98 protein-coding genes, 2 tRNA genes and 2 rRNA genes (1 of these 102 running past the window's edge) are annotated in these 115,343 nt (G+C 49.7%); 26 read left to right on the top strand and 76 right to left on the bottom strand.

Translation table 11 applies throughout. From position 1 onward, the window contains the following. On the top strand, positions 1 to 514 hold the final stretch of the coding sequence (xseA, locus tag AC6R0R_RS13235) for an exodeoxyribonuclease VII large subunit (RefSeq protein ID WP_500627023.1). 830 nt of this gene lie to the left of the window's left edge; 514 of the gene's 1,344 nt are visible here — the last part of the coding sequence; its start codon lies beyond the left edge, outside the window; its stop codon occupies positions 512 to 514. Here xseA and AC6R0R_RS13230 read toward each other — a convergent pair. The 12 genes from AC6R0R_RS13230 to AC6R0R_RS13175 all read right to left on the bottom strand — a co-directional run bounded on the left by AC6R0R_RS13230 (position 501) and on the right by AC6R0R_RS13175 (position 12,652). Beyond that, a complete protein-coding gene (locus AC6R0R_RS13230; RefSeq protein ID WP_334551304.1) occupies positions 501 to 737 on the bottom strand; it encodes a zinc ribbon domain-containing protein in 237 nt (78 codons plus the stop codon). The two genes, xseA and AC6R0R_RS13230, sit on opposite strands and share 14 nt — an antisense overlap. 424 nt (positions 738 to 1,161) lie before the next feature. Beyond that, positions 1,162 to 2,646, bottom strand: coding sequence for a ribosome biogenesis GTPase Der (der, locus tag AC6R0R_RS13225; RefSeq protein WP_334551306.1), 1,485 nt, complete (start codon positions 2,644 to 2,646; stop codon positions 1,162 to 1,164). 149 nt (positions 2,647 to 2,795) lie between these two features. Then, entirely contained in the window at positions 2,796 to 3,956 is a 1,161-nt protein-coding gene (gene bamB, locus AC6R0R_RS13220) for an outer membrane protein assembly factor BamB (protein WP_500627022.1), read from the bottom strand. A gap of 8 nt (positions 3,957 to 3,964) precedes the next feature. After that, positions 3,965 to 4,579, bottom strand: a complete 615-nt coding sequence (locus tag AC6R0R_RS13215) for a YfgM family protein (RefSeq protein ID WP_500627021.1) — start codon at positions 4,577 to 4,579, stop codon at positions 3,965 to 3,967. Between the two features lie 61 nt (positions 4,580 to 4,640). Next, a complete protein-coding gene (hisS, locus tag AC6R0R_RS13210) occupies positions 4,641 to 5,909 on the bottom strand; it encodes a histidine--tRNA ligase (RefSeq protein WP_334551311.1) in 1,269 nt (422 codons plus the stop codon). A gap of 31 nt (positions 5,910 to 5,940) precedes the next feature. After that, positions 5,941 to 7,059 (bottom strand): flavodoxin-dependent (E)-4-hydroxy-3-methylbut-2-enyl-diphosphate synthase, encoded by a 1,119-nt coding sequence (gene ispG, locus AC6R0R_RS13205; RefSeq protein ID WP_334551312.1) that lies wholly within the window; start codon positions 7,057 to 7,059, stop codon positions 5,941 to 5,943. 8 nt (positions 7,060 to 7,067) lie between these two features. After that, on the bottom strand, positions 7,068 to 8,066 hold the full coding sequence (gene rodZ, locus AC6R0R_RS13200; RefSeq protein ID WP_500627020.1) for a cytoskeleton protein RodZ: 999 nt from the start codon (positions 8,064 to 8,066) through the stop codon (positions 7,068 to 7,070). 345 nt (positions 8,067 to 8,411) lie between these two features. Further along, entirely contained in the window at positions 8,412 to 9,536 is a 1,125-nt protein-coding gene (gene rlmN / locus AC6R0R_RS13195) for a dual-specificity RNA methyltransferase RlmN (RefSeq protein ID WP_487901679.1), read from the bottom strand. A 133-nt stretch (positions 9,537 to 9,669) separates the two neighbouring features. Then, a complete protein-coding gene (gene csdE, locus AC6R0R_RS13190) occupies positions 9,670 to 10,101 on the bottom strand; it encodes a cysteine desulfurase sulfur acceptor subunit CsdE (protein ID WP_500627019.1) in 432 nt (143 codons plus the stop codon). A gap of 14 nt (positions 10,102 to 10,115) precedes the next feature. Continuing rightward, entirely contained in the window at positions 10,116 to 10,922 is an 807-nt protein-coding gene (gene tcdA, locus AC6R0R_RS13185) for a tRNA cyclic N6-threonylcarbamoyladenosine(37) synthase TcdA (protein ID WP_334551318.1), read from the bottom strand. 140 nt (positions 10,923 to 11,062) lie between these two features. After that, on the bottom strand, positions 11,063 to 12,166 hold the full coding sequence (gene mltA, locus AC6R0R_RS13180; protein ID WP_500627018.1) for a murein transglycosylase A: 1,104 nt from the start codon (positions 12,164 to 12,166) through the stop codon (positions 11,063 to 11,065). A gap of 69 nt (positions 12,167 to 12,235) precedes the next feature. Continuing rightward, positions 12,236 to 12,652, bottom strand: coding sequence for a DUF2850 domain-containing protein (locus AC6R0R_RS13175; protein WP_500627017.1), 417 nt, complete (start codon positions 12,650 to 12,652; stop codon positions 12,236 to 12,238). A 190-nt stretch (positions 12,653 to 12,842) separates the two neighbouring features. Here AC6R0R_RS13175 and argA point away from each other — a divergent pair, with 190 nt between their 5' ends. Continuing rightward, positions 12,843 to 14,180 (top strand): amino-acid N-acetyltransferase, encoded by a 1,338-nt coding sequence (argA, locus tag AC6R0R_RS13170; RefSeq protein WP_500627016.1) that lies wholly within the window; start codon positions 12,843 to 12,845, stop codon positions 14,178 to 14,180. A 273-nt stretch (positions 14,181 to 14,453) separates the two neighbouring features. Next, entirely contained in the window at positions 14,454 to 14,630 is a 177-nt protein-coding gene (locus tag AC6R0R_RS13165) for a hypothetical protein (RefSeq protein WP_334551325.1), read from the top strand. Between the two features lie 68 nt (positions 14,631 to 14,698). Here the strand turns inward: AC6R0R_RS13165 and recD are convergent, their stop codons facing one another. From recD to recC, 3 genes are all read right to left on the bottom strand, one after another. Further along, positions 14,699 to 16,798, bottom strand: coding sequence for an exodeoxyribonuclease V subunit alpha (recD, locus tag AC6R0R_RS13160; protein WP_500627015.1), 2,100 nt, complete (start codon positions 16,796 to 16,798; stop codon positions 14,699 to 14,701). Positions 16,799 to 16,800: 2 nt separating this feature from the next. Then, a complete protein-coding gene (gene recB / locus AC6R0R_RS13155; RefSeq protein WP_500627014.1) occupies positions 16,801 to 20,448 on the bottom strand; it encodes an exodeoxyribonuclease V subunit beta in 3,648 nt (1,215 codons plus the stop codon). A 373-nt stretch (positions 20,449 to 20,821) separates the two neighbouring features. Further along, on the bottom strand, positions 20,822 to 24,280 hold the full coding sequence (recC, locus tag AC6R0R_RS13150; protein ID WP_500627013.1) for an exodeoxyribonuclease V subunit gamma: 3,459 nt from the start codon (positions 24,278 to 24,280) through the stop codon (positions 20,822 to 20,824). A gap of 160 nt (positions 24,281 to 24,440) precedes the next feature. Between recC and AC6R0R_RS13145 the strand changes: the two genes are divergently transcribed. The 4 genes from AC6R0R_RS13145 to ppk2 all read left to right on the top strand — a co-directional run bounded on the left by AC6R0R_RS13145 (position 24,441) and on the right by ppk2 (position 27,576). Next, positions 24,441 to 25,331, top strand: coding sequence for a LysR substrate-binding domain-containing protein (locus tag AC6R0R_RS13145; protein ID WP_334551492.1), 891 nt, complete (start codon positions 24,441 to 24,443; stop codon positions 25,329 to 25,331). Positions 25,332 to 25,434: 103 nt separating this feature from the next. Then, a complete protein-coding gene (locus AC6R0R_RS13140; protein ID WP_334551342.1) occupies positions 25,435 to 25,740 on the top strand; it encodes a YebG family protein in 306 nt (101 codons plus the stop codon). A 186-nt stretch (positions 25,741 to 25,926) separates the two neighbouring features. After that, on the top strand, positions 25,927 to 26,757 hold the full coding sequence (locus AC6R0R_RS13135; RefSeq protein WP_500627012.1) for a copper homeostasis protein CutC: 831 nt from the start codon (positions 25,927 to 25,929) through the stop codon (positions 26,755 to 26,757). A gap of 36 nt (positions 26,758 to 26,793) precedes the next feature. Continuing rightward, positions 26,794 to 27,576 carry a polyphosphate kinase 2 gene (gene ppk2 / locus AC6R0R_RS13130; protein ID WP_500627011.1) on the top strand — a complete coding sequence of 261 codons (783 nt, stop codon included), beginning with the start codon at positions 26,794 to 26,796 and terminating at the stop codon, positions 27,574 to 27,576. On the opposite strand, the gene phoU is transcribed toward ppk2, so the two are convergent. The 4 genes from phoU to AC6R0R_RS13110 are packed head-to-tail and all read right to left on the bottom strand — an operon-like array spanning position 27,573 to position 33,039. Continuing rightward, positions 27,573 to 28,286 carry a phosphate signaling complex protein PhoU gene (gene phoU, locus AC6R0R_RS13125; RefSeq protein ID WP_500627010.1) on the bottom strand — a complete coding sequence of 238 codons (714 nt, stop codon included), beginning with the start codon at positions 28,284 to 28,286 and terminating at the stop codon, positions 27,573 to 27,575. The two genes, ppk2 and phoU, sit on opposite strands and share 4 nt — an antisense overlap. Before the next feature lie 24 nt (positions 28,287 to 28,310). Further along, positions 28,311 to 29,129 (bottom strand): phosphate ABC transporter ATP-binding protein PstB, encoded by an 819-nt coding sequence (gene pstB / locus AC6R0R_RS13120; protein ID WP_334551352.1) that lies wholly within the window; start codon positions 29,127 to 29,129, stop codon positions 28,311 to 28,313. 2 nt (positions 29,130 to 29,131) lie between these two features. Then, positions 29,132 to 30,787, bottom strand: coding sequence for a phosphate ABC transporter permease PstA (pstA, locus tag AC6R0R_RS13115; protein WP_500627042.1), 1,656 nt, complete (start codon positions 30,785 to 30,787; stop codon positions 29,132 to 29,134). Between the two features lie 38 nt (positions 30,788 to 30,825). Further along, positions 30,826 to 33,039 carry an ABC transporter permease subunit gene (locus AC6R0R_RS13110; protein ID WP_500627009.1) on the bottom strand — a complete coding sequence of 738 codons (2,214 nt, stop codon included), beginning with the start codon at positions 33,037 to 33,039 and terminating at the stop codon, positions 30,826 to 30,828. A 209-nt stretch (positions 33,040 to 33,248) separates the two neighbouring features. Between AC6R0R_RS13110 and ppk1 the strand changes: the two genes are divergently transcribed. Then, positions 33,249 to 35,360, top strand: coding sequence for a polyphosphate kinase 1 (gene ppk1 / locus AC6R0R_RS13105; protein ID WP_500627008.1), 2,112 nt, complete (start codon positions 33,249 to 33,251; stop codon positions 35,358 to 35,360). Then, positions 35,335 to 36,834 carry an exopolyphosphatase gene (gene ppx, locus AC6R0R_RS13100; protein WP_500627007.1) on the top strand — a complete coding sequence of 500 codons (1,500 nt, stop codon included), beginning with the start codon at positions 35,335 to 35,337 and terminating at the stop codon, positions 36,832 to 36,834. The genes ppk1 and ppx overlap by 26 nt, the downstream gene beginning before the upstream one ends. A gap of 89 nt (positions 36,835 to 36,923) precedes the next feature. Here the strand turns inward: ppx and AC6R0R_RS13095 are convergent, their stop codons facing one another. From AC6R0R_RS13095 to phoB, 3 genes are read right to left on the bottom strand one after another with little or no spacing between them, the layout of a single operon-like run. Further along, positions 36,924 to 37,904 carry a PstS family phosphate ABC transporter substrate-binding protein gene (locus AC6R0R_RS13095; protein ID WP_487901699.1) on the bottom strand — a complete coding sequence of 327 codons (981 nt, stop codon included), beginning with the start codon at positions 37,902 to 37,904 and terminating at the stop codon, positions 36,924 to 36,926. Next, a complete protein-coding gene (gene phoR, locus AC6R0R_RS13090; protein WP_487901700.1) occupies positions 37,904 to 39,202 on the bottom strand; it encodes a phosphate regulon sensor histidine kinase PhoR in 1,299 nt (432 codons plus the stop codon). The genes AC6R0R_RS13095 and phoR overlap by 1 nt, the downstream gene beginning before the upstream one ends. A 48-nt stretch (positions 39,203 to 39,250) precedes the next feature. Further along, positions 39,251 to 39,940: a phosphate regulon transcriptional regulator PhoB gene (phoB, locus tag AC6R0R_RS13085; RefSeq protein WP_334551363.1), complete on the bottom strand. Its 690-nt coding sequence runs from the start codon at positions 39,938 to 39,940 to the stop codon at positions 39,251 to 39,253. Positions 39,941 to 40,172: 232 nt separating this feature from the next. Between phoB and rdgC the strand changes: the two genes are divergently transcribed. From rdgC to AC6R0R_RS13070, 3 genes are all read left to right on the top strand, one after another. After that, complete coding sequence (gene rdgC, locus AC6R0R_RS13080; protein WP_487901701.1) at positions 40,173 to 41,087, top strand: recombination-associated protein RdgC; 915 nt, start codon at positions 40,173 to 40,175, stop codon at positions 41,085 to 41,087. 162 nt (positions 41,088 to 41,249) lie between these two features. Next, a complete protein-coding gene (gene trhP / locus AC6R0R_RS13075) occupies positions 41,250 to 42,650 on the top strand; it encodes a prephenate-dependent tRNA uridine(34) hydroxylase TrhP (protein WP_334551365.1) in 1,401 nt (466 codons plus the stop codon). A 2-nt stretch (positions 42,651 to 42,652) separates the two neighbouring features. Next, positions 42,653 to 42,907: a YfhL family 4Fe-4S dicluster ferredoxin gene (locus AC6R0R_RS13070; protein ID WP_334551367.1), complete on the top strand. Its 255-nt coding sequence runs from the start codon at positions 42,653 to 42,655 to the stop codon at positions 42,905 to 42,907. 48 nt (positions 42,908 to 42,955) lie between these two features. On the opposite strand, the gene AC6R0R_RS13065 is transcribed toward AC6R0R_RS13070, so the two are convergent. From AC6R0R_RS13065 to queA, 10 genes are all read right to left on the bottom strand, one after another. Further along, positions 42,956 to 43,948 (bottom strand): cytochrome d ubiquinol oxidase subunit II, encoded by a 993-nt coding sequence (locus tag AC6R0R_RS13065; protein ID WP_500627006.1) that lies wholly within the window; start codon positions 43,946 to 43,948, stop codon positions 42,956 to 42,958. Beyond that, the gene (locus tag AC6R0R_RS13060) at positions 43,948 to 45,285 is read right to left on the bottom strand and encodes a cytochrome ubiquinol oxidase subunit I (protein WP_500627005.1); all 1,338 of its coding nucleotides are present in this window, start codon (positions 45,283 to 45,285) and stop codon (positions 43,948 to 43,950) included. The genes AC6R0R_RS13065 and AC6R0R_RS13060 overlap by 1 nt, the downstream gene beginning before the upstream one ends. Before the next feature lie 156 nt (positions 45,286 to 45,441). Further along, entirely contained in the window at positions 45,442 to 46,305 is an 864-nt protein-coding gene (mepA, locus tag AC6R0R_RS13055) for a penicillin-insensitive murein endopeptidase (RefSeq protein WP_500627004.1), read from the bottom strand. Between the two features lie 40 nt (positions 46,306 to 46,345). Beyond that, the gene (locus AC6R0R_RS13050; protein WP_500627003.1) at positions 46,346 to 46,678 is read right to left on the bottom strand and encodes a DUF1904 domain-containing protein; all 333 of its coding nucleotides are present in this window, start codon (positions 46,676 to 46,678) and stop codon (positions 46,346 to 46,348) included. Positions 46,679 to 46,765: 87 nt separating this feature from the next. After that, positions 46,766 to 47,260 (bottom strand): hypothetical protein, encoded by a 495-nt coding sequence (locus AC6R0R_RS13045; protein ID WP_500627002.1) that lies wholly within the window; start codon positions 47,258 to 47,260, stop codon positions 46,766 to 46,768. Between the two features lie 100 nt (positions 47,261 to 47,360). Continuing rightward, positions 47,361 to 48,308 (bottom strand): protein translocase subunit SecF, encoded by a 948-nt coding sequence (secF, locus tag AC6R0R_RS13040; protein WP_334551374.1) that lies wholly within the window; start codon positions 48,306 to 48,308, stop codon positions 47,361 to 47,363. A gap of 14 nt (positions 48,309 to 48,322) precedes the next feature. Then, entirely contained in the window at positions 48,323 to 50,179 is a 1,857-nt protein-coding gene (gene secD, locus AC6R0R_RS13035; RefSeq protein ID WP_334551376.1) for a protein translocase subunit SecD, read from the bottom strand. Positions 50,180 to 50,199: 20 nt separating this feature from the next. After that, positions 50,200 to 50,529, bottom strand: coding sequence for a preprotein translocase subunit YajC (gene yajC, locus AC6R0R_RS13030; protein WP_334568317.1), 330 nt, complete (start codon positions 50,527 to 50,529; stop codon positions 50,200 to 50,202). A gap of 163 nt (positions 50,530 to 50,692) precedes the next feature. Further along, positions 50,693 to 51,826, bottom strand: coding sequence for a tRNA guanosine(34) transglycosylase Tgt (gene tgt / locus AC6R0R_RS13025; protein WP_334551378.1), 1,134 nt, complete (start codon positions 51,824 to 51,826; stop codon positions 50,693 to 50,695). A gap of 55 nt (positions 51,827 to 51,881) precedes the next feature. Continuing rightward, complete coding sequence (gene queA, locus AC6R0R_RS13020) at positions 51,882 to 52,946, bottom strand: tRNA preQ1(34) S-adenosylmethionine ribosyltransferase-isomerase QueA (RefSeq protein WP_500627001.1); 1,065 nt, start codon at positions 52,944 to 52,946, stop codon at positions 51,882 to 51,884. A 337-nt stretch (positions 52,947 to 53,283) separates the two neighbouring features. On the opposite strand from queA, the gene AC6R0R_RS13015 reads away from it, so the two are divergent. Next, positions 53,284 to 53,724, top strand: a complete 441-nt coding sequence (locus tag AC6R0R_RS13015; protein WP_334551382.1) for a CBS domain-containing protein — start codon at positions 53,284 to 53,286, stop codon at positions 53,722 to 53,724. Between the two features lie 107 nt (positions 53,725 to 53,831). Here the strand turns inward: AC6R0R_RS13015 and serB are convergent, their stop codons facing one another. Beyond that, a complete protein-coding gene (serB, locus tag AC6R0R_RS13010; RefSeq protein ID WP_500627000.1) occupies positions 53,832 to 54,833 on the bottom strand; it encodes a phosphoserine phosphatase in 1,002 nt (333 codons plus the stop codon). Positions 54,834 to 54,934: 101 nt separating this feature from the next. Here serB and AC6R0R_RS13005 point away from each other — a divergent pair, with 101 nt between their 5' ends. Further along, positions 54,935 to 55,540, top strand: coding sequence for a YtjB family periplasmic protein (locus AC6R0R_RS13005; protein ID WP_500626999.1), 606 nt, complete (start codon positions 54,935 to 54,937; stop codon positions 55,538 to 55,540). Between the two features lie 88 nt (positions 55,541 to 55,628). Here the strand turns inward: AC6R0R_RS13005 and deoD are convergent, their stop codons facing one another. The 10 genes from deoD to AC6R0R_RS12955 form a co-directional block, all read right to left on the bottom strand. Continuing rightward, complete coding sequence (gene deoD / locus AC6R0R_RS13000) at positions 55,629 to 56,348, bottom strand: purine-nucleoside phosphorylase (RefSeq protein WP_334551387.1); 720 nt, start codon at positions 56,346 to 56,348, stop codon at positions 55,629 to 55,631. Positions 56,349 to 56,444: 96 nt separating this feature from the next. Continuing rightward, positions 56,445 to 57,665, bottom strand: coding sequence for a phosphopentomutase (locus AC6R0R_RS12995; RefSeq protein WP_500626998.1), 1,221 nt, complete (start codon positions 57,663 to 57,665; stop codon positions 56,445 to 56,447). A gap of 66 nt (positions 57,666 to 57,731) precedes the next feature. Beyond that, on the bottom strand, positions 57,732 to 59,060 hold the full coding sequence (gene deoA, locus AC6R0R_RS12990) for a thymidine phosphorylase (RefSeq protein ID WP_500626997.1): 1,329 nt from the start codon (positions 59,058 to 59,060) through the stop codon (positions 57,732 to 57,734). An 87-nt stretch (positions 59,061 to 59,147) separates the two neighbouring features. Further along, positions 59,148 to 59,924, bottom strand: a complete 777-nt coding sequence (deoC, locus tag AC6R0R_RS12985; protein WP_500626996.1) for a deoxyribose-phosphate aldolase — start codon at positions 59,922 to 59,924, stop codon at positions 59,148 to 59,150. A 262-nt stretch (positions 59,925 to 60,186) separates the two neighbouring features. Beyond that, on the bottom strand, positions 60,187 to 60,357 hold the full coding sequence (locus AC6R0R_RS12980; RefSeq protein ID WP_334551391.1) for a XapX domain-containing protein: 171 nt from the start codon (positions 60,355 to 60,357) through the stop codon (positions 60,187 to 60,189). Between the two features lie 265 nt (positions 60,358 to 60,622). After that, on the bottom strand, positions 60,623 to 61,885 hold the full coding sequence (locus tag AC6R0R_RS12975; protein WP_334551393.1) for a NupC/NupG family nucleoside CNT transporter: 1,263 nt from the start codon (positions 61,883 to 61,885) through the stop codon (positions 60,623 to 60,625). Positions 61,886 to 62,090: 205 nt separating this feature from the next. Then, positions 62,091 to 62,864: a TatD family hydrolase gene (locus tag AC6R0R_RS12970; protein ID WP_500626995.1), complete on the bottom strand. Its 774-nt coding sequence runs from the start codon at positions 62,862 to 62,864 to the stop codon at positions 62,091 to 62,093. Continuing rightward, positions 62,864 to 63,031 carry a DUF5363 family protein gene (locus tag AC6R0R_RS12965; protein ID WP_500626994.1) on the bottom strand — a complete coding sequence of 56 codons (168 nt, stop codon included), beginning with the start codon at positions 63,029 to 63,031 and terminating at the stop codon, positions 62,864 to 62,866. Before AC6R0R_RS12965 ends, AC6R0R_RS12970 begins: the two co-directional genes overlap by 1 nt. 49 nt (positions 63,032 to 63,080) lie before the next feature. Then, the gene (yaaA, locus tag AC6R0R_RS12960) at positions 63,081 to 63,854 is read right to left on the bottom strand and encodes a peroxide stress protein YaaA (protein WP_487901718.1); all 774 of its coding nucleotides are present in this window, start codon (positions 63,852 to 63,854) and stop codon (positions 63,081 to 63,083) included. A gap of 93 nt (positions 63,855 to 63,947) precedes the next feature. Next, complete coding sequence (locus tag AC6R0R_RS12955) at positions 63,948 to 65,381, bottom strand: alanine/glycine:cation symporter family protein (protein WP_487901719.1); 1,434 nt, start codon at positions 65,379 to 65,381, stop codon at positions 63,948 to 63,950. A 707-nt stretch (positions 65,382 to 66,088) separates the two neighbouring features. Between AC6R0R_RS12955 and AC6R0R_RS12950 the strand changes: the two genes are divergently transcribed. Then, complete coding sequence (locus AC6R0R_RS12950; RefSeq protein WP_500626993.1) at positions 66,089 to 66,271, top strand: DUF3545 family protein; 183 nt, start codon at positions 66,089 to 66,091, stop codon at positions 66,269 to 66,271. 64 nt (positions 66,272 to 66,335) lie between these two features. Here AC6R0R_RS12950 and AC6R0R_RS12945 read toward each other — a convergent pair whose 3' ends face one another. The 3 genes from AC6R0R_RS12945 to nfo all read right to left on the bottom strand — a co-directional run bounded on the left by AC6R0R_RS12945 (position 66,336) and on the right by nfo (position 68,845). After that, on the bottom strand, positions 66,336 to 66,887 hold the full coding sequence (locus tag AC6R0R_RS12945; RefSeq protein WP_334551402.1) for a hemerythrin domain-containing protein: 552 nt from the start codon (positions 66,885 to 66,887) through the stop codon (positions 66,336 to 66,338). 121 nt (positions 66,888 to 67,008) lie between these two features. After that, positions 67,009 to 67,695: a uracil-DNA glycosylase gene (gene ung / locus AC6R0R_RS12940; RefSeq protein WP_500626992.1), complete on the bottom strand. Its 687-nt coding sequence runs from the start codon at positions 67,693 to 67,695 to the stop codon at positions 67,009 to 67,011. 256 nt (positions 67,696 to 67,951) lie between these two features. Then, the gene (nfo, locus tag AC6R0R_RS12935) at positions 67,952 to 68,845 is read right to left on the bottom strand and encodes a deoxyribonuclease IV (protein WP_500626991.1); all 894 of its coding nucleotides are present in this window, start codon (positions 68,843 to 68,845) and stop codon (positions 67,952 to 67,954) included. 324 nt (positions 68,846 to 69,169) lie between these two features. Here nfo and grcA point away from each other — a divergent pair, with 324 nt between their 5' ends. Further along, positions 69,170 to 69,547 carry an autonomous glycyl radical cofactor GrcA gene (gene grcA, locus AC6R0R_RS12930; protein WP_334551405.1) on the top strand — a complete coding sequence of 126 codons (378 nt, stop codon included), beginning with the start codon at positions 69,170 to 69,172 and terminating at the stop codon, positions 69,545 to 69,547. Between the two features lie 106 nt (positions 69,548 to 69,653). Here the strand turns inward: grcA and AC6R0R_RS12925 are convergent, their stop codons facing one another. The 4 genes from AC6R0R_RS12925 to AC6R0R_RS12910 all read right to left on the bottom strand — a co-directional run bounded on the left by AC6R0R_RS12925 (position 69,654) and on the right by AC6R0R_RS12910 (position 75,291). Then, positions 69,654 to 70,433, bottom strand: coding sequence for a TSUP family transporter (locus AC6R0R_RS12925; RefSeq protein WP_500626990.1), 780 nt, complete (start codon positions 70,431 to 70,433; stop codon positions 69,654 to 69,656). A 182-nt stretch (positions 70,434 to 70,615) separates the two neighbouring features. Further along, complete coding sequence (gene aceA, locus AC6R0R_RS12920) at positions 70,616 to 71,929, bottom strand: isocitrate lyase (RefSeq protein WP_487901723.1); 1,314 nt, start codon at positions 71,927 to 71,929, stop codon at positions 70,616 to 70,618. Between the two features lie 152 nt (positions 71,930 to 72,081). Further along, entirely contained in the window at positions 72,082 to 73,746 is a 1,665-nt protein-coding gene (aceB, locus tag AC6R0R_RS12915) for a malate synthase A (RefSeq protein WP_500626989.1), read from the bottom strand. Positions 73,747 to 74,385: 639 nt separating this feature from the next. Further along, complete coding sequence (locus AC6R0R_RS12910) at positions 74,386 to 75,291, bottom strand: hydrogen peroxide-inducible genes activator (protein ID WP_334551412.1); 906 nt, start codon at positions 75,289 to 75,291, stop codon at positions 74,386 to 74,388. 200 nt (positions 75,292 to 75,491) lie between these two features. Here AC6R0R_RS12910 and AC6R0R_RS12905 point away from each other — a divergent pair, with 200 nt between their 5' ends. Continuing rightward, entirely contained in the window at positions 75,492 to 76,103 is a 612-nt protein-coding gene (locus tag AC6R0R_RS12905; RefSeq protein WP_487901725.1) for a peroxiredoxin C, read from the top strand. A 332-nt stretch (positions 76,104 to 76,435) separates the two neighbouring features. Next, positions 76,436 to 77,467, top strand: a complete 1,032-nt coding sequence (dapD, locus tag AC6R0R_RS12900; protein WP_334551414.1) for a 2,3,4,5-tetrahydropyridine-2,6-dicarboxylate N-succinyltransferase — start codon at positions 76,436 to 76,438, stop codon at positions 77,465 to 77,467. A gap of 101 nt (positions 77,468 to 77,568) precedes the next feature. Here the strand turns inward: dapD and AC6R0R_RS12895 are convergent, their stop codons facing one another. Next, positions 77,569 to 78,753 carry an NnrS family protein gene (locus AC6R0R_RS12895; protein WP_500626988.1) on the bottom strand — a complete coding sequence of 395 codons (1,185 nt, stop codon included), beginning with the start codon at positions 78,751 to 78,753 and terminating at the stop codon, positions 77,569 to 77,571. A 236-nt stretch (positions 78,754 to 78,989) separates the two neighbouring features. Here AC6R0R_RS12895 and AC6R0R_RS12890 point away from each other — a divergent pair, with 236 nt between their 5' ends. Next, a complete protein-coding gene (locus AC6R0R_RS12890; protein ID WP_487901727.1) occupies positions 78,990 to 79,547 on the top strand; it encodes a gamma-glutamylcyclotransferase family protein in 558 nt (185 codons plus the stop codon). A gap of 150 nt (positions 79,548 to 79,697) precedes the next feature. After that, complete coding sequence (locus tag AC6R0R_RS12885; RefSeq protein ID WP_500626987.1) at positions 79,698 to 80,699, top strand: substrate-binding domain-containing protein; 1,002 nt, start codon at positions 79,698 to 79,700, stop codon at positions 80,697 to 80,699. A gap of 57 nt (positions 80,700 to 80,756) precedes the next feature. On the opposite strand, the gene galM is transcribed toward AC6R0R_RS12885, so the two are convergent. The 4 genes from galM to galE form a co-directional block, all read right to left on the bottom strand. Continuing rightward, positions 80,757 to 81,818, bottom strand: a complete 1,062-nt coding sequence (gene galM / locus AC6R0R_RS12880) for a galactose-1-epimerase (protein WP_500626986.1) — start codon at positions 81,816 to 81,818, stop codon at positions 80,757 to 80,759. A gap of 9 nt (positions 81,819 to 81,827) precedes the next feature. After that, the gene (gene galK / locus AC6R0R_RS12875; RefSeq protein WP_500626985.1) at positions 81,828 to 82,988 is read right to left on the bottom strand and encodes a galactokinase; all 1,161 of its coding nucleotides are present in this window, start codon (positions 82,986 to 82,988) and stop codon (positions 81,828 to 81,830) included. Positions 82,989 to 83,061: 73 nt separating this feature from the next. Beyond that, the gene (locus AC6R0R_RS12870) at positions 83,062 to 84,114 is read right to left on the bottom strand and encodes a UDP-glucose--hexose-1-phosphate uridylyltransferase (RefSeq protein WP_500626984.1); all 1,053 of its coding nucleotides are present in this window, start codon (positions 84,112 to 84,114) and stop codon (positions 83,062 to 83,064) included. Positions 84,115 to 84,199: 85 nt separating this feature from the next. Beyond that, the gene (gene galE / locus AC6R0R_RS12865) at positions 84,200 to 85,219 is read right to left on the bottom strand and encodes a UDP-glucose 4-epimerase GalE (RefSeq protein WP_500626983.1); all 1,020 of its coding nucleotides are present in this window, start codon (positions 85,217 to 85,219) and stop codon (positions 84,200 to 84,202) included. 421 nt (positions 85,220 to 85,640) lie between these two features. Here galE and AC6R0R_RS12860 point away from each other — a divergent pair, with 421 nt between their 5' ends. Beyond that, on the top strand, positions 85,641 to 86,975 hold the full coding sequence (locus AC6R0R_RS12860; protein WP_500626982.1) for an MATE family efflux transporter: 1,335 nt from the start codon (positions 85,641 to 85,643) through the stop codon (positions 86,973 to 86,975). A 78-nt stretch (positions 86,976 to 87,053) separates the two neighbouring features. On the opposite strand, the gene AC6R0R_RS12855 is transcribed toward AC6R0R_RS12860, so the two are convergent. From AC6R0R_RS12855 to AC6R0R_RS12840, 4 genes are all read right to left on the bottom strand, one after another. After that, on the bottom strand, positions 87,054 to 90,188 hold the full coding sequence (locus tag AC6R0R_RS12855; RefSeq protein ID WP_500626981.1) for a beta-galactosidase: 3,135 nt from the start codon (positions 90,186 to 90,188) through the stop codon (positions 87,054 to 87,056). 135 nt (positions 90,189 to 90,323) lie between these two features. After that, positions 90,324 to 91,550, bottom strand: coding sequence for an ABC transporter substrate-binding protein (locus AC6R0R_RS12850; RefSeq protein WP_487901734.1), 1,227 nt, complete (start codon positions 91,548 to 91,550; stop codon positions 90,324 to 90,326). Between the two features lie 133 nt (positions 91,551 to 91,683). After that, the gene (locus AC6R0R_RS12845) at positions 91,684 to 92,535 is read right to left on the bottom strand and encodes a carbohydrate ABC transporter permease (RefSeq protein ID WP_500626980.1); all 852 of its coding nucleotides are present in this window, start codon (positions 92,533 to 92,535) and stop codon (positions 91,684 to 91,686) included. Beyond that, positions 92,535 to 93,455 carry a carbohydrate ABC transporter permease gene (locus tag AC6R0R_RS12840; protein WP_487901735.1) on the bottom strand — a complete coding sequence of 307 codons (921 nt, stop codon included), beginning with the start codon at positions 93,453 to 93,455 and terminating at the stop codon, positions 92,535 to 92,537. Before AC6R0R_RS12840 ends, AC6R0R_RS12845 begins: the two co-directional genes overlap by 1 nt. 344 nt (positions 93,456 to 93,799) lie before the next feature. Here AC6R0R_RS12840 and AC6R0R_RS12835 point away from each other — a divergent pair, with 344 nt between their 5' ends. The 4 genes from AC6R0R_RS12835 (at position 93,800) to AC6R0R_RS12820 (ending at position 99,194) form a co-directional block, all read left to right on the top strand. Then, positions 93,800 to 94,882 (top strand): ABC transporter ATP-binding protein, encoded by a 1,083-nt coding sequence (locus AC6R0R_RS12835; protein ID WP_500626979.1) that lies wholly within the window; start codon positions 93,800 to 93,802, stop codon positions 94,880 to 94,882. Positions 94,883 to 95,114: 232 nt separating this feature from the next. Next, complete coding sequence (chrA, locus tag AC6R0R_RS12830; RefSeq protein ID WP_500626978.1) at positions 95,115 to 96,263, top strand: chromate efflux transporter; 1,149 nt, start codon at positions 95,115 to 95,117, stop codon at positions 96,261 to 96,263. 239 nt (positions 96,264 to 96,502) lie between these two features. Next, positions 96,503 to 98,188 (top strand): AMP-binding protein, encoded by a 1,686-nt coding sequence (locus tag AC6R0R_RS12825; protein WP_334551431.1) that lies wholly within the window; start codon positions 96,503 to 96,505, stop codon positions 98,186 to 98,188. A 100-nt stretch (positions 98,189 to 98,288) separates the two neighbouring features. Beyond that, on the top strand, positions 98,289 to 99,194 hold the full coding sequence (locus AC6R0R_RS12820; protein WP_500626977.1) for a LysR substrate-binding domain-containing protein: 906 nt from the start codon (positions 98,289 to 98,291) through the stop codon (positions 99,192 to 99,194). Between the two features lie 60 nt (positions 99,195 to 99,254). On the opposite strand, the gene AC6R0R_RS12815 is transcribed toward AC6R0R_RS12820, so the two are convergent. The 13 genes from AC6R0R_RS12815 to trmJ form a co-directional block, all read right to left on the bottom strand. Then, positions 99,255 to 100,289: a polyamine ABC transporter substrate-binding protein gene (locus AC6R0R_RS12815; protein WP_500626976.1), complete on the bottom strand. Its 1,035-nt coding sequence runs from the start codon at positions 100,287 to 100,289 to the stop codon at positions 99,255 to 99,257. A 237-nt stretch (positions 100,290 to 100,526) separates the two neighbouring features. Beyond that, positions 100,527 to 102,614 carry an elongation factor G gene (fusA, locus tag AC6R0R_RS12810; RefSeq protein ID WP_500626975.1) on the bottom strand — a complete coding sequence of 696 codons (2,088 nt, stop codon included), beginning with the start codon at positions 102,612 to 102,614 and terminating at the stop codon, positions 100,527 to 100,529. A 225-nt stretch (positions 102,615 to 102,839) separates the two neighbouring features. Then, positions 102,840 to 103,265 (bottom strand): nucleoside-diphosphate kinase, encoded by a 426-nt coding sequence (gene ndk / locus AC6R0R_RS12805; RefSeq protein ID WP_334551437.1) that lies wholly within the window; start codon positions 103,263 to 103,265, stop codon positions 102,840 to 102,842. A gap of 86 nt (positions 103,266 to 103,351) precedes the next feature. Further along, a complete protein-coding gene (gene pepB, locus AC6R0R_RS12800) occupies positions 103,352 to 104,650 on the bottom strand; it encodes an aminopeptidase PepB (protein WP_500626974.1) in 1,299 nt (432 codons plus the stop codon). A gap of 166 nt (positions 104,651 to 104,816) precedes the next feature. Then, complete coding sequence (gene iscX / locus AC6R0R_RS12795) at positions 104,817 to 105,011, bottom strand: Fe-S cluster assembly protein IscX (RefSeq protein ID WP_334551440.1); 195 nt, start codon at positions 105,009 to 105,011, stop codon at positions 104,817 to 104,819. A 39-nt stretch (positions 105,012 to 105,050) separates the two neighbouring features. Beyond that, entirely contained in the window at positions 105,051 to 105,389 is a 339-nt protein-coding gene (gene fdx, locus AC6R0R_RS12790) for an ISC system 2Fe-2S type ferredoxin (protein ID WP_334551442.1), read from the bottom strand. 12 nt (positions 105,390 to 105,401) lie between these two features. Then, a complete protein-coding gene (gene hscA, locus AC6R0R_RS12785) occupies positions 105,402 to 107,255 on the bottom strand; it encodes a Fe-S protein assembly chaperone HscA (RefSeq protein WP_500626973.1) in 1,854 nt (617 codons plus the stop codon). A 19-nt stretch (positions 107,256 to 107,274) separates the two neighbouring features. Further along, positions 107,275 to 107,790, bottom strand: coding sequence for a co-chaperone HscB (gene hscB / locus AC6R0R_RS12780; RefSeq protein WP_334551445.1), 516 nt, complete (start codon positions 107,788 to 107,790; stop codon positions 107,275 to 107,277). Positions 107,791 to 107,847: 57 nt separating this feature from the next. Further along, positions 107,848 to 108,171, bottom strand: a complete 324-nt coding sequence (iscA, locus tag AC6R0R_RS12775; protein ID WP_334551446.1) for an iron-sulfur cluster assembly protein IscA — start codon at positions 108,169 to 108,171, stop codon at positions 107,848 to 107,850. A gap of 59 nt (positions 108,172 to 108,230) precedes the next feature. Continuing rightward, positions 108,231 to 108,614 (bottom strand): Fe-S cluster assembly scaffold IscU, encoded by a 384-nt coding sequence (iscU, locus tag AC6R0R_RS12770; protein WP_138970401.1) that lies wholly within the window; start codon positions 108,612 to 108,614, stop codon positions 108,231 to 108,233. A gap of 48 nt (positions 108,615 to 108,662) precedes the next feature. Continuing rightward, complete coding sequence (locus AC6R0R_RS12765; RefSeq protein ID WP_500626972.1) at positions 108,663 to 109,877, bottom strand: IscS subfamily cysteine desulfurase; 1,215 nt, start codon at positions 109,875 to 109,877, stop codon at positions 108,663 to 108,665. A gap of 29 nt (positions 109,878 to 109,906) precedes the next feature. Next, positions 109,907 to 110,413: a Fe-S cluster assembly transcriptional regulator IscR gene (gene iscR / locus AC6R0R_RS12760; RefSeq protein WP_334551450.1), complete on the bottom strand. Its 507-nt coding sequence runs from the start codon at positions 110,411 to 110,413 to the stop codon at positions 109,907 to 109,909. Positions 110,414 to 110,528: 115 nt separating this feature from the next. After that, a complete protein-coding gene (gene trmJ / locus AC6R0R_RS12755; protein ID WP_500626971.1) occupies positions 110,529 to 111,254 on the bottom strand; it encodes a tRNA (cytosine(32)/uridine(32)-2'-O)-methyltransferase TrmJ in 726 nt (241 codons plus the stop codon). 175 nt (positions 111,255 to 111,429) lie between these two features. On the opposite strand from trmJ, the gene suhB reads away from it, so the two are divergent. Further along, a complete protein-coding gene (gene suhB / locus AC6R0R_RS12750; RefSeq protein ID WP_500626970.1) occupies positions 111,430 to 112,233 on the top strand; it encodes an inositol-1-monophosphatase in 804 nt (267 codons plus the stop codon). Between the two features lie 338 nt (positions 112,234 to 112,571). Here suhB and AC6R0R_RS12745 read toward each other — a convergent pair. The 4 genes from AC6R0R_RS12745 to AC6R0R_RS12730 all read right to left on the bottom strand — a co-directional run. Then, positions 112,572 to 112,648, bottom strand: a tRNA-Trp gene (locus AC6R0R_RS12745). A gap of 155 nt (positions 112,649 to 112,803) precedes the next feature. Then, positions 112,804 to 112,880 (bottom strand) — tRNA-Asp (locus tag AC6R0R_RS12740). 56 nt (positions 112,881 to 112,936) lie between these two features. Next, positions 112,937 to 113,052: ribosomal RNA gene (gene rrf / locus AC6R0R_RS12735) — 5S ribosomal RNA — on the bottom strand. Between the two features lie 167 nt (positions 113,053 to 113,219). Continuing rightward, positions 113,220 to 115,343, bottom strand: a 23S ribosomal RNA gene (locus AC6R0R_RS12730); the annotation flags it as partial.

The following is a 115,343-nucleotide window of genomic DNA, read 5'->3' as shown; positions in this document are numbered from 1 at the left end:
GCTCGCTAGCCGTGAGCATAAACTGCTCAGTGCGTGGCGCCAGAGAGTGTCTGAGCAACAACGCAACCTGACTGGCCTGCTGCATCGTCTCGAACGTCAACATCCCACTCATCAGCTTCAACGTCAGAGCCAGCAGTTAGATGAACTCGAAATTCGCCTCAAGCGAGCGATGGATAATGGATTGCGCAGTGCAGAGCAACGAGTCGAGCGACTGCACTATAAACTCAACCTGCATAGCCCTGCACATAAACTCGCCAATCAACACGCAAGCATGATCCGTTTAGAGCAACAACTGATCGACGCGATGAATAAACGTTTGACCTATCAACGCCATCAACTCGCGTTAGCGGCGGAAACGTTAGATGCGGTCAGCCCACTGGCGACATTAAAACGTGGCTACTCGATCAGCCAAAACGCACAAGGCGATGTAGTGACCTCCACAAAGCAAATGAAATCAGGTGACACCTTAGTCACCCGATTAGCCGATGGCACCCTCTTTTCTACGATTTCTTAGAGTCAATAGGACGGAACTCAAATCGAATCGCTGATTTCGATTTGAGTTCATTGCACTGATTACAAAAATAATTTGCCGCGCCGCACGCTTGCAGCTTCTCTAATTCGCTGTCGCACTGTGGGCACCAACCGATCTTGTTGTAATCATGTTGGCACTGTGTGCAGTGGTAGTGGCCATTCCACTCCAACTCTTGCTGACAACTTGGGCATAGATTGGTGTTCATGATCTGTCTTACCTTTTTAATTTAGCTTAAACTAATATACAAAAATCCCACCTCCAACTCAATATCACACCGACTAGCTTGCTCTCGTCGCTCTATGCTTCTATCAATGATCATAACAAGATCATCGGCAAAAGCCGCTGTGATCAGCGATCTCCCCTTAAAAGAACATTTATATAACCACACACCGAAAGCATAAGTTACATATGCTGCATTTCAATTTTTAAAAGCACAATCAACCAATAAAGATTAAAAACACACACTTAAACCAGACTTAATAAAATGATCACTCATCCAAATACACAGTATGTAACTCGAAAATGAGTGGAAAAGAGGGATAGGCTCTTTGGTAGAGCCCATTGATGACATAAAAAAACGCCTTAGCAAGCTAAGGCGTTTTGACCATCATGTGATTATTCAGATAGGGCTACTTCTTACGGTTCTTCACCATGCCCATTAAGCGTTTGCGTTTACGCTCTTGTGATAGGGTCATCTTGCTCGATTTACCTTCATACGGGTTTTCACTGTTCTGGAAAGTAATTCGAATCGGTGTGCCCATAATCTCAAGCGATTTACGGAAGTAGTTCATCAAGAAGCGCTTGTAAGAGTCTGGAAGCTCATTCACTTGGTTGCCGTGAATCACCACGATCGGTGGGTTGTATCCCCCAGCGTGGGCGTATTTTAGCTTCACACGACGTCCACGTACCAAAGGTGGCTGGTGATCGTCGGTTGCCATCTTCATGATTCGGGTCAGAACAGAGGTACCCACGCGAGTAGTGGCAGACTTGTACGCCTCTTGAACCGATTCAAACAGGTGACCTACACCCGTACCGTGTAACGCCGAAATAAAGTGAATGCGTGCAAAATCAACGAAGCCTAAGCGGCGATCCAGCTCTTTCTTGACGTGCTCTTTCACGTCCATATCAAGGCCATCCCACTTATTGACCGCAATCACGATCGAGCGTCCAGCGTTGAGCGCAAAACCGAGTAGGCTTAAGTCTTGGTCTGATATGTTTTCACGCGCATCAATGACCAGAAGAACCACGTTAGCATCTTCAATCGCTTTCAATGTTTTCACCACCGAGAACTTCTCAACGGTTTCATTGATACGTTTACGACGACGTACACCAGCGGTGTCAATTAGGACATATTCACGGCCATCACGTTCCATCGGAATGTAGATAGAGTCACGAGTGGTACCCGGCATATCGTACACAACCACACGCTCTTCACCCAGAATACGGTTAGTGAGTGTCGACTTGCCAACGTTAGGTCGACCGATGATCGCCAATTTAATCGGCTGATCTTGTAGGCGTTTAAACTCTTGTTCCGCCTCTTCCTCGCTGTATTCCAGTTTTTCTTCTTCATCAATGAAGTCAGTGAGGTCTTCAATTTCGCCGTTGGCTTCTTCAAGCAACTGCTCAGCAAACGGGTTAAGCGCACGGTCAATCAGTGCACCAACACCACGGCCATGAGCGGCAGCGATTTGGTACATGTTGTCCATACCCAGTTGCCAAAACTCAGCGCTGGCCGCTTCGGCATCGATACCGTCGACTTTGTTTACCACCAGCATCGCTGGCTTTTCAATCTTACGTAGATGAAGGGCAATGGCTTCGTCCGCCACAGTCAGACCTGCGCGGCCGTCCACCATGAATAGCACAACATCCGCTTCATCAATCGCGGCGAGTGACTGCTGGGCCATTTTGGTTTCAACGCCCTCTTCCGTGCCGTCGATACCGCCAGTGTCTACGACGATAAATTCATGCTCACCAAGTTTCGCTTGGCCATATTTACGGTCGCGAGTTAAGCCAGGGAAATCCGCCACTAACGCATCACGCGTGCGCGTTAGTCGGTTAAACAACGTCGATTTACCAACGTTTGGACGCCCTACAAGAGCAACAACAGGTACCATAACAACCTCTACAATCTTTTTCTCATATGTAGTTATAGGTAAGGACTGATGACGAGACCAATTTTTACCTATAACTACGTAGCGTTAACAATAAAACGGCTCCCAACTGAGTAACCAGCTAGGAGCCGAATGTGAATTATATCACATGATCATGGGTTGATCGTCTGTTTCTTTACATCGCCATTGCGAGTAACCGTGACAAGTCCACCCGGTACGGCGATAGGTGCGACCGCGAAGCCGCTGTCATCTAATTGCTGCTGAGCAACAAATTCGCCGGTACGTCGATCCATCCAGTGCAAGAAGCCTAGACTATCACCGACGACTACGTAACCATTGAGCATGACTGGCGCCGTTAGCAAACGGTGCTCAAGCTGATCATTGCTCCAAAGCTCAGTACCACTGCGCGCATCAACCGAGACAATGTGGTCTTTATCAGTCACCAAGAATAAACGACTGCCTTCACTCGCCATATCGGTGGATGAAGAGTAGTTACGCTTCCAGCTTGGTGTGCCTGAACGCAGATCAATCGCGGTCAACTGCCCGTTGTAACCGACAATGTATAGCGTGCTGCCCAAAATCAGTGGTGAAGCATCAACATCCACCAAACGATCGATTTCGGTCGCCCCTTGCGGTGTACCAATGGGTTGCTGCCAAATCAATTGACCACGCTCGACAATCGCTGCCGCCAAACGACCGTTCGCCGTTCCCCAGAAAACGCCACCAGACACCGTCACAGGCGCGCTGTTACCACGCAGAGTCAGGTTCGGCACTTCAGTGCTGATGGACCATTTGCTCTCGCCCGATTCTTGATCCAGGGCGATCAGCACACCGTCACTGGTATGAACAATCACTAAGTTACTGTCTACTGCAGGGGCAGCCAGCACTTCACCTTTGACAGCGGTCTGCCAATTGAGCGCACCGGTTTCTTCATCAAGGGCAATCACCTGACCATTTTCACTGCCAATAAACAGCTGACCATAACCGGCGGTAATACCACCAGATAAACGTGCAGAGCCCTCTTTTTCCAGATCCGCTTGCCAAATCGCTTTGCCCGTTTCAGGGTTGAGTGCTTTCACCACACCATCACGACTGGCAACAAACACTTTATCGTAGGCGTATTCGGGTGAAAGTTGCGAGTAGTACATGCCCACACCTTTCCCTGCCGACGCACTCCATGCGCTCTTGGTCGTGAACTCATTGTCCACAACCGGTGTCGGCGCCATGATAATGGTATCTTCCTCTCCAGCACACCCTGCAAGCAAGCCAAGAACCAGCGCCGTAGAGAGTGCTTTATTGAGCATTGTCTTCATGCGCATCCTTACTTAGCGAGATCGTCCAGCTTCATTTGCAGAGCCTGACTTGGCTCGCCAGACTGTTGAGCTTGGGTGTAGGCGGCATATGCCCCTTCTTCATCACCCTTGAGTAAAAGAATATCGCCTTTCAACTCTTCTACACGCCCCATCCAAGTTTCGTCGTTGATGTTAGCCAACTCTGAGATCGCCGCATCAAAGTCTGTTTGCTGAGCTTGAATACGCGCAATTCGGTAGTGAAGGACACTCAACAGCGCTTGGTCTTTAGTGGCCGATTTTGCCCACTCGAGCTGCGCTACTGCTTCATCCAAGTTACCTGCATCAACCTGAGCTTTCGCCAATTGCATCGCCGCCAATACCGCGTATTGCGACTCGCCATTCGCCTCAATAAACCCTTGCACGTTAGCAGTGGCATCTACGCCTTTGACTGCCAACTCTTGAATCACGGTGGTGTAACTCTCAGAGGCTGCTTCCTGGGCTGCTGTGACGGAGTCTTGGTAATAACGCCAACCAAACAGACCACCCAAACCAATGACGGCACCGAAAATGACCGCTTTGCCATTTTCTTTCCACCAATCTTTAATCGCTTCTACTTGTTGTTCTTCAGAATCGTAGAGTTCCACTTCCTGTCCTCTTAAAATCGAAAAAAGTGGCGCATAAAGGTCGCCACTTCCTATTATCGGGTTATACCAACTGCGCTAATTTGCTCGCCACATCGGCATGGCTGATTGTTTCTTGTGTACCACCAATCAGATCTTTCACGACGACCGTGCTGTCTGCGACTTCATTCTCGCCGAGAACCAGCGCCACCGCTGCACCCACTTTGTCCGCACGCTTGAATTGCTTCTTAAAGTTGCCGCCGCCAAAGTGATTCATCACTCGCAGGCCTGGTACTTGCTCGCGCAACTGCTCAGCTAATTTCATTCCAGCCATCATGGTGCCTTCACCCGCGGTGACCATGTAAACATCGACGCTGCGACGCACATCGGTCAACTCAAGGGTTTCTAGCATCAGAACCAAACGCTCAAGGCCCATAGCAAAACCAACCGCAGGCGTTGCCTTGCCACCGAGTTGCTCAACCAGGCCGTCGTAGCGACCACCGCCACACACCGTACCTTGCGCACCAAGGCTTTCCGTTATCCACTCAAATACCGTGCGGTTGTAGTAATCCAAACCACGCACCAAACGCTCATTGACTGTGTATTCGATACCTGCTGCGTCGAGAAGTTCACAAAGGCCGGCAAAATGTTGCTTTGAGTCTGCGTCTAAGTAGTCAGACAGACGAGGGGCATCACCGAGTACCGCTTGGATTTCTGGGTTCTTGGTATCCAACACTCGCAGCGGGTTAGTGTGCATACGACGCTTGCAATCGTCGTCCAGAATATCCATGTGCTGAGTAAGAAACTCGATTAACGCTTCGCGGTATTCAGCACGCGCGTCAAGAGAGCCAATCGAGTTCAACTCTAGACGTACATGTTTATCAATACCAAGCTCGCGCCACAGACGCGCCGTCATCATGATCAGCTCTGCGTCGACGTCAGGGCCATCGAGACCAAACACTTCGACACCACATTGGTGGAATTGACGGTAGCGACCTTTCTGCGGACGTTCATGACGGAACATTGGGCCCATGTACCATAGACGCTGCTCTTGATTGTAGAGCAAGCCATTTTCAATTCCGGCGCGAACACAGCCCGCCGTGCCTTCTGGGCGAAGGGTTAAACTGTCACCATTGCGGTCTTCAAAGGTGTACATCTCTTTTTCAACCACGTCGGTGACTTCACCAATCGCGCGGCTAAATAGATGAGTCATCTCAACAATCGGCATGCGCACTTCATTGTAACCGTAAGCGCTGATTACGTTTTTCACTGCGGTTTCAAGTTTTTGCCACAGTGGAGATTGAGTTGGGAGACAATCGTTCATGCCTCGGATTGCTTGAATTGTTTTTGCCACAATAATTACCGTAATCGTTGGTTGAGAGTTATTACTCTTGTACTTTTACATCAATGCGATTTTGCGAATCCATCAACGCGGCTTTAGCGCGGATCTTCGCTTCGAGTTGACTCACGAGATCGTCGTTATCAAATCGCTCTTTTTGACGTTTGCCATCTTCATAGAAGGCACTTTTCTTGTTACTGCCTGCCAAACCCAAATGCGACACTTCCGCCTCACCGGGTCCATTGACCACACAGCCAATAATTGAAACATCCATCGGTGTGATAATGTCTTCAAGACGCTGCTCTAGCGCATTGACCGTACCAATCACATCAAATTCTTGGCGAGAACAACTCGGACACGCAATAAAGTTGATCCCGCGGGAGCGGATGCGCAGCGATTTTAAGATATCAAAACCGACCTTGATCTCTTCAACTGGGTTCGCCGCAAGCGAGATGCGCAGCGTATCGCCAATCCCTTCTGCCAGCAGCATGCCGAGTCCAACCGCAGATTTGACTGAACCCGCACGCGCTCCGCCTGCCTCAGTAATACCTAGGTGTAGTGGCTGATCGATTTTTTTCGCCAACAGTCGGTAGGAATCCACCGCAAGGAAAACATCGGATGCTTTGACACTCACTTTAAACTGATCAAAGTTGAGGCGATCTAAGATATCAACATGACGCATCGCCGATTCCACCAAGGCTTCTGGGGTCGGCTCGCCATATTTCATCTGGATATCTTTTTCCAAAGAACCGCCGTTCACGCCGATACGAATTGGAATGTTTTTATCCCTTGCACAATCGACGACCGCACGAATGCGATCTTCTTTACCGATGTTACCTGGGTTGATACGCAAACAATCGACGCCGTATTCCGCAACCTTGAGTGCGATGCGGTAGTCAAAGTGAATATCCGCCACCAGCGGAATCGACACTTGCTGCTTGATCTGCTTGAAAGCCTCGGCAGCATCCATTGTCGGTACCGAGACGCGGACGATATCCGCACCCACATTTTCAAGGGCACGAATTTGCGCCACGGTGGCGTCAACGTCTGTAGTACGAGTGTTGGTCATCGACTGCACCGCAATCGGCGCACCGTCACCAATAGGTACGTCGCCCACATAGATACGAGTCGAGGGGCGACGTTTGATAGGAGATTCGTGTTGCATAGTAATGTCTAAGGTAAGGTGAATCTTGCTACTTTGCCTGAAGTATACCCAGAAAGGTCGACAGGTTCACTCGCTAATGTCATTGAAACGTTTTCTGGTGCACCTAAAATCACGCTGTAAGGAGACTGACCATCCAACGCAACCGACTCGCCACCTTTTTTGATGCCGGTCACGAGGGTTTTACCACTAGCGTCTTTCACCTGAACCCAGCAATCATCGCTAAAGCTCATCTCTAGACGGTTCGTCACTGCAACCGCCGTATCCGTTATGCTCTCTTGCGGCGCATCAGCTTGTTCTGTTGAGTCTGATGCGGTCACTGTTTCTTCTGGGGACTCTAGCGCACTCTCTTCACGGATGATTTCAGTCTCTGACGACATCTCAGTTTGCGTGTTTTCGATCGTCTCAATACGACTCACATCGGAATCTTCACTAAGGATTGGTTCCATCGTTTCTTGAGTCTCTTGCGAAGGCTCATCTGGCATCGCCTCATCAAGCGAAACAAAGTCCAAGGTATCACTGCTGCTTGAGTCTGCACTCTGCTGCGTGGTTTCCTGCGCCGAAGATTGGCCCAAATCCAACATGTCATCCTGCTGATTTTGCCACCACCATAAGGAAGAGATCCCGGCAATCACGGCAAAAATACCCCACGTCAGAATCATAATGCGGCTGTCGTGCTTCTCTCGCTTGGTTTTACGTGAAAAGCTCTGCATCGATTGCTCTTTATGCTGAGCGGTGCCGCTGTGATCGAGCGCAGCCAATACGACTGACTCTTTTAGCCCCACTGCCTTTGCGTACGAACGAAGGTAACCGCGGGTAAAGGTAGCGACTTGGTCAGACTCGAAGTCATTTTTTTCCAAGTTTTCGATGATGGAGAGGCGAAGACGAAGCCTATCGGCAATCTGCTTTTGCGTTAATCCTAACTGCTCGCGCTTTTGCTTAAGTAGTGTACCCGCTTCAATATGTTCTTGTGGTTGATTGGTTTCTGTCGTTTCGTGTTCGGCAGTCATTATGAATTCATCTCTTTTAAGTGCAGGGCCTCTTCCGCGCGTGCTTTTCGTTATTCATTATTGGTAGCAATGGGGCAGAATTGGCGAAGTATCCGGGCAGCTAACTCATCAAAGAGGCAATATACGCCATCAAAAGTGTGAGGAAGCCACCAAAAGCATTAACTTTCAATTCTAATCTATATCAGAGATGAAACAACATGACAAAAGGTGATAATTCACAGCCAGCTCAAGGTTTTTCCTTAAATTGACATTAAGACGCAACATCTGATTACAAATTGTCGATAAAAAAGCCAGAGCAAAGCTCTGGCCTCCGGATTCATGCAAATTTAAGCATTCAATATGCGGTTAAACGGCTTTCACCTCGATGGTTTCACCTTTGGCCGCTTTTAACATGGCAGTACGTTTGGTGCGGTCAATGACATCGCCGACCAACTGTCCGCACGCCGCATCAATATCATCCCCACGCGTCTTACGCACGGTCACGGTGTGATCGTACTGCATTAAGGTTTTCTGGAAGCGATCAATGCGAGAGTTGCTTGGCTTCTTATAAGGCGAGCCCGGATACGGGTTAAATGGAATCAGGTTGATTTTACATGGTGTATCTTTCATCAGCTCTGCCAATTCACGCGCATGGTCCATATCGTCGTTAACGTGGTCAAGCAGCACGTACTCTACGGTCACCTTGCCACGGTTGGCATTGGAAGAAGCAATGTAACGGCGCACAGACGCAAGAAAATCCTCGATATCCCATCGGTCGTTAATCGGCATGATTTCGCTGCGCAATTTATCGTTCGGCGCGTGCAAAGAGATCGCCAACGCCACATCGATCTTACCTGTCATCTGATCAAGGCCAGAGACGACACCCGAGGTGGAGACAGTAACGCGACGTTTAGACAAACCAAAACCGAGATCATCTAGCATAATCTCTAAGGCTGGAATGAGGTTTTTCATGTTCAACAGAGGTTCACCCATGCCCATCATCACGACGTTGGTAATCGGGCGACGACCGGTCTCTTTTTCTAAGCCGATCTCACGGGCAGCTCTCCATACCTGACCAATGATTTCTGAGACTTTGAGGTTGCGGTTGAACCCTTGTTGAGCCGTCGAGCAGAACTTACATTCCAGTGCACAGCCCACCTGAGAAGAGACACACAAGGTCGCGCGATCGTCTTCAGGAATGTAGACCGTCTCGACATCTTGATCGCCCACCTTCATTGCCCACTTGATGGTGCCATCAGAAGAGTGTTGCGCCTCAGCGACTACCGGCGCTTTGATCTCACAGCGCGCGTGCAGTTTCTCGCGTAACTTTTTGTTAATGTTGGTCATGTTGTCGAAGTCATCGACACCAAAATGGTAGATCCACTTCATAACTTGATCGGCGCGGAATGCTTTTTCACCTAATTCTTCAGCGAAAAATTCACGCAAGCCCTTGCGATCGAAGTCGAGTAGATTGATTTTTTCAGTGCTCATGTAACCTCACAAACGACAGAACATTAATTAAGGGCGCGAATTGTACAGCCTTTATTCAGCGACAACAAGCGTTGTAAAGCCCTGTATTTCCTAAGGCGTTAATTCCACTTTGTTTATTAATTGAACACGCTATTTACGCCGCGGTGATTTGCTTAATTTGCTCCACAATCGCTTTCAGCCCATTGCCGCGCGAAGGACTTAGATGCGCGATAAGTCCAAGCTTTTCAAAGTACTCATCCATATCAAAATTTTGGATTTGCTGCGCTGTTTTGTGGTTGTAAGCCGCCATCACGAGGGCAATTAAACCACGTACAATACGAGCGTCAGAATCGGCACAAAAGGTCCACACGCCGTCGTGCTGCTCACAGACCAACCACACTTGGCTCTCACAGCCTGACACCGTCACTTGTTCACTTTTCAGCGCATCAGGCATCACGGGGAGTTGCTTACCCCACTGGATCACTTGTCGGTAGCGATCTTCCCAGCCTTTTAACCCTGACATAATTCGAATGACGTCGTCCGCCGTTATCGTCTGGCCAAACACTGAGGATGGTGCTTCACTCATTTCATTTCCACTCATTAGCGATATTTCTGAATCAATTTTTCCACAATACGCGAGACCGCCACAAAACCAAAAGTGGCCGTCACCACCGTGGCGGCGCCAAAGCCACTGGCGCAATCCATTCGCTTTGGCCCTTCTGCCGTTGACTTCACCCCACACACGCTGCCATCGGCTTGCGGGTACTTCAACTGCTCAGTGGAAAAGACGCAATCGATGCCAAACTTACGCTGCGGATTTTTGGGGAAATTATGGTGCCGGCGCAAGGTATCTTTGATCTTTTTCGCTAGCGGATCTTGAATGGTCTTGGTTAAGTCCGCGACTTGAATTTGAGTCGGGTCAACCTGGCCACCTGCACCGCCCGTCGTAATCACTTTGATTTTGTTGCTGCGGCAGTAGGCGAGCAACGCAGCTTTTGCTTTAACACTATCAATCGCATCCAACACATAATCAAACTCTTTGCTGAGGTACTCATGCTGATTGTCTGGCGTAATGAAGTCATCAATTAAATTGACTTTGCATTCTGGGTTGATGAGTTTGACTCGCTCTGCCATGACCTCAATTTTGCTCTGCCCAACAGTGCCAGACATCGCATGAATCTGGCGATTAATGTTGGTCACACAGACATCATCCATGTCAATCAAGGTCAACTCACCAATCCCTGTGCGAGCCAACGCCTCTACAGCCCAAGAGCCAACGCCGCCTATTCCGATAACACACACGTGCGCAGCGCGCAGGATCTCCACTTCACTGTGTCCGTAGAGTCGGCGTGTACCGCCAAAACGTTGGTTATAGCTGTCCGAGGCGGGGGTATCAAGTTGGCGCATGGCAAGGCTTCTCCGCTACAAATTTGGTGATGAGTAAATAGAAAGAGTGCGATTTATACGCACTCTTGTTTCAAATGTCTAGAATTGGCCAAGCCAACGCTTGACTAGCTGAAGGGAAAGATCCCCCTAACCAGCGACCACTATTCTCGCTTCTCTGGCGGCATGGCCCAAGGCGCTTCAGTCGCGCTGCCTTCTAATCCGAGTTTCCACACCCGGCCAAAGTGTTTGTAATGGCCCGCCTCAATACCGGCTCTCGGCCCCATGCCGTGGTACAGATCAAGGTGATTCTGTTTCACTGCGCCACCAGTATCAAGTACGATCAACAAGCGAAGTTGATGAGCACCACTCCAACTGCCGTCAGGGTTGAGCAGTGGCACTTCAGCTAAGATAGGCGTACCCATTGGAAAGAGGGTGCGATCCCCTGCCACCGACGCCATCGCCAATAACGGGATACCCGCCGAACCGGTCACCGGCGCATCGGCTCGGGGCTCAAAGAAAACAAACGATGGGTTTTGCTCTAACAGCTCACGTACCGTGGCTTCATCGTTGGCCATCACCCACTCTTTGATCGCTTTCATCGACATGTTTTCGCGAGCCACGAGTCCGCGGTCAATCAGAACTCGACCGATGCTGACGTAAGCTTTGTTGTTTTTACCGCCGTAGGCAAAGTATTCCAGCGTGTCGTCATCTTCAAAATGGACAAAACCGCTGCCCTGAACTTCCATCAAAAAGGGGTCGATAAGATTCGCAGCATACCCAAGTTCGAGCCCTTGTCCTTCCAAGGCGCCCGCATAGATTTGCGCGCGAGTTGGGCAGTCTTGGCTGCACTCAGGTTTGCCATACACTGGATACTTAAAGACATCATTCGGTTGATGACGAAGTTCCATCACTGGTGAAAAATACCCCGTAAACAGCACGTTACCCTGCTTGTCCCCGCCCCCTAATTGCGCTGCATGAATGCCGTATTGGCCAAGCTCTGTCGGCTCTCCACTGAGTAAAACCCACTCGTTGAGCTTGTCATAAAGCGGTTGATAGAGCGAAGCCATACTTGGTGAGTTGATGACCACTTGCTCCGCCTGACGATGAAATTCGCTGAAATCTCGTGGTTTGTCGGACACCACTAAATCGGCTGGATTGAGCACATTGGTCAACTCGCCATCGAGATACTGCTGAGCGCGATCGGTTGGCTGGGCACAGCCAAACAAAACACCGGCCGCAAGCAGAGGTAAGATTTTTTTGAGCACGTTGGTTTTCCCTTATTGTCGTTGGCGTTAAGCATGGCAAAGTGCCTGGCCGATAGCAACGAAAAAGCGTTAGCGAATGTTATGCTGGTATTTGGCGTCAAGACGATAGATAGGTTGATAATGAGGCTGTGAAATCAACTTCATTTCAGAGAACTCTTGATTGAGGATCTGAAAGCGCTTGGTGTCATCACCGAAACGGTATTCAAAGAACTGACCATCAAAGGCAAAATTGGTATCCACGACCCGCCCGTTAATCACGACACCATTTTCATTGAGGATAAAACGATCCGTCGCATACCCCGCGACATTTTGCTCAATCCAAGTACCGTAAAGGAAAGACTTAGGATAAGTGACTTGTAAGTAATATTGATAGAGCTGCGTGCCCAGCAGCGCAACCACTAACGCAAGTCCGACAGCCATCAAAAAGAAGCTGCGCTCTTTCAGTTTGTTTTTTATCGCGCCGTTTGCGTCGATGTTACTCTTCATGAATGGGTTCCAAACTTGCTCTTAATAGTAAGTCTTAGACCAAAATGCGCACTTTGGCGAGTCTAGCCAAGGTCACTGTTTGCTTTCCATCTCAAGAAAATCCGCTCGAGATAAGAAAAGCACTTGCCGAAACAAGAATAAAATTGCAATATTTCCACATACTAATTCACTCGTAACTTTGGACGCTTCTGTGAAAATTCGAAATACCGCCCTTGTGAAAGGGTTCAGACAATCGGCACCTTACGTCAATGCTCACCGCGGTAAAACCATGGTAGTGATGCTCGGAGGCGAGGCCGTCGCAGATGCAAATTTTCCGAATATTATCAGTGATCTTGCTCTTCTTCATAGCCTGGGCGTGAAAATCGTCGTCGTCCATGGAGCAAGGCCACAAATTAACGACATTTTGCAGCACAATCACAGCGAAACCCCCTATCACAAGGGAGTACGAGTGACGCAAGAAACCAATTTGAGCTACGTGATGCAAGCCGCCGGTCAACTGCAACTGGCCATCACGGCGCAGTTTTCCATGAGCATGAGCAACACGCCGATGGCGGGAACACAGCTCAACGTTGTCAGCGGCAACTTTATTATTGCTCAACCGTTGGGCGTCGATGATGGTGTGGACTACTGCCACAGTGGCCGCATTCGCCGTATTGATGTCGAAGGCATCAATCGCATGCTCGACCATGGCTCCATTGTGCTGCTTGGCCCGATCGCCAGTTCAGTGACTGGCGAGTCATTCAACCTACTCTCGGAAGAGTTGGCTACACAAGTCGCCATCAAGCTCAAAGCCGATAAGCTGATCGGTTTTTGTTCTGAGCAAGGGGTCATTGATGCCAATGACAATGTCGTGGCAGAGCTGTTTCCTAAAGATGCCGAGGCCATTTTGTCCTCACTGGAAACGGAAGCCAACCCTAGCAGCGACGACACCTCTGGGACACTGCGTTTTTTGCGTGCCGCCACCAAAGCCTGCCGCGCTGGAGTGCCACGCAGTCATTTGGTCAGTTATAAGGTGGATGGCGCGCTGATTCAGGAACTCTTCTCGCTTGATGGTATCGGTACCCAGATCGTTCATGCCAGCGCTGAGCAAGTGCGAATGGCGGACATCAATGACATCGGTGGCATACTCGAGCTGATTAGGCCGCTGGAAGAGCAAGGCGTACTGGTCAGACGCTCTCGTGAACAACTGGAGCAAGAGATTCATCAGTTCACCATCATAGAAAAAGACGGCTTGATCATCGGCTGTGCGGCGCTTTACCCCTACCCGCAGGAAAAAATGGCCGAGATGGCCTGTGTCGCGATTCATCCAGAATATCGTGATGGTAACCGCGGCCTGCTGTTACTTAACCACATGAAACTGCAATCCAAAGCACAAGGAATTGAGAAGATTTTTGTATTAACCACTCACAGTTTGCACTGGTTTAGGGAGCAAGGTTTCTTCGAAATGGGCGTTGAGTGCCTACCTTCTCAAAAACAGAATTTGTACAACTATCAACGCAAATCAAAGATTTTAAGTATCAAACTTTGATTTTTACTGCCGTTTTTCTCATTAGGAATGAAGGTGAAAACGGCAGTTGCCAAGATTTTCAAAACTAAATTATTAACTATTTTAATAGGTTAACCACTGAGCTATCGATTTTTATCGATAAGCACTTTATTTAATATATTGGATTGGTTAACATTTGCGCTCCCGATTCAGGGGCTCTATGGACTAACCTTCACTTACGACCTGAAAGAACTCGGCGTAAGTCGCACGGATTGCTTGAAGTAGATAAACACGATACTAAGAGCATATAACTTGATGAAAACCATCATCTGTAACTCGATTCAAAGTTTTTGGGATATGGCAGACAACGAACTGTTAGCCGGGCTCGACGTACATTGTGTCTTCCCCGTCACAGAAGGGTTGAAGGCGTTTATCCTCAATTACCAAGAAAAATACGCGATTCGCAGCATCTCATTTACTCAAGCGCTGTAACCGACGGCGCTCGACGCTGCCCAAGCGCAGCCAGCAATCAGGGACGATTGCTCATCCCTTCTCTCACCTTACTCTTTTTCCTTCAAGCGCTGTGTCAAACCACTGGCCCGAACCGTTCGCACTTTTATTCCTCTTGCCATCACCGACTCATCCACATACAGACTTAAACGTGATTTAGCGCGAGTGACGCCAGTATAAATGAGCTCTCGAGTTAAGATAGGGCTAAACTCCGGCGGCAAAATCATCAAGGTATGATCAAATTCACTGCCCTGCGATTTGTGAACCGTCATCGCGTAAGCGGTTTCATGTTCAGGCACACGGCTCGGTAACACCGCCTTTACGCTGCCATCTGGCAGTTCAAAAAAGACTTTCAGCTTGTGCCCTTCTTCGTCAGGATCACGAATGCACAAACCGATGTCACCATTGTAGAGGCCTAACGCGTGATCGTTGCGCGTCACCATCACGGGCCTACCGTGGTACCAAAGCTCATCTTGTACCTGAATCAGCTTGCGCGCAGCCAAAGCGCGCTCAATACGGGCATTGAGCCCTTGCACACCAAAGTCCCCTTCTCGAACGGCGCACAACAAACGACAACGTGCAAATGCCGATAACGCGTTGCGAGCGAGCGTGTTGAGATCTTCCTGCGCCTGATTCGCCTCATTTAACAGCGCAAGGTAGCCGCGATACTCTTCCACCAGAGATTTTATCAGCAGTTGGTAGTGCTCTGTGTCGATAGGGTATTTGGCAATATCCTCAAACCCTTGCCGCCACACTTGCTCAACCTTGCTTACGCCTCCCGAGTTGATGGCTTTGGCCAATTGACCAATCCCCGAACGCGCATCGAATCGATAACTCTTTTGCAGCATGCAGAGACTGTCCGCCATCCCTGATTGGCTGGAGCTTGCTCCATGCGCGAGTGAATCAAACCCTGTCAGTTGGGCGAGTAGTTTGCCCTGCAAGGCGCTATATCCCTCTTGATGGAAAGAGCAGATGTCGCCCAATACCGCGCCCGCTTCCACTGACGAAAGCTGATCTTTATCGCCGAGTAAAATCAGCCGAGCCTGCTTGGGCATTGCATCCACCAGCTTATGCATCATAGAGAGATCGACCATCGACGCCTCATCGACGACCAAAATGTCCAAATGTAGAGGGTTATCGTGATGATGGCGAAACTCGGCGCTATCCGGAATCGCGCCAAGCAAACGGTGAATGGTGCTGGCTTGTGTCGGTATGGCCGCTTTCAACTCTGGACTCACCGCCAATTGCTCCACCGCTTGGCCAATCGATTCAGTCAGGCGCGCGGCGGCCTTTCCTGTCGGCGCCACCAATTTAATGGTTGGCACATGACCATTAATGCGATCTTGTTTTGCTTGCTCAATCAAGGCAGCAAGTAACTTGGTCACGGTGGTCGTTTTGCCTGTACCGGGTCCACCAGAAATCACAGCAAATCGACGAGTGAGCGCCACCGCCGCCGCCACCTTTTGCCAACTGACGCATACCGCTTGGGGGACGAGCTTATCCAAAGCAGACAACTCGGCCACAGTTTTGGCCTGCTGGAGTATTTGGCCTATGGCAACCCAATCGAGCTCATCAGGCGTAACCACATCTAGATGGTCACACACTAATTGCTGAATTATGACGGGGGTTACCGACTGACTTTTTCTAATATTGTCAAAAAGATAGCGATAATTTCGCGCAAATAGATGATCAAGAAGTTCGGTCAACTTCGCTTGCTCATCAGGCTTTAGGATCATAGGTAACCCAAAGCTCAATAAGCGTTCGGATAAGGTCGTTTCATAATGCCAGAAACGGTGCAAGTAGAGTCGCTCACCATCAAACATCAAAGGCAGCGGCTCACCCGCACTCCCCACCCACGGCGAATTCGCTAAATGGGCAGCCCAATCAATTGTATGTAGAATCTGATTGAGATTTAGCGCTGCCTCGCCATACAAACCGAGCTTGTGTGCCAGATCCGCCTTTTGACCATTGGCATCAAAAAGGGGTAAACAGATATTGCCTTTCGCCTGCTCTGCGCTGGTCAACCCAGCGATAAACGCCAGGTGGTCATCGTTAGACTGCTGATGGATAAAACGAGCAAATTGGTAGTCCAACTGGCGAATCACGCCTTTTGCTGCCAAGAGTTGCAGCTGTGAAACAAGTAGCGCCATGTCTAGATCAACTCCCCTTGGCCCGCTGGGTTAAATTTGGTTTCAATCGGCTTACCCTCTATCAATCGATCTAAATCCTCCAACATGGCTAAGCTCGGTTTCGCCGAAAAAATGCCGTGTTCGCTCTGGCCATCCATACCGCGTAAAAAGAGATAATAGACACCGCCAAAATGGTGCTGATAGTCGTAATTCGCTAAGCGGCTGCGCAAAAAACGGTGTAGGGCTAAGGCATAAATCTGATACTGGAGATCGTAGCGATGATCGGCCATCGCTTGGTTAAGCGCCTCACCATGGTAATCACTGACGTCACTGCCAAGGTGATTCGACTTCCAATCCAGTACGTAGTAGCGACCTTGGTGCTCAAACACCAAATCGATGAACCCTTTTAACATGCCGCGCACTGTTTGGAACCCGAGCTCACCGGCGCGCGCGGACAGGGTATCGTGACGCGTGATCACTCGATTCAGGGATGACGCGTCTAAAACGGTAATGGGCAGTAAAAACTCCATCTCCACCAAACGCTGAGATGGCCCTTTTTCATTCAGTCGCAGTGCATCACCATCTAAGGGCGTCGCTAGCACGGTATCGACCAACGATTGCAATACAGGAAGCCAGCTCTCATCCAACTGCTCCGCTTGCAATAGCGATTCGATGATGGCGCGATTGTGATCGCTATGGGCAGACTCGGTAAATTCAACGTCTTCAAATAACGTATGTAAGAAAGTGCCCGGCCTTGCGCCGCGGGGAAAGGTGAAAATCGACTTTTCTGGTTCAGTGAGTGACGCTTCGTCGTGATCCTGCGCCGAGTCCACATCAAGGCGCAGTACATCCTCAAAGCCTTGCGCCGCATGACTAGACGATTGTTTGACGAGACCGGAATAACTGGTGATGCGCCAATAGCGGTCCAGTTGTGTGGTAAATGCTTTGGCGCCAAGTGGCGGCATCTCTGGTGGAGGAATCATCAGCGGCTGAGCGTGCGAATTTGGCAGGTCCGCCACACCAACACAAGCCAACGCCTCACTTTGCCGGCAAAGCGCCTTGGTCAAATCTACGATGCCTCCCTCTTGGCCATCTTGCAGTAGATAACCCATCGCACTTTTGTGTACGCCCGTCGGCTCTTTGGTCGAGCGACCATTGCGCAGTGGCGCGGCGCCGACAAAACAGCCATATACCGCACGCGTCAATGCCACGTAAATCAGACGCAGATCTTCTGCAAGACGCTCGTTATCCGCAAGGGCCAAAGCCGCGCTTTGCCCCGTAATATCAAGCATGGTCACATCTTGCTCGGCATCGTAATACTTCGCCTCACTCGCTTCACGATAGCTCAATGCAAACGGCAGAAAGACTAAGTCGTACTCTAACCCTTTCGATTTGTGAATGGTGACGATCTGCACCAGATTACGCTCCGATTCCAAGCGCTGAATTTGCTCATCACTGCCACCAAGCCCCTGCTCCGCATCGCTGATGGATTGCGCCAACCAACGCAACAAACCATGATCGCTGTCGAGTTCACCACTCATCTGTTGCAATAACTCACCCATGTGCATCAGATCCGTCAAGGTTCGCTCACCGTTTTGCTCTTCTAGCAGGCGCTCTGCAATATGACGCTTGCTGATCACACTGCGCAACATCGGCAATACGCCGCGTTGCTGCCAAAGTTGGCGGTAACCTTTAAACTCATTGATCGCGTTTTCCCACTCGTTTTCATCGTTGTTCAAGCTATCAAGTGTTGCCGCATCAAGGGCAAACAGTTCGCTGGCTAAGCACGCTCTTAACGCTCTGTCGTACTCGGGCGTCAGCACCGCTTGCAGCAGACGCTGCACATCGCTAGCAACAACAGAGCTGAACACACTGTCTCGGTTGGAGAGATAAACACTGGCAATACCTTGTTCGGCCAGCGCTTGTTTGATCATCCGACCTTCATTCCCAGTGCGCACCAACACAGCAATATCACCGGCCTCAATCGCCTGCTCGCCTTTCGCGCCCACCAACATGGCTTCGTTATTAGCCGCAGCCTGAAGAATTGTCTGGATCTGGTTGGCCGTCGCACTCGCCATCGCCTCAAGGTACTCACCTTTGGCCAGCGGCTTCTCTTCGGCTTCTTGTAACCAATACGTCAACGCTGGTTGTCGTGTGCCGCTTAAAGTCCAACCTTTGCGCTCAGAACCCGGAGAGGCGTTGACGGGATAAAAAGGAATATCTTGATCGTAGATAAACGGGCTTTTCGGCACTGAAAACACTTGATTGACCGCTGCCACCATATCGGCGCTTGAGCGCCAGTTCGTGCCTAAAGTGAAATGCGACGTCACTTGTTGGCGCGCTTTAATGTAGGTAAAAATATCCGCGCCACGAAACGCGTAAATCGCCTGTTTCGGATCGCCAATCATAAACAGACCGCACTCAGGACGATCTAGGTAAATACGGCTGAAAATACTGTATTGCAGCGGATCGGTATCTTGGAATTCGTCGATCATTGCAACGGGATAGAGAGTGCGAATGCGCTCACGCAGCAACTCAGTATCATCAAGGTCGATCGCCGCAGAGAGCTGAGTCAACAAGTCATCAAACGAGAGCCACTGCTTCTGAGCTTTGGCCGCTGCCAGCATTGTGCGGCAATGCTCTATCGCATGAGCCAACATCGGCGCTTTCAGATCCACCGGGTGAGCGAGGTGGGCTTCAATACGTGCAAATAACGGGTGCTCAGGCGCTTGGCCTTTCGGTGTTTTTTCAAGCAGTGCGTTTTGCGCAAACTTCTCCAGCGCCGTAGGTATCTCATAGTTTGTCGTTGCCTGGGCTGCCCAGGCAGAAACACTCTCTATCCAGGTCGGTAGCGATTTTTTACTGTAACTGCGCTTATTGACGTCTGACTCGTTGATGATCGCCAGCACCTCGTCTTGATGCGCTCGCCAAAGTGCCTTGAGTTCATCAATTTGAGCCAGATTACGCTCATGCAGATCCGCTAAGCTGCCCTGCATTGCAGGCACGCTTAACGCCAAAGGTGCACCAGTCAAATAGTTCGAAATCGCGGCTAACAGCTCATTCGGCGCCCGCCAAATTCGGCGAATTTCACCTGCCAGTTGCGGGGGTAATGGATAGAAATTACGCCGCCAATAATCTGCGACCACTTGCGCTTTTAGATGGCTTTCATCAGTGACAAGTTCATTGCTAAATCGACTGCCTGACTCAAACGCATTTTGCGTCAGCATCCGCTGGCAGAAACCATGAATCGTGTAGACGGCGGCTTCATCCATCTGCCTTTCCGCTTGCAGCAAAATTTGCGCAGCTTGGGCGTGATCCGTCACCGCTTCCAGCAAAGGCTCGATCACTGGGTCGCTGCTTTGGCCACGAGCAAAAGCAAGGCGCGCGTCATGAATACGCGCTCTGATCCTATCGCGTAGCTCCGCCGTGGCAGCCTCAGTAAAGGTCACCACCAAAATCTGATCCACAGTGAGCGGATGCGCGTGCCGAGTCTGATCGTCGCCATGCCCGAGTAGCAAGCGCAAATAGAGCCCTGCAATGGTAAAGGTTTTTCCTGTTCCAGCTGAGGCTTCAATCAGCCGAGCACCATGCAATGGAAAAGTCATCGTATCGAGTGCGGTCGGTGTGATATCACCACCACTAGAAAGAGTGGAACGAGACGATGCGGTCATAAAATTCTGCCCTTTAACTGTACGAGTTCACACATTGGCTCAATGGCACATTGTATGAATTCATGGATGTTTCACCTATCACGATTCAGCTCGACAATATTAGTGCTAATACTCAATGTGATCCGGTTAATAAAACGCTATTTTATCTGTTAACCCCATAAAAATACGGGGAGTTCTGCGATCTTACTCACAGCAGCCTATAGAGTGAGTCGTTAGTATTCGCAGCACGAGTTGAGGCAGTGTGTCTGCCCATCAACCCAACAAATCATGGTCCCTCTGACCTGTGGCCGTACAGCGAACGCCCTACACTATAATGATTTTCTGGCGGCCACTTTACCTTCTGCTATTTTTACTTTTCATTTTCACTGTCCCTCTACGACACATCGGCAGCATCCTGTACAGCGAGACGAGGTGCTTGAATGACGCGAGCAGCCAATGTACGCACTCGAGCGGCCAGTTCCTCATCCCATTGCGGCCAAATACGACGAATATAACTGTCGTTGCCTTCGCCACTCGACATGTAGCCATCATTGAACGTATCGGCCATTTTTTTCAGCGATTTGTCTTCATCGTCCGCCCACTTACCGCGACTAAAACCCGCTTCTATCGCCGCTAAAGCGGTACGGGGGAAATAAGGTAAAGGTTCACTCATGCCTTGGAAGTAAAGACCCACCAGCTCATTGAGTAGTGCGTACGCTTGCTCACGAGACTCTAGTGCAGGGTAGACCAGATGCTGCGCCCCTTCTTTTTTGTCATAGCCGATCAGGTGAGTGCGCAGCGCACGACCACTGGCGGCCATGGCCAAATGATCAAGCCAAGCGGAGAGATAGTCTTGAGATCGAATCCGCCCAGTACGAAAACGCACAAGCCCAGATTGGTACACTTGAGTCAACCAGCCGACCAGCTGTACGGGTTTGCCATCGCCAAGCACATCCAACGTGAGAGTGACTTCATGATCCTCACAAGGCGCTTGACACAATCCGTGCAAGGTTTTCGCTAACTCTTCACTTTGCACTCGGTTGGTTTCAAACTCAATGTCACCAAAGGCGCCAATAGGCAAACGCCCTTCGGCGCGATGCTTCGCCACACATTGCGCCATCAAGCGACTAGGATCGCGATCAGCTAATGTGTGAGCGGTCAGCAGTGTCGTGAGCAGCTCATCGCGCAACTGATAGCTTTCCAGTCCGCCCAGCACAAAGGGCTCTTCATCGTTCATCACAGGTTGCGGCGGCTCAAACGTCACCTTTAAACGGCGGTTGAAAAAGTACTGAACGGGCAGGCGCCAAAAGCGTTGCAGCTCGACTAAATCCAACTCGAGTGGAAAGTGCGCGCCGAGCAAGTAGTCACTCAACTGACGCTGAAAATCACCACTTTTTTGCCCCTGGCGCAAGGCGGCAGGTAACCACTCTTGAGCGTAACTTGCCCGCTCGCCAAGAAACGCCTCAGCGCTGAACGGCACCATGGGATGAGACGTGCTCAAGTGGTGAACAAGGCGCGAGCCGGACTCATCACAGCCTAAATCTGAATCGCCTTCCAAACAGTAGTTTTGATGGCAGTATTCCATTAACTCAGAGACCAACACCGATGGCATGCGCGGCGTGTTGTCTTGAATTGAGCGCCCGACATAACTGATGTAAAGCGTGTCCTGCGCCGATAACAGCGCCTCTAAGAAAAGGTAGCGGTCGTCATCTCGGCGCGAACGGTCGCCATGCTTAGCGCGACCATTCATCAAATCAAACCCTTCCGGCGGCACAGACCTTGGGTAAACGCCTTCATTCATTCCCAATAGACACACAGTCTTAAATGGAATGGAGCGCATCGGCATGAGGGTACAGAAGTTGACTTGGCCGGCAAGAAAGCGCTGACTTACCCGCGTACCAGAGAGTTTGTCACGCAAATACTGCGTCACAATCGCAGCAGAGAGCGGTGCACTGAACGCGGCATCATTCAGCTGCTCTTTGAGCATCGCCAACGTATCACGAATGGATTTGAGCGCCGCTTCGCCATCCAAATCCACTAAAAAGAAATCATCCAACAGCTGAGTCAGCACTTCGCGCCACTGATCCACACCTTGGCTCTGCGCTAACTTGGCGCGATAAAGCGCAATGGTTTCAATATAGTGAGCCAGTTTGCCCGCCAGTTCGGCGCCAAGGCCTTGAACTTCGTTGAACGGCGCCAGTTCACCTTGTTCGGTGTTCAGCAGCCCTGCCGATGCAGGCATTGCATAGCCCAGCAACATGCGGTTGATACCAAATTGCCATGTATTTTGGCCGGTTTTAGGCAAATCAAATTCTTGCGCGGTGTGGCCGTCGAGCCCCCAGCGAATCCCCGATTGCTCTACCCACTGTTTAGCGCGAATAAACTCGTTATCGTCGAGACCAAATCGCGCCAAGATCGCTGGTGTTTCCAGCAGCTCAAGCAGCTCCGAGGCCAAACAGCGCGATTGCGGCAGCATGGTCAACAATAAGAAAGCATTCAAGATCGGGCTTTCTTGGTTGGCACTGCGATCCGAGATAGAAAAAGGGATGAATCGTTCACCCGGCGCATTGCCAAACACCGCTTGAATGGCCGGACTGTAGGCATTGATGTCCGCCACCATCACAATCACATCACGCGGTTTGAGCGACGGATCCGCTTCAAACATTGCCAACAGTTGATCGTGCAGCACTTCCACTTCTCGCATTGGGCTATGACAAGCATGTAAGGTCAGGGAGCGGTCTTGCAGCGAAACGCGACGTTTATGGTGGCTCGTGTCGAGCAACGTATCATCTTGATGCTCTTCAAGATTGAGGATATCGGCCTGCAATTCGTGCAGCAATGAGTCTCGCTCGATATCCACAAAGGCTTCAATCTCATGGGATTCCAATTGAGAGAGCAGGTACATGTTGTCGCGCCCCAATTTGCCCATTGAGGCCAGCAAGCTGTTCCCCACCACATCGGTGTGCAGCTCATCCATTATATTCTCTTCAAGGCTACCTTTGAGCGGTTCGCTCTCGCCTTGCCACTCTGAGTGATCCTCTTGCCACACCAGATGTTTGCGCCGCTTCGCCGCCAGTTTTGCTAAGAATTTACGGTCACGGACCTCCCCCCAATAGTAGCGACATGGGTTGGTGAACATGAGGTGGACATCAATGTGCTCACCGATCGCTTTAAGCGCATCCATATAGCGAGGCGGCAAAGAAGTGATACCAAACACAAACAAGCGTTTAGGCAGATGGTCAAAACCACCCGTTCGATGTTCAAGCGCTTCGATAAATTCTTGATAAAGGTTGGCACGATGGTAAGGCGATTGCCCTAGTGCTAGCGTCTGATCGTAGAGCGCTTGCCAAAGGATGGGTTGCCAAGGGTGTTCATCGTGTATTTCAGCGACACCTTGCCCCGCCTCCCAACTGGCGATCCACTCAGGTCGATAGACCAGATACCCATCAAAGATGTCGGCAATTTTTTCCGCCAATTGATAGCATTTACTGCTGTCTTGATCGTCAGCCAAGTAACGGCGCAACGGTTCAAATTCGTCCCTTTCTAGCTGAGATGGCAACACTTGCATCAACTTCCATGTCATCGCCTCTTTATTAAACGCACTGCGAGTCGGCACATCGGGTAAGACCTGGGTAAACAAGTTCCAGATAAAGGTCGCGGGAAGAGGAAACTCTATGTTTGCAGCCACACCGAACGCTTTCGCCAGTTCCATTTTCAGCCATTGAGACATGCCGGGGCTCTGAACCAAAATCTGCTCGGCTTCAAACGGGTTCTCAAGCGGCTGATGGCGAATGAGCTCCACCAACAAAGATTTCAACACATCGACTTGATTGGAATGATAGACAGTAAACACAAGGCGCTCACACGATAAGAGGACGATAGGGTGAGATTAGCATAAGTGAGTGAATATAGTGACGTTTACAAGCTGACGAAGTCGGGTTTCATTCGACTTGCACGATAGTCTAATTTCGCCAATGATAGCCATTGGCGCTTCTATTTATCGAATCAATATTATGGCTGTAAACCTCACACTGAAACAACTGAAGGTGTTCCTTGCTGTCACTCGGCATGACACTCTCACCCACGCTGCTGACGCGCTGTATCTCTCCAAAGCGGCGGTTAGCATGACCTTGTCAGAGCTTGAGAAACAGCTCGGACACTCGTTGTTTGATCGTGTGAATAACCGTCTGCTGATCAATCAAGAGGGAATCAAACTACTGCCGATGGCCGATGAACTGTTAGAACGAGCCAGAGATATTGAACACCTGTTTGATGACACTCAAGGGTTAAGCGGCGAACTGAGAATTGGCGCTAGCGATACCATCGGCAATCAAGTAGCACCGTTTCTCCTGCGCTCCTTTCGTGACGCAACGGGCCATGAGCAGCAAAGCTTATTGATCTCCAACTCCGCTTTGATCTGTGAAAAACTGGTCGACTATGAACTGGATATCGCCTTGATAGAGGGTAAAACGCTCCATCCAGCTCTAAACTCGACCCCATTTAGTCGCGACGAGATGTGCGTTATTTGTTCGCCCTCATCACCGCTCGCACGTCACGAACGAGTAGCAATGGATGAGCTGGAACACAGTCGCTGGGTACTGCGCGAGGCGGGGTCTGGCTCTCGCGAGTTCTTTCTACGCGTTATCGCGCCGCGATTAGAACGATGGCAGGAATCATTTGAACTCAATACCACCGAAGCCCTGATCAACAGTGTCGCCGCTGACTTAGGTTTAGGCTGTCTATCACGCTTATCGGCACAACCAGCGATCAATGATGGCCGAGTGATTGAGTTGCCGCTGCCACTCGATATGACACGCCGCTTTTGGTTATTGGTGCACAAAGAAAAGTATCAAAGCCCGCTACTCAAATCCTTTATTGCTTTTTGTCAGCAGTGGAAAAATTAAGCATCTGTCTCTCATAGCGCGCACGCACACCTAGACTTAAGCGGCTCAAACCTGTATAAACAGCCAGTAATAAAACCTATCAATTTAAGTTAGAGGACCAACCATGGCTGTAATCGTCAAGTACGTGGTAGAACGCAACGGAGAAGAGAAAATGACTTTTACCTCTAAAGCGGAAGCGGACGCCTATGACAAAATGCTCGATATGGCGGACGAGCTTTTCGAGCTTCTAGGTAAAAGTGAACTGATGGAAGATGAAGCCAAGCAAGAAGATTTGGCGATGTTCCTAGCGCAAAATAAAGAAGAAGTGCTCTATGCATTAGGGGCAAAGCGCAAGCCCACTCCGAAGAAGAAAAAAGTGGTGGCCGTGGACACGGAAAACACCCCAGAAGAACAAGACGACGCGGCGTAATGCCCTCTCTTTATCGTTACCAAGCCTCTGCGATTGCAGGGGCTTTGTTTTTTATACATCCTCATAAATACCATGCTCACCAACAAAGGCCCCCATAAACAAGGAAAGTATCCTTGCAGCACTTTACCCTAATACCGAACACGTTCTCTCGCTACAATAACGTAAATCCCTTTGGTAACAGAACCTATGACCACACACATTGAAGTCTGTATCGATCACATTGAATCTCTTCATCACGCCCTCAAGGGCGGTGCGACACGAATTGAGTTGTGCAGCGCGTTAGCGCTTGGCGGCCTCACCCCCAGTGCCGGATTGATGCGCCTGGCGGGCCGTTACTGTGCCCTGAGAGATAGTACACAGAGAAAGAATACCCAGAGAGACTTAGATTCAAACGCAAAAGGCATCCCTATTTACGCCATGATTCGCCCTCGCCAAGGCGACTTTATTTTCAGTGAACAGGATTTAGAGTGCATGTTGCACGACATCGACACCGCCGCGCAAAGTGGCCTTCAAGGCGTCGTAATTGGCGCGCTGACTGCCGATGGGAAAGTGGACACCCACATGACCTCACAACTCGTCGAACGCGCGCACGCCCATCAGTTGGGTGTGACCTTCCATCGCGCGTTTGATCAATGCCAAGATCCCGGTGAAGCCTTGGAAACCATCATCTCGTTAGGCTGTGAGCGAGTCTTAACCTCTGGCCTTGCGTTGACAGCCCCTGAAGGTGTTGCGGTGCTAAAACAGTTAGTGACCCAAGCGCGCGAGCGCATTGTGATTATGGCGGGAGCGGGAGTGAATGCCAGCAATGCGCGCGAGCTCATCAACCAGGCCGGCGTGACCGAGCTGCACCTATCAGGAAAAACCCTGCGCCCAAGCTTAATGCGCTCACACTCTCAAGCGGCGATGGGCGAGATTGATGACTATCAGATCCCAGTCACGGATCCAGATGCGATTGCCCAAGTGGTCAAAGCGGTAAAATGTGCCCATTCAAACACTATTGTCCCGAATAAGTGCTAACATATTGATAATAATAAAAGCTTAAAGGGATGCACCATGGCAAAGAACAAGCTTGATAAAGCCTTTTACGAAAGTGAACTGGAACGCTTGCAGATTGAACTGGTCAAGTTGCAAGAGTGGGTAAAGCAAGACGGTCTGAAAGTCGTGGTGATCTTTGAAGGCAGAGACGCGGCTGGAAAAGGGGGCGTGATTAAGCGCATCACCGAAAAACTCAATCCTCGCGTGTGTCGTGTCACAGCGCTCCCTGCCCCAACAGAAAAAGAGAAAACGCAGTGGTATTTTCAACGCTATGTCGCGCATTTACCCAGCGCTGGCGAAATAGTACTGTTTGACCGGAGTTGGTATAACCGGGCTGGTGTTGAAAAAGTGATGGGCTTTTGTAGCGAAGCGCAATACGAAGAGTTTCTCCACTCTTGTCCGGAATTCGAGCGCATGTTGCAGCGCTCAGGCATCATCTTGATTAAGTACTGGTTTTCAGTCTCAGACGAAGAACAAGAGAAGCGCTTTCTTGGTCGTATCAATACCCCCATCAAACGTTGGAAATTCTCGCCTATGGATCTTGAGTCCCGCAACCGCTGGGCGGAATATTCAGAAGCGAAGGATAAGATGTTTGCCTACACAGACACCAAACAATCGCCGTGGTGGGTTGTCCCTTCAGATGATAAAAAACGCGCGCGCCTCAATTGCATCAGCCATCTCTTAAGCCAAATTGACTATCAAGAAATCTCTTATCCAGAGATCGTGTTACCGGACATCAACAAAGAAGGCTATATTCGTAAGCCGATGGACGACCAGACGTTTGTCCCAGAGAAGTATTAACGCTTAGATCCAGAATTCAACGCATCATCAATGCTTTGTTCGCCCAAGTGGCGAACATCTTTGCCTTTGACAAAGTAAATGATGTATTCACAAATGTTTTGGCAGCGGTCACCCACACGTTCAATTGCCCGGGCAGACCACATCACTTGCAGGATGTTGGGGATATTTTTCGGGTCTTCCATCATGTAAGTCATCAACTGACGAATCACGGCTTCGTACTCGGCATCTAACTTATCATCCAGCTTGTACACTTCTGCGGCGGCATCGACATCCATACGAGCGAACGCGTCCAACACTTGATGAAGCATGGTAATCGCTTGGCGACACAAAGGCTCGAGGGAAACTTGAAATTGGCGCTCTTTAGAGGATGGACTCTCAATCGCAACATAAGCCATCTTGGTGGCAACGTCGCCAATACGCTCCAAATCGGTAATGGTTTTGATGATGGCCATAATCAGGCGAAGATCTTTTGCGGTCGGCTGACGCTTGGCGATAATCCGAGTACACGCCTCATCAATCGACACCTCCATCGCGTTCACTTTATGATCGTCACGTACCACTTTTCGTGCCAATTCGATGTCCTCTTTGTGCAGCGCTTGCATAGCAAAAGAGAGTTGCTGCTCAACTAAGCCTCCCATGGTAAGTACGTGGGTACGAATCGACTCTAGTTCGACATTAAACTGACCTGAAATATGACGACCAAAATTCATAAACTGTGTGTGACTCCTCTTTGATTATCCGTAACGTCCGGTGATGTAATCTTCGGTTTGCTTTTTCATCGGTGAGGTAAAGATTGAGTCGGTATCGGAGTACTCAATCAGTTTCCCCATATGAATAAATGCAGTGTGATCGCTCACCCGCGCCGCCTGTTGCATGTTATGCGTGACAATCACCACAGTATATTTGGTTTTGAGGTCATTGATCAGCTCTTCTATCGTCAAAGTGGAGATGGGATCAAGTGCTGATGTCGGTTCATCGAGCAAAAGGACCTCTGGCTCTATGGCAATCGCGCGCGCAATCACCAAACGCTGCTGCTGACCACCCGATAATCCAAACGCATTTTCGTGCAAGCGATCTTTCACTTCGTCCCATAATGCTGCGGCGCGAAGCGAACGTTCAACCGCATCATCAAGAATTCGGCTGTTTTTGACCCCTTGCAGACGCAAGCCATACACCACGTTTTCGTAAATGGATTTGGGAAAAGGATTAGGACGCTGAAACACCATCCCAACTCGGCGGCGCAACGTCGCAACATCGACCCCCGGATGGTAGACGTTTTTTTTATGCAGTTTCACTTTGCCTTCGACGCGGCAGCCTTCGACCAAGTCGTTCATACGATTAATGCAGCGCAGCAAGGTCGACTTTCCGCACCCCGATGGACCGATGAACGCCGTCACCTGACCTTTAGGAATGCGCATTGAAATATCACTTAGCGCTTGCTTGTGACGATAAAACAAGTTGAGGCCATCAATCTCGATCGCCGTTTGTTCATCGCTTAGGTTACGCACATCTAGCGGCGCTCGGTAGCCTAAGGTTTGGTTCACTGAAAACATGCTTAATCTTGTCCAAAGGTTCGATATTTTTCGCGTAAATTATTGCGAATACTGATGGCAGTTAAGTTGAGCCCGATGATGACCGTGACCAATAAAAAAGAAGTGGCGTACACTAAGGGACGCGCGCTTTCGATATTGGTGGTCTGAAAACCGACATCGTAGATATGAAAGCCCAAATGCATAAACTTACGCTCAAGGTGCAAAAAGGGAAACTGGCTGTCAACGGGCAAACTGGAGGCCAACTTCACCGCTCCGACCAACATCAGCGGCGCCACTTCTCCCGCGGCGCGAGCCACGGCGAGAATCAATCCGGTAATAATCGCAGGGCTTGCCATCGGCAGAACAATGCGCCACATGGTCTCAAACTGCGTCGCGCCTAATGCCAAAGAGCCGTGACGCACCGAATTCGGGATGCGGCTTAAGCCCTCTTCAGTGGCCACGATGACCACAGGCAAGGTCAATACTGCCAAGGTGAGCGCTGACCAAAGTAGCCCTGGCGTTCCAAACGTCGGACTGGGCAGTTTTTCAGAATAGAAGAGTGCATCAATCGAGCCACCTAAGGTGTAGACGAAAAAGCCTAACCCAAAGACACCATAAACGATCGAAGGCACCCCAGCCAAGTTGATCACCGCCACACGAATCACTCGAGTAAACGCGTTGTTGTGCGCATACTCATGTAAGTAGACTGCCGCAATCACGCCCAGTGGCATAACAATAATCGACATGATGATCACCAGCAACACGGTACCAAACATAGCCGGAAATACGCCCCCTTCCGAGTTGGACTCTCTGGGATCATCGGTCAGAAACTTCCAAGCTTGCACCGACCACTGGCCAAGTTTTTCGAGCAGAGACATATCATTGGGATACCACACATCTAACATCTCACGCAGTGGAATCGTCACCTGTGTGCCTTGCATATCCACCACAACCAGGCCTTGAAGATCAAGCTCATCACGCCAATCATCAAGCCTTGCTTCCATCGCCATCAACTGCTGACTAAAGCCTTGGGATTGCTGCTGATAACGCAGCAAAAAGGCATCGTCCAAATTTCCGTTGAGTTCTCGCTTTCGATACTCCAAGCGTAGCTTATCTGCCTGCACACTGAGCACTTTGATCTGCTTCTCGACTAGATTCTCTATGTTGCCCCGCACCTCTTCCGCGAACGCCAGTCCACGACCAATCGCCACATCCACCTCTTGGCTCATCTCGCCATCGGCTTGTCGATAAGCGATGGGTCGACCAAAAAAATCACCGCCGCGCGTGCGCTCAATCACCGCCCACCCGGAAGGGGTTGTGCGATCTAACACTTCAGTTTCAAGTACAGACACAAAATCGGCAGAATAGAGATCGCGGTTGGCGACTTTAATACTCAAGCGCTCAACCAACCCTCGCTCTTCCACCTCATCTGACAATTCAATAGCCATCTCTTGTAAATGATTAATGGGCACCGATTCCGTCGCGTAGAGTTGCCCCACCAGCACCTCACCTTGAGAGGTCTGCCATTGATAGAGTGGAGAGGGCCAGAAAAACGAGAGACCTTTCCAACCAATCAGCAGCAATAAGCCCAGTACCGAGAGTAAGCTCACGCTGACCGCACCGCCGGTGAGCCAAATCCAAGGAGAGCCGGATTTCAGCCATTGATAACCCGATTTCATACTAATCATGGCTCACCGCCTGAGCGGTTTTGACTCGCTTACAACGCACGATACTTCTCTCTTAACCTCTGACGCACCCACTCCGCCATCGAGTTCACTGCAAAAGTGAACATCAACAAAATCAACGCAGCTAGGAATAGCAATCGGTAATGGGAACTGCCCACTTCCGACTCTGGCATCTCAACTGCGATCGTTGCGGACAATGTACGCATCCCTTCCAATATGTTCCAATCAAGGATCGGGGTGTTCCCGGTGGCCATCAGCACAATCATCGTCTCACCAACGGCGCGGCCAAGCCCCATCATGACGGCCGAAAAAATACCCGGACTCGCGGTAAGCAATACTACGTGCACTAAGGTTTGCCACTGCGTCGCCCCCAAAGCCAATGACCCGTCCGATAAGTGTTTCGGTACCGAGAAGATGGCGTCTTCTGCAATGGTAAAGATGGTCGGGATCACCGCAAACCCCATCGCAAACCCGACTACTAAGGCATTGCGCTGATCAAAACCAATCCCGTGCTGCGCCAAATACGCACGCACATCGCCATCAAACAACCACTCTTCTAAACCGCTAGTGTGAGAAAGCACCACCACCGTCAGCAAGATGATCACCGGCATAAGAATTACCGCATGCCAGCCATTGGCAAAGTGACGCTTCCACATTTTGGGTAAACTTTGCCACAGCGCCCCGGCCACTACGGTAGACAGCGGCAAAGCAATCAACAGCACCACCACAGACGCGAGATAATTCTCAACAATCGGTGCAAACCACAAGCCCGCCAGAAAGCCGATGATGACCGTCGGTAGCGCCTCCATCAGCTCGATAGAGGGCTTGACGACTCGGCGCATCGCTGGCGTCATAAAATAAGCGGTATAAATGGCGCCCAATACCGCTATCGGTACCGCGAACATCATGGCGAACAATGCCGCTTTGATGGTGCCAAACGCGATCGGCACCAAGCTGAATTTGGCTTCAAACTCATCATTGGCTGAGGTGGTTTGCCAAACAAACTCAGGCTCTGGGTAGCCTTCATACCACACTTTTTGCCACAGAGAGGACAACGAGATTTCGGGGTATGGATTATCGAGATGCGAGACAGACAACTGGTCGCCACTTTGGGTCAACAAATATTGTTCATTGTTGGACATCGCCGCTAAGGTGGGCGCTTTATCAAAGGCTCGGTTAAACAGGACCAACTTTTCACTGGTGGTGTAGTGGCTTTGAACCGTGCCATTGGTATAAAAACTGTAGAACCCTTTGCGATAGGTATCAGGCAGCAGCAGCTGTAACTGCGGCGCGAGTTGAAACTCTCGAATCGGCACCAAGTGGCGCTCACCCTCTTTGAGCACATCAAACCACTGCGACACTTTGCCGTCTTGGTGGCTCACTAACAAAGAGTAAGCGCCCGCTAACAGCTGCACCTCACTCACCGAATGTTTGACGTTGCCTGCACTTAAATCGACCACTTCACGAACCAAGAACCCCTGACGCTGTTTGGTGGCAATGACCAGCTCAGATGCGCTGCGCAAATATAGCGTGTCACCATTGGGGGTAAGCAAAAGCTGATCTAAATCGATAAAAGGCTGTGGAAACTCAAAGTCTTGGCGTTTCCCATTGGAATCTAACCAACGGACACGGATGCGATTGTCGTCATAGTAGCCGACCAAAGTGAAAGTAGCGTGCGTGAAGGCATCGCGGTCTGCAAAAGCAAATGCGCGCAACTGAGCGTCAGTAGCTGACTCACCGAGGAGCAAATCCAGCGGCGGCGTAACCACATCGACACTCGGGGTGAGTACTCGCTCACCATTTGCCAACCTGCTGCTTAATTCAGGGCGAAAGAGCGTCACGTGCCCTGATGGCGTCGCCATCGCATGCCAAGGGTTTACACCAATACCAGAGGCAAACAAGGTGTGCTGCGCCCCCAAGTCATAGTGATAAATCGCGTCGCGGCGCTCATCATTGAGCGCCCAAAACTTGAGTGTACCGAGAGAGGATAAGGTATAAGCGGAGTGGCCATAGTCATCGACACCCAGCGCAACGATAGACTGCTCATCTATCGTTTTAGTCGCCAAATTGGGCGTGATCTTGGCGTCAGAAAACAGAGGCAAGACCATCATGGCCAGATAAACAAAGATCAGCACCAGCGCCGCAAGCACACCGACGCCACCCGCAGAGACAGCCAGTTTTACGATTCTATCTTTAATAAGTCGTTTTCTGTCACGTTCTCGTAACGAAAAATCGCCTTTAACCATCTGTCCCACTTACCTAAATTAACCCATGCGTATAATATTTCTATTAGGTGACAATTATATTACAGCTCACATTAAGCAACTGAAAATAGTGTAATAAAAACCTGCAATAAAAATGTCACACAAAGATCTTAGCTTGGCTACCAGTTTGGTCTTATTAAGTCCTTACTCTATAGCGCCCCATAGAGAAGGCACGTTGCAAAGGTTGGGTTATGAGTGCTGAAAAACTGTATATCGAAAAAGAGCTTAGTTGGCTGTCGTTTAATGAACGCGTCCTCCAAGAAGCAGCAGATAAAGAAGTGCCACTCATCGAAAGAATTCGATTTTTAGGCATATTTTCCAACAACTTGGACGAGTTTTATAAAGTTCGATTTTCCGATGTCAAACGTCGTATCTTGATCAATCAAGAGCGCGGTGGCAGTGACAACCCCAAACACCTGCTGAGTAAAATGCAGAGCAAAGCGCTCAAACTGAATGATAAATTTGATGAGCTCTACTCTGAGCTGATCCGCGAAATGGCGCGTCGGCGGATTTTTTTAGTCAACGAAACTCAGCTCAGTGACGCACAACAAAAGTGGATAAAAAAATATTTTCGCAATGAAGTGGTTCCGCATATCACCCCGCTTTTGATGCGTGACGACATTGATGTGCTGCAATTCCTCAAAGATGAATACGCCTACATCGCTGTCGACTTACGCAAAGGCGAACACAATCAATATGCCTTGATAGAGATCCCCACCGACCACTTGCCTCGCTTTGTGATGGTGCCAGAACAAAAAGGCAAACGGCGCAAAACCATCATTCTTCTCGATAACATCATCCGATACTGTTTGGATGAACTCTTCAGTGGCTTTTTTGAGTATGACGAGCTAAACGGCTACGCGATGAAAATGACGCGTGACGCCGAATACGACCTCAGTCACGAAGTCGAGCACAGCCTTCTTGAGCAAATGTCTGAAGGGGTCAGTCAGCGCTTAACCGCGATGCCGGTTCGCTTTGTCTATGAGCGTGACATGCCCACCGAAATGCTGAGCTTTTTGTGCGATAAGCTGAAAATCTCCAACTACGACAGTTTGATCCCAGGTGGCCGCTACCACAACTTTAAAGACTTTATTGGTTTTCCCAATGTGGGCCGTGACTACCTTGAAAACAAACCCTTACCGCCGATGAAATGCGCCGATTTCGACGGGTATGCCAACGCCTTTGATGCCATCAAAGCGCAAGATATCTTGCTCTATTACCCCTATCACACCTTTGAGCACATCAGCGAAATGGTGAGGCAGGCATCGTTCGACCCGAAAGTACTGAGCATCAAGATCAATATTTATCGCGTTGCCAAAGATTCGCGCCTGATGAACTCGATTATCGATGCGGTGCACAATGGCAAAAGTGTCACAGTGATTGTAGAGCTTCAGGCTCGATTTGATGAAGAAGCCAACATTGAGTGGTCGCGGATTCTGACCGAAGCCGGCGTGCATGTCATTTTTGGCGCGCCCGGATTAAAAATCCACTCTAAATTGCTCTTGATTACACGCCGCGAAGATGACGACATCGTCCGCTATGCGCACATCGGCACCGGTAACTTCCATGAAAAAACCGCCCGTATCTATACGGACTTCTCGCTGCTCACCGCAGACCCTGAGCTCACCAACGAAGTGCGCAATGTGTTTGGCTACATTGAGAACCCGTATCGACCGGTGCGCTTCAATCACTTAATTGTCTCACCACAAAACTCTCGCAAGCAGCTCTATCGCCTCATCGACGCAGAAATTGCCAATGCGAAAGAGGGTAAAAAAGCCGCTATTACGCTGAAAGTCAACAACCTAGTGGATCGCGGACTGGCAAATAAACTCTACGGCGCGAGCAGCGCAGGGGTAGAGATAAAGATGATCATTCGTGGCATGTGTTCTTTGGTGCCGGGTATTGATGGCGTGAGCGACAACATCAAAATCATCAGCATCGTCGACCGATTCTTAGAACACCCGCGCGTTCTCATCACGCACAATGATGGAGACCCCAAAGTGTACATCTCATCAGCAGATTGGATGACACGGAATATCGACTATCGGATCGAAGTCGGTGCTCCAGTGCGTGACGAACGTCTTAAACAGCGCATTATCGATATCATCAACATCCACTTTACCGATACAGTAAAGGCGAGGTGGATAGACAAAGAGATGAGCAATACCTATGTGCCACGCGGAAACCGAAAGAAAATTCGCTCACAGATTGCCATTTACGACTATCTTAAGAATGTAGAAAAACAGACAAAGAAACAGAAAGAGCTTTCAATCACTCATGACCCAAACACCGGAAATTCGTGATGTTGCCGCGATTGACCTTGGCTCAAACAGCTTCCACATGGTGGTCGCCAAAGTTGTAGACCAAGACTTGCAACTGGTAAGTCGACACAAGCAGCGAGTCCGTCTCGCAGCTGGGTTAGATGCACAAAAAAATTTAGATAACGCCGCCATTGATCGTGGCTTAGACTGTTTGACCATCTTCGCTGAGCGACTGCAAGGGTTTGAAGAGAGCAATGTCCGTATCGCCGCGACGCACACTCTTCGTCAGGCTAACAACGCGCATATTTTTTTGCAGCGAGCCCGTGACGTGCTGCCCTTTCCTATCGAGATCATCCCCGGCATTGAAGAAGCACGCCTAATTTATCTGGGGGTTGCCCACACGCAACCAGCCTCTGACTCCAAATTGGTGGTAGACATTGGCGGTGGCAGTACCGAAATGATCATAGGGCAAGGCTTCGAACCGCATTTAGTCAACAGTAAGCAGATGGGGTGCGTCAGCTTTACTAAGCACTATTTCAAAAACAACAGGCTGTCGAAGAAGAACTTTGCCAAAGCGACCTTAGCCGCGGAGCAAAAGTTGGAGTCCATTGCCCATCAATATCGCAAGAAAGGCTGGGAAGTCGCGTTTGGCTCCTCAGGGACCATTAAGGCCATTCGTGATGTACTGGTCGGAATGGGCTTTGAAGATGGCATTATCGACAGCAAACGACTCGACAAGCTCATCGAAAAACTGTGTGAGTGGGAGACGATTGATGACATCAACCTCACCGGCCTCACACCGGAACGTCAGCCTGTGTTTGCGGCGGGTGTGGCGATCCTTGCCGCCATTTTCAAAGATTTCAAAATCAACGAAATGCACTTTTCAGAGGGCGCACTGCGAGAAGGCTTACTCTACGAAATGGAATCGCGCTTTAAGCGCTCCGACATCCGCATGCGCACCACGGAAAACCTTGCCAGTAAACATCTGGTCGATCTAGAGCATGCGGCCAAAGTCAAAGGCCATGCCCGCGAGTTTTTGGATCAAACCCACCAAGAGCTTGGCATTAACAAACACTCTGAGCTCTTTGATTTGCTCGAATGGAGCGCGTTATTGCATGAAGTAGGGCTTAGCATCAGCTTACAAGCCTTCCACCGCCATTCGGCTTACATTCTCAAACATACCTACATGCCCGGCTTTAACCGAGAGCAGCAAACCATTCTCGCCATGTTAGCGCGCTTTCAGCGCAAAGCGTTAAAGCTCAATGAAATGGAAGAGTTTTCGCTGTTTAAGAAAAAGCACGTCATCAGTTTAATTCGCATTCTGCGCCTCGCCATCTTGCTCAACGGTCAGCGCAACGATGACCCACTGCCAGCCCTGACACTGAAAGTCGATGGCGACAGTTGGACCTTGAAGTGTGATGAAGCCCAGTGGTTGGAACACAACAAGCTGCTCCATGCCGATCTGCTTTGCGAGCAAGAATACTGGAACAGTGTCGGCTGGGAACTGACCTTTTAGACTCAGTCTCTCTCATAAAACGAAAAAACGCCGCGTTATAAGTGAACGCGGCGTTTGTTTAACCTTATGATGACGACGTCTTCGTCATTTCAATTACGTAGAGAAAGGCCGACTTTTTCTAATTCCTGCTGCGCGATTTCAGGCGATAGAGGGACATAACCATCTTTGCTCACCAAAGCTTGCCCCTGTTTAGAGTAAATAAAGCGAATGAACTCTCGTTCGATCGGAGGCAGCGGTTTGTCAGGATGCTTGTTGACATACACATACAGGTAGCGCGACAAAGGGTACCGACCAGTCAAAATGTTTTGATAACTCGGCGCGATATAATCTTCACCCTCTTTGGCAATCGGCAGCAGCTTCACACCTGAGACTTGATAGCCTACGCCAGAGTAGCCGATCGTATTGATCGCCGAAGCCACCGATTGAACAACCGATGCCGATCCCGGCTGCTCATTGACGTTATTTTTAAAGTCACCGCCGCATAAGGCGTTGTTTTTAAAATAGCCGTACGTACCGGAGACCGAGTTACGACCAAACATTTGAATCGCACGCTTTGCCCATTGGTAGTCGAGTCCTAGTTGGGTCCAAAACTCGATACTTTCCGTACCGCCACAACGTAAAGTCGCAGAAAAAATACGATCAAGCTGAGAAAAATTGAGCCCTTCAATCGGATTGTCGCGGTGGACAAAAACGCCAATCGCGTCAATGGCGACGCGTAACTCTGTGGGTTTGTAACCATGCTCGCGCTCAAAGGCCTCAATTTCACGGTTGCGCATTTCGCGGCTCATCGGGCCAAATTGCGCCGTTCGCTCAGTTAATGCTGGGGGAGCGGTGGAAGAACCAGACGCCTGGACTTGACCATTAATACTGGGATAAATCAGCGTAAACTCTTCCATCCATAAGGTGGTCATACCGGCAAGCGTATCAGAGCCAACACTGCTCAGGCTTCCGCTAACGCCGCGTACTTTTTGATACTCTTGCAATCCTGTCGCTCGAGCAGGGCCAGTCAATAGCCCCAATACCGCCACACCAATCGTGATGATGATTGGCCACGCTTTTTGGCGCCCCATTACTTCACCACCAAACGTTTTGGCAACAAGAAGGAGAACTTACTGCCCACACCGACTTGCGACTCAATTTCAAGATGTGAATCGTGGTGGGTTAACGCATGTTTAACGATGGCAAGACCGAGTCCACTTCCGCCGGTATCACGCGAGCGTGCCTTATCCACTCGGTAAAAACGCTCGGTTAAACGGTGAATATGCTGTTTCTCGATCCCTTCACCGCTGTCTTCCACTTCAAGCCTCGCCCCTTGTGCCGTTTCATACCAACGCACATTGACCGTTGCACCGGCTGGGGTGTATTTCACGGCGTTATAGACCAGATTAGAAATAGCGCTGCGCAATTGATCTTCGTCACCAAGCACTCGTAACGTGTCATCGACATCAAAGTGGAGCTGATGGTTATGCTCGCCACTGAGGCTCGCCGCTTCTTTCTCAAGCACATCCAGCATCGCGGGGACGTTCACGACATCTTCAAGCTCATGCATGGGCGCCGCTTCGATCTTAGAGAGGGTCAACAACTGATTGACCAAACTGTTCATGCGGTTTAGCTGCTCGGTCATCACGCCGTGTGCCTTACTCCACATCGGGCCGACCACCATGTCTGGGTCTTCCGTCATTTCCAGGTACCCTTGCAGCACGGTCATCGGCGTACGAAGTTCATGAGACACGTTGGCGAAGAAGTTGCGGCGCATCCCCTCAAGCTGCTTGAGCTGAGTGACGTCACGCACCACCATCAAGTGCTCCCCTTCGGTATAAGGCACAATACGTAGTTCGAGCATTCGCTCGACGTTCAACGGTGAACGCATTTCCAGAGGGACAGAGAAATCTTGCTTATTGAGATATTTGATGAAATCAGGGGTACGAATTAGATTCGATATCGGCTGGCCCGAATCATCTGGCCAGCGAAATCCAAGCAGATGCTGGGCGAGCTTGTTGCACCAGACAATGTTGCCTTCACTGCGAAACACCACGACTGCATCGGGTAAGGATTCGGCACCGTTGCGGAAACGGCGGATAAGATTGGTCAGCTCTTTGCGCTTTTTTCGCTGACGCTGCTGCAAGCGGTAAATGCCATTAAATAGCGACTCCCAGTTACCAGACCCCGACGGTGGCGTCAGGCGCTTTTCGTCCCACAGCCAAGCAGATAAACGTATTTGATTGTGCAGATGCCACAGCAACTGAATCGCCGTCGCGGCTAACAACAGCCACGGCAGATAGCCAAATACCCAACCAATGAGTACCCAAGGGGTGTAAAAAAAAGCCAGCTCCCAGGCCAGCTTTTTCCAAGTTAACCGTTCTACCACTTACCTCTCCGTTTTGCTTTTCCTTATGACCTCACACGCTTAATGTGATTATGCTTTGGTGGAGAAGCGATAGCCTGCACCGCGCACTGTTTGGATCAACTTATCGTGCCCGGCGGCTTCGAGTGCTTTGCGTAAACGACGGATATGAACGTCAACCGTACGATCTTCCACGTACACGTTGGTTCCCCAGACGTTATTGAGCAACTGCTCGCGGCTGTAGACACGCTCTTGGTGAGTCATAAAGAAGTGCAACATTTTGAATTCCGTTGGCCCCATATCGACAGGTTCATCGTTCGCTGTCACACGGTGAGAAACGGGATCCAATTTGAGTCCTTGCACATCAATCACATCTTCCAGCGCAGTGGGCGTCACGCGGCGAATTACCGCTTTAAGCCTCGCCACCAGCTCTTTCGGTGAAAATGGCTTGGTGATGTAATCATCCGCGCCGACTTCGAGGCCACGAACCTTGTCTTCTTCTTCACCACGCGCTGTCAGCATCACTACCGGAATGTTGCGTGTCAGCTCTTCACGCTTCATGTGTTTGATGAAATTAATACCGCTGCCGCCAGGGAGCATCCAATCTAGCAAAACTAGATCTGGGAAGGGTTCAGCCAATTTGGTTACTGCAGTATCGTAATCTTCTGCTTCTACTGCTTGGTAACCTTTTTGTTCAAGAACAAAACACAGCATTTCACGAATTGGTGCCTCGTCTTCAACAACCAGAATCCTTCTAGACATAATCATTTAACCTTATGTTCGTTGAGTTTACTCAATGATTAGGGCGGGCAGCCTGCCGCCTCTTGATGCATAGGCATTATTACTAGCAATTATGACACTTTTGTGACCTTTGAAAACAAATTTTCATATAACTTTTATTCTGGATTCATCTTCATATTTTGCATTTCGGCTAGGACAATCTGGTTGAAATTCCTTATTATTGCCGACTTACTTGTAGCATTAGAGAGAACATATGTGGTTTAAAAACTGTCTGGTTTATCGCTTTAACCGCGATATTGAGTTCAATGCAGACCAATTAGAAAAACAGCTCCAAGAGTTTCGTTTTACGCCATGTGGCAGCCAAGACAAGCAAAAATTCGGTTGGGTCACCGCCATGGGGAAACACGGCGACATGATGACGCACGTTTCCGAAAACCGCATTCTTATCTGCGCCAAGAAAGAAGAGAAAATGTTGCCCGCTTCCGTGATCAAAGAGTCACTGAACGCTAAAGTGGATGCCATGGAAGCGCAAGAAGGTCGACCACTGAAAAAGAAAGAAAAAGAGACCTTAAAAGACGACATCGTGATGGACTTGCTACCGCGTGCCTTTAGCCGCAGTAACCACACCTATGTGCTGATTTTGCCGAGCGAAGGCTTTATTTTGGTGGATGCGAGCAGCTACAAAAAAGCCGAAGATGTCTTAGCTCTACTGCGTAAAACCATGGGAAGCTTACCCGTCGTGCCTGCCATCCCGGAAAAACCGCTCGAACTTACAATGACAGAATGGGTAAAGAGCGGCGATCTCCCAGCAGGCCTACAAATGCTTGACGAGGCCGAACTAAAATCGGTACTGGAAGAAGGCGGTATTATCCGTTGTAAAAAGCAAGAGCTCACCAGTGATGAGATTCGCAGCCACATTGAAGCGGATAAGCAAGTCACCAAACTCGCCTTGTGGTGGCAAGAGCGCTTGGAGTTTATTTTGGCCGACGACGGCAGCATCAAACGCCTCAAGTTTTCAGATGAACTGAGAGATCAGAACGAAGATATTCCTCGTGAAGATCAAGCGGCGCGCTTTGATGCCGACTTTTCACTGATGTGCGGCGAAATGAGCACTTTCTTACCGGATCTCTACCGCATGCTCGGTGGACTACCGCACCCGAACGCGTAATCTTCTGCCCCAAAGTCTCTTCAGCGCCTTCGCTTAGAAGGCGTTTCATTAACCTCTCTTATGTTTTCCTAGTCACCACAGCGTATTTGACGTAAAATTTGCGCCCCTGATTCCATATGGTGGAATCGGCCTGACTTGAGATCAGATTGAAGAGAAATGACTATGACCACTGAGAAAGCTTTTGTTCCTGAGCTACTGTCACCCGCAGGCAGCTTGAAAAACATGCGTTATGCCTTTGCCTACGGCGCTGATGCCGTTTACGCGGGCCAACCTCGTTACAGCCTGCGCGTTCGTAACAACGAGTTCAACCACGAAAACCTAAAAATCGGTATCGATGAAGCGCATGCGCTGGGTAAAAAACTCTACGTGGTGTGCAACATCCAGCCGCACAACTCAAAGCTGAAAACCTTTATCCGCGACCTTAAACCTGTGGTCGAAATGGGCCCTGACGCCTTAATCATGTCTGACCCTGGTCTGATTATGATGGTACGTGAAGCCTTCCCTGATATGCCAATTCACTTATCAGTACAAGCGAACGCGGTGAACTGGGCGACGGTAAAATTCTGGGCTGCCAACGGCGTTGAACGCGTGATTGTTTCTCGTGAGCTTTCTCTAGAAGAGATCGAAGAGATCCGTGAACACTGCCCTGAAACAGAGCTCGAAGTCTTTGTTCACGGCGCACTTTGCATGGCGTATTCTGGCCGCTGTCTGCTTTCTGGCTACATCAACAAACGTGATCCGAACCAAGGGACATGTACGAACGCATGTCGTTGGGAATACAAAGTTGAGCAAGGCAAAGAAAATGACACTGGCGACATCGTTGAGAAGTTTGATCCATCACAGGCTCAGCCTGTTGAAGTTCAAGACGAGCGCCCTGAAACCACGATTGGTCGTGGCAAACCAACCGATGAAGTGGTGCTGCTTTCTGAAGCTCACCGTCCAGAAGAAAAGATGGCCGCTTACGAAGATGAGCACGGCACTTACATCATGAACTCGAAAGATCTCCGTGCGGTTCAGCACGTTGAGCGTCTAACGAAGATGGGTGTTCACTCGCTGAAAATCGAAGGCCGTACTAAGTCTTTCTACTACTGTGCACGTACCGCACAAGTCTACCGTAAAGCGATTGATGATGCGGTTGCAGGTCGTCCGTTTGATGAGAGCCTAATGGGCACGCTTGAAAGCCTCGCTCACCGTGGTTACACCGAAGGCTTCCTTCGTCGTCACACTCACGATGCTTACCAAAACTACGACTACGGCTACTCTGTTTCCGATTCTCAGCAGTTTGTCGGTGAGTTCACTGGTAAACGTCGCGGTGACATGGCAGAAGTGGAAGTGAAGAACAAATTCGTTGTGGGTGATAGCCTTGAGCTTATGACACCTAAAGGTAATGTAGTCTTCACGCTTGAAGCGATGGAAAACCGCAAGTCTGAGTCTATCGATGACGCAAAAGGCAATGGCCACTTTGTCTTCATTCCAGTACCACAGGATTTGGATCTGGAATTTGGTCTATTGATGCGTAACCTTAATGCTGGTCAGGATACCCGTAACCCAACAGGTAAATAACCATGGCGTTGCTGATCACGGATAAGTGCATTAACTGCGATATGTGTGACCCTGAGTGCCCTAACGGCGCTATCTCTATGGGTGACAGCATATTCGAGATCGACCCTGATCTCTGTACAGAGTGTAAAGGGCACTACGACAAACCCACTTGTCAGTCTGTCTGTCCGATCACCAAATGCATTATCACGGACCCAAACCATATTGAGACCGAAGAGGAACTGCTCGAAAAGTTCGTCATCATTCAAGGGTTAGCCTAATACCAAAAACGCCGCTCATCGAAGCGGCGTTTTTTATGTTAGTCAGCGTTATTTATAACTGAGCTCTGTGGCTTTGCCTTTAAATATGCGATACACCGCAAAGGTGTAGAGCAATATCATCGGCATCACCACAACCACACCATAGCCGACGATGATCAACGTCGCATCTGAAGAGGCCGCTTGGCGAGCCTCCATAATTCCAGGTACCACTTGAGGAAAGAAACTGTACGCTAGCCCCAAAAAGCTCAGCGCATAAATCACCACAGCACCAATAAAAGGCCAACGCGCGCCCCAATCATCACTGGTCGGAACTCGACGTAAGTATCGGTCAACTAAGTAGATTGTCGTCAAAACCACCAAAGGCACCGGGGCAAGCAGCAGAATTTCCGGAAAGCTGAACCATCGTTGCGCTACCTGTTGGTTGACTAGCGGGTTAACAATGCTGACCGAGATTATCCCTAGCGCAGCAATCCAGCCCGCTCTGCGTGACCAACGCGCAGCTCTGACTTGCAATCTTCCTTCCGTTTTGAGAACCAACCAAGCACCGCCAATGTAGATATAGGCGCACGCAACACAAAGACTACTGAGAAACGCAAACCCGTAAGCTTGTGCCGATGCTTCGAACCCCATGATGTACCTTCCCACCATGTATCCTTGGGTCAGTGCCGCGAGCAATGATCCCAATTTAAAACAATTATCCCACCGCTGCTTATAGTCCGCTTTGGCCTTGGCTCGAAAATCAAACGCGACACCTCGCATGATCAATGCAATCAGCATGAAGGCGGTCGGTAAATAGAGCTCGGTAAAAATCAGACTGTGCGCACTAGGGAAGGCTATCAACAGTATCCCAACCGCCAAGACAAGCCAAGTCTCATTGGCATCCCAGAACGGTCCAATCGACGCAATCATTCTGTCTCGCTGATCTTCATCGTTGCTAGGAAGGAGCATACCTACCCCGAGATCATAGCCATCCAACACTGCATACATAAATACGGTGAAGCCAAGGATCAACAGATAAACTTCTGGTAAATAGTTCAACATTAGCATACCCCTTGTTGTACTGTTGCCGTAACTTTGTGGGCATCAACGTCCTTACGAGCGAGATAAAACAAGGTGTGGATGTACGCCAGAAGAAGAGCAGCATAAACGACAAGATACATCGACAAGGAGATCATCACATTCGATGGTGCCAATGGTGTGACCGCTTCTGCCGTTCTCAGTACACCAGTGACAAGCCAAGGTTGACGTCCTATCTCTGTGACATACCAACCTGCGAGCGTCGCTATCCACCCAGAAAACGTCATGGCGACCACGACATAGAGGTAGGGCCTCGGCAGGTCTCGAGCTCGGAGCAAGCGATAACCACCAAACCAACTTACTGCTAGCATCAATAGTCCGACCCCAACCATGACCCGAAAGCCAAAAAACAGCGGCTTTACTGGTGGGTGATTGGGTGCAAAGTCATTGAGGCCGACAATTTCCCCATCAAGCGAATGAGTGAGAATCAAACTCGCCAAATGTGGGATCCCTAGCGCGAATTCGTTCTGACGCAGCTCTTCATTTGGCCAAGCAAACAGGAGCAGCGGAGCGCCTTGCTCTGTTTCCCATACTCCTTCCATCGCCGCAATCTTCGCCGGTTGATGCTCTAAGGTGTTCAAGCCGTGCAAGTCACCGACAAAAATCTGAACAGGAATGAATAACGCCGCCGCTAACAGTGAAACTCTCAATCCAAGCTTGGCTGCACGATGGCTAGGTTGCTTAATAAGCTGATAGGCACTGATGCCTGCGATCAAAAAGCTTGCGGTCAAACCAGACGCCAATAGGGTATGCGCAAACCGATAAGGCAAAGAGGGGTTGAAGATGACGTCCTTCCAACTGGTGACATGCACCACACCATCGATGACTTCATACCCAGCTGGCGTATGCATCCAACTATTCAGTACCAGAATCCAAAACGCCGACATGGTCGTGCCGACCGCCACCAAGACGGTGGCCAAAGTATGGAACCAGTCGGGCACACGGCCTCTACCAAACAGCATCACGCCAAGAAAGGTCGCCTCCATAAAAAAGGCCGTCATTACTTCGTAGCCCAGCAGAGGACCTGCAACATTACCCACACGCTCCATAAAGCCCGGCCAATTAGTGCCAAACTGAAAACTCATCGTAATGCCTGAGACAACACCGAGTGCGAATGTGAGTGCAAACACCTTGACCCAAAAGTAATAGACATCGAGCCAAACTGGCGCTTGCGTTCGGTTGTAGCGCCATTTGAAAAACACCAACATCCATGCCAGAGCGATGGTGATGGTTGGGAATAAAATATGAAAACTAATATTGGTCGCAAACTGGATTCGCGACAACATGAGGGTATCTAACATCTCACTACCTCAACAGCTAATAACCCAAATTAAATCGAAATTTCTGAAAATTTCTTACGGATATCGGCGGGTATTGGATCGGATACTCATGAATATCGCCCGAGTAGCGCACTTTTTATCTTATTTAGAAGAAAACATGAAAACGAATGACAGGATTCAAGACTGTTCTGCTAGTAATGCCAAACATTGGCCGGGTGGTACTTTCGGCGTTTTCTTTTTGTTTGTCGTGCTCGGTGTTGGCGTTTTGATGGCAGGTTTGGGCTGTGGTTTCCAACTGGCAAGCTCTGCGCCGCAACCATCCCCCGCAGGAGGCGCGGCTTGAGGTTGACAGGCATCACTGCCCTTAGGGCAGCGAAGCCGAACATGCATGTGGTAATGATGCCCCCACCAAGGCCTAACTTTGCGAAGCCATGTTCTGTCTTGGCTCTCTTCGCTGCGGCACAAGGTGTCTTTGATAACGGGGTGAACAAAAATTCGAGCGACGTCGTCATCACTGGCTGCAAGCTTGATCAAATCAAAATGACGACGGTCCCAGCTCGCTTTCACTAAGCGGTATTGCTCAAGGTTGACCACGCTCACAGGCTCTGGTTTGGCCAACTGAGGGGAGCTCAATGGCGCATCTGCCAACCTAAGCCAAATGTCGATATCGAGCCCCGTTTGATGACTTGAATGGCCCGACGAAAAGCGACCACCTTGTGGCAGCGAGAGATCGCCAATTAAGAGCGAGGTGTTCAACGTTCGATGCACTTGCTCAGCCAAATGTTCGATGTAGCGAATCGCACTGGGGTGAGCGTAGTATCGAGCGCGCTGGCTGCGCAGCACTTGATACCCTTCCCCTTCAAGCGGTAGCGCCTTGGCCCCGGCTAAGCAGCCATTGGCGTAGCTTCCTATCGCCTGCGGCTGAGATTGAGACGGAGATGAAATGGCCTCCCAAGGCGTGGCACTGACCGATGAGCCAAAGCTCATCATCAAAGCGATAGGTAGAAAGGCGCTAAGTCGCCAAATCGTCCCTGTTTGCATGACTCGTCCCTTCCCTCAATTCACCGTTGCCACTCAGCGTTTAATAATGGTCACCATTATCATAATAGCCGCTGGCTTCAAGCGCCGTGAAAATTACCGCCACATCGACCTCTTCGCCAAGCACGCCGCGAACCTGACGAGTAATGATGCTCGCGACCGCATCTTGGGTCTCTTGGCCGCGATCAAACCACAACACTTCGACAAACGGATACGCTTGGCTGACGTCTCCATCGTAAAAAAACGTGGTATAGATGTATTCAAAGGTGAAATCCTCTTTCGGGCAATCCATGTGCGGTTGCAGCTCATCAAGCAGTGTTGAGGATAAGGTTTGAACCGTTTGCGGCTCCACTGCTCGAAAACGTAGATGAGGCATAGATAAGATCCTATTGTTGAGTTTGCTCCATAATAACAAGATATTGAGCAATGCCCATCGCATTCCTGCATGCGACGACCTCTAACATTATCGTGGCTCGAACGTCACGTGAAGAACCCCATCCTGACTGACGATCACCGCTCGCCAATCTGGATGTTGATAGACCAGGCGCTGGGTCGACAGAGACGAGGCTTGCCCCAGAAGCCGCACTATTTTGGTTTCGACCTCTTGGTTTGACGCAAGCGCGAGTTCTGTCTCGATATTTAAACTCTGATCATCGATGGTGACGTGGTTGAGCACAAAACCATCTTGGCGAAGATGTAACTGCAGCCGACTCCATTGATGGGTTGAAAACGATGACAGTAATGTGATTGAGAACGTTGCGCCGTCTAAGGTGGCTTCAGCGATATAGTGCTCTTTGTGGTAGTCCAGCGCCATCTCACACCAAGTATCGCGCTCACACGCCTGCCAAGTTTCCTGGATCTCTTGGCGTATTGCATCGCCATTCAATATCGGTATCAACAGCGTATTGGCGCAGGCCAGTGGACTCACCAGCATCACTATCAACAATCGAATTCTCATCACTCTTCCTTCGGTGAGTAGGAACAAAAAAGCCGCTGACATCAGCGGCTTTGGAGTATCTCAAATAGAGGTAGCGAGCACGGAGAATGCAAGAGAGCCATTAAGGCATCTCATCAAACTCAGCGCCCTCTTTTTCAACTTGAGGTGGCATCAGGTGCTCTCGGGTGATACCCAGCTTCAATGCCAGCGCAGAAGCGACATAGATAGAAGAGTAGGTACCCACTGTGATACCAAGCAATAGCGCAGTGGCAAAACCGTGAATCATCGCACCACCTTGGGTGAACAAGGCGATCACCACAAACAAGGTCGTGCCCGAAGTGATCAAGGTACGGCTCAGTGTTTGGGTAATGGAGTTGTTCATGACCTCAGCCGATTCGCCTTTACGCATCTTGCGGAAGTTTTCACGGATACGGTCAAAGACAACAATCGTATCGTTGAGCGAGTAGCCGACCACCGTTAGCAAGGCTGCGACAATGGTAAGATCCACTTCAATTTGCATCAAAGAGAAGATGCCCAAGGTGATGATAACGTCGTGCGCCAAGGCAAGTACCGCTCCCGCCGCCAAACGCCACTCAAAGCGCACCGAGACGTAAATCAAGATACAGATCAGCGACACCAAGATCGCCAGACCGCCCGCTTCTGTCAGCTCATCACCCACGTTCGGGCCGACAAACTCGATACGGCGCATCTCTACGTTTTCACCCGTGCCCTCTTTAATGGCACTGATGATTTGGTTGCCTAAGGTTTCGCCTGAAGCGTCATCACGAGGACGCAAACGCACCATGACATCTCGGGCACTACCAAAGTTTTGCACCGTAGCGTCACCGAAGCCTTTGGCATCAAGCGCACCACGAATCTCTTCAAGGTTTGCCGGTTGCTCAAAACCCACTTCAATCAGCGTACCGCCAGTGAAGTCTAAGCCCCAATTCAACCATTTAGTTGATAGCGTGAAGAGCGCCGCAGCGATCATTACAATAGACAGCGCAAATGCTGCCTTTGACCAACGCATAAAGTCGATCGTTTTCTCTGCTTTTAGAATCTGAAACATACGTATTCCTAGCCCTAGATCGACAGTTTATTAATGCGCTTACCGCCGTACAGTAGGTTAACCACACAACGGGTACCGACGATAGCAGTAAACATGGAGGTCAAAATACCGATAGACAGCGTGACCGCAAAACCTTTGATGGCACCAGTACCGACGGCAAACAAGATAATCGCGGTGATCAACGTCGTGATGTTTGCATCCGCAATAGTACTGAACGCGTTGGCGTAACCTTGGTGAATCGCTTGTTGTGGATTGCGTCCATCACGCAGCTCTTCTCGGATACGCTCAAAAATCAGCACGTTGGCATCCACTGCCATACCGACCGTCAAGACAATACCGGCAATCCCTGGCAGCGTCATGGTTGCCCCTGGAATCATCGACATTACCCCGATGATCAACACCAAGTTCGCCATCAGCGCCATGTTGGCAATCAAGCCAAACTTACGGTAGTAAAGCAAGGTAAACAGCATGACTGCAACCATACCCCAAATACACGCTTGGACACCCATATCGATGTTCTGCTGTCCCATTGATGGACCAATGGTACGCTCTTCGACAATCGAGATTGGCGCAATCAGAGCGCCCGCACGGAGTAGCAACGCAAGGTTGTGCGCTTCGGCGGCTGAATCGATACCAGTGATACGGAAGTTACGTCCAAGTGCCGATTGAATGGTCGCTTGGTTGATCACTTCTTCATGCTTAGACAGAATCACTTTGCCTTCAGGAGTGCGTTTACCGCTGTCTTTGTACTCTGCAAATACCGTTGCCATCAGCTTACCGATATTTTGACGCGAGAACGCCGACATCTTGTTCCCACCTTCACTATCGAGTGAGATGTTCACCTGTGGGCGACCGTACTCATCCACGCTGGAGCTCGCATCCGTGATGCTTGAACCACCAAGAATGACACGCTTTTTCAGCACGACAGGACGACCATCGCGATCTTGCTTGATTTCACTGCCCGCTGGCGCGCGGCCACTGGCAGCGGCCGCAAGGTCAGCGCTCGCATCCACTTCACGGAACTCAAGCGTCGCCGTCGCACCGAGAATTTCTTTCGCGCGAGCGGTGTCTTGTACGCCCGGAAGCTCGACCACAATGCGGCTTGCACCTTGACGCTGAACCAATGGCTCCGCAACACCCAGTTCGTTCACACGGTTGCGCAAAATCGTAATGTTCTGCTCGACCGCGTAATTACGAATTTCGGTGAGGCGTTGCTCGGTAAAGGTTGCTTTGAGTGCAAAGCGGCTCTCGCTGCCTGACTCCACAAACAACATGTCAGGGTGTAGACCTTCGAGAACGCGTTTCGCTTGCGCTAGCTGCTCGCCATCACGAAGCAGTACTTCGACCGCATCTTTGCCCAGTGGGCGAATGGCGCGGTAACGAATTTTCTCTTCGCGAAGCTCACTACGAAACGCTTCTTCTTGCTGGCCGACGAGTTTTTCCATCGCCGCGTCCATATCCACTTCCATCAGGAAGTGAACACCACCACGCAAATCTAGACCTAACTTCATTGGCGCAGCGCCAATCGCTTCTAGCCAGTCCGGTGTGGATGGTGCAAGGTTAAGCGCGACAATAGTATCGTTACCGAGCGCTTCGCTGATGACGTCGCGCGCACTGATTTGCGTATCGGTACTCGTAAAGCGTACAAGGATGGATCCATTTTCTAGAGCAATGGATTTATGAGATAAGCCCTCTTTTTCAAGAGCTTGAGTGACAGAGTCCAGCGTTGACAGATCAACAGAGGCGCCGCGCGCCCCTGTCACTTGAATTGCCGGATCTTCACCGTATAAATTCGGAAGTGCGTACAACGCAGCGATAGCGATGGTTAGCACCACCATCAAATACTTCCATAACGGATAGCGGTTAAGCACAGCGAGGATCCTCTAGCTGTTTATAGAGATTTCAGCGTACCTTTTGGTAGCACTGCAGTCACGAAGTCTTTCTTGATCACAACTTCGTTGTTCGCGTTAAGTTCGATTGAGATGTAATCGTTGTCTTCTGCAATCTTAGTGATCTTACCCACTAGACCACCGCTCGTCAGCACTTCGTCACCTTTGCCCATAGAAGCCATTAGGTTCTTGTGCTCTTTCACACGCTTGGACTGTGGACGGTAGATCATGAAGTAAAAGATAACCGCGAACATACCTAGCATGATCAACATTTCGAAACCGCCACCTGCTGGTGCGCCTTCAGCGGCTGCGTGAGCTTGAGAAATAAACATTAAAATAATCCTCTATTTATATTTTATTGATATCCAAATTGGGCTTTAGCCAAACACTTTCAAGGGTCAGATTAAACAATAGAGATCACCCTCTCAAAAATGCACGCTGTTTGCCTATTTTATTAGCAAAAGCCTCTGACCATAGGTCAAAGGCTTTCAATCGTTATGCTTTCGTCAGTGGCGGCACTTCGCGGTCACGACGTGCATAGAACTCTTCCACAAACGCGTCAAAGCGGTCTTCATCGATCGCCTTACGGATGCTTGCCATCAAGCGTTGGTAGTAGCGCAAATTGTGAATCGTGTTCAAACGCGCGCCCAAAATCTCATTGCAGCGCTCTAGGTGATGCAAATAGGACTTCGAGTAGTTTTGGCAAGTGTAACAGTCACAGTGTGGATCCAATGGCGTCGTATCCGTTTTGTGTTTTGCATTACGGATCTTGATCACACCGCCAGTGACAAACAGGTGGCCATTACGAGCGTTGCGCGTTGGCATCACACAGTCAAACATGTCAATACCACGGCGAACACCTTCTACCAAATCTTCCGGTTTGCCAACCCCCATTAAGTAACGAGGTTTGTCTTCAGGCAGTTGCGGACAGGTGTGCTCAAGAATGCGGTGCATGTCTTCTTTTGGCTCACCTACGGCCAAACCGCCCACAGCGTAACCATCAAAGCCAATGTCTGTCAGACCTTTCACTGACACATCACGCAAGTCTTCGTACACGCCGCCCTGAACAATACCAAAGAGGCTGTTCGGGTTTTCAAGCTTATCAAAATGATCGCGTGAACGCTGCGCCCAACGCAGTGACATTTCCATCGATTTCTTCGCTTCATCGTGTGTCGCTGGGTATGGCGTACACTCGTCAAAGATCATCACAATATCGGAGCCCAGATCGTATTGAATTTCCATCGACTTCTCTGCGTCCATGAAAATTTTGTCACCGTTCACCGGGTTACGAAAGTGAACCCCCTCTTCGGTGATCTTACGAATATCACCAAGACTGAAGACCTGGAAGCCACCAGAGTCAGTCAAAATCGGCCCTTGCCAGTTCATAAAGTCATGCAGGTCACCATGCAGCTTCATCACTTCTTGCCCCGGGCGTAACCACAGGTGGAAAGTGTTACCAAGCAAGATCTCGGCGCCGATCCCTTTTACTTCTTCAGGGGTCATGCCTTTCACCGTACCATAGGTACCCACAGGCATAAACGCTGGCGTTTGCACGGTTCCGCGCTCAAAGGTCAATTGACCACGGCGCGCAACGCCATCTTTTTTCTTAAGTTCAAATGTTAACTTCACGAAGCCTCCAGTGTCAGAGAAACAGTCTGACGGTTTAATATCGTACCAACGCCAATTACGCGTTAGCGCTCTGAGTCTTTTTGGTGATGAACATGGCATCGCCATAAGAGAAAAAGCGATATTGCTTCTTCACCGCGTGGCGGTAGGCGTTCATCGTATTGTCGTAGCCCGCAAATGCGCTCACTAGCATGATGAGCGTCGACTCTGGGAGATGGAAATTGGTGATGAGCGCGTCCACCAATTGATACTCATAGCCAGGATAGATGAAGATTTCCGTATCACCGAAAAATGGCGCCAGTGGCGTGCCTTTTTTCAACGCATCTTGCGCGGCACTTTCTAAAGAGCGTACCGACGTGGTACCAACCGCAATCACTCGACCTCCACGTGCCCGAGTGGCTTGAATCGCCTCGACCACCTCTTGTGGTACTTCGACGTATTCAGCGTGCATGTGGTGGTCATTGATGTTCTCAACCTTCACTGGCTGGAATGTCCCCGCCCCAACGTGCAACGTCACGTAAGCAAATTCTGCCCCTTTCTGCGCGATTTTATCCAGTAGAGGCTGGTCAAAGTGTAAGCCTGCTGTCGGCGCCGCCACGGCGCCGGGTTTTTGGTTGTAAACCGTTTGATAACGCTCTTTGTCTGAGTCTTCGTCTGGGCGATCAATGTAAGGTGGCAGAGGCATGTGGCCTATCTGCTCTAAGATGGAGAGCACATTGAGATCAGATTGAAAATCGAGCTCAAACAAGGCGTCATGACGCGCGACCATCAGGGCAGAAAATTCATCATTGTCACCGACAAAAATGGTCGAGCCCGGCTTGGGTGATTTTGAGCAGCGCACATGGGCGAGAATACGGGTTTCGTCGAGCACTCGCTCAACCAACACCTCAAGTTTTCCGCCCGATGCTTTACGACCAAAGAGGCGCGCGGGAATCACTCGAGTATTGTTAAACACCACTAAGTCGCCAGGCTGAATCTTGTCGAGAACATCGGTAAATGTGCCATCAACCAATTCACCGCTGTTGCCATCCAACTGCAGTAAACGGCTCGCCGTACGCTCTGGTTGTGGGTAACGAGCAATCAGCTCATCAGGCAGGTCAAAATGAAAATCGGATACTTGCATATTACTAGTCTATCGCAGTGCATGAATGAGGCCGCAATGAAGGCGCCCCAATTCAGGGTTAGATTCAAATGCTTGCTCGCTCTGATTCTGTCACAAACAGACGACAAGTTTTTCGCAGCCGACTAGTATATGCGCCGCACGGTCAATAGCAAGAAAAGAGAGTGGATTTCTTCCGAACCGTACCGGAATAAGGTTAAACAAAAGCGCAAGTTTTGCACCTTGTCACGCCGCATCAATTCGCTGCATCAAAGAGCATAAAAATAGGTCGAGCTCTCACATTCAACGCCGGAAAGTGACTATATTTAAAGAGTAAAAAATAACAACTCAGGAGGCAGCCATGATCAAGGTCGAAGACATGATGACGCGTAATCCACACACGCTTCTCCGCTCTCACAATCTTGGCGACGCAAAGAACATGATGACCGCACTGGACATCCGCCACATTCCCATTGTCGATGCGAATAAAAAACTGCTTGGTGTAGTGTCACATCGCGATGTGTTAGCCGCCCAAGAATCAAGCTTACAAGCCCTACCAGAGAGCCAATCTTATACGCTACAAACGCCACTATACGAAGTGATGAAAACCAGTGTGATGACGGTTGATCCACAAGCAGGGCTCAAAGAGAGCGCCGTCTACATGCAAAAACACAAAGTGGGCTGCTTGCCAGTGGTGCACAAAGGTCACTTGGTCGGCATCATTACCGACAGCGACTTTGTTTCTATCGCCATCAATTTGCTTGAGCTACAAGAAGAGTCTGAGCCAGAGGAGATGGAATAAGTCCATATCGATGAAATAGGGACGATGAACAAAAAGAGTGAGACGCACTGGCGGCTCACTCTTTTCTAGATGTCGGACTCAGGCTTGAAGAGCGCCGAGGAAATCCGTCAAAAGCTGACGCGTTTTTGCTTCACCAGTAGCGCAGAAAGAATACAGATCACACCACCAAGGCCAACATAACGCACCGCGCACTGGGCTTGCTGCTCCACTTTAGGTTTGGCGTGATAAGCAATACCGAGCCCCGCCCGCTCCATCATCACAAGATCGTTCGCGCCATCACCAATGGCTATGGTGTTGTGTGGTTCGATATCATACTGCTCGGCCAGCCTATCCACGATGTCCGCTTTGGTTTGTGCGCCGACGATGTCGCCAAGGACATTGCCGGTCAACTTGCCCTGAACAATCTCCAATTGGTTTGACTGAGCATGATCAAGCGCTAGCGTCTCTTTCAAATAGTCCGAGAAGTAGGTAAAGCCACCAGAGGCAATGGCGGTTTTCCAACCAAACGCTTTGAAGGTCGCCACCAACTCGGGTAAATCAGGCATCAGTGGCAACTCAGCGCGTACCGAGCCTAAAATGGACTCGTCGGCCCCTTTTAACTTGCCGACACGCTGACGAAGGCTCTGTTCAAAATCCAGTTCTCCTTGCATCGCGCGCTCGGTCACCTCAGCGACCTCTTCGCCCACACCAGCTAGTTTGGCGATTTCATCAATGCATTCAATTTGAATCGCGGTGGAGTCCATGTCCATCACCACCAATCCAGGTTTGCTTAGCTCTGGAATGTCGTTCAGGCGAGCGTAATCCAGCTCAATCGCTCGAAGGATTTCTTCATGCTCAGTGGTGAGCTCACCGGCCATTAAAGCCACTTCGTATTGACCGACTTTCCACACTTCGACAATCGCGTTGTACTGCCCGGTGTAAAAATCGATATCTTCGAAGAGATTGGCGCTTAAGTAGTGACCGAAAACAATCCAGTTGGCTTTATTGATATCAAAGCGGCTGGTGTGTCGGGTTTCTGGTATACGATTGCACAGTGGGATGTGCTTACGAATTGAAAGCGGTTTGCTGGCCGAGAGAGCAGCGTGTATATCGGTGTTGAACGTGTCCATGTATCACTTCCCTAGAATTTCTCTCCACACGTTAACCTATTGCAATTTATCTGTGCAAGTATCAATATGCCGATTGGTGTAATTAAACTCGCGGGGCTTTCATGGACACCTCACTCTTCTCATTTCGGATGGCCATTCGCGCCGTCGCGATCTTAGCCTTGATTGCGATGGTGGTGACGATTGGTGTCAACAGTGTCAAAATTACTCAGGGTAATGAGGAAATCCAAGCCAACCAGCTTGAGACATTGACCAAGATCTTGATCTCGCAAGCCTCACTCTCTTCCAGCGATATGATTTTAAACGACGACCAAGAGCGGCTGTTGGCACTGGCTAACCAATTGGCCAACGACCGTTTGGTGTATGATGCGACCATTTATGATGCCGAGGGCATTCGTCTTGCGGCCAGCGATCAAGCCAAATCGGTGCGGGAAACATTGGGGCTGGACACCCCACTGCAAACCGCCAGCATTGGCAAACAGCAATTGGTCGAGCCTATCTACAACGACGGCGTGGTGATTGGCTTTGTGCGCATCACGTTCGAAACTGGGCGCTTAACCGCGTTTTCCGATCACTACTATCGAAAAAGTGACCGCTACATGGTCACCATGGTGGCAATGAGCTTTATTGCCGGCCTCCTGCTTGCGCTCATTATCCGCAGAAAGCCAAAAGTGAAACAAGAGAATTTACTGCTCAAAGAGATGAGTTAGCACTCTTCCCGCACAGGTAAGCCACAGGTAAGCATTCAAAAAAGAGCCCCGCGATTGCGGGGCTCTTTGTAAAACAAAGCAAGAATACTTACAGAGTATCGCCAATCAGTACAGAATCGAGCGCGACCACCATCATGTCATTGAAGGTCGTTTGACGCTCATCGGATGTGGTTTGCTCGCCAGTTTTGATGTGGTCAGAAACGGTACAGATGGTCAGTGCTTTCGCGCCGTACTCGGCACACACACCGTAGATGCCTGCCGCTTCCATTTCCACACCCACGATGCCGTACTTATCCATCACATCAAACATCTCTGGATCTGGCGTGTAGAACAACTCAGCCGAGAACAGGTTACCGACTTTAACGTCAATACCACGTGCCTTTGCGGCTTCTTCTGCCGCGCGCACCATTTTGTAATCTGCAATCGCTGCGAAATCATGACCTTTGAAGCGGATGCGGTTCACTTTCGAGTCCGTACAGGCTCCCATGCCGATCACGACGTCACGCACTTTGATATCGGTGCTAACCGCGCCGCAGCTACCCACACGAATGATCTTTTTCACACCGAAGTCTTTGATAAGCTCAGTGGCGTAAATGGAGCAAGAAGGAATGCCCATGCCGTGTCCCATTACTGAAACTTTGCGGCCTTTATACGTGCCCGTGTAACCGAACATATTACGCACATCACACACTTGAACGACATCATCGAGAAAGGTTTCCGCGATGTATTTTGCACGTAGTGGGTCACCTGGCATCAATACGACGTCAGCAAATGCCCCCATTTCTGCGTTAATATGTGGAGTTGCCATAATTCAATGTCCTTAGTTGAAACGAATGAAATAAAGCAGAGGTGAGCAGCTATCGCTTGCAACCTCTGCGTGAGAGTCAGGGAAAAACCGCCTCTTTTAGAGGAAGTTCTTACCGTAATCCATTGGCGAAGTGCCAAAATAGCTCGCAAGCGTTTGGCCGATATCGGCAAATGACTCGCGGCGACCCAATGACCCAGCCGGCACTTTTTGCCCGTAGACAATCACAGGAATGTGCTCACGGGTATGATCGGTTCCTGGCCAAGTGGGATCGCAGCCGTGGTCCGCCGTCAAAATCAGCACATCGTCTTCCTGCATCAGCGCCATCACTTCGTTGATGCGACCATCAAAGTATTCCAATGCCGCCGCATAACCTGCAACATCACGGCGGTGGCCGTAGGCAGAATCAAAGTCAACGAAGTTGGTGAACACTATGGTGTTGTCCTGTGCGGCTTTGATTTGCTCAAGAGTCGCTTCAAACAAAGCAGGAATACCAGTAGCTTTGACTTTTTTGGTGATGCCACAGTTGGCGTAGATGTCGGCAATCTTACCAATCGAGACCACTTCTCCTTGCTTCTCTTCAACCAGTTTTTGCAACACGGTCGCAGATGGCGGTTCAACAGAGAGATCGCGACGATTACCCGTACGCTCAAATTGACCTTTACCCGGACCAATAAATGGACGCGCAATGACGCGACCAATGTTGTAGTCTTCAAGCTCTTCACGAGCGATTTGGCAAAGCTCAAGCAATCTATCAAGACCAAACGTCTCTTCATGGCAGGCGATTTGGAATACCGAATCAGCCGACGTATAGAAGATAGGTTTGCCGGTTTTCATGTGCTCTTCACCAAGATCATCGAGCACTTGCGTGCCTGATGCATGGCAGTTGCCAAGAAATCCATCTAAACCCGCACGCTCAAGAATGCGATCCGTCAGCGCTGACGGGAAGCTGCTCGATTTGTCGCTAAAATAGCCCCAATCAAACAGAACGGGTACACCTGCGATCTCCCAGTGACCCGATGGGGTATCTTTACCGGAAGAGAGCTCTGCCGCATGACCGTAGGCACCGATAATCTCTGCGTTAGCATCAAGCCCCGGAGCAAAGCGTCCGGTTGATTCTTTATGCGCCATCGCCAAGCCAAGCTTAGACAGGTTCGGCAAGCGCAACGCACCTTGGCGTTGCTCGTTGTCCGCTAGGCCTTGCTCACACTGATCCGCAATATGACCGAGTGTATCCGAGCCCACATCGCCAAACTTATCCGCATCCGCCGTCGCGCCGATACCGAATGAGTCTAGGACTAAAATAAATGCTCTTTTCATTGCGTATTCCTTTCGCCCACTCAGCCGCTGTGTGCCTGAATGGGCCTAATGTAATGATGTCGTCGATTAAATGTCTTCTGCGCGAATCTGACGGTAAACCTCAGGGGTTGGGGTGTATTCACCACCAATTTTGATTGCACTGCGCAGCGCCTGTGCAGCCTCTTCCCACTGAGCCTCATTGCGTGCATGAATGACGGCAAGAGGTTGTTCGCTGCTAGCGATCTCACCGAGGCGAATAAATTGATCAAAGCCCACGGCGTAATCAATCTTGTCGCTGGCCACGCGGCGTCCGCCGCCCATGGCAACCACCGCCATCCCAATCGCGCGTGTATCCATCGCCGAAACGACACCGGACTCTTGCGCGTAAACCGGTTTAATGATGTCCGCTTTTTCTAGGTATTGCTCATAGTTCTCAACAAAATCCGCTGGGCCACCCAGGCCTGCCACCATTTTGCCAAAACACTCTGCCGCTTTACCGTTATCGAGTACCTTCATTAATTTAGCGCGCGCGTCTTGTGTGTCGTCGGCTAAATTTCCGAGCACCAGCATTTCTGCACAAGAGGCCAGCGTCACTTCAAGAAGGCGTGGATTGCGATATTCACCCGCTAGGAAGCGCACCGCTTCGCGCACTTCCACGGCGTTTCCAGCAGACGAGGCGAGGACCTGGTTCATGTCCGTCAAAATTGCGGTGGTTTTGGTGCCCGCACCATTGGCCACCGCGACAATAGACTTAGCCAACTCTTCTGAGGCTTCATACGTTGGCATAAAGGCGCCCGAGCCAACTTTCACGTCCATCACCAAAGACTCAAGACCCGCTGCGAGTTTCTTAGACAGGATGGACGCTGTGATCAAGGAGATGTTATCGACCGTCGCAGTGATGTCACGCGTCGCGTAAACGCGCTTATCAGCCGGCGCTAGATCGCCGGTTTGACCGATGATCGCCACACCCGCCTCTTTGGTCACTTGACCAAACACCTCATTGCTTGGCGTGATGTTGTAGCCGGGAATCGATTCCAGTTTGTCCAGTGTGCCACCGGTATGACCGAGGCCACGCCCCGAGATCATAGGAACAAAACCGCCACAGGCAGCAACCATTGGCCCTAACATCAGCGAGGTCACATCACCCACACCACCGGTGGAATGCTTATCGACAATCGGGCCATCAAAGTTCATGTGGCTCCAGTCGATCACCATGCCAGAGTCACGCATCGCACAAGTCAGTGCAATGCGCTCGGGCATGGTCATTTCATTGAAGAAAACCGCCATCGCGAACGCCGCTATCTGACCTTCAGATACGCTGTCGTTTGCAACGCCTTGGATAAAAAAGTTAATTTCGTCTGCGGTGAGCACTTCACCGTCACGTTTTTTACGAATAATTTCTTGTGGTAAGTACATTAGAGCCTCCCACGCATTGAATGCGGTGGTAATAAGGTAAAGAGGTAAGGTGGCGCAACAACGCGCCACCGAACAAACCGACGTCGCTTAGTAAGCGCTTGGATCCGCCGTTTCGTCTGTTACTTCTAATGTATTGAGTAGGTTTGTCAGCAGGCTAGACGCACCAAAGCGGTAGTGACGCGCATCGACCCAGTTGTCGCCTAGGATCTCATCGGCCATCGCTAGGTACGCGGCAGCATCTTCTGCGGTACGTACGCCGCCTGCAGGTTTGAAGCCAACAGTCTCAGCCACACCCATATCGCGGATAACTTCGAGCATCATGCGAGCGTATTCAGGTGTTGCGTTCACCGGCACTTTGCCTGTCGAGGTTTTAATAAAATCAGCGCCTGCTTTGATGCAGATTTCTGACGCTTTCTTGATTAGCGCTTCTTCTTTCAGCTCACCGGTTTCGATGATCACTTTTAGCAAGATATCGCCACACGCTGCTTTACATTGCTTCACCAATTCGAAGCCCACTTCCTCATTTCCCGCCATCAGTGCGCGGTATGGGAACACCACATCGACCTCATCAGCACCATAAGCCACAGCGGCTTTGGTTTCCGCTACCGCAATCTCGATATCGTCATTGCCGTGTGGGAAGTTCGTTACCGTTGCGATACGAACGTCAGGTGTGCCTTGCTCACGAAGGGTCTTCTTAGCAATAGGAATAAAGCGAGGGTAAATACAGATGGCAGCTGTGTTACCTACCGCTGATTTTGCATCATGACACAGTGAAATAACTTTCGCGTCAGTGTCATCGTCATTCAGCGTAGTTAGGTCCATAAGTTTTAGTGCACGTAGTGCAGCTGCTTTTAAATCGCTCATTTCTATCTCCGATCAATATTCAAAAATTTCACCGCCTTAATCCCTATGATTAAGGTGTAATCATTAATGAACGGACTTGGTTCCTTGAAGACTTGCTACATACAGCGAACATGTACCAATTGCTATCCTTGTCACCGCACAGTACCAATTTGGTCTATGGCACAACAATCTGCGATTGCGGTGTCTAACGTGTATAGGCGCTTTGTGACGCCTCAGGCAACCGATGTTGCCGCGCTAATCATACTCCTTGTATTAATTAGCGTTAACTAAAAAACCGCTCAATGATCCATTGAAAGGTTACACCACCAAGATAAACGCCCACAATTCCCATCACTCCCGGTAATACTGGAGGTGCTGGAATGGGCAGCTTGATGGCGGAAAACAGGATTCCGACAACAAAGCCCGCTAAGGTCGCGAGAATCACATCATTCATCAGTTTAGGCCTATTTTCTTTACACCTATACAGTATAGATATTTATCGCAAAACTGTAGTCGCACACAGAGCGCAAACGGTTTGTATCTCAAAAAAGATCCGGCTTAACGATTGCTGAGTTTTATCCACTGCACAAACGTTATGAATCTTGTTGTCTGGACACACTCCAGACCTTTAAACAACGAAAAAACCCCGTAGTACATAGCAAGCTATGCAACTACGGGGTCTTATAAAACGGCGTCTATATAATCTATCGCTTCTTAAATTAGAAAGATAGGAAGAAGCCAGCGATGGTTGCTGCCATCAAGTTAGACAGAGTACCTGCTGCGACCGCTTTCACACCCATACGAGCGATGTCGTGACGACGGTTTGGCGCTAGACCACCTAGACCACCTAGTAGAATCGCAATTGAAGAAAGGTTTGCGAAACCACATAGCGCGAACGAGATGATAGCGGCTGTCTTAGTCGACATCACTTCACCGGTTGCTGGTACAACTTGAGCTGCATCACCAACGTAAGGAACGAAGTTTAGGTAAGCAACGAATTCGTTCACCACCAGTTTCTGACCGATGAATGAACCCGCTAGCGTCGCTTCTTCCCAAGGCACACCAATTAGGAATGCAAGTGGTGAGAAGATGTAACCTAGAAGAATTTCTAGTGTCAGTTCAGGCATACCGAACCAACCGCCAACGCCACCTAGGATGCCGTTGATAAGAGCAATAAGGCCGATGAACGCAAGTAGCATTGCGCCAACGTTAAGCGCAAGCTGTAGACCGACAGACGCACCGCCAGCTGCTGCATCGATAACGTTAGCAGGCTTGTCGTCACCACCGTCGATGTCCGCGCCTAGATCGTCATTTGGCGTGTCAGTTTCAGGTTTGATGATTTTAGCGAACAGTAGACCACCAGGTGCTGCCATGAATGATGCGGCAACAAGGTACTCTAGAGGTACACCCATTGAAGCGTAACCAGCAAGTACACCACCTGCTACAGACGCTAGACCACCACACATCACTGCAAATAGCTCAGACTGAGTCATTTTAGGTACAAACGGACGAACCACAAGTGGTGCCTCAGTTTGACCTACGAAAATGTTCGCTGCTGCAGACATAGACTCGGCACGTGATGTACCCAGTGCCTTTTGTAGACCGCCACCAAGAATCTTGATAACCCACTGCATCACACCGATGTAGTAAAGTACAGAAATTAGCGCAGAGAAGAAGATTAGCGTTGGTAGTACTTGGAAAGCAAAGATGAAACCGATACCGTCAACTGAGAAGTTAACTAGGCTGCCGAATAGGAAACCAGTACCGTCTTTACCGTAGTCGATCACGTTTTGTACACCAGCTGAGAAACCAGCTAGAAGATCACGACCCCATGGTACGTACAGAACGAAACCACCGATGATGAATTGGATAGCAAAAGCGCCACCCACAGTTCTTAGATTGATAGCTTTGCGGTTATCAGACAGTAGAAGCGCGATAGCGATCAAAACTGCCATACCGACTAGGCTCATAAACAGGCTCATAGTTTATGACTTCCTTATTAAGTTATTTGTTGGCGTGTTACAAAATGGAGCTCAAAAGCACGGGCAATTATACTCATCCGTCCACCGATAAAGTAATGCCGCCTTCACAGTTTCTGATAAGATTCACCACTCGTTCACTCGTAAGTGTGACAAAAATCACAACTAAAGTTCATAGGAATCATAAAAAGCACATTTTATTTAGAATTCATTCACAAATAGACAGTGCCAAAAAGCTGTTTTTCCAAACGTTTTCCGCAACCGTTTGCTCACAACTCTGCTTCAGTTGCGCCAATGTCGTTAACACTTGGGGTAAACGCTTAGGATGATTGGCTTGGCCTTGATACCCTGACAACGGCATGTCGGGCGCGTCGGTTTCCAAAACAAGATGGTCGATGGGCACCTGCGTCACCGCTTGACGCGTCTTATTCGCTCTTGGGTAGGTAATCACTCCGCCCACACCGATGTAGAAACCGAGCTCAACAAATTGCATCGCTTGTTGATAGCTGCCGGAAAACCCATGCAAAATCCCACCGTAGTGAAAACGGTGCTGCTTAAGCAGTTGCAACAAGCGGTGATAGGTTTTTCGCCCGTGAAGAATCAAGGGCCGCCGCAGATTCTTGGCCACGCTGATCTGCGCCTCAAACACCGCTTCTTGTCGCAGAGCGTCGACATCGATCATGGCGTCTAAGCCGCACTCTCCGACCGCGACACACACTGAGCCTACCGACTCACATTGAGCTTCTAGGCGACTGACCTCAATCAATGAGTCGGTGTGAACAAAATAGGGATGGCACCCCAAACTGATGTGCAAGTTCTTGTGCTGTTGGGATAGCGCAATAAGATCGCTCCAATTGCTTTCGCCAATCGCAGGAACCAGAAAACGCTCGACTCCTTGCTCACTGGCTTCTTGCAATGTAGCCCCTAATTGAGCCTTAAAGGGGGCAAAATCGAGATGACAGTGAGTATCAAAAAGGCGCATTACTGCTGCGCCTTTGAAGTGGGTGATGAGGACGAAGTGGCAGCGGCGCTCTGTTTTGCATCCTCAGAGCGGTATGGCACGCAACTTCGCTTTTGCCCAGGAGTAAGGCCCATAGAGTGGCACCAAGCGTCGTAGCGCTCAAGCCAATGTTTTAATCTCTTCCACATGTGCATGACTCCCCTGCCCGATGCTAGCAACGATGACCACTCGCCTGCACTACTGCTCTTCACGTTTGAACACTAACTCAGTCGCGCTCGACTCATCCTCAGCAAAGGTGTACCCCGCCGTGTTGAACTGGGTCAAATCCGCGACACTCTCGATGCGGTTTTCGATAATAAAACGCGCCATCATGCCGCGCGCTTTTTTGGCATAAAAGCTGATCACTTTATATTGGCCGTTTTTGCAGTCTTTAAACACCGGCGTAATCACCTGCGCATCCAAGTTCTTTTGCTTAACCGCCTTAAAATACTCATTGGAGGCCAAGTTAATCAAGACGTTGTCCCCTTGTTCGGTAATCGCTTGATTGAGCTTGTCGGTAATCACATTCCCCCAGAACTGATACAAGTTGGTGCCTTTCTCATTGGCAAGCTTAGTCCCCATTTCAAGACGGTATGGTTGCATCAGGTCAAGCGGCTTAAGCAGACCATAAAGGCCAGACAGCATACGTAAATGGCGCTGAGCGTACTCAAAATCCGCCTCTGTGAGTGTCTGGGCATCAAGACCTGTATAGACATCGCCTTTGAACGCCAAAATCGCTTGGCGGGCATTGTCGAGTGTGAATGTCTCGCTCCACTCTTGGAAGCGGCCAACGTTCAGATCGGCGATTTTGTCACTGACCTTCATCAAACTCGCCACATCGGCTGGCGTCAATTTACGGCACACCTCAATCAACTGCTTGGAGTAGTCAATTAACTCAGGCTGTGTGTAGGTCTCGGTCACCAAGGGTGATTCGTAATCTAAGGTTTTCGCTGGAGAAACGACGATTAACATGACTTTACTCTTATTGATTGTTTACCTTAGGGTACAAAAAAAGCCGTGCAATGTCTGCACGGCTTTATGAATCATTTCAATAGTATTCAGCTATCAATTCTTTTCTTTTTGATCCCAAATGCCATCTTCAAGCTGAGATTTCAGCTCTGGGAAATCATTGGCATCAAAGGTCGGAACTTTGCCTTCATCAAGCTGACGGTTGTAGTCTTTTGCTAGCTTAACCACAGTGCCAGAGAGCAAGATAATCGCGACTAGGTTCACCAGTGCCATTAAGCCCATTGATGCATCGGCCATATCCCAAACCACTGGCAGCGCTGCCACAGAGCCAAACATCACCATACCCAGAACCACGATACGGAACAGGCCAAGGCCCGCCTTGTGATTGTGCTCTAGGAAAATCAGGTTAGTTTCTGCGTATGAGTAGTTTGCAATGATCGAGGTAAACGCGAAGAAGAAGATAGCTACAGCAACAAAGATGCCACCCCAATCACCCACTTGTGAGCTTAGCGCGCGCTGAGTCAGCTCGATACCTGTCACCGCCGTTTCAGTCCCTAGGTACTCACCCGACATCAAGATGATCGCTACCGTTGCAGAACAGATCACAATGGTGTCCATGAATACGCCCAACATTTGCACGTAACCTTGTGACGCTGGGTGTGGTGGGTAAGGCGTTGCAGAAGCTGCCGCATTGGGCGCAGAACCCATACCCGCTTCGTTTGAGAACAGGCCACGCTTGATGCCGTTGATCATCGCTTGAGCAATCGCATAACCTAGGCCACCAGCCGCCGCTTCTTGCAGACCAAATGCGCTCTTGATAATCAGTGAAAGCACGCCTGGCAACTTCTCAAGGTTGGTCAGCATGATAAACATCGCCAATAGCAAGTAAGCCAGCGCCATAACCGGTACAATAAGCTCAGCCACTTTTGCAATACGCTTAATACCGCCAAAGATAACCACAGCAGACAGCAATACCACTGCAATGCCAACGACTTTGGTATCCCAACCAAACGCGGTATTCATCGCGCTAGCAATCGAGTTTGCTTGTACGGCATTGAAGACCAAACCAAAGGCAATAATAAGGAAGATGGAGAACATCACGCCCATCCAGCGCATGCCCAAGCCTTTTTCCATGTAATAAGCAGGACCACCACGGTAGTTACCGTCATCGTCTCTCGTTTTGTATAGCTGTGCCAACGTGCTCTCTGCAAATGACGTGGCCATACCTAGCATGGCAATCAACCACATCCAGAAAATAGCGCCAGGGCCGCCAACGGTGAGTGCAACGGCCACACCCGCCATGTTACCCGTGCCGACACGCGCCGCCAAACTGGTACAAAGGGCTTGGAAAGAGGAGATACCCGCTTGGTCGGCTTTACGGCTGTTTTTCAGCACTGAGAACATGTGGCCAAAGTGGCGGAACTGGATAAAGCCCAGTCTTACGGTGAAGTAAACGCCGACACCAACCAGTAGATAAACGAGAATTGACCCCCACAGCAGGTCATTCATCAAATTAATTAAGTCTGTCATAGGATCCTCATAGTGAGTGTTCGCTGGCTAGGCATCCGAGCCTACGTTGGGTTGCGCTGTTGAGTGTCAAAGTGTAGCTCAAACTAAATATTATCATTGTCTGCAACCTCAGCGTGTCACGCCCCAAAGGCATGTCCTTTACATCTCAGCGGAAATTTTGACGGCGCGATAATGCAACCTGAGCAAACAAAAATCAATACGCAACAGTAAGACTAAGCTTGTTATTTTTCACTGTAAAATCACCAATAGTTAACACAAACAAGCAAAAAAACCACACAACAACAAAACAACTCAATAAAAAATTAACAACGCACAGAGTCTTACCAACGACGACCTCTCAACGCCACCAAAACAACAGACAACCCCTTACTCCGCATAGCTTGCGACGCTATCGATGCACTGAGCATCAAGATAAAAAATGAAGTACGGTTTAATGCCACTCTTGTATGGCAAGAGACACGCACAACCCTAATCACCTCCACAAGCCTTTAACATCCACTTTTTTCGTATTTAATCGTTTGCGTGAACTCGTTTGAACAAACTTCAACCACCTCAAGCACGATTTTTTGTGATTCAGTGACGAAAAGTCAGAAAAAACTTCATCGAAACGTAACAAATGAGAAACGAATCATGGTTAGTCTCCACGTTGAGTGGTATTAAGAATTTACCCCGTTTAGGACGGTCATAACGATAAAATGAGGTAGCTTATGGAAGGCTTAAATTTTGATGACTTTATGGACTATGAGGCGCCGCGCGCACGAGCAGCGCGCTCTAAACCCGTTAAACGTAAGTGGCGAGAAATCGAAGCAATCAAAGATCGTCAACGGCTAAAGAAAGAGCTGATGGATATGGATATCGGTTTTGACGATGTGGAGAGCATCGAATACTAAGAATTAAGAAAGAGAGGCCTTGAGCCTCTCTTTCTGCTTTTCACGCGCTAGCAAAAGCAAAGGATCACGTACACTCGTGCTCAGTTTGATGAATGCGCTCTGCCAACTGTTGGTATTGCTCTGCTATCGTCTCACCAAACACTGGGTCGTCTTCGCACACACTCCACTGAGCTTCGACTGCCTGCCAATCCTCTACCGTAAAGACATCCATTAAGTACGGGAAGACCTGCTTTTCTTCCATTTCGAGGTGCTGTTTTTGCATGTTGAGGAACGACTCTAACTGGTCAATGAAGACCTGCTGCGGGATCACTGCATCTTGCAAGACCATATCCACCGTTTGCAAAAAATCATGGGTCTTTTCTGATAGCGCCTGATGATCGTGTTCAAGATCATCAATCTTATGGTGTTGACCATAATGCGATTGGTAGTAGTGATAGAGAATGTCTTCTTTCGGGTGATGGACCCGTTCAGAGTGGGTCGCCAGATAATCGACGATTTCACGAAGAACCGCGTAATTAACGGGACGCTCGTCTTTTAACTGGTTCAATTTATGGCGAAGTATGGCGAGCAAACGCACCATGTATCCATGCTCTCGCCTTATCCGTTCAATCATCATAGCGTTTCTCCTTAACACCGACACGTAAACAGTGTATTAGAGAAACGCAAAGCGTGTTTTGATGCTGTTCGAAAAAACAACATCTTTACCCTTATTTTTGTATGGCTTTTTTTGTATGACTTTAGACCTCAACAATTTGAGGCAGCTGCCAATCAATCGGTGTTTTTCCTTGCGCGACAAGCCGTTCGTTGGTCGCCGAAAAGTGCCCACAGCCCAAAAAGCCACGATGCGCCGATAACGGTGAAGGGTGCGGTGCCGTCAATACATGGTGTTGGTTACGGTCAATAAAACGGCCTTTCTTTTGCGCATGCGCGCCCCACAACAAGAAAATAACGCCTTGTTGATGGCGGTTGATGGCATCAATCACGGCATCCGTAAAGGTCTCCCACCCCGTTTTGGCGTGCGAATGCGCTTTACCTTGCTCCACGGTCAGAACCGTGTTGAGAAGCAGTACCCCTTGCTCTGCCCAGCGTTGCAAATAACCGTGTTGAGGAATCTGAAAGCCATCGATGTCTTGCGCCAACTCTTTGTACATATTGGAGAGCGATGGCGGCGTCTTGATACCCGGCAGGACAGAAAAACACAGCCCGTGCGCCTGATTAGGACCATGATAGGGATCTTGGCCCAAGATCACGACTTTCACATCGCCAAACTCGGTCGCTCGAAAAGCGTTAAAGACATCTTTCGCTGGCGGGAAAATCGCTTTGCCCGCCGCACGCTCTGCGTCAACAAACGCGAGAGTGTCTTGAAAATAGGTCTGCTGCTTTTGCTCACCAATCACATCTTGCCACGTGAGTGAAGGGGTCATTGTCTGTTCCTTTTGTCCAATCAGTCAGCGGATTGTCGCAAAAGTTACAATAAGAGCAAAGCCCTCTGTTAGGCGAGCTAAACTCACTTAACGCTTAGGTTGCGGCGAACGATGATGTCCTTGACCATTCACATGACGGTTGGGCATAGGTAAACGTGCAAAACGGATCGCAGGTGTAACAACTGAATGAGGCATAATAGGCACCCTCTTGTGAGTAACATCACTATTTACTATGAAAGATTGGTGCCAATTTTAGTTACGCTGAGACATTTACCGGTGATTTTTGATCGATGCGGCGCAAACGAGCAATTTCATCAGGCCAAAGATCAGGCTTAATTGTTTCTAATATCAAAGGGATAGAATCAAACCGTGCATCATTGGCGATATAGTCAAAACATGGCCAGCCAATCTCCCCCTCGCCCAGCGCATGGTGGCGATCCACTTTACTGCCCAAGGCCGACTTTGAATCATTGATGTGCATCGCCCGTAAATAGTGCATGCCCACCACTTGCTCAAACTCGGAAAACGTCGCGTCACATGCCTCAACACTGCGAAGATCATAGCCAGCGGCAAAGGTGTGGCAAGTATCGAGGCAAACGCCCACCCGAGTTTTATCGTCCACCTGTTCAATGATCTGCGCCAAATGCTCAAAGCGCCAACCAAGGTTCGTGCCTTGGCCTGCTGTATTTTCGATCACTGCGACAACATCTGGCACCGCTTGATGGGCGAGATTGATCGACTCGGCGATCCTCGCTAAACACGCTTGCTCAGAAAGCTTCTTTAAATGACTCCCAGGATGAAAATTCAACAAGCTCAGTCCTAACTGCTGACATCTCCACATTTCATCAATAAATGCCGCTCTAGATTTTTCGAGCTTTTCCGCTTCAGGCGCACCTAGATTAATCAGGTAGGAGTCATGCGGTAAGATTTGCTCATGCGTAAAACCGTACTTTTTGCAGTTGGCTTTAAAACGCGCGATGGTCTCTGCATCGAGCGGCTTCGCCGCCCACTGGCGTTGATTTTTGGTGAACAAAGCAAAGGCGTTGGCGCCAATATCATGAGCGCGAATCGGTGCCATATCGACACCACCCGCGGCGGAAACATGCGCGCCGACCCATTTTCTATCACTGTTCGATGATGAGATTGTCATTTAATCACTTTACACTTTCAGTTCGGGGATGGAATTACAACAACTTATCGTCTGCGTCTCAATCAATACATGCAAAATGTAGTAAATTTACAACATTTATAAAATTAAAAAATAGTTAATATTTTAAAATATTTTTTAAAATACTATTTTTAAAGGTTTTATTGATTTATCGCAAAGAATTAACCTTAAAATAATTAATGTTTTTAGTTGTTTTTTGACCTAACTCAATACTATCATAAGGGACATTCGCTATATAATACGTAGCTCAACGAAATTCGAAAGTTAACACCAACTCACCACCCAAGAGTGGACTAGGAGACAGTAATGATTCAAGGCATTCAGATTACTAAAGCAGCAAACGACGCACTACTTAACTCAATCTGGCTACTAGACAGCGAGAAAAATGAAGCACGCTGCGTAGCGGCAAACACTGGCTACGAAGCAGACCAAGTCGTAGCGATTAACGAATTGGGTGAGTACGAAAGCCGTGAAGTAGCCATTGAAACGGCACCAAAGATCGAAGGTGGTCAGCACCTAAACGTCAACGTTCTTAAGCGTGAAACCCTTGAAGACGCCGTTGCTCACCCTGAGAAGTACCCTCAGCTAACGATTCGTGTTTCTGGTTACGCAGTGCGTTTCAACTCACTGACGCCTGAACAGCAGCGCGACGTTATTGCTCGTACATTTACCGAGTCTTTGTAAGCTCGACACCATCATAAAAAAACGGCGCATCTCGCGCCGTTTTTTATTCTCTAATCGACTGTTTTTTTTCTAATCTATTCACAGTGCTTTGATTGAACTCTGCGCTCTAAAACCAAGCCAAAAAGGTACTCTGATGCTGTTCCCAGAGTAACTTCAGCGCCATCAACATCGACATAATAATGACCAGCGGGCGAATCCACTTCTGACCTTGCGCGATCACCACTTTCGCCCCCAATCTAGCGCCGAGAAAACCGCCGACCGCCATCACTAGCCCTAGCTCCCAAATCGGTAAACCTGCCAGAACGAATAGTAACAGCGCGGCGATGTTTGACGTAAAGTTCAGTACTTTGGTTCTTGCCGTCGCATCCACTAAGGAGTAGTGGCCTAACGCGACAAAGCAAACCGTAAAAATCGAACCTGTCCCCGGCCCAAAAAAACCGTCGTAGAACCCCACGCCCCCACCGACCGAGAGTGCAAACATCGCTTCAGAGAGTCGAGGCTCACCCGATTGCGCCTTGGTCTTTGGCATCAAAAGAAAATAGAGCGAGATCGCCACCAGCAGCAGCGGAATCAAACTGGTTAAGACGCCAGCATCAATGTATTGCACGACCTGGGCGCCAAGTGCAGCGCCGACAAAGGTGCAGAGAATCGCAAGGCGCATCGCTTTCAAATTAACAATGCCGCGCCGAACAAAATACCAAGTTGCGGAGAAGCTCCCAAATGAGCTTTGTAGCTTATTGGTCGCCAACGCCTGTGCTGGCGTGATGCCTACGGCCAACAAAGCCGGAAGCGTAATAAGCCCGCCTCCCCCTGCCATCGCATCAATAAAGCCAGCGAATGCCGCGACAAAAAACAGCAGGGTGAAAATATCTATGGTGAGTTCCATGACGATCAGTTGATAAGGGGTAAGATGCGCAGAGTACCACTGGTGACTTGATGATGGAAAACAAAAAAGAGCGACCAATGGCCGCTCAAAAGCATGTCAATACAAATGCCTAAACAGTTGAGTCATGGGGATAACAGCCTGCATTTTGTTATCCCACATAAGACTCATAAGGGTGGGGACTACTAGAATTGGTCTTCTTCGGTTGAGCCGGTTAATGCAGTCACTGATGATTGACCACCTTGGATGGTGTTGGTCATCTTATCAAAGTACCCGGTGCCCACTTCTTGTTGGTGCGCAACGAAGGTATAGCCTTTTTCTGCCGCTTGGAATTCAGGACGCTGCACTTTCTCCACGTAGTGGCGCATGCCTTCGCCTTTCGCATAGTCGTGCGCCAGTTCGAACATGTTGAACCACATGTTGTGGATACCCGCTAGAGTGATGAACTGGTACTTGTAGCCCATATCCGACAGTTCTTGTTGGAACTTGGCGATGGTCTCTGCATCCAAGTTTTTCTCCCAGTTGAATGATGGCGAGCAGTTGTACGCCAACAGTTGATCTGGGTACTCGGCATGAATCGCTTCAGCAAACTTACGCGCTTCTTCAAGACACGGCGTAGCGGTTTCACACCAGATGAGATCCGCATACGGAGCGTAAGCAAGACCACGCGCAATCGCTTGGTCGATGCCAGCGCGTACTCGGTAGAAGCCTTCTTGTGTACGTTCTCCAACAATAAAGTCCGCATCGTATGGGTCACAGTCAGAGGTCAACAAATCGGCGGCGTTCGCATCGGTGCGAGCAATTACTAGGGTAGTCGTGCCCGAAACGTCGGCGGCCAGGCGCGCTGCCACTAATTTCTGCACCGCTTCTTGAGTCGGTACTAATACTTTACCGCCCATATGGCCACATTTTTTCACTGACGCTAGCTGGTCTTCAAAGTGCACACCCGCGGCGCCCGCATCGATCATCGACTTCATCAACTCATACGCGTTGAGTACACCACCAAAACCAGCTTCTGCATCAGCAACGATAGGCAAGAAGTAATCAATGCCGCCTTCATCTTCTGGTGATTTACCGTTTGACCACTGGATCTGGTCAGCGCGACGGAACGAGTTATTGATGCGTTTCACCACTGAAGGGACAGAATCCACCGGGTAGAGCGATTGGTCTGGGTACATGGTAGACGCGGTGTTGTTGTCCGCTGCCACCTGCCAACCTGAGAGATAAATCGCTTCAATCCCAGCTTTGGCTTGTTGTACTGCTTGACCACCGGTCAGTGCACCCAAACAGTTCACGTAGCCTTTTTTGGCGCTGCCATTGACCAATGACCACAATTTATCCGCACCGCGCTGAGCGATGGTGTTAGCCGGCACCATAGAGCCGCGCAGTTCGACCACTTCTTCAGCCGTGTATGGACGTTTCACATGCTTCCAGCGTGGATTGGTTGCCCAGTCTTTTTCTAGAGCTTCGATTTGTTGGCGACGAGTTAAGTTTGTCATTGGTCTATCCCTCTTGTTTTGAGTGCTACCGGTAGGGGCGGCGCACGATCCTTTTGTTTCTTTTGTTAGATGGTGTGGCGGTACAACCTTACCCGCCATCTGCATTCACGTTATTGTTATTAATAAAACGATAGTTATGGTTAAATCCGTGGTTAATCTAAGTAGTCATAGCCTGGAATGGTGAGGAAATTCCCCAACTCATCACTGGTGGTCATCTTGGCCATCAAGTCAGCCGCCTCGGTAAAGCGCCCCGCTTGATAACGCGCTTCGCCCACTTCCTGTTTCACCACCTCAATCTCTTGAGAGAGGTATTGTTCAAACAAGGCTTTGGTGACCACTTGACCGTTATCAAGAGTTTTGCCGTGCGCTATCCATTGCCAGATAGAGGCGCGAGAGATCTCAGCGGTCGCGGCATCTTCCATTAAGCCGTAGATGGGAACGCAGCCGTTGCCCGAGATCCACGCCTCGATGTATTGCAGCGCGACGCGAATATTGTGTCGCATCCCTTCTTCGGTGCGCTTGCCTTCACACGGGGCGAGTAGGTGCTCTGCCGTGATAGGCGCATCCTCTTCTCGCGTGACATCCAATTGATTTCGGCGCTCGCCAAGCACTTGGCTAAACACCGCCATTGCGGTATCCGCAAGACCTGGGTGAGCGACCCAAGTACCATCGTGACCATTATTCGCCTCTAGCGATTTGTCGTTTTGAATTTTGTCTAGCACGCGCTGGTTTTGCTCAGGATCTTTGGCTGGAATAAAGGCCGCCATTCCCCCCATCGCAAAGGCACCGCGTTTGTGACAAGTGCGCACTAACAAGCGTGAGTAGGCGTTCAAAAACGGCTTGTCCATCGTGACCACTTGGCGGTCTGGCAACACGCGATCTGGGTGCTTTTTCAATGTTTTGATGTAACTGAAGATGTAGTCCCAACGGCCACAGTTGAGGCCAACAATGTGCTCTTTGAGCGCAAAGAGGATCTCGTCCATTTCGAATACCGCAGGCAAGGTTTCAATCAAAACGGTTGCCTTAATGGTGCCCGTATCCAGACCAAAATAATCTTCGGTGAAGTGGAACACCTCACTCCACCACTGCGCTTCTTTATGGGATTGCAACTTGGGAATGTAGAAGTAAGGGCCGCTGCCTTTTTTAAGAAGCGCTTGGTAGTTGTTGTAGAAATAGAGCGCGAAATCAAACAGAGCGCCGGGGATAATTTGGCCGTTAAACGTCACGTGTTTCTCTTTTAAATGGAGACCACGTACACGACAAATTAACACCGCTGGATCGTCATTCAATTGGTAGTGCTTACCATTGTCAGGGTTGGTGTAGCTGATCTCCCCTCTTACCGCGTCGCGCAAGTTAATTTGCCCGTCCAACACTTTATCCCAAGCAGGTGACATGGAGTCTTCGAAGTCGGCCATGAACACTTTAACGTTGGCATTCAAAGCGTTAATGACCATTTTTCTGTCTGTCGGGCCGGTGATTTCTACTCGGCGATCTTGCAGATCGTCAGGAATCCCTAAGATCTTCCAACTGCCTTCACGGATGTCTTGCGTCTCAGGCAAAAAGTCTGGGAGTTGCCCACCATCGATGGCCGCTTGGCGCACTTCACGTGCTGCCAGCAGCTCATCCACACGCGGCGCAAACTGCTCACACAACAGAGATAATAGGGTTTGGGCTTCAACAGGGAAAATTGCCTGATGTTGTGGCGAAAGGGAGCCAGTAACCTCAAGCATGCCTTCTTGGGCGCTCATTTTATTGCGACGAGCTTGACCATTTGGGTCCTGTGATAGGGTGTCTCTGTCTGGTGTGTTTGCAAGCATAGTGATGTCCCTTATTTTTGCTCTCTTGTATGATTCACGTTTCTTAGCGAATGTTCATTTGTAACTATTAAACAACACTTTTACATTCCGACTTGCTCAGTGTCGCTGCTGTTTTTATCCGCTTATTTTTTCTTGTCTGGCTCTACTTTCACTAACCTTCTCTGGGTTTGCAATCTAGACATAAGTCTTACTAGGCCTGCATTTAAGCTATACCAAACCTAGATAGAGTAAAAGACCTAAAGTAAACAAAACGTTAAATTCAAAGTTTTATCCCGATCGAGATAAAGGCCCTATTTCTGTGTCAAAGTCGTAACAAGTTACGTAATTTAATTACAGTAAAATTAGGCATGTGAACGCGTTTCAAACGAACGTTTGATTTTTTATAGAAAGGGGTAACGCCTGTCTCAGATGACTTTGAGCGCCCTAGAAGGACAAAGATTAAACAGCCCCTTTTGTTTGGGCTGTAAAATTGACAGTGTGAAATTTCACAATTTAATGAAAGCTTCATCAAAGTTTTGTTGTGAAATTTTACACGTCAAAGTTTACGAACAGAATAAAATGCTAACTTTACCCGAAAAAGCAGTGTGTATTTTAGCGAGAAATCGCAACAACAGAACGCAATAGCCTTACGACTATTTGCTAGAGCAGTTGTGAAACCACATCAGCTAGACGATGAAAAGTCGCCACACGTGACGAACTTGGACGCCAAACCAGCCCGATATGACGATGGGCTTGCTGCCCAGGGGCATCCACCACCACCAAGTTTTGGTTATCGATAAGGCCGTGGTCGATGGCCATTTGTGGAATAAAAGTAGTACCGAGTCCATTCGCCACCATCTGCACTAACGTATGTAGACTGGTGGCAGAGAACGGATTGATCTTCTCTTTGTCGGTTAATTGACAGGCAGAGACAGCATGTTCGGTCAGGCAGTGCTCTCGTTCTAGTAAGAAGACCGATTCGTCCGGCAGATCAGCGTACTTAATCGGAGTGCGGATCGCGTCCGCTTGATGGCGGCTGATGATCATACGAAATGGATCGCTGCCCACAATTTTGCTTTCCATCTCACCAATGTCCACTGGCATGGCGAGAATCAGCACATCCAACTCTCCCTGACGCAGCGCGGCAAGCAAATTGGTCGTGGTATCTTCACGTAATAGAAGATGCAAGTTGGGAAAGCGTGTGTTGACCTCTTGCACCAAGTCACAGAGAAGAAAGGGCGCAATCGTCGGTATGCAGCCCACTTTTAACTGCCCATGCATCTCATCTTCTTGGCAAAGACGGCCAAGCTCGGCGAGATCTTGGCCACGAGCAAGCAATTCACGTGCATGCTTTACCACTTGCTCGCCAACATGGGTGAACACTAACGGGCTTTTTTTGTCTTTCTTTTCGTAGAGGGGGCAGCCAATCAGATCTTCTAAATTCTGAATGCCTTTACTTAGGGTTGATTGACTGACGAAGCATTTTTCAGCGGCATCGCTAAAATGACGGGTTTCATGCAGAGTCACCAAATAATGTAACTGCTTGAGGCTAGGCCACTTATTCATAGATTTATTGATAACTTCTAGCTAGGCATTGATCCAGTTAACCCTTTTGGCATTATCGCTTTTTTCGATTAACTTAATCTAATTAATTCATTTATTTCAATACTACAATTTGTACTACACTTTGTCTCGCAAAAACACGGACTAAGCAAAGGAGACCACTCCAATGCTTGGAACAAACCATACTTTTAGGAGCAATAAAAATGGTACTAGTAGGTCGTCAAGCCCCTGATTTTACTGCAGCAGCTGTTCTAGGTAACGGTGAAATCGTTGAAAACTTCAACTTTGCAGAGTTTACAAAAGGTAAGAAAGCGGTTGTTTTCTTCTACCCGCTAGACTTCACATTCGTTTGCCCATCTGAGCTGATCGCTTTTGATAACCGCTACGAAGATTTCAAAGCGAAAGGCGTTGAAGTGATCGGTGTTTCTATCGATTCTCAATTCTCTCACAACGCATGGCGTAACACAGCTATCGAAGATGGCGGTATCGGTCAGGTGAAATACCCACTGATTGCAGACGTTAAACACGAAATCTGTAAAGCGTACGACGTAGAGCACCCAGAAGCAGGTGTGGCTTTCCGTGGTTCGTTCCTAATCGATGAAGACGGCCTTGTTCGTCACCAAGTTGTGAACGATCTTCCTCTAGGTCGTAACATCGACGAAATGCTACGTATGGTAGACGCACTAAACTTCCACCAAACACACGGTGAAGTATGCCCAGCACAATGGGAAGAAGGTAAAGCAGGTATGGATGCATCACCAAAAGGTGTGGCAGCATTCCTATCTGAGCACTCTTCAGACCTAGGCAAAAAGTAATTTTGCCTCCGGCGTCCAAGCTCACTGGACGCTATGGTTGGACGATATAAAGCGACAACGCATAATGCGCAATAAGCGCAACGCCAATCAGTTTAGTAAAGTCTCAAAGCAAGCCCACACTTCGGTGTGGGCTTTTTTCATTCAGGATTAGCTTATATAGCTAAAGAAGCCATATATCGCTAAAGAGACTACATATCGCTAAAGAGACAAAAAATATCGACTTACGGACTTTATCGATCCTCGGTCTTTAAGTTCTGAGTCGCTCTCTTTATGATGAATTCAATTGATAGCGGCACCCCGCTAATGCCTAATTTAGACAATGGAGATTCAACATGGCTTACTTCTCACTTGCGTTTGGTAGCGCGACTAAAAACCGTGACGGAAAAATCATCGAAGCGTTTTTTCCAAACCCAGTGCTCAACCCAGCGGATGCGCTGGTTGACGCAGTAGCGACCGTGGCAGGTTACGAGCAAGGTAACCAGGCCATCGAAATCTCTGCGGCGCAAAGTGCAGAGCTTGCCATTGCCTTTGCTGCTCACGGTGATGTGGCGAACGCCTCGTTTGCAGAGAAAGCGGCGCAGTCTGCTCAACCATTAGTCCTTGTGGTACTTGCGACAGATGACAAACCAGCATCCGTGGCAGAAGGTTTCCTCAAGCTACAGCTGATTTCTCACCGCCTAGTTAAGCCGCATGGCACGGTGCTGGATGGCATCTTTGGCCTACTGCACAACATCGCATGGACCAACGAAGGCCCAATCGATCTACCAGAATTGGCTGAGCGTCAAATGGATGCGCGCCTAGCAGGTCGCACTCTGACGGTCGATTGTGTCGACAAGTTCCCGAAAATGGTGGATTACGTTGTGCCTGCAGGCGTTCGTATTGCAGACACCTCACGCGTTCGCCTTGGCGCACACGTCGGTGAAGGTACTACCGTGATGCACGAAGGCTTTATTAACTTCAACGCCGGCACCACAGGTGTGAGCATGGTAGAAGGCCGTATCTCTGCGGGTGTGGTTGTGGGTGACGGTTCAGACATCGGCGGCGGTGCGTCTATCATGGGTACCCTATCAGGCGGCGGTACCGTCGTGGTCTCGATTGGTGAGAACTCGCTACTTGGCGCGAACGCGGGTCTTGGTTTCCCACTGGGCGATCGTTGTACGGTTGAGTCTGGTCTTTACGTGACGGCGGGTTCTAAAGTGCGCATGCTTGATTCACAAGGTAACGAAGTCGAAGTAGTGAAAGCTCGTGACCTCGCAGGCGTTTCGGATCTGCTGTTCCGCCGCAACTCAGTGACCGGTCAAATCGAGTGCCTTGCCAACAAAACTGCGGTAGAGCTTAACTCAGAGCTGCACAGCAACAACTAATGATGCACTAGGTCATCAACGACAATGAAGGGTTGGCACCATGCCAACCCTTTTTCTCTTCGTCCCTTCTGTTTATTCTCACACTCTTCGTATGAATGCGCTCAACCGGGGTGACCATCGACTCGTGGTTTGAGCAACATCGGCACAAACTTCACCATATAAAGCCCAAAGGCAAATACCCATAACCCGGCGCTGAGGTTAACCCAACCGATCATATGCTCCGGCCATATCACGACCAGCACCGCACGCACTAACGCCGCGCACAACAGCGCAGAAAAAGCCCAACGCATATTGGGCCCTTGATAAATCGAGCGACCGGTATGCCCCATGGTAACGCGTGCAATCATTGCCAGAATGACGCCGCCAAGCGCGCCAATGGCAAACAAATGCAGCAGCGTATGGGTGGCAAAAGGATTGTCCATTACCGCGCGCAGTAACAAGCTCAGCGGTATGCACGCGTAACCAGCATGCAGCGACCACACCAAGGGCTCACTAAACGTGCGCCAAGGTCGCCAGCGGTATAACCGAATCGACTGCGCAGCTCCGGCCAACCCCATCAGCGGCGCGCCAAATTGCACCATAGTTAAAGGGAAGAAGCTCAATATGAACAGGGCTATGAGTGGCCCATTGGCACACCACTCTAGCCACACTAGACGTTCACTTTGCGTAAACTCAAAACGCCGCGCCGTAAAAAAGGGGATTACTCTGCCGCCCATGACCGATAACAGCAAGGTGAACCACCACAGCATCGCCTGCCAGACGCTACTTGACGCAAATGGCGCGACGCCTTTGACTGTGGCATAACTTGCAAAGCTCGCCACTAGCGCCAACACGATAAGCGGCACAAAGAACAGGTTTCGCCACCCTTTCACTTTGACCACTCGCCTTCCGACCTCATAGGCCAGTAGCAGCAGAAATAGGGCTTCAATAGTGGCAGTGATCCACAGAGGCACAGGCGCCCAAAACAGGCCACGCGGCACAAGCCAAAGTAGGCTCAGTAGCATCAAACAGGGACCTTTTGTACCCTGGATTCCCGTCCAATTTTGCACAGCGGTGAGCAGAAAACCGGCCACAATCGCCATGGCAAAACCAAACACCATTTCATGCACATGCCACCACAAAGCTGGCACTTGCAGAGCTTCTGGCTGGCCAGTCTGAAACATCCACACCCAGCCAACGATTGCCACGATGGCGTAGACGCTGCCGAGTAGAAAAAATGGACGAAACCCTAAGCGCCAAATTGGCGTAATGCGCTCTTCCTGCTGTTTATCTGTAATCGTAATCAAGCCTAAATCTCCACACGCGGCCCTATCAGTAAGACTCCACTAACAGCAATAATTAGACCATTTAATCAATCTAATAGAATCAATAAGATAAACGCAATTAGCTCAATCATTGATGTCTAAATGACACATATAACGATGTCTTAGTTACATCAACTCGAACTGAACATGCGCAACATTGATGCTTTTCATTTATATGCGAGCAAGGTAGCTTAAAAGAAAAAATAGAGGAGAAAGTCATGGCGCACTACATTTTCGGTTACGGCAGTTTGATGAATTCCGCCTCACGCCAACTCACAGGCAAAACCGCTCCAGCTATTCCCAGTGTCGTGCACGGGTTTAAACGCTATTGGGGAAAAGTGGACGACAGTTACACCCTCTCCCCCTTGGTGGTTGATCGAGGGGAAGGCTTAGTGAATGGCGTTTTGCTCGCCATCTCACCGGGCGAGATAAGCGAATTTGATCGCCGTGAGCGCGGCTATCATCGCGTGGCGATCCCCCACGCCAATATTGAAACGACACAACCGCTTACTCGCGAAGACAGCGTTTGGGTCTACATAAAAGACGCGCCCGAGCCCCCTTGCTCACTGATGCCCATCATGCAAACCTACGTCGATACCGTGTTGGCTGGTTGTTTGGAGATCTCCGAGAACTTTGCCGAGCAGTTTATCCACTCAACGTTTGGCTGGCATCATCCACTGGAAAATGATCGCCACCAGCCGAAGTATGGCAACCTCGCGGGCGTCACCCAAGCGCACCATCCGCATATCGATGCGTTGGTGGCTATCGTCAGGTGAAATAAGCGTGATAATTTGAAACGTTTACACCGAGCCTAAAAGCAGTAAAAACAAGCGCTAGGGCTCGTATTTGCATCTTTAAAACCGCGCAATGATTGCGTCATTTTCACAATGGGTGTTTAATGAACGAATCAGAAAACGAGGTTCAAGATGGCAACAATAAAAGACGTCGCAAAAGAAGCCGGTGTGTCGGTCGCCACGGTATCACGCGTCATTAATAAATCCCCCAAAGCAAGCAAGTCCTCCATCGCGGCCGTCACGCAAGCAATGAGCAAACTGGGCTATCGCCCAAACGCGGCAGCCAGAGCCTTAGTGAGCCAAAGCACCAATACGGTCGGCGTTTTGGTGGGGGATGTCTCTGATCCGTTTTTCGGTACCTTAGTCAAAGCGGTCGACAACGTTGCTCATGAGCATGGCAAGCATATCTTGGTCGGCAACGGCTACCACAGCTTAGAGGATGAGCGCCGAGCCATTGAGCTTTTGATCAATAACCGCTGCGATGCGTTAGTCATCCACTCAAAAGCCTTATCTGATGAAGAGCTTCAGGGCTATGCCAAAGAAGTGAAAGGCATGGTGATCATCAACCGTCATATCCCTGCGCTCGCAGAACGTTGCATCTCTTTGGATAACCACAAAGGCGCCTACCTCGCAACGGAATACCTGATTCGTAACGGCCACAAACACATCGCCTGCATCGCCTCCTCGCATCAAATTGAAGACTCGGGCCAACGTATTGAAGGGTATTTAGCGGCGCTCAAAGACCATAAGATCGATCTGTCCAAGGCGTACATTGAGTACGGTGAGCCCAATAGTGATGGCGGTGAAATCGCAATGACCAACTTACTCACCAAGTCGTTGGTCATCACTGGCGTCGTCGCTTACAACGATTACATGGCGGCGGGCGCATTGTCGGTACTCGATGAAAATGGCATTGCTGTGCCGCAGCAGGTTTCGATGATGGGGTTCGATGATGGCTTGATTGCTCGCTATGTTCATCCAAGGCTGACGACGGTGCGTTACCCCATTCAGATGATGGCCGAGAAGGCCGCGAGACTCGCCCTTGCACTCGCCAAAGGGGAACCGGAAGAGAGCGACACCATCATTTTTTCGCCCACCGTGGTGCGCAGAAACTCAGTAGAGCGACTGTCATAAACAACACCTTGTCCGCGAGATAACCTTATGAGACCGCCCTCCATGAGGGCGGTTGTATTAATGACACATAAACTGATAAATGGTCTGCTGACGATACTGCTCTTTCGGCTTTAACAGGCAACTTGGTTGCGGCCACTCTGGGTGGTTGGGCGAGTCAGGCAAAAACTGAGTTTCCAGCGCAATGCCCGCATAATCTTGATATTCGCCCCCTTCTCGTCTTGGCGCGCCGCCTAACCAGTTGCCAGTATAAAGTTGAATCGCTGGCTGCGTGGTGATGACACTGACGCTGACGCGCTCATCTTGACTTGTTAAGGTTGCGATCGGCGCCTTCACCTCTCGCTCTGGAGCGAGAAAGAAGCTGTGATCGTAGCCTTTGGCTTGTTGCTGCTGCGTGTCAGCCAATAGGTCTACCGCAACCGATTTTGGTTGGCGAAAATCGAAACTGGTGCCTTCGACGCTCACCAGATCACCCAAAGGAATCCCGACCTCGGTGGTAGGTAGGTAGTAGTCGGCTTCAATAGAGAGGGTATGCGCGCGCGCATCCAGCCCGCTAGTGGTGCCATTGAGATTGAAGTAACCGTGATTGGTGAGATTGATTGGCGTGGTTTTATCACTGGTCGCCAAATAGTCAATGTGCAGCGCATTGTCGTCACTGAGCAGATAACGCACCGAAACAGTGACATTGCCGGGAAAGCCTTGATCGCCATCTTTCGAGTGCAACGCAAACAGAACGTGCTGTTCGCTGCGCTCAACGATCTGCCAGCGTCGCTTATCAAACCCTTCGGCGCCGCCATGCAGACAATTACCCGCTTGATTGGTCGACACTTGATAGGACTCACCCTCTATCTGAAAAAGACCATTGGCGATACGGTTCGCATAACGTCCAACGGTTACCCCCAAGTAACCTTGTTGGCGCTGGAAGTCTTCCATGGCCCCTACACCAAGTAACACTTCACGTTGCTCCCCGCTCGCCAAAGGCAAACGACAACTGAGCCAAGTGGCTCCGATGTCCATCAGCACAACGCGAGTCCCCACTGCGTTGTTCAATTCGACCAACTGCGCTGCCTCACCATCATAGGCTGGCTGCGCCGTCATGGTCTCAAATAGAGCATGAGTCATGGGGTTTCCTTATTCCGCTGTAACCAGGCCAGCGCCTTGCTTGGCTTGGCAAACATAGATCGACGCTTTGAGCCCCGTTTGCGCTTCGTATTGCGCCTCAACGACGGCGCGAACATCTCCCACCAGCGCGGGCGGAACAAGCGCTACAATACAGCCACCAAAACCACCGCCGGTCATCCGTACGCCGCCTTGGTCACCGATGACCTTTTTGACCATCTCGACTAACACATCGATCTCTTTGACCGTGATTTCAAAATCGTCACGCATCGAGGCGTGCGATTTGGCCATCAGCTCACCCATGCGTTTGATGTCATTGTTTCTCAGCGCTTGTGCCGCTTCTAAAGTGCGATCGTTTTCGGTAATGACATGACGTGCACGTTTAGCTACTACAGCATCGAGCTCGGATGCTTTGGCATTGAACTCCTCAATAGTGACATCGCGCAGCGCAGGCACACCGAAAATACGTGCGGCCTCTTCACACTGCTCGCGGCGAGTGTTGTATTCACTATCGACCAGCCCACGTTTTTTATTCGAGTTGATGATCACCACTGACATCTCTGCAGGCATCGATACTGATTGAGTCTCTAGCGTACGGCAATCTAGCAACATCGCATGATTTTCTTGCCCTTCAGCGGAGATCATTTGATCCATGATGCCGCAGTTACACCCCACAAACTCATTCTCCGCTTGCTGACCGTTGAGTGCGATTTCGGCTTGAGAAATATCAAGCTTGTACAACTCTTTAAACGTCTGACCAATGACCACTTCCAACGCGGCTGACGAGCTGAGACCCGCACCTTGAGGCACATTACCACTGACCGAAATGTCCGCGCCGTTGAAGGTGTACCCTCGCGCCAACAAACACTTGACCACACCGCGAATGTAGTTGGCCCACATTTTGTCTTGCGCAAAGGTGATGGCTTGGGTGACATCGAATTCATCCACGGCGTTACCGTAATCAACCGACACCACACGCACGAGGTTATCATCACGCTTTGCCGCCGCCACCACCGTTTGGTAGTTAATCGCGCAAGGGAGAACAAAGCCGTCGTTGTAGTCGGTGTGCTCACCAATCAAGTTGACGCGCCCCGGCGCTTGAATAATGTGCGATGGCGCATAGCCTAGCACCTTCTCGAACGAGCTCTTCACATTTTGGATCAGTTCAGACATAAGGTTCTTCTCTTAAAAAATAGCATTCAGTGGGTCAACGCCACGTGCGGCGTTCACGCGTAACAGACTCGGCTTAGGCCTCTTTGTAATGCACGTCACTGACGTCTCTTAGACGCTGCGCGGCTTGCTCTGCGGTTAAGTCACGCTGGCTTTCTGCCAGCATCTCATAGCCGACCATAAATTTTCTTACCGTGGCGCTGCGCAGCAACGGTGGGTAGAAGAGTGCGTGCAGTTGCCAGTGCTCAATGTCCGTCCCTTGTTCAAAAAACGGTGCGTAATGCCAACCCATCGAGTAAGGGAAGGAGCACTGGAATAAGTTGTCATAGCGACTGGTTAACTTTTTGATCGCCAGCGCGAGATCATCACGCTGAGCATCACTGAGTTCACTCATGCGGCGGATGTGCGCTTTGGGTAACAGCATGGTCTCAAACGGCCAAGCGGCCCAGTAAGGCACTACGGCGACCCAATACTCAGTATCGACCACAATGCGCGATCCGTCTTTCAACTCGGCTTGGACATAATCAACCAACAAGTTGCGCCCGTGCTCTTCGAAGTAGGCTTTAAGGTGGCGCTCTTTGCGTTCAATTTCATTCGGCAGAAAGCTGTTGGCCCAGATTTGACCATGTGGGTGTGGCTGAGAGCAGCCCATGGTCTCGCCTTTGTTTTCAAACGCCTGAACCCATAGGTACTCTTGGCCTAACTCTTCAATCTGTTCATTCCAAGTGTCAATCACCCCACGAATTTGAGCCACGGGTAATTCCGGCAAGGTTTTGCTGTGATCGGGAGAGAAGCAGATCACGCGGCTCAAGCCTCGCACACCTTGGGTTTTAAATAGCGGATTGTCAGACTCTGGCGCGTCTGGAGAATCAACCATCAGAGCGGCAAAGTCGTTATTGAACACATAGGTGCCGCGGTAATCAGGATTCACATCGCCAGAGATACGAGTGTTGGTAGGACAAAGAAAACAGTGCGCATCGTAACGAGGCAACGCATCCTGCGCGGGCTTTTCATCTGCGCCACTCCAAGGGCGTTTTGCTCGATGAGGCGAGACTAATATCCACTGCCCAGTCAATGGGTTATAGCGGCGATGTGGGTGATCCACAGGATTAAATTCAATATTCGACATCTTACTTACTCAACCTTAAACACAAAAACTCTTAACTGTTTGCTTAACCTTTGCCTAACTCATGCCCAGCTCGGCTCGCTGCGCGTTATGACGCGCCGTAACCTTGAGGGTTTGTGGACTGCCATTTCCATGTATCGGCCGTCATATCTGCTATGCTGCGGCTCGCTTTCCAACCCAGCTCTCGTTCTGCTTTCTCGGTGCTGGCAAAGCACTGGGCAATATCTCCTGGGCGTCTTGGGCACAGCTCATACGCAATCGGCTGACCGCAGGCTTGGCTAAAGGCATTGACCATCTCAAGCACACTGGAGCCTTGGCCGGTCCCCAAATTAAAAATGTGCAACCCAGCGCGCGCGCCTACCGATTTCAATGCTGCGATGTGCCCATCCGCTAAATCCATCACATGAATGTAGTCACGCACTCCGGTGCCATCGGGTGTCGGGTAGTCACTGCCAAAGACCGACAATTTTTCTCGCCGCCCCACCGCAACTTGAGCGATGAAGGGCATCAAATTATTTGGAATGCCTTGCGGATCTTCTCCCATTGAGCCTGATGGATGGGCGCCGACTGGATTGAAATAGCGCAGCAAGGTAATGCTCCAATCGTTTTCCGCCGCAAAGAGATCCGATAAGCACTGCTCGACCATGTACTTACTGCGACCGTATGGGTTGGTCGTCGCGCCTGTCGGTGACTCTTCGGTGATCGGAACGCTAGCCGGGTCGCCATACACTGTCGCGGAAGAGCTAAACACTAAGCTTTTCACGCCCGCTTTACGCATGCAGCGCGCCAACACTAAGGAGCCATTCACGTTGTTGTCATAGTATTCGAGTGGCTTGGCTACCGACTCCCCGACCGCTTTCAATCCAGCAAAATGAATCACGGCGGCAATGTCATGCTGAGCAAAAACACCATCGAGAAACGCCTCATCGCGCACATCACCTTGATGAAAAATCGGCTTCACCTTGGTGAGCGCTTCAATACGGTTCAACACTTCTTGATTGGCATTGCAGAGGTTGTCGATAATCACAGGCTCCATGCCTGCTTCGATCATCTGTACACATGTGTGGCTACCGATGTAACCCATTCCACCCGTTACTAATACTTTCACTGTTTGCCTCGCTCTGGTTCGCAATCGCTCAGAAATGACTCTGCTTGCTCAAAAGTCTAGCAATCATTCGCGCCTAGTTTCCGTGATCAATTTCTCATAGTGTAAACGTTTCCACAAATTACTCACCAATAATGGATTTGACTGCTACCCGCCCCTTTTCCTTAGCCCGTCAGAAAGAGGACTACCGGCCAAGGAAGCCAAAGCCATCAATATCTCTATCAAGGTCACAATCCCTAACTAAACTTTGTGAAACGTTTTCACAGAAGAGAAAAATTATGGACATTTTCTCATCAAGTAAGAATCATAACGAAGAAACTGATTTGCATATCCAGCCCAGCACCGGACAATTTGCGACTTTGCCTTTGCCAGCCCTACCGCACCCTGCAAACTCGCCACCGGGGCACCACAGTTAGGACCACCCATGCCAAATACGATAGATAAACGCATGAAGATCGTCGCACTCACTTGGCCGCTATTTGTCGAGATCTTGCTGCGAACAGCGCTCAATACTAGCGATGTCTTCATGCTCAGTGGTTTCTCTGATAAAGCCGTTTCGGCGGTGGGCGTCATCTCTCAACTGTCGTTCTTTTTGATCATCGTCTCGTCGATGGTCAGCAGCGGCACGGGTATTTTGATTGCGCAATACAATGGTTCAGGCCGTGTACAAGATTCTGCCCATGTTAGCGTCGCCAGTATTTTTCTCTCTGCCCTGGTCGGTATCTGCCTGAGTGGACTGTCGATCTGGGGCGCTTACGCGTTTCTGCCGCTCTATGGATTAGAAGCTCAGGTCGAACAGTACGCCCAAGAGTACCTGCTGATCAGCGGCGCGATGACTTTTAACGTCACCCTCGGCATCGTGCTGACCACTATTTTGCGCAGTAACGGCTTTTCCCGCTCTCCCATGGTGGTCAACTTGGTGTGCGGCGTGCTCAATATCATCGGTAACTACATCGCCCTTTATCAGCCTTTTGGCTTGCCGGTCTATGGGGTACAAGGGGTGGCGATTGCCACTGTCGTCAGTCAGGTGCTCAGCACCGTGATCCTCTGGGCGGCGGTTAAACGCTCTGGCATCGAGATACCATTTGCCGAGTATCGAGCAATCCCTCGCGTTATCTACTCACGCATCGTCAAAATTGGCGCCATGAATGCCGGAGAAGTGCTCTCTTACAACATGGCGCAAATCTGCATCACCTTTTTTATCGTCCAGATGGGTACCGCCTCATTGGCCGCCTTCACCTACGCACAGAACATCGCTCGCCTCTCCTTTGCCTTTGCGCTTGCCCTCGGGCAAGGTAGCCAGATTCAAGCGGGCTACTACATAGGCCGCGGTTGGATTGACTCGATTTTGTCTCTAGTGCAAAAGTATTTTGTGGTTGGCTTTTGCGTCTCGACGCTGTTGACGGTCATCGTCTACTTGCTGAGCGATCCCATCATCGCCCTCTTTACCACAGAGCCGGAGATCGCCGCCCTAACCGCGACCTTGATTGCCGGTTCGATTGTCCTCGAAGCAGGGCGCGTCTTTAACCTCATCTTTATCTCGGCGCTCAAAGCCGCTGGCGACATCAAGTTCCCGGTTAAAATGGGCATCATCAGTATGTGGGGGTTCGGTGTCGGCATGAGCTATGTATTTGGCGTCTACTGGGGCTATGGCGTGCTCGGTGCCTGGATGGCGATTGCACTCGACGAGTGGTTTCGCGGCATCATCATGGCAAGGCGTTGGCGCTCAAAAGTGTGGACACGCTACACCCTTCAGTGATCGACCATTTGTCATCAGTAACCAGACCGTCGTTAAACAACAGGGATAGCGCTCGCTATCCCTATTCATATTTATCCCCTACTCCTCGTCAGCTTGAGCGTGGCTCAACGACAGTGTCACCTGATAGCGATAGCGTTTATCACTCAGAAGATAAGCCCGATGCACGCTAGGCGTCCACGAATCGTCACCGCCCACGCCCATATGCGCACCATCAATTCGCACGTAACAGGTGTCCCCTTTGGTTAACTCATGCGTATGTTTGGCACTGGCTAAGTTGCGCAAACTGTAGCGACTGACGGCAAAATGAAATTGCCCCTCGATGAGCAACTCACCCACTTTGGCCTGCGTGACATCACAGCGCAAGCCGTTGTCACTTGGGAAAATGTACGGCGTGTGCATCGCATCCAGCGATTGTTGATAGCTCCCGATGTGCGCAGACGCTAATCGGTCCGGATAGTTCTCATGTGGGCCGCGGCCCAGCCAAGAGACCTGTTCTATAGACTCGTGATGCTCGCCATCGTACAACGCCAGCTCTAAACCGATACGCGGCAGTGGGGGTAGATGCTGAGCAAGCGTCACATCGACATCCAAACTCACACTGCCATCACTGGCCACCGTATAGCGCCACGTCGAGCGGATCAGCGCCTTACCTTGATGGGAATAACGCTGCTGACTCACCACCACAATTCCTTGCTCAGCTTGATACCATTCAAACTGCTCAAGCTCTCGGGTCAATGAATCGAGCCCTATCGACTGCCAACGCGCAAACCAAGAATTGGGGTCGAGCTTGTTGGCCTCACTGGTGCCAATATCATTGTCAAGCGGAGCCCGGTAGAAGTTATCGACGATCGGTGCGGTCAGCTTTTCGCTGTCGTTGACTTTCCAACTGACGATCGCGCCTATTGATTTGTCAAACTCGAGCGCAAAATCATCACTGTAGACCAGCAAGGCTTTTGCGCTGTCAGAGGTATTGATAGCGCCAACAGGCTTGATGTTCGGACTCGGTAGCGCCGTTTCAACTGAGAGTTCCAGTTGCTCGATGGCGGTCACATGGCCGGCGCTTGCCCAAGCAGTCTCTTGGCGAAGGCGCACCTCTAGGTTGAGGTAATACGGGGCGCAGCGACCACTGCTGATGGGCTGCTCGCTCAAGGTTAAGCTTTGCATCGATTTTGCCGCCAAATTGAGATCAAGCTGACCACGGTGCAGCACCTCTCCTTCACAAGTGACACTCCAATCAAGTATCTCGTTGTCACTGGCGCTAAACAGGTACTCACTCTCTACCTCGATCACCAATGGCTGAGTCGATAGCAGGCGGAACTGGTAAAACTGCTGCGCTTTTTTGACTTCCTGCAGGGTGGGATGCGCGCTTCTATCTGGGAACAGAAGACCATTGATGCAAAACTGACGATCATTGATTTCATCACCAAAATCCCCGCCATAGGCCCAATACGTTTGGCCATCCGGCGCTATCTTAGTTAGACCTTGATCGACCCAATCCCAAATGAATCCCCCTTGCAAGCGCGGGTTATCTCGAAACGCTTGCCAGTAGTGCGTAAAGCTGCCGAGGCTGTTACCCATCGCATGAGCGTATTCACATAAAATCAGGGGACGCGTCTCATCAGGCAGTGCAATGGATTTACGAATCCCGACACGCGGCGTGACCTGTGGTTGATGCTTCACGACTGGCAGATCCCAATCGACCCGTGCGTACATCGGACATAGGATGTCGGTCGCGGCGGTCATCGCGCCGCCGCCTTCATATTGGACAGGTCGAGAAGGGTCACGCTGTTTGACCCATTGATACATCGCATGATGGTTATTCCCGATCCCCGACTCGTTGCCAAGCGACCAAATGATGACACACGCATGGTTCTTATCGCGCTCCACCAGCCGAGTGATACGGCGCAGGTAGGCCGGTAGCCATTCACTGTCGTCGGACAAGCGGCACATCGGAAACTGGCCGTGGGTTTCAATGTTGGCTTCATCCACCACATAAAGACCATACTCATCGCACAGTTGATACCACAGAGGATGGTTTGGATAGTGCGCAGTACGTACCGCGTTGAAATTGTTCTGCTTGAGCAGTTGGATGTCGCGGAGCATATCTTCTCTTGTCATCACATGACCAAGCTCTGGATGATGCTCATGACGATTGACGCCACGGATGAGCACCGCTTCGCCATTCACTTTCAGCTGACCGTGCTCAATACGTACCTCACGAAAACCGACCGAATACGCCTCACAATCGATCACCGTGTCATGCTCATCAAGCAAGCTAACAACGGCGCGATACAAGTAAGGGCGCTCTGCGCTCCATAGTATCGGCGCTTGAACGTCAAGGGCATGCTGCGCTTTATCGCTCCACGGCCCTTTTTCATCGACAAACTGTAATCCCACCGTGCTGACTTGCTCTGCGACCAGCTGCTTTTTGGCATCAAACAGACGCACACGTACGCGATTGGCGACCTCTTTTTGCGATAAAGTGGTCGTCACACCAAGCGTGGCCTGATGAAACCCTGCCGCCAACTCAGTGCGAATCTCCACATCTTGAATGTGCAGTCGCGGTTTTCGGGTTAAGGTGACATCACGGAAAATACCGCTTAGCCACCACATATCTTGATCTTCCAAGTAGGAACCGTCACACCAACGCATCACCATGACCGTCAACTGGTTACGCCCCTCCTGAAGATAAGGCGTTAGATCAAATTCGGCGGGCAAACGGGCATCTTGCGAATAACCGACCCACACGCCATTGCACCACAGGTGAAAGGCACTGTTGACGCCATCAAAGGTGACCCACGTTAACTCATTGGGCTGTGGCAACACCTCAAACGTGGTGCGATAAACCCCAGTCGGATTGTGCTTCGGCACGATTGGCGGCGTGTCCGCAAACGGATATTTCACATTGGTGTAAATTGGCCGATCGTCAACCTGCGGCTGTAACTGCCAGTTGGATGGCACCGTGATTGGCGACCAAGCGCTGTCATCAAAACTTTTCTCAACACACGCTTCTGGCACCTCACTCGGCGCCGAGAACAGCATAAACTGCCATTGACCATTCAAGCACGTTTGCTGGGCAGACCCTCTCCCTTGCAAGGCATCGTCTTCGTTTTGGTAAGCGTGGAAAGGGGCATGTGCGGGCAGAACATGGTGGTGGGTGACGTGATGATTTTCCCACTCTCGCGCTGCCAGAATATCGGCAAAAGTTCTCATAACAACACTCTTAATCTCAGTGATAAAAAAGAGCGCACTGACTCGAGAGGCCACGAGTGGAGCAGTGCGCTCAGTCGGCTGACTCTGGCAGGTCTATGTACAGGGGAATAGACTCGCCGTCAGCGTATCAAAACCTTATTTGAAGGTGCGTTTGCTGACCTTATCCAGTTTTTGCAAAATGTCGTCGATGCGATCAGGGTGAACCATGAACTCTTGGAAGCCCTTCATCCCTTCTTTCGCCATTGCAGGATCGGTATCTCGGTCATAGAACTGCGCCGTACCTTCCGCGTTCGCCAGCATTTCCACCCCTTTGTCTAGGAACGGATCCGCTTTCGCTTTCGCTTTGTTGTTGGTTGGGATCTGCAACAACATCTCGTTGATCAATTGCTGATTTTCCGCACGAGCGACAAACTGAAGGAACTTACGTGCGTCTTCTTTGTTTTTCGCTTTTGATGGGATGTGAATCGTATCCATCGGCGCGTCTTCCGCCATCGGAACGGAAGGGTCGATCACCGGGAATTGGAAGAAGCCCATTTTGCCATCCAACTCTTTCGGGAAGTTAGGGGTAATGAAGTTACCCATCAGATACATCGCCGCCTGACCGTTGTAGAGGAACGGCTGCGCCTCTTGCCAGGAATATGACGCATGGTTTTCTAGGAAATAACCAGGCTCCACCAACTGTGCCCAGTTCGCGAAGGTTTTCTTCACTCGCTCATCGGTGTAAGGCACTTTGCCGTCCATCAACTGGATATGGAAATCGAGGCCGTTGGTACGTAAGTTGATGTAATCAAACCAACCCGCCGCCGTCCAAAGATATTTAGTACCGATGGTGAACGGTGCCACGCCATTCTCTTTCAATGTCGCCGAGGCTTTAAGTAGATCGTCCCACGTTTTTGGCTCAGCAATACCGTACTGCTCAAAGATGTCTTGGCGGTAGTAGATACCCCATTGGTAATAAGTGTAAGGCACACCGTATTGCTTGCCGTTGACCGTCATCGCGGGCGCCGAAGCGGTGAAGTCTTGCTTCATATTGTTGTCTGTCCAGATGTCACTCACATCTTCAAACAGGCCACGATCAACGAAGGTTTTCATACGGTTACCCGCATACCAGAACACCACATCCGGCGGCGAAGTCACCAACCAGTTACGGATGGTCGTTTTATACGCTTCATGATCGTAGAGGTTATATTTGACGGTGACATCCGGGTACTCTTGCTCAAATCGCTTGATGATTTCAGCCCACGCCTCTTTAGGTGCAGGGTCTGAGGCGTCAGAGTTGATCACCAAAGTGCCAGCCCATGCGGATGTCGAAAGAGTTGCACCGAGTATTGCGGTAGCAGCAAGGTGTTTCACGTATTTCATATTCAGGTCCTTGTTATTGAGCCTAAGGCTCTTGGTCCAATTTATTGTTTTGTTGCTGTGTAGAGTCTGTTACTGCATAGACCTGCTGGTGAGCCAAATGGGGGTTTCGCCCACCAGCAATTTGTTAATCCTATTATCCTTTGGTCGCACCTAGGGTTAAGCCGGCGATGAAATGACGCTGCATGGTAAAAAACAGCACCACAGGTGGAATCGCCGCAACGATCGCGCCTGCCGACATCAGCTGCCAAGACGCTAGCCACTGACCTTGCAGTGAGCTAAGCCCCGCAGTAACCGGACGGACTTCATCACTTTGCACTAAGACCAATGCCCAGAAGAAGTCGTTCCAGATGAAGGTGAAAACCAGCACCGCCAACGCCGCTAATGCTGGGCGAACCAAGGGCAATACTACGTGCCAGAAGATCTTCCATTCGGTGACCCCTTCCACGCGCGCCGCTTCAATCAAGGCATCCGGAATACCGACGATGAAATTGCGCATAAACAAGGTACAAAATCCGGCTTGAAACGCGATATGGAAGAAAATGAGCGCCCAATGGGTGTCGTAGAGACCCAAGCTGATGGTCAAATCGCGCACTGGGATCATCAGGATCTGGAAGGGTACAAAGTTACCCGCGATGAACATCGCGAAGATCCAGATGTTTGCCTTGAAGTTGTACTTCGCTAAGGCAAAGCCCGCTAATGTCGACAGCGCCACCGCCCCAGCAACCGCAGGCAAAGTGATCATCAAACTGTTGATCAGGTATTGACCCATTGCGGTTGAGGTAAAGACTTGAGTGTAGTTTTCGAGAAACTGGATTTCGCTTGGCCAGCCCCAGTAATTACCAGTGTTGATGTCTTCTATCGAGCGAATTGAGGTCATCATCACCGCAATCAATGGCAGTAACCACATCACGATCGACAGTGGCAACGCGACGCGATAGCTGATATTGACAAAACGGCCAGATTTTTGAATTGGTTGTGGGTACATTATTTTTCACTCCTCAACATACGCCATAAGAAGTACGCGATGTACACATCCATGATGAGGAACAACACAACGGAAACTGCCGCGCCATAACCCATTCGGTAGTTAAAAATGGACTCTTCATACATCTGGTAAGCCAATACCGTCGAGCTGCCCCAAGGGCCACCGGCTGTCATGGTGGCAACCAAGTCAAATGAGCGCAGCGCACCAATCACGGTCACCACAATCGCAATGAAGGTCGCAGGGCGAAGCTGCGGTAACACCACGTACCACAACATGCGCCACTTTTTCGCACCATCAAGACGCGCCGCTTCAAGCTGCTCTGGATCCAAGTTGTTCAAACCCGTGAGGTACAAAATCATGCAGTAAGAAATCTGCGGCCACAGACCGGCGGCAATGATGCCGTAAGTGACGTAATCTTCGTTGGCCAAAATAGAAACCGGCTCGAAACCGAGACCACCCAACACAATATTGAACAAGCCAAACGACGGGTCATAGAACCAAGCAAACACCAAACCGACGACCACTTGCGAAATAACAAAGGGGAAGAAGAACAGCGATTTAACAACACGAATCCCTCTCACCTGTTGGTTAAGAAAGAGCGCGATCGCTAAACCAATCGGCGGGGCGAGCATAAAGAACACTAGCCAAAGGAAGTTGTTTTTCAATGAGGTGTAAAACGCATCGGAATCAAACAACTCACGATAGTTGTCTAGGCCGACCCATGTTTTTTCACCTAGCCCATCCCATTCAAAGAAACTGAGCCAAATACTGTCTAGAATCGGATAGATAACATAAACGGCAAAAATCGCCATCGCAGGCGCTAAAAACAGCCAAGGGGAGAGCTTGGCACTCACCCGAGATTTACGTCTGGCTGAGGGGAGACGATTTTCTGGGTATATCGTTTTCACAGATTGCTCCATTTTGTGTGACTCCTTGTCACATCTCGTCGTTTCTGTTCGTTAAAGTTTCACTTATATAAAGTAGACAAAAAGAAACCAAAAGATGAAGTTTTATCGCATCTACGAATACATATTAGCCATCCACTTTATTTTATATAGGGAGAGAAATTGATTTTGTAAACGTTTCCACAAAATTCACCTATTTTCCTCCAAAAACCATGACAAGGATCAACTATTGCCATTGAGCAACTAACAAAAATCGCGGAAAAGCGTATGTTTTAGACAGAAACAAAAAACAACTCACGTTAAACGAGCACATTCGCTCATAAAACGAAATTTTTAAGCCATATGGGCAAGGAGTATTTATGGCTGACATCAGCTTAAAGAAAGTCATCAAGCGTTTCGGTGACGTTCAAACCATCCATGGTGTGGATCTTGAGATCGACAATGGAGAGTTTGTGGTTTTTGTTGGACCATCCGGTTGTGGTAAATCGACCCTGCTTCGTCTTGTGGCTGGTTTAGAAGAGATCACCGAAGGCGAAATCAGTATCGACAACCACATCGTCAATGACGTTGATCCTGCCGAGCGAGGCGTGGCGATGGTATTCCAATCTTACGCCCTCTACCCTCATATGACTGTTGAAGAGAATATGGGCTTTGGCCTGAAAATGAACGGTCACCCTAAAGAGTACATCGACAAGCAAGTGAACGGCGCGGCGAAAACGCTACAGCTTGATCACTTGTTGCAGCGTAAACCAAAAGAGCTCTCTGGCGGTCAGCGTCAGCGTGTCGCTATTGGCCGCGCCATTGTACGTAACCCCAAAGTGTTCCTTTTTGATGAGCCCCTCTCCAACCTCGATGCAGAACTGCGCGTCGACATGCGTCTGCAAATCGCCAAGCTGCATCAAGATCTGCAGAACACCATGATCTACGTAACGCACGATCAAGTCGAAGCCATGACGCTCGCCGATAAAATCGTCGTCCTGCGCGATGGTCGTGTTGAGCAGGTGGGCTCGCCGCTAGAGCTCTACCACAAACCGCAAAACGAATTTGTTGCTGGCTTCATCGGCTCACCGAAAATGAACTTCATTCCAACCCAAGTCGAGCAAGCCAATAGCTCTGGCCTGACCTTGGTGAGTCAAGACGGCAAGGTATTCCATCTGCCCGCGGTGCAACGCGCACTCCACGCTGGCGATAAAGTCACTCTCGGTATTCGTCCTGAACATTTAGAGATCAACCATGACAACCCAGTCCAGATTGAGTTCCAAAGTGAAGTGGTCGAACGGTTAGGCAACAGCACCTACATGTTTGGTCAATCTTGTGGCGTTGATGGGTTCAAAGTGCACCTACCCGGCGATCAAGAGGTCACCAAGTTCCAAACTATGGCGCTGAGCTGCAAACAGAGCGACTGTCACCTCTTCGATGACCAAGGCATTCGCATAGAGTAAGGCGTTTTAACTCCTCACGTTGAACAGGTCAGCCCTTTGGCTGGCCCTGTTTGTTATCCCCTCTCTTTATCACTCGTATTCACTCGCCCAATTTGTTACTGAGCTTTTCTGTGCCAATCTTTGTCATAAAAGTGACACATTCCATTGAGACCATGACGCCCTTACTGACGAGGCCAACCTTCCTCTCTCTATAATGCCTTGTTTTTCAATCACACTAAGGACGCGTTGAGCAATGCTAGCGATTTTCAAAACCTTCTTTTGGCTAGGCTGGATTAGCTTTGGTGGCCCTGCCGCCCATATCGGTTATTTTCGTCATACCTTTGTAGAAAAACGCCGATGGCTCAGTGATGAGGAATACGCGCAAATCGTCGCGCTCAGTCAGTTTCTACCCGGCCCAGGTTCAAGCCAAGTCGGCTTCGCGTTAGGCTACAAAAAAGGCGGATTGCTTGGTGCCCTTGCCGCCTTTATCGGCTTTACCACCCCCTCTATCGTGATCATGTTGGCGCTCGCATTGGTCAGCAGCCAAGTCACCGATGCCACGTTGTTTCAACATATCGTCCACGGACTGAAGTTACTGGCAGTGGTTGTGGTCGCCGATGCCACCTTAGGGATGTACAAGAACTTCTGCCAAACTCGCCTAAGCGTCAGCCTCTGCGTGGCGACTGCGATCGCACTGCTCGTTATGCCGAGCATTGTCACCCAAGTAATGGTTTTGTTGCTGGCCGCTGCGATTGGCGTAAAGTTCTTAGGCCGCGAAACGTCAACGCCGCCGAGTGCCTTTACTCCAAGCCTATGGCCTCTCGCACTTTTTGCTGTGCTGTTCATGGGTTTACCCTTAGTCGCAGCACGTTCTGATGCATTGCAGCTGTTTAATGATTTTTTCCAAGCGGGTAGTTTGGTTTTTGGTGGCGGTCATGTGGTTCTGCCACTGCTGCAAGAGTTGGTCGGTGATAGGCTGTCACAAGATCTCTTCCTCACCGGGTACGCCGCCGCACAAGCCGTCCCGGGTCCGATGTTCACGTTTGCCACTTACATCGGCTACGCCTTACTGCCGAACGCGCCGATTTTTGGGGCTCTACTGGCCACCCTCGCGGTCTTCTTACCCGGGTTTCTGCTGCTCTTAGGCGTACTGAAAAACTGGCAATCGTTGGCGCAAAGGCCCGCCGTATCAGGCGCGTTGCAAGGCGTGAATGCCGCCGTGGTGGGATTATTGTTGGCGGCCTTGTATCAACCTGTGTTTAGTAGCGCGGTTTTATCGTCGATGGATCTGGCGCTCGTCGTGCTCGGTATTTACTTGATGAAACAATACAAACTACCGATTGTATGGATGGTGGTGCTCTTTATGCTGTTAGGCGCGGTGGTCGGCCCCCTTACCCTCTAGTCGTTCTCACAGGGTTTGCGAGCGTGCAAAGCGCTCGCAAATGTATCGCTATATACAACACAATGTCAGACGGCTCACATCTACACCGTTCGCTTCACCTTGAAATCCTCTGTTTCATCACATCTTACCAGTTTGCCCCCTAGGATTCGCTTCACTCACTTTTCATTTACATGCTAAAGTTAACAAGCTGTTAACAATAAAAATAATGTACCCATTTGCCAATAACACGGAGTTAGAGAATGATTCAGCCTAACGAGTTACGCAAACCGTCCTGTGCTCTCCCCCCACCGAACGAGATGATTTTGAAATGGGCAGAGGAACGCCCGAATCAGGTCTATCTAAAACAGATCATCAACCGCCAGTTTGTCGAATACACTTACGCCGAGGTTGCAGACAAAGCGCTCAGATTAGTCTCAGCACTGCAAGCGCTAGGTCTTAAACCACGTGACAAAGTCGCACTGGTATCGAAAAACTGCGCCGAGTGGTTCATTTGTGACTTGGCGATGATGTTGGGCGATTTTGTCAGCGTGCCCATCTTCCCGACCGCCGGTGCCGACACGATTGAATACTGTGTGACCCATAGTGAAAGTAAAGCTCTGATTGGCGGCAAACTCGATGATGCTGGCGCCACTCAGGAAGTGATTGATGGACAAGCAGACTTGATTACTATCGCGCTGCCCTATGACACTGCGCCAAAGTGCCAACATCAGTTCAACGACTTAATGGCGCAGCATGCTCCAACGGATTTTCGCGCCGAGCACTGCGATGATAAGTTAATGTCGCTGGTGTATACCTCAGGCACATCGGGTCTACCGAAAGGGGCAATGTTGACTTATGGCGCATTCAGCTGGTCTGCGCAGCAGTTGATCAATCATATCGGCATTGAAGAGAACGATCGCCTATTCTCCTACCTCCCTTTGGCGCACATTACCGAGCGTGTGTACATCTTTGGGTCCTCCATCATGGGTGGCGTCCAAACGGCCTTCCCAGAGTCACTTGATACCTTTATCGAAGATGTCAAAATGCAGCGCCCGACTCTGTTTATCTCTGTTCCCAGACTCTGGACTCTGTTCCAACAACGTATCCAAGATAAATTGCCACAGAAGAAGCTCAATATTCTGCTCAAGATTCCGTTCGTTAATTCCCTTATCAAGAAAAAGCTCGCCGATGGCCTGGGCTTAGATCAAGCGCGCGTGCTCGGCTGTGGCTCTGCGCCGGTGTCACCCGCTTTGCTCGATTGGTATCACAGTGTCGGCCTCAATATTACTGAGGCTTGGGGGATGACTGAGTCCTTTGCCTACAGCACACTCAACTACCCGTTCCGCGCTGATAAGATTGGCAGTGTCGGCAATGCTGGCCCCGGAATCGAACTCAAAATTGCCGACGATGATGAAATCATGGTACGCAGTAAAGGGATGTTCTCTGGCTACTACAAAAATGACATTGCCAGTCAGGAGTCATTCGACAGCGAAGGTTGGCTACATACTGGCGACATCGGCGCTATCGATGCTGAAGGCTACTTGACCATTCAAGGACGCAAAAAAGACACTTTCAAAACCGCCAAAGGTAAATTTGTCGCTCCAGTGCCAATTGAGAAGAAACTGTTCGAATACAGCCGCGTTGAAATGATGTGTTTAATTGGCCTCGGTCTGCCCGCCCCGATTTTGCTCGTCGTCCCGCATGACTTTCCTAACTTTGACCGTGCTCGCTATGAACGCACCACCAAAAAAGTGATTGCGCGGATGAACCAAGAGCTCGAATCGCATGAGCAAATCAAAGGGGTACTGATGATCAAAGAACCGTGGAGCATCGAAAATGGCATTCTAACGCCCACACTCAAGATCAAACGCCATGTACTGGAGCAGAAGTACCACGACATGGGCCACAACTGGCCGAAAGGTCAACTCGTTGTCTGGGAAGAGTAACGCTAGTCGCTCTATCTTATCGAGAAGTTAAGGAGAACGTGGTTCTCCTTTTTTTCGTCATGTATAGTGACGAGCAAAATGTGATTGAAAAGGATCGTCTATGGATGCAAGGCTGCATCATCTTCCGGGGTTACGGTATTTCGAAGTCGCGGCGAGGCACAACAGCTACAGTCGAGCGGCTGAAGCGCTGTTCGTCAGTCAGGCGGCGGTGAGCCAGAAAATACGTCAACTTGAAGATGGCTTAGGATGCAAACTGTTCGTGCGTGATGGTCGAGAAATGCGCCTCACTGAGCAAGGCAAGGTGCTGTATAAGCATGTCTCTCAAGGGTTCGAACAGATCATTTCAGGGCTCAATCAGATTCAAGCTGAACCGGTCGAAGGGTTGCTCTGTGTCAGCTCTACGCCTTCATTTGCCTCTCGTTGGTTATTGCCACGTCTATGGAAGTTCTCAAGCCAGCATCCCAACATCCCCATTCGGATCATCACTAGCTGTGACGCGCCAAACTTAAAACAAGGTGAAGCGGATGTGGTTATTTGGCAAGGTGAGACGCTGGGTGAAGAGTGCCCATCGAAACTTCACAAAGAGTTCCTGTTTGAAGAGATCATCTATCCTTTTTGCTCCCCTCACTTAGCCAAGTCCATTAACCTGACTCAACCCGAGCAGCTGCTCGCCAGTTGGTTAATTCACTATGAGTCTGGCGGTTACCCTTGGAAAAGTTGGTTTGCTAAAGCCGGTATAGAGATGGAAAAAGAGTCGGTTCGTTGGATGGATGTCAGTACCTTCGATCACGCGATGAACGCCGTCATGGCCGGGCATGGCGCCTGCTTAGTCTCTGACTCACTCGCGGCTGATTACGTCGAACGTGGACTACTCATGAAGCCCTTCGATATCGGCATGACCCCGGGTATTCAATTTAATCTCTTCTATGATCGTGAATCGACAAGGCGCGATCGTATTCAAGCTTTCGCCCACTGGCTGAGTAATGAAATTGCCCCTTGTGAATGACATCGCCCCCAGCGATACCTCGCTAGGGGCGTGTTACGTTTAAGCTTAGACCCGACCCGATTATTGGGTTCTTAGACGTTGCCAGTACTTCTCATACACAGCTAAGGTCTCAGCACCAACATCGTTAATGAACTCCCCTTTCTTGATGTCTTCCACCGCTGGGAAAATCGTCGTGTTATTCTTAAGTTCATCAGCCAGCAATGCGCGGCCTGCGTTCGTTGCGGACGCATAGCCTAGGCTATTGACGATCTCAGCTTGCTGCTCAGCTTGGTACATAAAGTTAATGAACTTGTGTGCCAATGCTTTGTTTTGGCTGCCTGATGGAATAGTAAAGTTATCCATCCACAATACCGCGCCCTCTTCTGGCATCACAAACTTCAGCTCTGGCATTTCGACTTGGCCTTGGTAGGCATTACCATTCCACTGCATACCCACAGAGGCTTCACCGGAAACGTAAGGCATTTGTGGTGCATCTGAGTTATAGAGTAGGACGTTATCTCTCAAGGCTACTAACGATTCGTAGGCCTGCTTGATCTCGTCTTCGTTCTTCGTGTTGATGCTATGACCGTTCAATTTCAGCGCCATACCAAATACGTCACGAATATCGTCGATCAGCATCACCTGTTGTGCGTATTTCGCATCCCAAAGCTGCGCCCATTTGGTGACAGGCTCGTCGACAAGGGATTCATTGTAGCTGATGCCCGTCACACCCCAAATGTAAGGCAAAGAGTAACGGTTGTCAGGATCATGAGCTTGGCCCAATAACCCTTCCATCGCGTCGCCCATATTAGGGACTTGCGCATGATCTATCTCAGCCAGTAGTCCTTCACGTCCCATTTTCTCGATAAAGTAGGCCGAAGCGAATACGACATCGTAACCCGAGCCTTTCACCAGTTTTAACTTGGTGTACATTGATTCATTATTTTCAAATGTTGAATAGTTAATCGTTACGCCTTCTTGTTTCTCGAACGCTTTTAATGACGCTTCTGGCAAGTAGCCACCCCAAGCGTAAACGTTCAAAACTTTATTATCTGCGTGAGAAGAAAGGCTGAGTAACAATGCGCTCAGACCCACTACTTTAGAAAACACTTTCATGGTATGCGATCCAACCTGTCCAGCAACGCGCTGGGATTCGGGTGCATAATTATTTAATTGTTAATCAATTGAAAGGGAAATTAATTAATCGTTATGAACAATATTTGTTATCGCTTAGCGAGCGCCGATAACTGCTGGTCTAAAGAGAAAACGTGGTCAAAAACAGGCATAAAAAAACCTCCGATGCTTTCGCATCGAAGGTTTGTACTCATCACATATGTGATACGTGGTTAAGAATTACTTCTTAGCGTTGCGCTCTTTCACTTCAGCGATAACTTGCTCAGCAACGTTTGCTGGACATGGTGCGTAGTGAGCAAACTCCATAGAGAACTGACCACGACCAGAAGTGATAGTACGTAGGTGACCGATGTAGCCGAACATCTCAGATAGAGGAACGTCAGCTTTAATACGAACACCTGTTGCACCAGCTTGTTGATCTTTGATCATGCCACGACGACGGTTGAGGTCACCGATTACATCACCTACGTTGTCATCTGGTGAGAATACGTCAACGTGCATGATAGGCTCTAGAAGCTGAGCACCTGCTTTAGGCATAGACTGACGGAATGCACCTTTCGCTGCAATTTCGTAAGCGATTGCTGATGAGTCAACTGCGTGGAAGCCACCGTCGAATAGCTCAACTTCTACGTCTAGCGTAGGGAAGCCAGCTAGAACACCCGTTTCCATCATGCTCGCGAAGCCTTTCTCTACTGCAGGCCAGAATTCTTTAGGTACGTTACCACCAACAACTGTTGACTTGAACGTAAAGCCAGAGTTTGGCTCACCTGGTTTGATACGGTAGTCAATCTTACCGAACTGACCAGAACCACCAGACTGCTTCTTGTGCGTGTAGCTATCTTCAACTGCTTGAGTGATAGTCTCACGGTAAGCTACCTGCGGTGCACCGACTTCTAGCTCAACACCGTAAGTACGCTTAAGGATATCTACCTTGATGTCTAGGTGAAGTTCACCCATACCTTTTAGGATAGTTTCGCCTGAGTCTTCATCAGTCTCAACTTGGAAAGATGGATCTTCTGCAACCATTTTACCGATCGCGATACCCATTTTCTCAGTTGAACCTTTGTCTTTTGGTGATACAGCAATCGAGATTACTGGCTCAGGGAAGATCATTGGCTCTAGAGTACATTCGTGCTTAGGATCACATAGAGTGTGACCTGTTTGAACGTTCTTCATACCAACAACAGCGATGATGTCACCCGCTTGCGCTTCAGTGATCTCGTTACGGTCATCAGCTTGCATTTCACACATACGGCCGATACGCTCAGTTTTACCTGTTGCCGCGTTAAGGATCGTATCACCTTTCTTCATCACACCTGAGTAGATACGGATGAAGGTTAGCGCGCCAAAACGGTCGTCCATGATCTTAAATGCTAGGGCACGTAGAGGCTCGTCTGCAGATACTGTTGCAACTTCACCAGTTGGCTCACCAGTTTCTGGATCAGTTAGAGGCTGAGGATCCACTTCTGTTGGCGATGGTAGGTAATCTACCACTGCGTCTAGTACTAGCTGAACACCCTTGTTCTTAAATGCAGAACCACAGAATGTTGGGAAGAATGCTAGGTCACGTGTACCTTTACGGATACAACGCTTGATGTCTTCGATAGAAGGCTCTTCACCTTCCATGTACGCTTCCATTAGGTCGTCGTCTTGCTCAACAGCCGTTTCGATTAGCTCTTCACGGTACTGTTCAACGTCATCAACCATGTCAGCTGGAACGTCTAGGATTTCGTAGTTCTCAGGAAGACCAGAGTCATCCCATACGTACGCTTTACGAGATAGCAGATCAACCACACCAACGAAGTCATCTTCACGGCCGATTGGAAGAACCATCACTAGTGGGTTAGCCGCTAGAACGTTCTTAACTTGGTCAACAACGTTGAAGAAGTCTGCGCCCATACGGTCTAGTTTGTTTACGAAGATCAGACGAGATACTTCTGATTCGTTCGCGTAGCGCCAGTTCGTTTCTGACTGAGGCTCAACACCACCAGAACCACAGAAAACACCGATACCACCATCAAGAACTTTTAGTGAACGGTATACTTCAACTGTAAAGTCAACGTGTCCCGGAGTATCGATAACGTTTAGGCGGTGGCCATTCCACTCACAAGTTACCGCAGCAGACTGGATAGTAATACCGCGCTCAGCTTCCTGCTCCATGAAGTCAGTCGTAGACTCACCGTCATGTACTTCACCAGTTTTGTGGATTTTACCAGTAAGCTTAAGGATACGCTCAGTGGTGGTAGTTTTACCCGCATCAACGTGCGCGAAAATACCAATGTTTCTGTACTTTGATAAATCTGCCATTGTCTTACTCTGTTTATAAGGTATAAATTGCGCGCAGAGTATATCACAATCTGTCAAGACTGATACCCTCGTGTGCACTTGTGTTCAAAAAAACTTTTCCCATCAATCTTAGCAGGAATTTTCAGTCTTTCTCGCTAATCTCAACCGGATTGATTCGATATCTCGCGATAAAAAATGCTGCTTGCCAAGGCAAACAGCATTGATCATTGTCTGCCCGAATAACAATTAACGTGGGCAGATTTCTGACTGAGGGAAGAAGAACTCGATCTCGCGCGCTGCCGACTCAGGACTGTCAGAACCGTGAACCGAGTTGTGGCGCATACTCAGCGCATAGTCAGCACGAATCGTGCCGCAAGCGGCTTCTTCAGGGTTTGTTGTTCCCATCAGCTCACGGTAACGGGCAATCGCATTTTCCCCTTCTAGAACTTGAACCATAATCGGGCCTGAAGTCATAAACTCTTTCAATGCAGGAAAAAAAGGCTTCCCTTCGTGTTCAGCGTAAAAACCACTGGCCTGTTCTTGGGTTAAATGGACCATTTTCGCAGCAATGATACGAAGCCCCGCTTTTTCAATGCGATGGTAGATCTCACCAATCAGATTTCTCTCTACCGCATCGGGCTTGATAATGGAAAAGGTTCTTTCTAGAGCCATAAGTCATCCTTCAGTCATTAGTATAGTTATATGAAAATATAGGGTGTTGTGTAAACACAATAGAACACGGCCTTACGGCCATGTCACTATTCGCCAGCCTGCTCTTGCAGTACACGCGCTAAGGTTCGTACGCCGACGCCCGTAGCGCCTGCGGCCCACTTGTCCGTAGGCCCCTTGCGGTAAGTGGCCGCACAGTCAAAATGCAACCAACCTTTTTTGTAATCGGCAACGAAGTAGGACAAGAACGCGGCTGCGGTACTCGCACCTGGTGCGTAGTCGCCACTGCTGATGTTAGAAAGATCGGCAAAGTTAGACGGCAACATGCCACGGTGGAAGTCCGCTAATGGTAGCGGCCACAATCCCTCTTTCTCTGCTTTCGCAGAAGTCAGCGCTTGATGCGCTAGCTCATCGTCAAAACTAAACAGTGCATGGTAGTCATTACCAAGCGCATGTTTGGCTGCACCAGTGAGGGTCGCACAATCAATAATTAGCTCTGGCTGCTGCTCGCTCGCATAAATCAAACCATCCGCCAATACCAGACGGCCTTCAGCGTCCGTATTCATGATTTCAACGGTTTTACCATTTTTGTAGGTAATGATGTCACCCAATTTAAGTGCTCGGCCTGAAATCATATTCTCTGCACAGCAAAGGATAAGCTTCACACGTTTGTTCAAGCCACGCATGATCGCGAGGGCGAGACCGCCAGTGATCGTGCCAGCGCCGCCCATGTCTGACTTCATTGCCGTCATCATGTTCGAAGGTTTTAGACTGTAGCCGCCTGAGTCAAACGTGATGCCTTTACCTACAAGGCAAGCAAAGACGGGTGCATTCTCATCACCGGTCGGGTTGTAATCCAATTGCAGCATTGCGGATGTGCGCTCTGAGCCACGACCGACGGCATAGATACCCTGCCAATCTTCAGCGAGAAGGTCTTTGTCTTTAACAATACGTGCCGTCACTGTCCCTTCTGGTGCGACGGATTTGATGAACTCTGCCGCCATAGTGGCCAGCTGACGTGGCGCCACCTCTTCAGCGGGTTTATTGATGATATCTCGGGTGAACTCCGTCGCTTTGATGCGCGCATCGAGCTCAGCTTGATCCGCATCTGACAGAGCGCCCCAGGAAAGCTGGCTGGTTTTCTTCGGGGCACGGAAGCCTTGATGGAAAGCCCAAATGCTTTCTAGATCCCATCCTTCGCCCTCGAGTGAAACTTCTCGAATACCTTGCGCTTCTAACTTGCGCGCAGCACGCTGAATCGCGCCTAAATCATGACTGTCGCTAAGGTGGATCGTTGCGCCATTCGCCACGAATGAAAGGATGGCTTTTTCACCCCATTGTGGTGCGGCGGCTTGTTGGCTTAAAAAAACAGACATCGTTGTAGACATGGTTTCTCCTTGTCTTATCTGAGCGCTGCCTACGCTCTTATTCTATGCTTTGACGGATGTTAGCATTTTGTAGGGTTAAAGTGTCAACTTGATAAAAAAACGGACCATAGGGTCCGTTTTTTTTAGTAAGTTTTGTTAACTCTGCAAGGTTTTCTCTCAACCCGCGTTAATCCATCTCATCCATCCAGCATAAGATGACGGCTTCGAGGATTTTTTCATTGGAGCGGTTGGGCTCATCATCGAAGTCATCGAGCTCTAAAATCCACTGATGAAGATCCGTAAAGCGCACGGTTTTAGGATCCGTATCTGGAAATTTGTCACACAGCTCGATGGCAATATCGCGTGAATCTGTCCATTTCATTGCTTACCTTCCTGTTTCAACTCACATGGGCTACGGTGATTAATGATCTTCTGATGCGTGGTTCAATGTGTACTTTGGAATTTCCACAACCAAATCTTCATCCGCAACTCTCGCTTGACAGCCCAGACGTGATTCTGGCTCCAAACCCCACGCTTTATCTAGCATGTCATCTTCCAGCTCATCGCTCTCTTCAAGCGAATCAAAGCCTTCACGGATCACAACGTGGCACGTCGTGCATGCACACGATTTTTCGCAAGCATGTTCAATTCCAATTCCGTTTTTTAATGCCACATCCAGTACTGTTTCGCCCGATTGAGCGTCTAGCACCGCCCCTTCAGGGCACAAATCTTCGTGAGGCAATACAATAATCTTAGGCATAACGTGTTTCTCTTATAGTTCGTCCACGGACTGACCAGACAGTGCCGCGCGAATCGATTTGTCCATACGACGAGAGGCGAAGTCTTGGCTCGCTTTGTCTGTTTCTTTGATACCTTGCTCAATCGCATCGGCATCATCACCATTACGTAGCGCTATCAATTGCTCGATAACGTGCAACAGTTGTTGGCGCTCTTGTTCTGAAAGTAGCTCGTCGCCATCCGCTTGCATGGCGGCGAGTAGGCCTTCAATCACACGGTCAGCCTCTACACGCTGCTCTGCCAATGCGCGAGCCATCATGTCTTCTTTGGCGTGCGTCATGGAGTCACGTAGCATGTTCGCGACTTCATCGTCACTGAGACCGTATGACGGTTTCACTTGAATCTCAGACTGAACGCCCGTGCTCTTTTCCATCGCAGTCACTGAGAGCAAACCATCCGCATCGACTTGGTAGGTTACACGGACGTGCGCTGCACCAGCGGCCATCGGCGGAATGCCTTTTAGGGAGAAACGAGCTAATGAGCGACAATCGTCAACCATCTCACGTTCACCTTGCACAATGTGCACACTCATCGCTGTTTGACCATCTTTGAAAGTCGTAAATTCTTGCGCACGAGCAACAGGAATCGTCGTATTGCGTGGAATGATTTTTTCAACCAATCCTCCCATTGTCTCGATGCCGAGAGACAATGGAATCACATCCAGCAGCAACATTTCAGAGTCCGGTTTGTTGCCTGCCAGCACATCCGCTTGGATACCTGCGCCAATCGCCACCACTTCATCTGGATTGATGCTGGTCAGCGGAGTGCGGTTAAAGAACTCACCGACCATTTCACGCACAAGTAACGTTCGTGTGGAACCGCCAACCATCACGACTTCTTGCACTTCACTGGCTTCAACCTGCGCATCTTTCAGTGCACGGCGACAAGACAGCAGTGTTTTCTTCACTAGCGGTTGAATCAATGTTTCGAATTCTGCGCGCGTCACCGTACCTTGCCAATTGAGCAGCGAGACATCAACGGCCTCTTGATCTGAAAAAGCAATTTTGGTTCGAGTGGCCACATTAAGGGCTACGCGGTAATCATGACTGGAAAGGCGCGTGGTTATCCCGGCTTTGTCGATCAGATAATCAGCGAGCAAGTGATCGAAATCATCGCCGCCCAACGCAGAATCACCGCCTGTCGCCAATACCTCAAAAACGCCTTTAGAGAGGCGGAGAATTGAGATATCAAAAGTGCCGCCACCAAGATCGTAAACCGCGATCACGCCTTCTTGCCCGGAGTCCAAACCATAAGCAATCGCGGCAGCGGTTGGCTCATTGAGCAAACGTAGCACATGCAGACCAGCCAGTTTTGCCGCATCTTTTGTGCCCGCGCGCTGCGCATCATCAAAGTAGGCTGGCACAGTAATGACAACGCCAGCCAGTTCGCCACCTAGGCTTTGTTCTGCGCGTTGACCAAGTGAGCGCAGAATATCTGCCGAAACTTCAATTGGGTTCTTGTTCCCCATTGCAGTGCGCAGTACTGGCAATCCATTGTCACTGGCTTGCATCTCATAAGGTAAGTTGGGGTAACGCGTTTGGATGTCGGATAAAGAGCGTCCAATCAAGCGTTTAACGGAAATAATGGTGTTTTCCGGATCCGACTCAGCTTGAGCGGCGGCGTCATAGCCTACTTCGATTTTGTCACTCGAGTAGTTCACAATCGAAGGCAATAGGCTTCGACCTTGCTCATCTTTTAATGTCTTGGCTTGGCCGCTTTGTACCGAAGCCACCAGAGAGTTGGTTGTACCTAAATCAATACCCGCCGCGAGTTTGTGCTCATGGGGAGCAGAACTCTGGCCAGGCTCTGCAATTTGAAGTAATGCCATGATGGATCCTTGTTACTCACTAGCCGAGGAGGTTATCTTCGACTCGCTCAATTTCGTGTTTTAATTTCGCAATGAATTTGAGTTTTCTGACGCTGTCCGCTGCTTCTATCCAGCGTTGTTCATCCAGTTGCTGCTGCATACTCTCCAACTGCTGCTGATGCATGCGGCTGACTTTCGCATCGAAGTCAAACAGCGCCGTCTCCACATCGCCACTCTGGCTCATTTCTTCTAGCTCTTCACGCAGCTCCATTTGCTCCATGAGAAACATCGGATCCTGCATCGTCTGCTGCTCCGAGCGGATGTCCACCCCTTGCTGTTGCAGAATATACTCCGCCCGGCTGATGGGATTTTTTAGCACGTGGTAAGCGTCATTTATCTCAGAAGCTTTCTGTACCGCCATTAAACGATCACGCTCAGAACCACTGGCAAAGTTGTCTGGATGAAAACGCTTCTGGAGTTCACGGAACTGCGAAGAAAGAAGGCTACCATCCAGATTAAACTGACTTGGTAGCCCAAATAATTCAAAGTAATTCATTAAGAATTCTGTCCTTGGCCGTCAATCGGTAGGGACATGCCCTACCCATATCATCAATTAAACGTTAAAGCTCTCACCACAACCACACTCGCCTTTTGCGTTCGGGTTGTTGAACTCGAAACCTTCGTTGAGCCCTTCCTTAACATAATCAAGTTCGGTGCCATCTAGGTAAACGAGGCTTTTCTTGTCAATGATCACTTTGACACCAGAATGCTCAAATACTTCATCTTCTTCATTGAGATCATCGACAAACTCGAGCACATACGCCATACCAGAGCAACCTGTCGTTTTCACACCCAAGCGCAAGCCGATGCCTTTACCTCGGTTTTCTAAGAAGGTTCTTACGCGGCTTGCCGCTGTCTCTGTCATTGTGATGGCCATACTGCACCTTAGTTTTTTATTTGACGATGATAATGGGAGAGCGAGCCTCCCATTGTAACTTATTGTTGGTGTTTTTTCTTATAGTCAGCAACGGCTGCTTTAATGGCGTCTTCCGCCAAAATAGAGCAGTGTACTTTTACCGGTGGAAGCTCGAGCTCCTCAGCAATTTCCGCGTTCTTAATCGCCGCGGCTTCATCGATGCTCTTACCTTTTACCCACTCTGTGACGAGAGAGCTAGACGCAATCGCGCTACCACAACCGTAAGTCTTAAATTTCGCGTCTTCAATAATGCCTTCTGGGGTCACTTTGATTTGCAGTTTCATTACGTCACCACACGCTGGTGCGCCAACCATGCCGCTACCAACCGATGGATCTTCTTTATCAAACGAACCAACGTTACGTGGGTTTTCGTAGTGATCAATTACTTTTTCGCTGTATGCCATGATATTTACCTCGAATCCTCTATCTCATTCCCTGGGGAAACCTATCTATTAGTGGTGCGCCCACTCAACAGTGCTTAGGTCGACCCCTTCCTTGTACATATCCCATAGAGGAGACATGTCACGTAGCTTGTTTACCGCTACGCGAATTTGTTCAATTGCGTAATCAATTTCTTCTTCAGTGGTGAAACGACCAAATGAGAAGCGAATTGAGCTGTGTGCCAGTTCATCATCTAAACCGAGAGCGCGCAGTACATAAGATGGCTCTAGGCTAGCAGAGGTACACGCACTGCCTGAAGACACCGCAAGATCTTTCAGCGACATAAGCAAAGATTCACCTTCTACAAACGCGAAGCTGATGTTTAGGTTTTGTGGTACACGTTGCTCTAAGTCACCATTGATGGTCACGGCTTCTAAGTCTTTCACACCATTGAGTAGACGCTCACGCAATGCCAAAGCATGGTCGTGATCTTTCTGCATCTCTTCCTTTGCGATACGGAAGGCTTCGCCCATACCGACAATCTGATGTGTTGCCAGTGTGCCAGAACGGAATCCGCGTTCATGACCACCACCGTGCATTTGCGCTTCTAGACGAATACGAGGCTTACGACGGACGTACAAGGCGCCAATGCCTTTAGGACCGTACGCTTTGTGCGCTGAAAGAGAAATCAGATCAACTTTCATCTCTTGAACATCCATAGGCACTTTGCCCGCAGACTGCGCTGCATCGACGTGGAAAACAATCTTGCGCTCACGACACAACTCACCAATAGAGGCGATATCTTGAATCACACCGATTTCGTTGTTCACATGCATGATAGATACAAGAACCGTGTCGTCACGCATCGCCGCTTCAAGCTTCTTCATATCGATGATGCCGTTTGATTCTGGCTCTAGGTATGTCACCTCAAAGCCTTCACGCTCTAATTGACGGCAAGGATCAAGAACTGCTTTATGCTCGGTTTTGCAGGTAATGATATGTTTACCTTTCTTCTCATAGAAATGTGCAGCACCTTTGATAGCGAGGTTGTCAGATTCAGTCGCGCCTGACGTAAAGACGATTTCACGAGGATCGGCATTGAGCAAATCTGCAATGTTTTCACGGGCTGTGTCTACCGCCTCTTCAGCCTGCCAACCGTAACGGTGTGAACGTGATGCAGGGTTGCCAAACGTACCGTCCATTGTCATGTACTGAACCATTTTTTCAGCAACACGTGGATCAACTGGGCAAGTCGCTGAATAATCTAAATAAATCGGCAGTTTCATTCTCTACTCCAATGTAACAGGCAGACCGCTTAAGAGCGGACGTTGACACCGATGGGTGCGGTGCTTGTATTTTTGTTGGTAAACCCATGATTGACAGCAAGATCGATATCTTGACGGTCTGAAATTTCTAATACTTCATTGTCATTCATCAACTCACCGAGTGTGATGTTGTTGAGGAAATCACTAATTCGAGAACTCAAGTCACGCCATAGCGTATGAGTTAGGCAGCGAGTACCACCTTGGCAGTCACCTTTACCATTGCATTTCGTCGCATCGACCGACTCATCGACCGCTGCGATAACAGTACCAATAGCAATAGTATTCGCTTCTGCACCAAGACGGTAACCACCACCAGGGCCACGTACACTCGCCACTAGGCCAGCTTTACGTAGCTTAGAAAACAGTTGCTCTAAGTAAGACAAGGAGATGCCTTGACGCTCAGAAATGTCCGCAAGCGGCACTGGATTTTGTTGTGAGTGCAGAGCCACATCTAACATGGCTGTCACTGCGTATCTTCCTTTAGATGTAAGTCTCATATAACACCATATCCACATCGTTTATGTGGTAGGAAGTTTTTCATACTTGACCAAAATGGTCAAGTATTTAATTGACTAATTTACTCAGGTATTCATCCCTAAGCTTATTGTGGCTTTACCCTTTGGAAAGCTGCTTCTCGATAGCGCTCAACATACCGCGTAAAATATTGAGCTCTTGGGCCTCTGGCCTCGCTCGATTGAACAACCGGCGAACCTTGTTCATCACTTTACCGGGCTGCTGCTGATTTATAAACTGGGTCTCGGTCGCGACTTTTTCAAGGTGCTCAAAGAACATTTCCAACTCTTTATGCTTGGGGTATTCCACCTCAGATGGGGCATATTGCGCTTGCTCGGCATCGAGATAAGCCACTCGGACTTCGTAGCTGAGGGTTTGCACTGCCATAGCGAGGTTGAGAGAGCTGTACTCCGGGTTAGCAGGTATGCACACGTGATAGTGACACGTTTGCAACTCCTCGTTAGTTAGACCAGTTCGTTCTCGCCCAAAGACAAGGGCTACAGGTGCCTGCTGCCCTTCAGCGACAAATTTTTTGCCGCACTCTCTTGGTGTCAACATCGGCCATTCAAGGGTTCTGGAGCGGGCACTCGAACCCACCACGAGCACACACTCTTTTACTGCCTCTTCTAAGGTGCTGACCACTTCGGCGTTCAACGCAATGTCCGATGCCCCCGACGCCAACGCAATCGCTTGTTCATCAACTTCACATTGAGGATCGACCAACACCATGTTGGATAAGCCCATGACTTTCATCGCACGCGCTGCAGAACCAATATTGCCCGAATGTGAGGTGCCAACTAAGACAACCTTAACGTTATTTAACATCAAACCGTACCAAGATAAAAACCGCTGCGAGATATTAACATATACCTGAGTAAAATGGTCAGACCCTTAAGAGCATAAAAGTTAAGAGTTCAAAAAATAACCACTTCCATTTATCGAGCAATCTGATATACTCCCGCCCGTTTTTCTGTTCTTTAACATCCGTTGGGAAATTAGTATGCATCCAATGCTTAATATCGCTATTCGTGCTGCACGAAAAGCTGGCAACCATATTGCTAAATCTTTAGAAAATGCTGAGAAGATCGAATCAACTCAGAAAGGCACGAACGACTTTGTCACTAACGTCGACAAAGAAGCAGAAGCTATCATTATCGATACCATCAAGGCTTCATACCCAGAGCACTGCATTGTTGCAGAAGAAAATGGGGTTATTGAAGGTAAAGATAAAGACGTACAATGGATCATCGACCCACTGGATGGCACCACAAACTTTGTGAAAGGTTTGCCTCATTTCTGCGTTTCTATCGCTGTTCGTTTTAAAGGTAAAACGGAAGTAGCGTGTGTTTACGATCCTATGCTTAATGAACTGTTTACAGCGCAACGTGGCGCAGGTGCACAGCTCAACAATGCGCGCATCCGTGTGAAACAGCTAAAAGATCTACAAGGCACTGTGCTTGCAACGGGTTTTCCATTCAAGCAGAAACAGCACTCTGAATCTTACCTAAAAATTCTTTCAGCGCTCTTTGTTGACTGTTCAGACTTCCGTCGCACTGGCTCAGCTGCGTTGGACCTATGCTACATGGCTGCCGGCCGCGTAGACGGTTACTTCGAGCTAGGACTGAAACCTTGGGACATCGCTGCAGGTGAACTGATTGCTCGTGAAGCTGGTGCAATCGTGACAGACTTTGCAGGCGGCACGGAGTACATGAAGTCAGGCAACGTTGTGGCATCAAGCGCACGTGGCGTGAAAGGTATGCTTAAGCACATCCGTGAAAATGGTAACGAAGCTATCCTGAAGTAACCGAAGCTTCACCCTATTTCTAGCCCACTCCCGAGTGGGCTTTTTTGTATCTAACGATAGGTATCCCCATCGGCATGCAGGTTAAAGGCAATATCGCTTTTAGCAAGCTTGGCTTTCCGATCGCTAGTTATCGATATTTCGTGACGTGTTGGTTAGTCAAAAAGTTCGAAAACGAGAGTTCCTAATAGAGATACTAGAGAGACGGGGCTGGTGCTCTAGAGATTCGAACACCCTATACGTGACGATTTAGATTACGACGGAATCCGCGGCTCTGACAATTGAAGACTTCAATATCAAAAAGTAAAAAGGCTCTAGTCTTTCGACTAGAGCCTTAGATATGGCAGGGGTGGAGAGATTCGAACTCCCAACACGCGGATTTGGAATCCGCTGCTCTGCCAATTGGAGCTACACCCCTAAAAATAGGTTCAAATTATCCGTGAAAGAGAGATTCGAACTCCCAACACGCGCCTTCTCGAGGACTTTTGGGGAATCCGCGGCTCTATTAATTGAGAGCTACACCCCTAAAAATTAGTATTCAAAAAAACCTCGATAAACGAGGTTTCAAATAAGTGGCGGAGTGGACGGGACTCGAACCCGCGACCCCCGGCGTGACAGGCCGGTATTCTAACCAACTGAACTACCACTCCGCAGTGGTCTATTTAAAGTCTTATCTCAATCGTGCTTTAAACAGATAATGTTCAAAGCCTGGCGATGTCCTACTCTCACATGGGGAAGCCCCACACTACCATCGGCGCTAATTCGTTTCACTTCTGAGTTCGGCATGGAATCAGGTGGGTCCAAATCGCTATGGTCGCCAAGCAAATTTTGTTTAAGTTCCTAGTTTCTAGTGCCTAGACCCTAGTTCCTAGAACTTAATAATTCGGAAAGCTGTGTTTATTATTTCTAGCTACTAGGAACTAGGCACTCGTCTCTTTTACACATTCAATGTTCTTTCATTGAGTCCATCAAAACCCTTTGGGTGTTGTATGGTTAAGCCTCACGGGCAATTAGTACAGGTTAGCTCAACGCCTCACAGCGCTTACACACCCTGCCTATCAACGTTCTAGTCTCGAACAACCCTTAAGGATACTTAAAGTATCAGGGAAGACTCATCTCAGGGCTCGCTTCCCGCTTAGATGCTTTCAGCGGTTATCGATTCCGAACTTAGCTACCGGGCAATGCGTCTGGCGACACAACCCGAACACCAGAGGTTCGTCCACTCCGGTCCTCTCGTACTAGGAGCAGCCCCCTTCAATCTTCCAACGCCCACGGCAGATAGGGACCGAACTGTCTCACGACGTTCTAAACCCAGCTCGCGTACCACTTTAAATGGCGAACAGCCATACCCTTGGGACCGACTTCAGCCCCAGGATGTGATGAGCCGACATCGAGGTGCCAAACACCGCCGTCGATATGAACTCTTGGGCGGTATCAGCCTGTTATCCCCGGAGTACCTTTTATCCGTTGAGCGATGGCCCTTCCATTCAGAACCACCGGATCACTATGACCTGCTTTCGCACCTGCTCGAATTGTCATTCTCGCAGTCAAGCGGGCTTATGCCATTGCACTAACCTCACGATGTCCAACCGTGATTAGCCCACCTTCGTGCTCCTCCGTTACTCTTTGGGAGGAGACCGCCCCAGTCAAACTACCCACCAGGCACTGTCCTCACCCCGGATAACGGGGCTAAGTTAGAACATCAAACATACAAGGGTGGTATTTCAAGGTCGGCTCCACAGATACTGGCGTACCTGCTTCAAAGCCTCCCACCTATCCTACACATGTAGGCTCAATGTTCAGTGCCAAGCTGTAGTAAAGGTTCACGGGGTCTTTCCGTCTAGCCGCGGGTACACTGCATCTTCACAGCGATTTCAATTTCACTGAGTCTCGGGTGGAGACAGCGTGGCCATCATTACGCCATTCGTGCAGGTCGGAACTTACCCGACAAGGAATTTCGCTACCTTAGGACCGTTATAGTTACGGCCGCCGTTTACCGGGGCTTCGATCAAGAGCTTCGACCGAAGTCTAACCCCATCAATTAACCTTCCGGCACCGGGCAGGCGTCACACCGTATACGTCATCTTACGATTTTGCACAGTGCTGTGTTTTTAATAAACAGTTGCAGCCACCTGGTATCTGCGACTCTCAATAGCTCCATCCGCGAGGGACTTCACCGTCAAGAGCGTACCTTCTCCCGAAGTTACGGTACCATTTTGCCTAGTTCCTTCACCCGAGTTCTCTCAAGCGCCTTGGTATTCTCTACCCGACCACCTGTGTCGGTTTGGGGTACGATTCCAACTTATCTGAAGCTTAGAGGCTTTTCCTGGAAGCATGGCATCAATGACTTCACGCCCTTGGGCGCTCGACGTCGTGTCTCAGCCTTAAAGAGAGCCGGATTTACCTAACTCTCAAGCCTACGCACTTGAACCTGGACAACCGTCGCCAGGCCCACCTAGCCTTCTCCGTCCCCCCATCGCAATAAGTTGAAGTACGGGAATATTAACCCGTTTCCCATCGACTACGCCTTTCGGCCTCGCCTTAGGGGTCGACTTACCCTGCCCCGATTAACGTTGGACAGGAACCCTTGGTCTTCCGGCGAGGAGGTTTTTCACCCCCTTTATCGTTACTCATGTCAGCATTCGCACTTCTGATACCTCCAGCATGCTTTACAACACACCTTCAACGGCTTACAGAACGCTCCCCTACCCAATAACTAAAAGTTATTGCCGCAGCTTCGGTTTATAGCTTAGCCCCGTTACATCTTCCGCGCAGGCCGACTCGACTAGTGAGCTATTACGCTTTCTTTAAATGATGGCTGCTTCTAAGCCAACATCCTAGCTGTCTAAGCCTTCCCACATCGTTTCCCACTTAGCTATAATTTGGGACCTTAGCTGGCGGTCTGGGTTGTTTCCCTCTCCACGACGGACGTTAGCACCCGCCGTGTGTCTCCCGGATAGTACTTACTGGTATTCGGAGTTTGCAAAGGGTTGGTAAGTCGGGATGACCCCCTAGCCTTAACAGTGCTCTACCCCCAGTAGTATTCGTCCGAGGCGCTACCTAAATAGCTTTCGGGGAGAACCAGCTATCTCCAGGTTTGATTGGCCTTTCAC

The organism is Vibrio sp. R12-SW3-ISO1, from assembly GCF_059834005.1.
Note: the sequence above shows the minus strand (reverse complement) of the source record. Positions and strands in the feature narration are given on the sequence as shown.

Bases quoted from the DNA above. Each gene is read 5' to 3' on its own strand.
- deoA (WP_500626997.1), bottom strand. From the start codon at position 59,060: ATGTACTTACCACAAGAAATTATTCGTAAAAAACGTGACGGTGAAGTG.
- AC6R0R_RS13230 (WP_334551304.1), bottom strand. From the start codon at position 737: ATGAACACCAATCTATGCCCAAGTTGTCAGCAAGAGTTGGAGTGGAAT.
- AC6R0R_RS12970 (WP_500626995.1), bottom strand. From the start codon at position 62,864: ATGCGCCTTTTTGATACTCACTGTCATCTCGATTTTGCCCCCTTTAAG.
- AC6R0R_RS13015 (WP_334551382.1), top strand. From the start codon at position 53,284: ATGATCAAGGTCGAAGACATGATGACGCGTAATCCACACACGCTTCTC.
- AC6R0R_RS13065 (WP_500627006.1), bottom strand. From the start codon at position 43,948: ATGTTGAACTATTTACCAGAAGTTTATCTGTTGATCCTTGGCTTCACC.
- ppx (WP_500627007.1), top strand. From the start codon at position 35,335: ATGACCCAAACACCGGAAATTCGTGATGTTGCCGCGATTGACCTTGGC.
- deoC (WP_500626996.1), bottom strand. From the start codon at position 59,924: ATGAGCGATTTAAAAGCAGCTGCACTACGTGCACTAAAACTTATGGAC.
- galK (WP_500626985.1), bottom strand. From the start codon at position 82,988: ATGTCTGAACTGATCCAAAATGTGAAGAGCTCGTTCGAGAAGGTGCTA.
- AC6R0R_RS13005 (WP_500626999.1), top strand. From the start codon at position 54,935: ATGGACACCTCACTCTTCTCATTTCGGATGGCCATTCGCGCCGTCGCG.
- fdx (WP_334551442.1), bottom strand. From the start codon at position 105,389: ATGCCTAAGATTATTGTATTGCCTCACGAAGATTTGTGCCCTGAAGGG.
- aceA (WP_487901723.1), bottom strand. From the start codon at position 71,929: ATGACAAACTTAACTCGTCGCCAACAAATCGAAGCTCTAGAAAAAGAC.
- AC6R0R_RS13095 (WP_487901699.1), bottom strand. From the start codon at position 37,904: ATGGGGCGCCAAAAAGCGTGGCCAATCATCATCACGATTGGTGTGGCG.
- AC6R0R_RS12870 (WP_500626984.1), bottom strand. From the start codon at position 84,114: ATGTCGAATATTGAATTTAATCCTGTGGATCACCCACATCGCCGCTAT.
- iscR (WP_334551450.1), bottom strand. From the start codon at position 110,413: ATGAGACTTACATCTAAAGGAAGATACGCAGTGACAGCCATGTTAGAT.
- AC6R0R_RS13050 (WP_500627003.1), bottom strand. From the start codon at position 46,678: ATGCCTCATCTACGTTTTCGAGCAGTGGAGCCGCAAACGGTTCAAACC.
- deoD (WP_334551387.1), bottom strand. From the start codon at position 56,348: ATGGCAACTCCACATATTAACGCAGAAATGGGGGCATTTGCTGACGTC.
- csdE (WP_500627019.1), bottom strand. From the start codon at position 10,101: ATGAGTGAAGCACCATCCTCAGTGTTTGGCCAGACGATAACGGCGGAC.
- AC6R0R_RS13135 (WP_500627012.1), top strand. From the start codon at position 25,927: ATGACCACACACATTGAAGTCTGTATCGATCACATTGAATCTCTTCAT.
- rlmN (WP_487901679.1), bottom strand. From the start codon at position 9,536: ATGAGCACTGAAAAAATCAATCTACTCGACTTCGATCGCAAGGGCTTG.
- suhB (WP_500626970.1), top strand. From the start codon at position 111,430: ATGCATCCAATGCTTAATATCGCTATTCGTGCTGCACGAAAAGCTGGC.
- iscA (WP_334551446.1), bottom strand. From the start codon at position 108,171: ATGGCCATCACAATGACAGAGACAGCGGCAAGCCGCGTAAGAACCTTC.
- secF (WP_334551374.1), bottom strand. From the start codon at position 48,308: ATGTTTCAGATTCTAAAAGCAGAGAAAACGATCGACTTTATGCGTTGG.
- ndk (WP_334551437.1), bottom strand. From the start codon at position 103,265: ATGGCTCTAGAAAGAACCTTTTCCATTATCAAGCCCGATGCGGTAGAG.
- AC6R0R_RS12975 (WP_334551393.1), bottom strand. From the start codon at position 61,885: ATGAGCCTGTTTATGAGCCTAGTCGGTATGGCAGTTTTGATCGCTATC.
- AC6R0R_RS12885 (WP_500626987.1), top strand. From the start codon at position 79,698: ATGGCAACAATAAAAGACGTCGCAAAAGAAGCCGGTGTGTCGGTCGCC.
- AC6R0R_RS12835 (WP_500626979.1), top strand. From the start codon at position 93,800: ATGGCTGACATCAGCTTAAAGAAAGTCATCAAGCGTTTCGGTGACGTT.
- der (WP_334551306.1), bottom strand. From the start codon at position 2,646: ATGGTACCTGTTGTTGCTCTTGTAGGGCGTCCAAACGTTGGTAAATCG.
- fusA (WP_500626975.1), bottom strand. From the start codon at position 102,614: ATGGCAGATTTATCAAAGTACAGAAACATTGGTATTTTCGCGCACGTT.
- AC6R0R_RS12855 (WP_500626981.1), bottom strand. From the start codon at position 90,188: ATGAGAACTTTTGCCGATATTCTGGCAGCGCGAGAGTGGGAAAATCAT.
- phoU (WP_500627010.1), bottom strand. From the start codon at position 28,286: ATGAATTTTGGTCGTCATATTTCAGGTCAGTTTAATGTCGAACTAGAG.
- bamB (WP_500627022.1), bottom strand. From the start codon at position 3,956: ATGAAGACAATGCTCAATAAAGCACTCTCTACGGCGCTGGTTCTTGGC.
- queA (WP_500627001.1), bottom strand. From the start codon at position 52,946: ATGCAAGTATCCGATTTTCATTTTGACCTGCCTGATGAGCTGATTGCT.
- dapD (WP_334551414.1), top strand. From the start codon at position 76,436: ATGGCTTACTTCTCACTTGCGTTTGGTAGCGCGACTAAAAACCGTGAC.
- pepB (WP_500626974.1), bottom strand. From the start codon at position 104,650: ATGTCTACAACGATGTCTGTTTTTTTAAGCCAACAAGCCGCCGCACCA.
- AC6R0R_RS13140 (WP_334551342.1), top strand. From the start codon at position 25,435: ATGGCTGTAATCGTCAAGTACGTGGTAGAACGCAACGGAGAAGAGAAA.
- iscU (WP_138970401.1), bottom strand. From the start codon at position 108,614: ATGGCATACAGCGAAAAAGTAATTGATCACTACGAAAACCCACGTAAC.
- AC6R0R_RS12955 (WP_487901719.1), bottom strand. From the start codon at position 65,381: ATGACAGACTTAATTAATTTGATGAATGACCTGCTGTGGGGGTCAATT.
- trmJ (WP_500626971.1), bottom strand. From the start codon at position 111,254: ATGTTAAATAACGTTAAGGTTGTCTTAGTTGGCACCTCACATTCGGGC.
- phoB (WP_334551363.1), bottom strand. From the start codon at position 39,940: ATGTCTAGAAGGATTCTGGTTGTTGAAGACGAGGCACCAATTCGTGAA.
- recD (WP_500627015.1), bottom strand. From the start codon at position 16,798: ATGGCGCTACTTGTTTCACAGCTGCAACTCTTGGCAGCAAAAGGCGTG.
- aceB (WP_500626989.1), bottom strand. From the start codon at position 73,746: ATGCTTGCAAACACACCAGACAGAGACACCCTATCACAGGACCCAAAT.
- hscA (WP_500626973.1), bottom strand. From the start codon at position 107,255: ATGGCATTACTTCAAATTGCAGAGCCTGGCCAGAGTTCTGCTCCCCAT.
- AC6R0R_RS12965 (WP_500626994.1), bottom strand. From the start codon at position 63,031: ATGTGGAAGAGATTAAAACATTGGCTTGAGCGCTACGACGCTTGGTGC.
- AC6R0R_RS12910 (WP_334551412.1), bottom strand. From the start codon at position 75,291: ATGAATAAGTGGCCTAGCCTCAAGCAGTTACATTATTTGGTGACTCTG.
- nfo (WP_500626991.1), bottom strand. From the start codon at position 68,845: ATGACAATCTCATCATCGAACAGTGATAGAAAATGGGTCGGCGCGCAT.
- yajC (WP_334568317.1), bottom strand. From the start codon at position 50,529: ATGTTTATTTCTCAAGCTCACGCAGCCGCTGAAGGCGCACCAGCAGGT.
- AC6R0R_RS12945 (WP_334551402.1), bottom strand. From the start codon at position 66,887: ATGATGATTGAACGGATAAGGCGAGAGCATGGATACATGGTGCGTTTG.
- ppk1 (WP_500627008.1), top strand. From the start codon at position 33,249: ATGAGTGCTGAAAAACTGTATATCGAAAAAGAGCTTAGTTGGCTGTCG.
- AC6R0R_RS13165 (WP_334551325.1), top strand. From the start codon at position 14,454: ATGAAAACCATCATCTGTAACTCGATTCAAAGTTTTTGGGATATGGCA.
- AC6R0R_RS12950 (WP_500626993.1), top strand. From the start codon at position 66,089: ATGGAAGGCTTAAATTTTGATGACTTTATGGACTATGAGGCGCCGCGC.
- hscB (WP_334551445.1), bottom strand. From the start codon at position 107,790: ATGAATTACTTTGAATTATTTGGGCTACCAAGTCAGTTTAATCTGGAT.
- AC6R0R_RS12840 (WP_487901735.1), bottom strand. From the start codon at position 93,455: ATGGAGCAATCTGTGAAAACGATATACCCAGAAAATCGTCTCCCCTCA.
- AC6R0R_RS12925 (WP_500626990.1), bottom strand. From the start codon at position 70,433: ATGGAACTCACCATAGATATTTTCACCCTGCTGTTTTTTGTCGCGGCA.
- galM (WP_500626986.1), bottom strand. From the start codon at position 81,818: ATGACTCATGCTCTATTTGAGACCATGACGGCGCAGCCAGCCTATGAT.
- trhP (WP_334551365.1), top strand. From the start codon at position 41,250: ATGACCACTGAGAAAGCTTTTGTTCCTGAGCTACTGTCACCCGCAGGC.
- grcA (WP_334551405.1), top strand. From the start codon at position 69,170: ATGATTCAAGGCATTCAGATTACTAAAGCAGCAAACGACGCACTACTT.
- iscX (WP_334551440.1), bottom strand. From the start codon at position 105,011: ATGAAATGGACAGATTCACGCGATATTGCCATCGAGCTGTGTGACAAA.
- AC6R0R_RS13045 (WP_500627002.1), bottom strand. From the start codon at position 47,260: ATGAGAATTCGATTGTTGATAGTGATGCTGGTGAGTCCACTGGCCTGC.
- mepA (WP_500627004.1), bottom strand. From the start codon at position 46,305: ATGCAAACAGGGACGATTTGGCGACTTAGCGCCTTTCTACCTATCGCT.
- ung (WP_500626992.1), bottom strand. From the start codon at position 67,695: ATGACCCCTTCACTCACGTGGCAAGATGTGATTGGTGAGCAAAAGCAG.
- AC6R0R_RS12890 (WP_487901727.1), top strand. From the start codon at position 78,990: ATGGCGCACTACATTTTCGGTTACGGCAGTTTGATGAATTCCGCCTCA.
- serB (WP_500627000.1), bottom strand. From the start codon at position 54,833: ATGGACACGTTCAACACCGATATACACGCTGCTCTCTCGGCCAGCAAA.
- AC6R0R_RS12995 (WP_500626998.1), bottom strand. From the start codon at position 57,665: ATGAAAAGAGCATTTATTTTAGTCCTAGACTCATTCGGTATCGGCGCG.
- AC6R0R_RS12820 (WP_500626977.1), top strand. From the start codon at position 98,289: ATGGATGCAAGGCTGCATCATCTTCCGGGGTTACGGTATTTCGAAGTC.
- AC6R0R_RS12980 (WP_334551391.1), bottom strand. From the start codon at position 60,357: ATGAATGATGTGATTCTCGCGACCTTAGCGGGCTTTGTTGTCGGAATC.
- AC6R0R_RS12845 (WP_500626980.1), bottom strand. From the start codon at position 92,535: ATGTACCCACAACCAATTCAAAAATCTGGCCGTTTTGTCAATATCAGC.
- recB (WP_500627014.1), bottom strand. From the start codon at position 20,448: ATGACCGCATCGTCTCGTTCCACTCTTTCTAGTGGTGGTGATATCACA.
- rodZ (WP_500627020.1), bottom strand. From the start codon at position 8,066: ATGACTGCCGAACACGAAACGACAGAAACCAATCAACCACAAGAACAT.
- pstA (WP_500627042.1), bottom strand. From the start codon at position 30,787: ATGAAATCGGGTTATCAATGGCTGAAATCCGGCTCTCCTTGGATTTGG.
- AC6R0R_RS12765 (WP_500626972.1), bottom strand. From the start codon at position 109,877: ATGAAACTGCCGATTTATTTAGATTATTCAGCGACTTGCCCAGTTGAT.
- ispG (WP_334551312.1), bottom strand. From the start codon at position 7,059: ATGCAACACGAATCTCCTATCAAACGTCGCCCCTCGACTCGTATCTAT.
- AC6R0R_RS13110 (WP_500627009.1), bottom strand. From the start codon at position 33,039: ATGGTTAAAGGCGATTTTTCGTTACGAGAACGTGACAGAAAACGACTT.
- tcdA (WP_334551318.1), bottom strand. From the start codon at position 10,922: ATGCGCCAACTTGATACCCCCGCCTCGGACAGCTATAACCAACGTTTT.
- AC6R0R_RS12905 (WP_487901725.1), top strand. From the start codon at position 75,492: ATGGTACTAGTAGGTCGTCAAGCCCCTGATTTTACTGCAGCAGCTGTT.
- pstB (WP_334551352.1), bottom strand. From the start codon at position 29,129: ATGTTTTCAGTGAACCAAACCTTAGGCTACCGAGCGCCGCTAGATGTG.
- AC6R0R_RS13145 (WP_334551492.1), top strand. From the start codon at position 24,441: ATGGCTGTAAACCTCACACTGAAACAACTGAAGGTGTTCCTTGCTGTC.
- yaaA (WP_487901718.1), bottom strand. From the start codon at position 63,854: ATGTTAATCGTCGTTTCTCCAGCGAAAACCTTAGATTACGAATCACCC.
- AC6R0R_RS13060 (WP_500627005.1), bottom strand. From the start codon at position 45,285: ATGTTAGATACCCTCATGTTGTCGCGAATCCAGTTTGCGACCAATATT.
- AC6R0R_RS12815 (WP_500626976.1), bottom strand. From the start codon at position 100,289: ATGAAAGTGTTTTCTAAAGTAGTGGGTCTGAGCGCATTGTTACTCAGC.
- AC6R0R_RS12860 (WP_500626982.1), top strand. From the start codon at position 85,641: ATGCCAAATACGATAGATAAACGCATGAAGATCGTCGCACTCACTTGG.
- ppk2 (WP_500627011.1), top strand. From the start codon at position 26,794: ATGGCAAAGAACAAGCTTGATAAAGCCTTTTACGAAAGTGAACTGGAA.
- rdgC (WP_487901701.1), top strand. From the start codon at position 40,173: ATGTGGTTTAAAAACTGTCTGGTTTATCGCTTTAACCGCGATATTGAG.
- AC6R0R_RS13070 (WP_334551367.1), top strand. From the start codon at position 42,653: ATGGCGTTGCTGATCACGGATAAGTGCATTAACTGCGATATGTGTGAC.
- chrA (WP_500626978.1), top strand. From the start codon at position 95,115: ATGCTAGCGATTTTCAAAACCTTCTTTTGGCTAGGCTGGATTAGCTTT.
- AC6R0R_RS12825 (WP_334551431.1), top strand. From the start codon at position 96,503: ATGATTCAGCCTAACGAGTTACGCAAACCGTCCTGTGCTCTCCCCCCA.
- AC6R0R_RS12850 (WP_487901734.1), bottom strand. From the start codon at position 91,550: ATGAAATACGTGAAACACCTTGCTGCTACCGCAATACTCGGTGCAACT.
- AC6R0R_RS13175 (WP_500627017.1), bottom strand. From the start codon at position 12,652: ATGAAGAGTAACATCGACGCAAACGGCGCGATAAAAAACAAACTGAAA.